At 68.8% G+C, this 115,343-nt stretch carries 94 protein-coding genes, 3 tRNA genes and 2 pseudogenes (2 of these 99 cut by a window edge); 30 read left to right on the forward strand and 69 right to left on the reverse strand.

All coding sequences use genetic code 11. The features are described 5' to 3' along the window. On the forward strand, nt 1-288 hold the end of the coding sequence (locus tag ATL42_RS05455) for a hypothetical protein (RefSeq protein ID WP_098454476.1). Its footprint begins 747 nt before the window's first position; the window shows 288 of its 1,035 coding nt (coding positions 748-1,035); its start codon lies beyond the left edge, outside the window; it ends in the stop codon at nt 286-288. Between the two features lie 444 nt (nt 289-732). Here the strand turns inward: ATL42_RS05455 and ATL42_RS05460 are convergent. From ATL42_RS05460 to ATL42_RS05515, 12 genes are all read right to left on the reverse strand, one after another. Continuing rightward, nucleotides 733-806, reverse strand: a tRNA-Pro gene (locus tag ATL42_RS05460). 135 nt (nt 807-941) lie between these two features. Next, complete coding sequence (locus ATL42_RS05465) at nt 942-2,339, reverse strand: UTP--glucose-1-phosphate uridylyltransferase (RefSeq protein WP_098454477.1); 1,398 nt, start codon at nt 2,337-2,339, stop codon at nt 942-944. Between the two features lie 26 nt (nt 2,340-2,365). Further along, a complete protein-coding gene (gene der, locus ATL42_RS05470) occupies nt 2,366-3,916 on the reverse strand; it encodes a ribosome biogenesis GTPase Der (protein WP_098454478.1) in 1,551 nt (516 codons plus the stop codon). Between the two features lie 45 nt (nt 3,917-3,961). Next, on the reverse strand, nt 3,962-4,654 hold the full coding sequence (locus ATL42_RS05475) for a lysophospholipid acyltransferase family protein (RefSeq protein WP_098454479.1): 693 nt from the start codon (nt 4,652-4,654) through the stop codon (nt 3,962-3,964). Continuing rightward, nucleotides 4,651-5,352: a (d)CMP kinase gene (gene cmk / locus ATL42_RS05480; RefSeq protein WP_098454480.1), complete on the reverse strand. Its 702-nt coding sequence runs from the start codon at nt 5,350-5,352 to the stop codon at nt 4,651-4,653. The genes ATL42_RS05475 and cmk overlap by 4 nt, the downstream gene beginning before the upstream one ends. Continuing rightward, nucleotides 5,349-5,711: a chorismate mutase gene (gene aroH / locus ATL42_RS05485; protein ID WP_098454481.1), complete on the reverse strand. Its 363-nt coding sequence runs from the start codon at nt 5,709-5,711 to the stop codon at nt 5,349-5,351. The genes cmk and aroH overlap by 4 nt, the downstream gene beginning before the upstream one ends. A 37-nt stretch (nt 5,712-5,748) precedes the next feature. Beyond that, nucleotides 5,749-6,540 (reverse strand): pseudouridine synthase, encoded by a 792-nt coding sequence (locus tag ATL42_RS05490; RefSeq protein ID WP_098454482.1) that lies wholly within the window; start codon nt 6,538-6,540, stop codon nt 5,749-5,751. Further along, nucleotides 6,541-7,269: an SMC-Scp complex subunit ScpB gene (scpB, locus tag ATL42_RS05495; RefSeq protein WP_098454483.1), complete on the reverse strand. Its 729-nt coding sequence runs from the start codon at nt 7,267-7,269 to the stop codon at nt 6,541-6,543. It lies immediately after the preceding gene. Continuing rightward, nucleotides 7,232-8,155, reverse strand: coding sequence for a segregation and condensation protein A (locus ATL42_RS05500; protein WP_098454484.1), 924 nt, complete (start codon nt 8,153-8,155; stop codon nt 7,232-7,234). The genes scpB and ATL42_RS05500 overlap by 38 nt, the downstream gene beginning before the upstream one ends. Continuing rightward, entirely contained in the window at nt 8,139-9,026 is an 888-nt protein-coding gene (locus ATL42_RS05505; RefSeq protein ID WP_098454485.1) for a ParA family protein, read from the reverse strand. The genes ATL42_RS05500 and ATL42_RS05505 overlap by 17 nt, the downstream gene beginning before the upstream one ends. An 83-nt stretch (nt 9,027-9,109) precedes the next feature. Further along, nucleotides 9,110-10,060 (reverse strand): site-specific tyrosine recombinase XerD, encoded by a 951-nt coding sequence (xerD, locus tag ATL42_RS05510; protein ID WP_098454486.1) that lies wholly within the window; start codon nt 10,058-10,060, stop codon nt 9,110-9,112. Between the two features lie 19 nt (nt 10,061-10,079). Beyond that, the gene (locus tag ATL42_RS05515) at nt 10,080-11,042 is read right to left on the reverse strand and encodes a heme o synthase (RefSeq protein ID WP_098456364.1); all 963 of its coding nucleotides are present in this window, start codon (nt 11,040-11,042) and stop codon (nt 10,080-10,082) included. A gap of 476 nt (nt 11,043-11,518) precedes the next feature. On the opposite strand from ATL42_RS05515, the gene tkt reads away from it, so the two are divergent. The 5 genes from tkt (at nt 11,519) to pgl (ending at nt 18,356) form a co-directional block, all read left to right on the forward strand. Beyond that, nucleotides 11,519-13,696 (forward strand): transketolase, encoded by a 2,178-nt coding sequence (gene tkt, locus ATL42_RS05520; protein WP_098454487.1) that lies wholly within the window; start codon nt 11,519-11,521, stop codon nt 13,694-13,696. A gap of 86 nt (nt 13,697-13,782) precedes the next feature. Then, complete coding sequence (tal, locus tag ATL42_RS05525; protein ID WP_098454488.1) at nt 13,783-14,946, forward strand: transaldolase; 1,164 nt, start codon at nt 13,783-13,785, stop codon at nt 14,944-14,946. 149 nt (nt 14,947-15,095) lie between these two features. Next, on the forward strand, nt 15,096-16,637 hold the full coding sequence (gene zwf, locus ATL42_RS05530) for a glucose-6-phosphate dehydrogenase (protein WP_098456365.1): 1,542 nt from the start codon (nt 15,096-15,098) through the stop codon (nt 16,635-16,637). A gap of 49 nt (nt 16,638-16,686) precedes the next feature. Continuing rightward, nucleotides 16,687-17,610, forward strand: coding sequence for a glucose-6-phosphate dehydrogenase assembly protein OpcA (locus tag ATL42_RS05535; protein WP_098454489.1), 924 nt, complete (start codon nt 16,687-16,689; stop codon nt 17,608-17,610). Then, nucleotides 17,607-18,356: a 6-phosphogluconolactonase gene (gene pgl, locus ATL42_RS05540; protein ID WP_098454490.1), complete on the forward strand. Its 750-nt coding sequence runs from the start codon at nt 17,607-17,609 to the stop codon at nt 18,354-18,356. Before ATL42_RS05535 ends, pgl begins: the two co-directional genes overlap by 4 nt. A gap of 67 nt (nt 18,357-18,423) precedes the next feature. On the opposite strand, the gene ATL42_RS05545 is transcribed toward pgl, so the two are convergent. The 9 genes from ATL42_RS05545 to uvrC form a co-directional block, all read right to left on the reverse strand. Continuing rightward, nucleotides 18,424-18,783: an RNA polymerase-binding protein RbpA gene (locus ATL42_RS05545; RefSeq protein ID WP_098454491.1), complete on the reverse strand. Its 360-nt coding sequence runs from the start codon at nt 18,781-18,783 to the stop codon at nt 18,424-18,426. Between the two features lie 38 nt (nt 18,784-18,821). Continuing rightward, nucleotides 18,822-19,079 carry a preprotein translocase subunit SecG gene (gene secG / locus ATL42_RS05550; protein ID WP_425443185.1) on the reverse strand — a complete coding sequence of 86 codons (258 nt, stop codon included), beginning with the start codon at nt 19,077-19,079 and terminating at the stop codon, nt 18,822-18,824. Between the two features lie 165 nt (nt 19,080-19,244). Next, nucleotides 19,245-20,039, reverse strand: coding sequence for a triose-phosphate isomerase (gene tpiA, locus ATL42_RS05555; protein WP_098454492.1), 795 nt, complete (start codon nt 20,037-20,039; stop codon nt 19,245-19,247). A gap of 35 nt (nt 20,040-20,074) precedes the next feature. Beyond that, nucleotides 20,075-21,277, reverse strand: coding sequence for a phosphoglycerate kinase (locus ATL42_RS05560; RefSeq protein ID WP_098454493.1), 1,203 nt, complete (start codon nt 21,275-21,277; stop codon nt 20,075-20,077). Nucleotides 21,278-21,400: 123 nt separating this feature from the next. Further along, entirely contained in the window at nt 21,401-22,405 is a 1,005-nt protein-coding gene (gene gap / locus ATL42_RS05565) for a type I glyceraldehyde-3-phosphate dehydrogenase (RefSeq protein ID WP_098454494.1), read from the reverse strand. A gap of 308 nt (nt 22,406-22,713) precedes the next feature. Next, nucleotides 22,714-23,694, reverse strand: a complete 981-nt coding sequence (whiA, locus tag ATL42_RS05570; protein ID WP_098454495.1) for a DNA-binding protein WhiA — start codon at nt 23,692-23,694, stop codon at nt 22,714-22,716. 39 nt (nt 23,695-23,733) lie between these two features. Then, a complete protein-coding gene (locus ATL42_RS05575; protein WP_098454496.1) occupies nt 23,734-24,705 on the reverse strand; it encodes a gluconeogenesis factor YvcK family protein in 972 nt (323 codons plus the stop codon). A gap of 4 nt (nt 24,706-24,709) precedes the next feature. Further along, nucleotides 24,710-25,648: an RNase adapter RapZ gene (gene rapZ, locus ATL42_RS05580; protein WP_098456367.1), complete on the reverse strand. Its 939-nt coding sequence runs from the start codon at nt 25,646-25,648 to the stop codon at nt 24,710-24,712. A 22-nt stretch (nt 25,649-25,670) separates the two neighbouring features. Further along, entirely contained in the window at nt 25,671-27,689 is a 2,019-nt protein-coding gene (uvrC, locus tag ATL42_RS05585) for an excinuclease ABC subunit UvrC (protein ID WP_098454497.1), read from the reverse strand. A gap of 110 nt (nt 27,690-27,799) precedes the next feature. Between uvrC and ATL42_RS05590 the strand changes: the two genes are divergently transcribed. Beyond that, nucleotides 27,800-28,291 (forward strand): OsmC family protein, encoded by a 492-nt coding sequence (locus ATL42_RS05590; protein ID WP_098454498.1) that lies wholly within the window; start codon nt 27,800-27,802, stop codon nt 28,289-28,291. Between the two features lie 51 nt (nt 28,292-28,342). Here the strand turns inward: ATL42_RS05590 and uvrA are convergent, their stop codons facing one another. Beyond that, nucleotides 28,343-31,285: an excinuclease ABC subunit UvrA gene (gene uvrA / locus ATL42_RS05595; protein ID WP_098454499.1), complete on the reverse strand. Its 2,943-nt coding sequence runs from the start codon at nt 31,283-31,285 to the stop codon at nt 28,343-28,345. A gap of 96 nt (nt 31,286-31,381) precedes the next feature. On the opposite strand from uvrA, the gene ATL42_RS05600 reads away from it, so the two are divergent. Together ATL42_RS05600 and ATL42_RS05605 are read left to right on the forward strand one after the other, a co-directional pair. Beyond that, nucleotides 31,382-33,298 carry a glycoside hydrolase family 15 protein gene (locus ATL42_RS05600; protein WP_098454500.1) on the forward strand — a complete coding sequence of 639 codons (1,917 nt, stop codon included), beginning with the start codon at nt 31,382-31,384 and terminating at the stop codon, nt 33,296-33,298. Continuing rightward, nucleotides 33,295-33,984 carry an MBL fold metallo-hydrolase gene (locus tag ATL42_RS05605; RefSeq protein WP_098454501.1) on the forward strand — a complete coding sequence of 230 codons (690 nt, stop codon included), beginning with the start codon at nt 33,295-33,297 and terminating at the stop codon, nt 33,982-33,984. Before ATL42_RS05600 ends, ATL42_RS05605 begins: the two co-directional genes overlap by 4 nt. A gap of 17 nt (nt 33,985-34,001) precedes the next feature. Here the strand turns inward: ATL42_RS05605 and ATL42_RS05610 are convergent, their stop codons facing one another. Continuing rightward, nucleotides 34,002-34,736: a Type 1 glutamine amidotransferase-like domain-containing protein gene (locus ATL42_RS05610; RefSeq protein ID WP_245862173.1), complete on the reverse strand. Its 735-nt coding sequence runs from the start codon at nt 34,734-34,736 to the stop codon at nt 34,002-34,004. Between the two features lie 29 nt (nt 34,737-34,765). On the opposite strand from ATL42_RS05610, the gene ATL42_RS05615 reads away from it, so the two are divergent. Continuing rightward, nucleotides 34,766-35,050, forward strand: a complete 285-nt coding sequence (locus ATL42_RS05615) for a YciI family protein (protein ID WP_098454503.1) — start codon at nt 34,766-34,768, stop codon at nt 35,048-35,050. On the opposite strand, the gene ATL42_RS16915 is transcribed toward ATL42_RS05615, so the two are convergent. The 4 genes from ATL42_RS16915 to ATL42_RS05635 form a co-directional block, all read right to left on the reverse strand. Beyond that, entirely contained in the window at nt 35,031-35,270 is a 240-nt protein-coding gene (locus ATL42_RS16915) for a VOC family protein (RefSeq protein ID WP_169925342.1), read from the reverse strand. The two genes, ATL42_RS05615 and ATL42_RS16915, sit on opposite strands and share 20 nt — an antisense overlap. Before the next feature lie 13 nt (nt 35,271-35,283). After that, a complete protein-coding gene (gene uvrB / locus ATL42_RS05625; protein WP_098454504.1) occupies nt 35,284-37,383 on the reverse strand; it encodes an excinuclease ABC subunit UvrB in 2,100 nt (699 codons plus the stop codon). Between the two features lie 69 nt (nt 37,384-37,452). Beyond that, entirely contained in the window at nt 37,453-38,070 is a 618-nt protein-coding gene (gene coaE / locus ATL42_RS05630; protein ID WP_098454505.1) for a dephospho-CoA kinase, read from the reverse strand. Nucleotides 38,071-38,136: 66 nt separating this feature from the next. Further along, the gene (locus ATL42_RS05635; protein WP_098454506.1) at nt 38,137-38,616 is read right to left on the reverse strand and encodes a MarR family winged helix-turn-helix transcriptional regulator; all 480 of its coding nucleotides are present in this window, start codon (nt 38,614-38,616) and stop codon (nt 38,137-38,139) included. A gap of 173 nt (nt 38,617-38,789) precedes the next feature. Here ATL42_RS05635 and ATL42_RS05640 point away from each other — a divergent pair, with 173 nt between their 5' ends. Further along, nucleotides 38,790-40,709: an ABC transporter ATP-binding protein gene (locus ATL42_RS05640; RefSeq protein WP_098454507.1), complete on the forward strand. Its 1,920-nt coding sequence runs from the start codon at nt 38,790-38,792 to the stop codon at nt 40,707-40,709. Nucleotides 40,710-40,825: 116 nt separating this feature from the next. Here the strand turns inward: ATL42_RS05640 and rpsA are convergent, their stop codons facing one another. After that, nucleotides 40,826-42,337, reverse strand: a complete 1,512-nt coding sequence (gene rpsA, locus ATL42_RS05645) for a 30S ribosomal protein S1 (RefSeq protein ID WP_098454508.1) — start codon at nt 42,335-42,337, stop codon at nt 40,826-40,828. A 232-nt stretch (nt 42,338-42,569) separates the two neighbouring features. Further along, complete coding sequence (locus ATL42_RS05650; protein ID WP_098454509.1) at nt 42,570-43,595, reverse strand: 6-phosphofructokinase; 1,026 nt, start codon at nt 43,593-43,595, stop codon at nt 42,570-42,572. Between the two features lie 199 nt (nt 43,596-43,794). Between ATL42_RS05650 and ATL42_RS05655 the strand changes: the two genes are divergently transcribed. Beyond that, nucleotides 43,795-44,616 (forward strand): class I SAM-dependent methyltransferase, encoded by an 822-nt coding sequence (locus tag ATL42_RS05655; protein WP_245862176.1) that lies wholly within the window; start codon nt 43,795-43,797, stop codon nt 44,614-44,616. Nucleotides 44,617-44,685: 69 nt separating this feature from the next. On the opposite strand, the gene polA is transcribed toward ATL42_RS05655, so the two are convergent. Further along, a complete protein-coding gene (gene polA / locus ATL42_RS05660; RefSeq protein WP_098454510.1) occupies nt 44,686-47,400 on the reverse strand; it encodes a DNA polymerase I in 2,715 nt (904 codons plus the stop codon). Here polA and ATL42_RS05665 point away from each other — a divergent pair. Next, complete coding sequence (locus tag ATL42_RS05665; RefSeq protein ID WP_098454511.1) at nt 47,399-47,809, forward strand: hotdog fold thioesterase; 411 nt, start codon at nt 47,399-47,401, stop codon at nt 47,807-47,809. The genes polA and ATL42_RS05665 overlap by 2 nt on opposite strands. Here ATL42_RS05665 and ATL42_RS05670 read toward each other — a convergent pair. Next, on the reverse strand, nt 47,780-48,334 hold the full coding sequence (locus ATL42_RS05670) for a GNAT family N-acetyltransferase (protein ID WP_169925343.1): 555 nt from the start codon (nt 48,332-48,334) through the stop codon (nt 47,780-47,782). The genes ATL42_RS05665 and ATL42_RS05670 overlap by 30 nt on opposite strands. 263 nt (nt 48,335-48,597) lie before the next feature. Further along, nucleotides 48,598-49,293: an ANTAR domain-containing response regulator gene (locus tag ATL42_RS05675; RefSeq protein ID WP_098454513.1), complete on the reverse strand. Its 696-nt coding sequence runs from the start codon at nt 49,291-49,293 to the stop codon at nt 48,598-48,600. A 111-nt stretch (nt 49,294-49,404) separates the two neighbouring features. On the opposite strand from ATL42_RS05675, the gene ATL42_RS05680 reads away from it, so the two are divergent. The 4 genes from ATL42_RS05680 to ATL42_RS05690 all read left to right on the forward strand — a co-directional run bounded on the left by ATL42_RS05680 (nt 49,405) and on the right by ATL42_RS05690 (nt 51,550). Beyond that, nucleotides 49,405-49,478, forward strand: a tRNA-Leu gene (locus tag ATL42_RS05680). Nucleotides 49,479-49,555: 77 nt separating this feature from the next. Next, nucleotides 49,556-50,128, forward strand: coding sequence for a hypothetical protein (locus ATL42_RS16380; RefSeq protein ID WP_169925344.1), 573 nt, complete (start codon nt 49,556-49,558; stop codon nt 50,126-50,128). Next, complete coding sequence (locus ATL42_RS05685) at nt 50,076-50,765, forward strand: site-specific integrase (protein WP_169925345.1); 690 nt, start codon at nt 50,076-50,078, stop codon at nt 50,763-50,765. The genes ATL42_RS16380 and ATL42_RS05685 overlap by 53 nt, the downstream gene beginning before the upstream one ends. Before the next feature lie 200 nt (nt 50,766-50,965). Then, nucleotides 50,966-51,550 (forward strand): hypothetical protein, encoded by a 585-nt coding sequence (locus ATL42_RS05690; protein ID WP_143556699.1) that lies wholly within the window; start codon nt 50,966-50,968, stop codon nt 51,548-51,550. A gap of 1,053 nt (nt 51,551-52,603) precedes the next feature. Here ATL42_RS05690 and ATL42_RS05700 read toward each other — a convergent pair. Beyond that, nucleotides 52,604-53,821 carry a Fic family protein gene (locus tag ATL42_RS05700; protein WP_245862180.1) on the reverse strand — a complete coding sequence of 406 codons (1,218 nt, stop codon included), beginning with the start codon at nt 53,819-53,821 and terminating at the stop codon, nt 52,604-52,606. A gap of 583 nt (nt 53,822-54,404) precedes the next feature. Between ATL42_RS05700 and ATL42_RS05705 the strand changes: the two are divergent. The 6 genes and pseudogenes from ATL42_RS05705 to ATL42_RS05730 form a co-directional block, all read left to right on the forward strand. Then, a pseudogene (locus tag ATL42_RS05705) lies at nt 54,405-54,854 on the forward strand (IS30 family transposase); the annotation flags it as partial. Between the two features lie 264 nt (nt 54,855-55,118). Then, nucleotides 55,119-55,820: a SipW-dependent-type signal peptide-containing protein gene (locus tag ATL42_RS05710; RefSeq protein WP_098456370.1), complete on the forward strand. Its 702-nt coding sequence runs from the start codon at nt 55,119-55,121 to the stop codon at nt 55,818-55,820. After that, a complete protein-coding gene (locus ATL42_RS05715; RefSeq protein WP_098454518.1) occupies nt 55,793-56,365 on the forward strand; it encodes a signal peptidase I in 573 nt (190 codons plus the stop codon). Before ATL42_RS05710 ends, ATL42_RS05715 begins: the two co-directional genes overlap by 28 nt. Continuing rightward, the gene (locus tag ATL42_RS05720; RefSeq protein WP_098454519.1) at nt 56,362-57,228 is read left to right on the forward strand and encodes a hypothetical protein; all 867 of its coding nucleotides are present in this window, start codon (nt 56,362-56,364) and stop codon (nt 57,226-57,228) included. The genes ATL42_RS05715 and ATL42_RS05720 overlap by 4 nt, the downstream gene beginning before the upstream one ends. A gap of 273 nt (nt 57,229-57,501) precedes the next feature. Next, nucleotides 57,502-58,914: pseudogene (locus ATL42_RS05725) on the forward strand (choice-of-anchor G family protein); the annotation flags it as partial. Between the two features lie 159 nt (nt 58,915-59,073). Continuing rightward, the gene (locus ATL42_RS05730; protein WP_098454521.1) at nt 59,074-59,895 is read left to right on the forward strand and encodes a metal-dependent hydrolase; all 822 of its coding nucleotides are present in this window, start codon (nt 59,074-59,076) and stop codon (nt 59,893-59,895) included. 66 nt (nt 59,896-59,961) lie between these two features. Here the strand turns inward: ATL42_RS05730 and pyk are convergent, their stop codons facing one another. The 13 genes from pyk to ATL42_RS05795 all read right to left on the reverse strand — a co-directional run bounded on the left by pyk (nt 59,962) and on the right by ATL42_RS05795 (nt 78,515). Further along, the gene (pyk, locus tag ATL42_RS05735; protein ID WP_098454522.1) at nt 59,962-61,380 is read right to left on the reverse strand and encodes a pyruvate kinase; all 1,419 of its coding nucleotides are present in this window, start codon (nt 61,378-61,380) and stop codon (nt 59,962-59,964) included. 86 nt (nt 61,381-61,466) lie between these two features. Beyond that, nucleotides 61,467-62,933 (reverse strand): glutamate synthase subunit beta, encoded by a 1,467-nt coding sequence (locus ATL42_RS05740; RefSeq protein WP_098454523.1) that lies wholly within the window; start codon nt 62,931-62,933, stop codon nt 61,467-61,469. Beyond that, the gene (gltB, locus tag ATL42_RS05745; RefSeq protein ID WP_098454524.1) at nt 62,926-67,500 is read right to left on the reverse strand and encodes a glutamate synthase large subunit; all 4,575 of its coding nucleotides are present in this window, start codon (nt 67,498-67,500) and stop codon (nt 62,926-62,928) included. Before gltB ends, ATL42_RS05740 begins: the two co-directional genes overlap by 8 nt. A gap of 181 nt (nt 67,501-67,681) precedes the next feature. Further along, complete coding sequence (lgt, locus tag ATL42_RS05750) at nt 67,682-68,578, reverse strand: prolipoprotein diacylglyceryl transferase (protein ID WP_098454525.1); 897 nt, start codon at nt 68,576-68,578, stop codon at nt 67,682-67,684. Then, on the reverse strand, nt 68,575-69,393 hold the full coding sequence (gene trpA / locus ATL42_RS05755; protein WP_098454526.1) for a tryptophan synthase subunit alpha: 819 nt from the start codon (nt 69,391-69,393) through the stop codon (nt 68,575-68,577). Before trpA ends, lgt begins: the two co-directional genes overlap by 4 nt. Next, nucleotides 69,390-70,634: a tryptophan synthase subunit beta gene (trpB, locus tag ATL42_RS05760; RefSeq protein WP_098456371.1), complete on the reverse strand. Its 1,245-nt coding sequence runs from the start codon at nt 70,632-70,634 to the stop codon at nt 69,390-69,392. Before trpB ends, trpA begins: the two co-directional genes overlap by 4 nt. A gap of 118 nt (nt 70,635-70,752) precedes the next feature. Next, on the reverse strand, nt 70,753-71,565 hold the full coding sequence (trpC, locus tag ATL42_RS05765; RefSeq protein ID WP_098454527.1) for an indole-3-glycerol phosphate synthase TrpC: 813 nt from the start codon (nt 71,563-71,565) through the stop codon (nt 70,753-70,755). A 175-nt stretch (nt 71,566-71,740) separates the two neighbouring features. Continuing rightward, entirely contained in the window at nt 71,741-72,010 is a 270-nt protein-coding gene (locus tag ATL42_RS05770; protein ID WP_098454528.1) for an HGxxPAAW family protein, read from the reverse strand. A 59-nt stretch (nt 72,011-72,069) separates the two neighbouring features. Beyond that, nucleotides 72,070-72,687 (reverse strand): Trp biosynthesis-associated membrane protein, encoded by a 618-nt coding sequence (locus ATL42_RS05775; protein ID WP_098454529.1) that lies wholly within the window; start codon nt 72,685-72,687, stop codon nt 72,070-72,072. Continuing rightward, on the reverse strand, nt 72,684-74,276 hold the full coding sequence (locus ATL42_RS05780; RefSeq protein ID WP_425443186.1) for an anthranilate synthase component I: 1,593 nt from the start codon (nt 74,274-74,276) through the stop codon (nt 72,684-72,686). The genes ATL42_RS05775 and ATL42_RS05780 overlap by 4 nt, the downstream gene beginning before the upstream one ends. Beyond that, nucleotides 74,273-74,689 carry a phosphoribosyl-AMP cyclohydrolase gene (hisI, locus tag ATL42_RS05785; RefSeq protein ID WP_098454530.1) on the reverse strand — a complete coding sequence of 139 codons (417 nt, stop codon included), beginning with the start codon at nt 74,687-74,689 and terminating at the stop codon, nt 74,273-74,275. Before hisI ends, ATL42_RS05780 begins: the two co-directional genes overlap by 4 nt. A gap of 110 nt (nt 74,690-74,799) precedes the next feature. Further along, nucleotides 74,800-76,701: an ABC transporter ATP-binding protein gene (locus ATL42_RS05790; RefSeq protein ID WP_098454531.1), complete on the reverse strand. Its 1,902-nt coding sequence runs from the start codon at nt 76,699-76,701 to the stop codon at nt 74,800-74,802. Next, the gene (locus ATL42_RS05795) at nt 76,698-78,515 is read right to left on the reverse strand and encodes an ABC transporter ATP-binding protein (RefSeq protein WP_098454532.1); all 1,818 of its coding nucleotides are present in this window, start codon (nt 78,513-78,515) and stop codon (nt 76,698-76,700) included. Before ATL42_RS05795 ends, ATL42_RS05790 begins: the two co-directional genes overlap by 4 nt. A gap of 75 nt (nt 78,516-78,590) precedes the next feature. Between ATL42_RS05795 and ATL42_RS05800 the strand changes: the two genes are divergently transcribed. Further along, nucleotides 78,591-79,229, forward strand: a complete 639-nt coding sequence (locus tag ATL42_RS05800; RefSeq protein ID WP_098454533.1) for a TIGR03085 family metal-binding protein — start codon at nt 78,591-78,593, stop codon at nt 79,227-79,229. 41 nt (nt 79,230-79,270) lie between these two features. Here ATL42_RS05800 and hisF read toward each other — a convergent pair whose 3' ends face one another. The 6 genes from hisF to ATL42_RS05830 all read right to left on the reverse strand — a co-directional run bounded on the left by hisF (nt 79,271) and on the right by ATL42_RS05830 (nt 84,235). Continuing rightward, nucleotides 79,271-80,044 (reverse strand): imidazole glycerol phosphate synthase subunit HisF, encoded by a 774-nt coding sequence (gene hisF, locus ATL42_RS05805; protein WP_098454534.1) that lies wholly within the window; start codon nt 80,042-80,044, stop codon nt 79,271-79,273. Nucleotides 80,045-80,144: 100 nt separating this feature from the next. Next, complete coding sequence (locus ATL42_RS05810) at nt 80,145-80,981, reverse strand: FKBP-type peptidyl-prolyl cis-trans isomerase (protein WP_169925347.1); 837 nt, start codon at nt 80,979-80,981, stop codon at nt 80,145-80,147. Between the two features lie 113 nt (nt 80,982-81,094). Then, nucleotides 81,095-82,459 (reverse strand): Pup--protein ligase, encoded by a 1,365-nt coding sequence (pafA, locus tag ATL42_RS05815; protein ID WP_098454536.1) that lies wholly within the window; start codon nt 82,457-82,459, stop codon nt 81,095-81,097. Beyond that, on the reverse strand, nt 82,456-83,178 hold the full coding sequence (gene prcA, locus ATL42_RS05820) for a proteasome subunit alpha (protein WP_098454537.1): 723 nt from the start codon (nt 83,176-83,178) through the stop codon (nt 82,456-82,458). Before prcA ends, pafA begins: the two co-directional genes overlap by 4 nt. After that, entirely contained in the window at nt 83,175-84,035 is an 861-nt protein-coding gene (prcB, locus tag ATL42_RS05825; RefSeq protein WP_098454538.1) for a proteasome subunit beta, read from the reverse strand. Before prcB ends, prcA begins: the two co-directional genes overlap by 4 nt. Nucleotides 84,036-84,040: 5 nt before the next feature. Beyond that, entirely contained in the window at nt 84,041-84,235 is a 195-nt protein-coding gene (locus tag ATL42_RS05830; protein WP_098454539.1) for a ubiquitin-like protein Pup, read from the reverse strand. Nucleotides 84,236-84,370: 135 nt separating this feature from the next. On the opposite strand from ATL42_RS05830, the gene ATL42_RS05835 reads away from it, so the two are divergent. After that, nucleotides 84,371-88,288, forward strand: a complete 3,918-nt coding sequence (locus tag ATL42_RS05835) for a zinc ribbon domain-containing protein (RefSeq protein WP_098454540.1) — start codon at nt 84,371-84,373, stop codon at nt 88,286-88,288. A gap of 20 nt (nt 88,289-88,308) precedes the next feature. Here ATL42_RS05835 and dop read toward each other — a convergent pair whose 3' ends face one another. The 4 genes from dop to ATL42_RS05855 form a co-directional block, all read right to left on the reverse strand. Further along, entirely contained in the window at nt 88,309-89,910 is a 1,602-nt protein-coding gene (gene dop, locus ATL42_RS05840; protein WP_098454541.1) for a depupylase/deamidase Dop, read from the reverse strand. A gap of 79 nt (nt 89,911-89,989) precedes the next feature. Further along, on the reverse strand, nt 89,990-91,690 hold the full coding sequence (gene arc, locus ATL42_RS05845) for a proteasome ATPase (protein WP_098454542.1): 1,701 nt from the start codon (nt 91,688-91,690) through the stop codon (nt 89,990-89,992). A gap of 61 nt (nt 91,691-91,751) precedes the next feature. After that, nucleotides 91,752-92,762 carry a tRNA (adenine-N1)-methyltransferase gene (locus ATL42_RS05850; RefSeq protein ID WP_211281857.1) on the reverse strand — a complete coding sequence of 337 codons (1,011 nt, stop codon included), beginning with the start codon at nt 92,760-92,762 and terminating at the stop codon, nt 91,752-91,754. A 129-nt stretch (nt 92,763-92,891) separates the two neighbouring features. Then, on the reverse strand, nt 92,892-94,013 hold the full coding sequence (locus ATL42_RS05855) for a site-2 protease family protein (RefSeq protein WP_169925348.1): 1,122 nt from the start codon (nt 94,011-94,013) through the stop codon (nt 92,892-92,894). A 53-nt stretch (nt 94,014-94,066) separates the two neighbouring features. Here ATL42_RS05855 and ATL42_RS05860 point away from each other — a divergent pair, with 53 nt between their 5' ends. Beyond that, nucleotides 94,067-94,972 carry a RecB family exonuclease gene (locus tag ATL42_RS05860; protein ID WP_098454545.1) on the forward strand — a complete coding sequence of 302 codons (906 nt, stop codon included), beginning with the start codon at nt 94,067-94,069 and terminating at the stop codon, nt 94,970-94,972. Here ATL42_RS05860 and ATL42_RS05865 read toward each other — a convergent pair. Next, entirely contained in the window at nt 94,944-95,726 is a 783-nt protein-coding gene (locus tag ATL42_RS05865) for an HAD family hydrolase (RefSeq protein ID WP_098454546.1), read from the reverse strand. The genes ATL42_RS05860 and ATL42_RS05865 overlap by 29 nt on opposite strands. Nucleotides 95,727-95,787: 61 nt before the next feature. Between ATL42_RS05865 and ATL42_RS05870 the strand changes: the two genes are divergently transcribed. Continuing rightward, the gene (locus tag ATL42_RS05870; protein ID WP_098454547.1) at nt 95,788-96,663 is read left to right on the forward strand and encodes a PAC2 family protein; all 876 of its coding nucleotides are present in this window, start codon (nt 95,788-95,790) and stop codon (nt 96,661-96,663) included. 66 nt (nt 96,664-96,729) lie between these two features. Here the strand turns inward: ATL42_RS05870 and mshC are convergent, their stop codons facing one another. Then, complete coding sequence (mshC, locus tag ATL42_RS05875) at nt 96,730-98,007, reverse strand: cysteine--1-D-myo-inosityl 2-amino-2-deoxy-alpha-D-glucopyranoside ligase (protein WP_098454548.1); 1,278 nt, start codon at nt 98,005-98,007, stop codon at nt 96,730-96,732. A gap of 75 nt (nt 98,008-98,082) precedes the next feature. Next, a complete protein-coding gene (locus ATL42_RS05880) occupies nt 98,083-98,949 on the reverse strand; it encodes an undecaprenyl-diphosphate phosphatase (protein ID WP_098454549.1) in 867 nt (288 codons plus the stop codon). A gap of 50 nt (nt 98,950-98,999) precedes the next feature. Here ATL42_RS05880 and ATL42_RS05885 point away from each other — a divergent pair, with 50 nt between their 5' ends. Next, on the forward strand, nt 99,000-99,968 hold the full coding sequence (locus ATL42_RS05885; protein ID WP_098454550.1) for an aldo/keto reductase: 969 nt from the start codon (nt 99,000-99,002) through the stop codon (nt 99,966-99,968). A 49-nt stretch (nt 99,969-100,017) separates the two neighbouring features. On the opposite strand, the gene ATL42_RS05890 is transcribed toward ATL42_RS05885, so the two are convergent. Continuing rightward, nucleotides 100,018-100,341, reverse strand: a complete 324-nt coding sequence (locus ATL42_RS05890; RefSeq protein WP_098454551.1) for a primosomal protein — start codon at nt 100,339-100,341, stop codon at nt 100,018-100,020. Nucleotides 100,342-100,535: 194 nt separating this feature from the next. On the opposite strand from ATL42_RS05890, the gene ATL42_RS05895 reads away from it, so the two are divergent. Beyond that, entirely contained in the window at nt 100,536-100,778 is a 243-nt protein-coding gene (locus ATL42_RS05895) for a DUF5703 family protein (protein ID WP_098454552.1), read from the forward strand. Nucleotides 100,779-100,794: 16 nt separating this feature from the next. Here the strand turns inward: ATL42_RS05895 and ATL42_RS05900 are convergent, their stop codons facing one another. Genes ATL42_RS05900 through ATL42_RS05915 form a run of 4 tightly spaced genes read right to left on the reverse strand, consistent with a single transcriptional unit; the run spans nt 100,795 to nt 106,663 of the window. Beyond that, nucleotides 100,795-102,171 (reverse strand): M20/M25/M40 family metallo-hydrolase, encoded by a 1,377-nt coding sequence (locus ATL42_RS05900; RefSeq protein WP_098454553.1) that lies wholly within the window; start codon nt 102,169-102,171, stop codon nt 100,795-100,797. A gap of 23 nt (nt 102,172-102,194) precedes the next feature. Next, entirely contained in the window at nt 102,195-104,297 is a 2,103-nt protein-coding gene (locus ATL42_RS05905) for a M3 family metallopeptidase (RefSeq protein WP_098456373.1), read from the reverse strand. Between the two features lie 9 nt (nt 104,298-104,306). Continuing rightward, on the reverse strand, nt 104,307-105,461 hold the full coding sequence (ald, locus tag ATL42_RS05910) for an alanine dehydrogenase (protein WP_098454554.1): 1,155 nt from the start codon (nt 105,459-105,461) through the stop codon (nt 104,307-104,309). After that, nucleotides 105,461-106,663: an AI-2E family transporter gene (locus tag ATL42_RS05915; RefSeq protein ID WP_098454555.1), complete on the reverse strand. Its 1,203-nt coding sequence runs from the start codon at nt 106,661-106,663 to the stop codon at nt 105,461-105,463. The genes ald and ATL42_RS05915 overlap by 1 nt, the downstream gene beginning before the upstream one ends. 220 nt (nt 106,664-106,883) lie before the next feature. Between ATL42_RS05915 and ATL42_RS05920 the strand changes: the two genes are divergently transcribed. Then, nucleotides 106,884-106,966: transfer RNA gene (locus ATL42_RS05920), tRNA-Leu, on the forward strand. 148 nt (nt 106,967-107,114) lie between these two features. Here the strand turns inward: ATL42_RS05920 and ATL42_RS05925 are convergent. The 5 genes from ATL42_RS05925 to ATL42_RS05945 form a co-directional block, all read right to left on the reverse strand. Next, nucleotides 107,115-107,891, reverse strand: a complete 777-nt coding sequence (locus ATL42_RS05925) for a class I SAM-dependent methyltransferase (protein ID WP_098454556.1) — start codon at nt 107,889-107,891, stop codon at nt 107,115-107,117. 85 nt (nt 107,892-107,976) lie between these two features. Next, nucleotides 107,977-111,549: a S8 family peptidase gene (locus ATL42_RS05930; RefSeq protein ID WP_169925349.1), complete on the reverse strand. Its 3,573-nt coding sequence runs from the start codon at nt 111,547-111,549 to the stop codon at nt 107,977-107,979. A 186-nt stretch (nt 111,550-111,735) separates the two neighbouring features. Further along, nucleotides 111,736-112,569 carry a serine hydrolase domain-containing protein gene (locus ATL42_RS05935; protein WP_098454558.1) on the reverse strand — a complete coding sequence of 278 codons (834 nt, stop codon included), beginning with the start codon at nt 112,567-112,569 and terminating at the stop codon, nt 111,736-111,738. A gap of 52 nt (nt 112,570-112,621) precedes the next feature. After that, entirely contained in the window at nt 112,622-113,638 is a 1,017-nt protein-coding gene (locus ATL42_RS05940) for a dihydrodipicolinate synthase family protein (protein ID WP_098454559.1), read from the reverse strand. Between the two features lie 51 nt (nt 113,639-113,689). Further along, a protein-coding gene (locus ATL42_RS05945) for an error-prone DNA polymerase (RefSeq protein WP_098454560.1) crosses the window boundary here: on the reverse strand, nt 113,690-115,343 show its final stretch. It continues 1,682 nt past the right edge of the window; only the last 1,654 of its 3,336 coding nucleotides appear in the window; its start codon lies off the right edge, out of view; it ends in the stop codon at nt 113,690-113,692.

Genomic DNA, 115,343 nt, shown 5'->3' on the forward strand with positions numbered 1-115,343 from the left:
GCCAACGGCAATGTCCTCCTCCACGCGAGAGCCGCACGTTCCGTGATCGACTCCCTCAACTCCACGGCAGCAGTGGTCGACGACTTCCACACCCCACTTGGCATCGCACCCATTCGTGATGTGCTCAGTCCTACTTCGTGGCGAGAGGCGTTTCGCGACCCGCAGCAGCGCAGGACCGCGGGTAGAGAAGTAGGACGGAAAGCACTCATCGGAGTCAGTGCAGTCGGATCACTTGGCGCAGTTGCACTAGCGGCAAAAGCGAAGAATGACTCCAAACCAAGCGAGTGAAGGCCGATCACGTTCGCGCACTGGTAAGCAGTGGTCACCTCAAGTCGTCGCGCACCGGCGCAGTCGCCCACTCCGATTCGGAGGTACGGACTTCGGGGTTCCCAACCGCCGCCCATCCCAAGATCCCTACTCAGAACTCGCTGGCGCCTGCATACGCTCCGAGATCGCGAGCCTCGTTCACGCGAGGATCCCCGACGAGCACGATTCGTGAGCATCGCTCGGCACGTCGTCTAGGGTTGGGCCGCCGCACAGCCCGGCGTGGATCGCGACCTCACGGCACGTCGCCGAAGCGGTAAGTCATCAGACGCAGATCTGTTGCCCCGTCGTCCAATTCTGTCTACTGGTAGCACTATCACCATGCCCCCCCCCGGATAGGCCCAAAAGCCGCGAAAAAGGCCACCCCCGCCTTGGCGGTGATGACCTTCCGACGTGCGTAAACGCTAGTCGGGATGACAGGATTTGAACCTGCGACCCCCTGACCCCCAGTCAGGTGCGCTACCAAGCTGCGCCACATCCCGAAGGCTCTCGCGCCAGTCCGAGGACTGTCTGTGAGAGCCTCACCGGCCCCGGAGGGCCGTAGAGAACTTTACCTCACCGTGGGCGGTGCTCACGACACCGCCCACGCCACCGAGCCCCGTCGAGCGGGCTCCAGGTCAGGCCTCAGAGAGCCCGTCCGCGCTGATCGTGGCCCCAGAAGGCACCGTCGACGGCGCACCCGTGTCAGACAGCACAGCGTCCCCCACAGCCGTCACGCCAGCCTCGAACGTCCAGTCCCCAGCCACGCTCAGCGATGAAGTCGCAACGAGCGAGGGCGCCCCCGCCGAGAACCGCGCATCGAACGTCCCGATCGTCTTGTAGAACCTCGAGTCCAGATCAACGAGCGGCGCCTCGACCACAGCACGCAGCAGGTAGTCCTCCCCCAGCTCGTACACGTCGCTGCGCAGCACCAGCAGGTCGTTCGTCGTCTTCACCGGCAAGAACCGCGACCGGTCCACCTCGAGCACCACAGCGCCCTCGAACACCTCGATCGCCGCGCCCATCGCCGACTCGATCTGGATCACCGGCGTCGACGACGCATCCGCCGGGTCCACCGTCTTCGAGTTCTTGATGAGCGGCAGCTGCAGCACGCCGTTCGTCCGGTCGAGCTCGGTCGTCAACGCCTCGAGATCGAACCACAAGTTGTTCGTGTTGAAGAACTTGTGCTTCGAGATGTCCGCCGCAGCAGCCGCATCCTCGTCGAGCGTCTGCGCCGTCTCTCGCAGCACGATCCTGCCGTCGCTCTTGCGCACCACCTGGTGACCGCCCTTGCGGTCCGCCGGCGTCCGCACAGCCACCTCGGCACCGAACGGCGCCCCCGAAGACGCAAACCACCCCGCAACGGCCGCGTCCGGAGACGCACCGAGGTTGTCAGAGTTCGACACGTGCACATACCGGAAGCCCTGCGCCACAAGATCCTTGAGCACCCCCGACGTCTGGAGCGCCGTGTACAGGTCACCGTGCCCAGGCGGGCACCACTCCAGCGTCGGGTCCGCCTCCCACGTCACCGGCGAGAGGTCGTCCGCCCGCAGCTTGGGCTCACGGTTCTGCAAGAAGTCCAGCGGCACGCCCTCGACCGCCACGTCCGGGTGCTTCGCGAGCGCCGCCAACGTGTCGTCCTGCGTGCGGAAGCTGTTCATGAAGATCAGCGGCAGGCGCGCCCCGGACGTCTCCCGAGCGTGCCGCACCTGGCCCACGATGATGTCGAGGAACGACTCCTCGCCCCGCACCGTGAGCAACGACTTCGCCTTGTCCATGCCCATCGACGTACCGAGGCCACCGTTGAGCTTGATGATCGCCGTCAGAGCGAGCGCATCACGCCCGACCTCCTCCGGGATCTCCAAATCCTCCTGGCGATCGACGTCCACCAACGGATCCACGTCGCACTCACGGATCACGCCGGTCTCACCAGACTCGAGAAGTCCGTAGAAGTGGGAGAAGACGTCGATCGCGGTGGGGTGCACTCCCCCGTCACGCATCTTCTGCTGGGCCTGAGACAGTCCTGGAGCAGTCATGCTCCGATGCTAGTGAATACCTTCGGTCAGCGCTTGCGCTTCTCTCGGACACGCACCGAGATCGAGATCGGCGAGCCCTCGAAACCGAACGTCTCGCGCAAGCGTCTCTCGATGAAACGGCGGTAGCCCGCCTCGAGGAACCCGGTCGAGAAGATGACGAAGCGCGGCGGGCGTGTCGAGGCCTGCGTCGCGAAGAGGATGCGCGGCTGCTTGCCACCGCGCAGCGGGTGCGGGTGCGCGGCCACGAGCTCACCGAGGAACGAGTTGAGCTTGCCGGTCGAGATGCGGGTGTCCCACGACTCCAACGACCGCTCGAGCGCAGGCACGAGGCGGTCCATGTGCCACCCCGTCATCGCCGAGATGTTCACCCGCGGCGCCCACTGGACCTGCACGAGCTCCTTCTCGATCTCGCGCTCCAGGTACGGGCGGCGGTCCTCGTCCATGAGGTCCCACTTGTTGTACGCGATGACCACGGCGCGGCCAGACTCGATCACCTGCGAGATGACGCGCGTGTCCTGCTCCGTGAGCGAGACGCTCGCGTCGAGGAGCACCACGGCCACCTCAGCCTTCTCGATCGCTGCCTGCGTGCGCAGCGAGGCGTAGAAGTCGGCGCCCTGCGTCTGGTGCACCCGACGACGGATGCCGGCGGTGTCGACGAAGGTCCACGGCTTGCCCTTGAGCACGATGAGCTCGTCGACCGGGTCGCGCGTGGTCCCCGCGGTCGAGTCGACGACGACCCGCTCCGAGCCGGCCACCTTGTTGAGGAGCGACGACTTGCCGACGTTCGGACGCCCGACGAGCGCGACACGACGCGGACCCTGCTGGATCGCGACACCGTGCTCCGACGTGGTCGGCAGCGCCTTCATGGCGGCCTCGAGGAGGTCGCCGGTGCCACGGCCGTGCAGTGCGGAGACCGGGTACGGCTCGCCGAGACCGAGGCTCCACAGCTCAGAAGCGTCTGCCTCTGCGCGCGGCCCGTCGACCTTGTTGGCGCACAGCACCACGGGCTTGCCGGACTTGCGGAGGAGCTTGACGACCTTCTCGTCCGTGGCGGTGGGGCCTACGGTCGCGTCGACGACGAACATGATCGCGTCAGCGAGACCGATCGCGATCTCAGACTGCTCGGCCACACGGGCGTCGAGCCCACGGGCGTCGACCTCCCAGCCGCCGGTGTCGACGACCATGAAGTTGCGGCCACCCCACTCGGCCGGGTAGCTCACCCGGTCGCGCGTGACGCCAGGCTTGTCCTCGACGACCGCCTCGCGGCGGCCGATGATGCGGTTGACGAGCGTCGACTTGCCGACGTTCGGGCGTCCCACGACAGCCAGAACAGGCAGCGGCGCCATCGAGGCAGCACGCGCGAGGGCGTCAGGGTCGCCAGCGAGCAGGGCGTGGTCGTCGTCCGCGAGCTCGTAGTCGGACAGGCCGGCCAGCAGCGCCCGCTCACGACCCGCGTCGGAGTCGTCGTCGCCGGAAGCGTCCGTGGCGGAACCGTCCTGGTCTTCGATCGGGAGGTCCGTGGTGGGCTGCGCTTCTGCGACGACGTCTTCGGTGTGGTTGTGCTCAGGCGTACTCATGGTCCCATTGTCCCAGCAACAGGGCCCCTTCACGAACACACGCGCTCAGACGACGGCGTCCTGCTCCGGGCCGTCCGCAGGGAGCGCGATCCCCGTGCGTGCGACCGCCTCGACCACGAGCGACGAGAGCGCCTCCCGGATCTGCACGTTGGCTTCCTCGAGCGCCACCTTGCCGCTGGTCCCGGGCCTGCGCTCGACGAGGAACGGCTCGCCGAACTCAACATGGATCCGGTGCCGGAACCTCGGCAGGGCGCTGACCTTCTGGCCCGTGCTGCGCGTGCCGAGGACCGCGACCGGCACCACCTGCGCCTTGCCGTTGAGCGCGAGCCACGCGACCCCCGCGTGCCCGGTCGACACGTCACCGCGGCCCCGGTTGCCCTCCGGGAAGATGCCGAGCCCGCCACCGCGGCGCAGGACGCCGATGCCGGCCGCGAGCGCGGAGCGCCCACCGTCCTGATCGACAGAGATCTGGCCCGCGGCGTGCAGGAAGGTCCCGACGGCCCCGGTGAACATCGACTCCTTGACGAGCATGTGCACGGGGCGCGGGGAGACGCCGACGACGACGGGTCCGTCCATGAGGCCGGTGTGGTTGGCCGCGAGGATGAAGGGTCCGTCGGTGGGGACGTTCGACCGTCCGACCGCGCGGGTGTTCCACACGATGCGGGCGAGGAACACTCCGACCCAGCGTGCCCAGGCGGCGCCGCGGGGTCCGGGCACGGTGGGCGGGGCGGCGCTCATGCGCTCGCACCGACAACGCGCTGGACGACGCTGAGGACGGCCTGGACCGTCTGCTCGAGGTCGAGGTCGGAGGAGTCGATGGTCACGACCCCGTCGGCGGCGACGTGGAACTGCGAGACGGTCGAGTCGTCGGCGTCGCGGCGCAGGACCTGGTCGCGGGTCGCGTCGACCGAGGCCGCGTCGTCGGTCCCGTGGACGTCGCGGGCGCGGCGCGCGAGCCGGGCGTCCTCGCTCGCGACGAGGAGGATGCGCACGTCGGCGTCCGGCGCGACGACGGTGGTGATGTCGCGTCCTTCCGCGACGACGCCCTGACCGCCGGAGAACCCGCCGACGGCCTCGCCGGCGATGACGGCGCGCTGGCGGGCCTGGAGCTCGGCGCGCACGACGAGGTTCGTCGCGACGGCGCTGACCGCTGTGGAGATCGCCGAGTCGCGGATCGCGTCGGCGACGTCCACGCCGTCGACGTGGACGGTCGGCGCCTGCGGGTCCGTCACCATGACGAGCGGGATGTGTTCGACGAGGCCGGCGACCCCGGGCTGGTCGTCGAGGTCCATCCCGTTGCGCACGCACCACCACGTGGCTGCGCGGTACATCGCCCCCGTGTCGAGGTACGCGAGGCCGAGCCTGCGCGCCACCTCCCGGGAGACGCTCGACTTGCCCGAGCCGGACGGCCCGTCGATGGCGATCGTGAGGCTCACTGCGCCAGGTCCTTTCGTAGTGCGGTCGCGCCGTGCAGGTAGACGTGCCGGACGTCCGCGCGCGGCACCTCGAGGTTCGCGTGCGCCATGAGGCGCACCACCCGGGGCAGCGCGGTCGGTACGGCGATCTCCGTGGCGCACATGAGCGGGACGTCCCCGAGGCCCATCTCGCGCGCCGCAGCGGCGGGAAAGTCCGAGACGAGGTCCGGGGTGCACGTGAAGATGATCGAGATGAGCGACTCGGTGTCGACGTCGTTCGCGCGCAGCACCTCGCGCACGAGCTCGGTCGTCCGTGCGAAGAGGTGCTCGCGCTCGTCCGAGTCGAGCTGCGTGGCGCCACGGATGGCGCGCACGGTCATGACCGGCCCGCCCTCGGGTCGGCCACGCGCCGCACGGTCACAGCCCGACGTCGGCCATGAGCGTGCCGAGCTCGGTCTGGCCGAGCACACGCACACGACCCGGACGCAGGTCGCCGAGGCGCACCGGCCCGATCTTCGTGCGGACCAGCTGGGTCACGGGGTGGCCCACCTCGTCGAACATCCGGCGGACGATGCGGTTGCGGCCCGCGTGCAGCTCGACCTCGACGAGGCTCGACTGCGGGTTCGTGTCGACGACCTTGTAGCGGTCGACCTTCGCGGTGCCGTCCTCGAGCTCGATGCCGTGGAGCATCGCGTTGGCGACGGTCCCGGTCACGCGACCCTGGACGTGCACGAGGTACGTCTTGGGGATCTCGTACTTCGGGTGCGCCAGACGGTTGGCGAGCTCTCCGTCGTTCGTGAGGATGAGCAGGCCCTCCGACTCCGCGTCGAGGCGACCGACGTGAAACAGTCGCTCTGGGCGGTCCGCGACGAACTGCGCGAGCGTCGGGCGTCCCTCCGGGTCGTGCATCGTCGAGACGACGCCGAGCGGCTTGTTCAGAGCGATCGTCACGAGGGACGTGTCGAGCTGGATCCGCATGCCGTCGACGTGCACGGCGTTCTTCACCGGGTCCACGCGCACGCCGAGCTCGGTCACGAGGACCCCGTCGACCTCGACACGACCGTTCGTGATGAGGTTCTCGCAGGCACGACGCGACCCTAGGCCGGCCGTCGCGAGCACCTTCTGCAGGCGGACCCCGTCCGGTACGTGGACGTCGCGGGGCGCTTGTTGTGGGAGTGCCTTCTTGCGGCCACCACGGGTGTTGCTCATCTACTTGTCCTCCAGTTCAGGCGCTACGGGTTGCTCGTGCGCTCCGGCTCCTACCAGTCCTGCCCACCGATCGTCGCGACCACGGGGTCCGACGTCGTCGAGACCGTCCAAGGCGTCGATCTCCGGCAGGTGCGGCGCGAGCGCGGGCAGCTCGTCGAGCGAAGAAAAGCCCATACGCTCCATGAAGTATCCCGTGGTTCCGTAGAGCAGCGCACCACTCGACGCGTCGGTGCCCACCTCGGCGACGAGTCCGCGTGCGCTCAGGGTGCGCACCACGCCGTCGACGTTGACCCCGCGGACGGCCGAGACCTGCCCGCGCGTGACCGGCTGGCGGTACGCGATGACGGCGAGCGTCTCGAGCGCGGCCTGGGTCAGACGCGCCGTCTGACCATCTGTGACAAAGCGCGCGACCACGTCCGCGAACGCCGGAGCGCTGTAGATCCGCCACCCGCCGCCGGCCTCGCGCAGCTCGAAGCCCGCCGGCCGACGGGGCTCGCCCTCCTCGGGCAGCACGGACGGCTCCCCCGGTGGCCGCCCGGCATACTCCGCCGACAGGGTCCGCAAGCACTCCTCGACCTCGGGGACCGGGACCGCGAGCGCTGTGGCGAGACGCACAACCGAGACCGGCTCGTCCGTCACCATGAGGACGGCCTCGACCGCAGCCAGCACCCCTCCGGGGAGCGAGCGGACGTCAGGCTCGAGCGCTGCGGCGTCGTCGGCCGTGCTCATCGCTCGTCTCCTTCGTCGTCGGTGCGGTGGTCGTCGTGCTCTCAGGAGACATCGTGCCAGAGGAGAGGTCCGGCTCGTCGAAGTCGCCCTGGACCTGGACGTCTTCGACGTCGCCGCCGGTCCAGTGCACGGTGAGGTCTCCGAGCGGTGTCACCTGGTCGAACGACACGACGCCCTCGCGGAAGAGCTCGAGCAGAGCGAGGAAACGTGCGACGACCACCATGACGCCGTCGGCGTCGAGGACGAGCGCACGGAAAGACGACGCCCCGCGCGAACGCAACCGCTCGACGATGATCGCAGCCTGGTCTCGCACGCTCACGAGCGGTGCGTGGAGGTGGCCGACGTCGACGCTGGGCGGTTCCGGGCGCGGCTGGAGCGCACGGGCCGCGAGCGCGGCGAGCTGCTCCGGCGAGACGGTCCACACGAGCTCGGGAAGCAGTGCTGCGACGTGCGGCTCGAGCGGCGCGATCCGAGGCAGTCCCCGTCCTTGGTCGGCCAGACGCTCGGCGAACACCCCGGCGAGCTGCTTGTACGCGCGGTACTGCAGGAGCCGGACGAAGAGCAGGTCGCGGGCCTCGAGCAGCTCGAGGTCGTCGGCGTCGTCGACGTCACCGGCGGGCAGGAGCCGTGCCGCCTTGAGGTCGAGCAGCGTCGCAGCGACGAGGAGGAACTCGCTCGTCGTGTCGAGGTCGCGCTCGGCGGCCCGCAGGTAGGAGATGAACTCGTCCGTCACCTGGGCGAGCGCGATCTCGGTGATGTCGAGCTTGTGCTTGGCGATGAGCGAGAGGAGCAGGTCGAACGGCCCTGAGAAGTTCTCTAGGTGGACCTCGAACTCGCCGTCGAGGGCGCTGTCGGCCGTGCGGCCTGCCTCAGGCCGCGTCGCCACGGAAGACGAGCTCGCGTGCGAGCTGACGGTAGGCCGTCGCGCCCGCGTGCGTCGGGGCGTACGTGGTGATGGGTTCGGCGGCCACCGAGGAGTCCGGGAACTTCACCGTGCGCCCGATGACGGTGTGCATGAGGGTCTCGTTGAACGCTTCGAAGACTCGGGCGACGACCTCGCGGGAGTGCAGGGTCCGGTTGTCGTACATCGTCGCGATGATGCCGTCGACCTCGAGGCGCGGGTTGAGCCGGTCGCGGATCTTCTCGATCGTCTCGACGAGCAGCGCGACGCCGCGCAGCGCGAAGAACTCGCACTCGAGCGGGATGAGGACGCCGTGGGCGGCGGTGAGCGCGTTGACGGTGAGGAGCCCGAGGCTCGGCTGGCAGTCGACGAGGATGACGTCGTAGTCGTCCGTCACCGGGCGCAGCACGCGGGAGAGGACGGACTCGCGGGCGACCTCGCCGACGAGCTGCACCTCCGCAGCGGACAGGTCGATGTTGGCGGGCAGCACGTGCAGCCCGGAGATGCGGGTCGGCACGATCGTCGCGTGGATGTCGGCGTCGCGCTCCATGAGGAGGTTGTAGATCGTCTGGTCGAGCTCGTGCGGGTTGACCCCGAGACCGACCGAGGCCGCGCCCTGGGGGTCGAAGTCGACGATGAGGACGCGGCGACCGTACTCCGCGAGGCTGGCACCGAGGTTGATGGTCGTGGTCGTCTTGCCCACGCCACCCTTCTGGTTGCACATCGCGATGATCCGCGCAGGGCCGTGGCTGGTCAGCGGGGCCGGCTCCGGGAAGTCGGGCAGACGGCGCCCGACCGCGTCGAGCGTCGGGTCTAGCGTCGGTTCGCTGGTGTCGTCCTGGGCCTGGCTGGTCACGCGATCACGCTACCCCAGGGCACCCGCGCGGTCGCTGAAGCGCGCCGTCGCATGTCGTGCGTGCCTGCCGCGGTGCGACTGGCTCAGCCGAGCGCCCTGGGGTGCGACTGGATGTACACCTCGCGCAGCGCGTCCGCGGTCACCATCGTGTAGATCTGCGTCGTGGTGACCGAGGCATGCCCGAGGAGCTCTTGGACCACCCGCACGTCAGCGCCACCGGAGAGCAGGTGGGTCGCGAACGAGTGCCGCAGGGTGTGCGGGGAGACGTGGGCCGCGCCGGGCAGCTTCGCGCGCTCGGCGGACGTCCGCAGGACAGCCCATGCGCTCTGCCTGCTCAGACGGTTGCCGCGCGTGTTGAGAAAGATCGCGGGCGTCCCGCGACCGGTCGATACGAGGGCAGGTCGAGCCAGCACGAGATATGCCTCGACGGCGTCGACCGCGTAGGTCCCGACGGGCACGACGCGCTCCTTGCTGCCCTTGCCGAAGAGCCGCACGGACGCGGTGCCCCGCGTGAGGTCGAGGTCGTCGACGTCGAGGTTCACAGCCTCGGAGATACGCGCGCCCGTGGAGTAGAGGAGCTCGAGCAGCGCACGGTCGCGCAGCGGGCCCGGGCCCTCGCCTGCGCCCGCTGCCTCGAGGAGCAGCTCGACGTCGTGCGTCGAGATCGCCTTGGGCAGGCGCTTGGGCCTGCTGGGGGGACGGATCCCGAGAGCCGGGTTCGAGGTCGTCAGTCGCTCCTCGACACAGAACTTGTGCCACCCGCGCAGCGCCGCCAGGCTCCGCGCGGTCGACCCGGGAGCAAGGACGGCGCCACCGTCGGTGCCGGTGCGCAGCGCCTCGACGAACAGCTCGACGTCGCTCGTCTGAACCTCGGCGAGGTCGGTCTGGGTGGCGTCGAGGAACAGGACGTAGCGCGTGAGGTCCCGCCGGTACGCGGCCACCGTGTTCGGCGAGCTTCCTCGCTCGATTGCCAGGTGGTCGAGGTAGCCCTGGAGCGCACGACCCGCAGCGCTCTCTGAGACCGCAGCCGTCATAGCCACCGCCGTTCCTGACCTAGAAGGGCAGGAAGACGTCGACCGCTACGGCGACGAACAGCAACGTCAGGTAGGTGATCGAGGCGTGGAAGACCTTCATCGCACCGAGCTTGCCGAGCGTCGGGTCCATCGCACGCCGGTACATGCCGATGCACGAGTAGAGGAACCATGCACCGAGCCCCGTCGCCACGACCGCGTACACCCAGGACATGTTCTCGAGGGGCACGAGGGCGAGCGAGCACGCGATCATCGCGAGCGTGTAGAGCACCATCTCGCGGGCGACCTTGGCGTCGTCGGCGACGACGGGCAGCATCGGTACCCCGGCGTTGGCGTAGTCCCGCCGGAACTTCATCGACAGCGGCCAGTAGTGCGGCGGCGTCCAGAAGAAGATGACGAGGAAGAGCGCGACAGCGCCCCAGCTGAGCGATCCCGTGACGGCGGACCAGCCGATGAAGACCGGCATGCAGCCGGCGATCCCGCCCCACACGATGTTCTGCGGCGTGCGGCGCTTGAGGATCATCGTGTAGCCCACGACGTAGATGAGGATCGCGCCCGCGGTCAGCAGCGCCGACGAGATGTTGACGACGAGAGCGAACCACAGGAGCGAGATCGCCCCGAGGGCCACGCCGAAGATCAGAGCGGACTCCGGCGACACCTCGCCGGTCACCAGCGGACGACGCTTGGTGCGGTCCATGATCTCGTCGATGTCACGGTCGATATAGCAGTTGAGGACGTTCGCGGACGCCGCGGCAGCCGTACCGCCGACGAGCGTCGCGATCACGAGCCACAACGACGGCAGACCGTCGGCAGCGAGGATCATCGTCGGCAGGGTCGTCACGAGGAGGAGCTCGATGATGCGTGGCTTCGTCAGCGCCACGTAGGCGCCGAGCCGTCCGCCGAAGCTCTGGTCACGCTCGCCTGCCCCCGTCGACGACGTGGCCGGTGACGGTCGCTCGGGCGTCGCGTCGTCGTCGACGCTCAGACCGTCGTCGATGTCACGGCTACGACCGTGGTCGGCGTCGCCGCTCGGGGAGGATGCTGGGCCGCCGTCGCCGTGGGGACGGCTCGACGGCTGGGCCGATGCTGGGCTCGAAGTGTGCACGCGAGGCTGGGATCCGTTCTGCGTCCGAGGGGAGCAGGTGCGCGAGCTGCTGTGCGCTGCCTGAGACGACGTTCGTTCATGGTACTGGTGTCTCACCCTGGAACACCTCCGGCAGGGCCGGATCGTGGTGTGACGTTAGGAGGTGACCGCCGTGTGAGCGCTCACAAGGTGCTCAGCGGGTGACGCGTTAAGGTTGGTGATGGTCCAGACGTGCACGATGGCGCAGGGCCACCAGTGCTCTACAGCACGTGCTCCATCAGGCGCCAGGCTGGCCCGCACAGGTCTACCGCACTGCCTGCCACACCCTGCACGACGACTGATTCCGGTGAGCGAGAGCCCCGGAGAAATGAGGTTCGGTGAACGCGTTCGCCCCCGCAGAGCAGCCCTTCGAGTGGACTGACCTGGACGACCGAGCAGTCAAGATGATCAAGGCCCTCGCGGCCGACGCCGTCGAGAAGGTCGGCAACGGCCACCCCGGCACCGCGATCTCCCTCGCCCCCGCGGCATACCTGCTGTTCCAGAAGGTGCTGCGCCACGACCCGAGCGACGCCCACTGGGTCGGTCGCGACCGTTTCGTCCTCTCCGCAGGGCACGCCTCGCTGACGCTCTACCTCCAGCTCTTCCTCTCGGGCTACGACCTCGACCTCGACGACCTCAAGTCGCTGCGCACCTGGGGCTCGAAGACCCCGGGACACCCCGAGTACAAGCACACAGACGGTGTCGAGATCACGACCGGCCCCCTCGGCCAGGGCCTCGCGTCCGCCGTCGGCATGGCCATGGCCGCCCGCCGCGAGCGTGGGCTGCTCGACCCGAGCACAGCGCCCGGCGAGAGCCCGTTCGACCACTCTGTCTACGTCATCGCCGGCGACGGTGACCTCCAGGAGGGCGTGACGTCCGAGGCGTCGTCGCTCGCTGGGCACCAGAAGCTCGGCAACCTCGTGGTCGTCTACGACCAGAACCACATCTCCATCGAGGACGACACGAACATCTCGTTCAGCGAGGACGTCCTCGCGCGCTACGAGGCGTACGGCTGGCACGTCCAGCGCGTCGATTGGACGGGTGGCGGGACCGGCTACGTCGAGGACGTCGCCGAGCTCGCTGCAGCACTGGCCGCAGCGAAGAGCGAGACCGGCAAGCCGTCGATCATCGCGCTGCGCACCGTCATCGGCTGGCCCTCCCCGAGCAAGCAGAACACCGGCAAGATCCACGGGTCTGCGCTGGGTGGCGACGAGATCAAGGGCCTCAAGATCGCTCTCGGCCTCGACCCCGACGAGACCTTCGCTGCTCCGGCCGAGGTCCTCGCGCACGCTCGTGAGGTCGGTGCCCGCGGGGCTGCGCTCCGCGAGAGCTGGACCGTCGGCTTCGACGCGTGGAAGGCCTCCAACCCGCAGGGCGAGGCGCTCCTCGAGCGCCTCTCCACCCGCACGCTGCCCGACGGCTGGTCTGAAGCCCTCCCCGTGTTCGAGGGCGGCAAGGACATGTCGACCCGCGCCGCGTCCGGCAAGGTGCTCAGCGCGCTTGCACCGGTGCTCCCTGAGCTCTGGGGCGGGTCCGCCGACCTCGCCGAGTCGAACAACACGACGATGGCCGGCGAGCCGTCGTTCATCCCGGCCGAGCACTCGACCGACGCGTGGACAGGCGACAAGTACGGCCGCACGCTGCACTTCGGCATCCGCGAGCACGCCATGGGCGCGATCCTCAACGGGATCGTCCTGCACGGCGGCACCCGCGCGTACGGCGGCACGTTCCTCGTGTTCTCCGACTACATGCGTCCCGCTGTGCGCCTCGCGGCGCTCATGGGAGCACCGTCGACGTTCGTGTGGACGCACGACTCGATCGGTCTCGGCGAAGACGGCCCGACGCACCAGCCCATCGAGCACCTGGCCGCGCTGCGGGCCATCCCGGGGCTCGACGTCATCCGCCCGGCGGACGCCAACGAGGTCTCTTGGGCCTGGAAGACGCTCCTCGAGCACGACGACCGCCCCGCCGGGATCGTCCTCACGCGCCAGAACGTCCCGACGTACACGCGGAGCGAGGGTGCCGCCAGCGGCGACGCCTTCGCCTCGGCCGCCGGCGTCGCCCGCGGCGCGTACGTCCTCCTGGACGCACCGTCCGGCACACCGGACGTCATCCTCCTGGCGACCGGGTCTGAGGTCCAGCTCGCCGTCGCGGCGCGCGAGACGCTCGCTGGGGAAGGCATCGCGGCACGCGTCGTGTCCGTCCCGTGCCGCGAGTGGTTCGACGCGCAGGACGCCGAGTACCGCGAGTCGGTGCTGCCCGCGTCCGTCAAGGCCCGGGTATCGGTCGAGGCCGGCATCGCGCAGGGCTGGCGCGAGCTCGTCGGAGACGCCGGCCGCTCGATCAGCATCGAGCACTACGGTGCGTCCGCCGACTTCAAGACGCTGTTCCAGGAGTTCGGGATCACGTCCGAGACCGTCGCTGCAGCAGCACGAGAGTCGATCGCCGCTGTGGGTTCAGACACACCTGGAGCAGCACCTGTCCCGTCGGAGGGCGGAACAGCCGACCAGCACTGAGGTCGCTCAGCACCACCAGCTTGCGACCGGTCTGTCTCTGGACTAGACCGGTCTCCGTCCCACCACGCTCTCGAGGAGAGGTCATCGTGACATCTGAAGCCAACACCCCCCATCGGTCCGACGCAGCTGCGCAGCTGTCCGCAGCGGGGGTGGCCATCTGGCTCGATGATCTCTCCCGGGAGCGGATCACGTCCGGCAACCTCGCAGACCTCGTCGCAACGCGCGGCGTCGTCGGAGTGACCACCAACCCGACGATCTTCGCCGGTGCTCTCGCCAAGGGCTCGAGCTACGACGCCCAGCTCGGCGAGGGCGACGGACCGACGTCCGAGGCGGAGCTCGACGAGCTCGTCTGGGCGATCACCACCCAGGACGTCCGCGACGCCTGCGACGTCCTGCGTCCCGTCTACGACGCCACGGACGGTGTCGACGGACGCGTGTCCATCGAGGTCGACCCCCGGCTCGCGCGGGACACCCACGCGACCATCGCCCTCGCGAAGAAGCTGTGGACGCTCGTCGACCGACCGAACCTCTACATCAAGATCCCGGCGACCGTCGAAGGGCTCCCGGCGATCACCGCGACCATCGCCGAAGGCATCAGCGTCAACGTCACGCTGATCTTCTCGCTCGAGCGCTACCGCGCCGTCATCGACGCATACCTCGTAGGGATCGAGGCGGCCCACGCGGCCGGCCACGACGTCCACCCCATCGGGTCCGTCGCCTCCTTCTTCATCAGTCGGGTCGATGCGGCTGTCGACCCCGCCCTCGACGCGCTCGGGACCCCCGAGGCGACCGAGCTGCGGGGCAAGGTCGCGGTCGCGAACGCCCGTCTCGCCTATGCCATCCACCGTGACGTGCTCGCCAGCGATCGCTGGAAGAAGCTCGCCGGGCTCGGCGCACAGCCTCAGCGCCCGCTCTGGGCCTCGACCGGCGTGAAGGACCCGTCCTACCCCGACACCCTGTACGTCACGGAGCTCGTGGCCGCCGGCGTGGTCAACACGATGCCCGAGCCCACGCTCACGGCCGTCGCCGACCACGGCGTCATCACCGGGGACACCATCACCCCCGCCCTCGAGGACGCGCGTACGGTCATCGACCGCCTCGCCGCTGTCGGCATCTCCCTCGACGAGATCACCGCGCAGCTCGAGACCGAAGGGCTCGAGAAGTTCGTCACGAGCTGGGAAGAGCTCCTCACGACCGTCACGACAGGGCTCGACCGGGTGCACGAAACAGGCAAGAACGACAAATCCTGAGATAGGGTGCCGCTGCAACCAGGCTCTGAGGTAGAACGTCTAGCAAACGACTACCGCCTGGTGCAGCGGCACCTTGCTCCGTCCGACCACGACCGCTGTCCGTACCGCGCTCCCGAGCACCGCTGGCGCAACCGAGAATGGTGAACCACGTGAGACCCGCAAAGATCAGCGCCGAGTCGAACCCGCTCCGCGACCCGCGTGACCTCCGCCTCCCCCGCATCGCAGGCCCCTGCGGGCTCGTGATCTTCGGAGTCACCGGAGACCTCGCGCGCAAGAAGCTCATGCCGGCCGTCTACGACCTCGCGAACCGCGGCCTCCTGCCTCCCGGCTTCGCTCTCACCGGTTTCGCTCGCCGCGACTGGGAAGACCAAGACTTCGCCGAGGTCGTCCACGATGCGGTGAAGCAGTACGCCCGCACGCCCTTCCGCGAGTCCGTGTGGAAGCAGCTCGCCGAAGGCATCCGGTTCGTCCAGGGCAGCTTCGACGACGACGAGGCGTTCGAGCGCCTCAGCGAGACGGTCGCCGAGCTCGACGAGATCCGAGGCACCAAGGGCAACCACGCCTTCTACCTCTCTGTGCCGCCCAGCGCGTTCCCGGTCGTCTGCCGCCAGCTCGCCCGGTCAGGCCTGTCCGAGTCGACCGAGGACGCCTGGCGCCGGGTCGTCATCGAGAAGCCGTTCGGCCACGACCTCGAGAGCGCACGCGAGCTCAACGACGTCGTGTCCGAGGTCTTCGCTCCCGAGGACGTCTTCCGCATCGACCACTACCTCGGCAAGGAGACGGTCCAGAACCTCCTCGCCCTGCGCTTCGCCAACCAGATGTACGAGCCGATCTGGAACGCGAACTACGTCGACCACGTTCAGATCACCATGGCCGAGGATATCGGCATCGGCGGGCGCGCCGGCTACTACGACGGCATCGGTGCAGCACGCGACGTCATCCAGAACCACCTCCTCCAGCTCTTGGCGCTCACCGCGATGGAAGAGCCGGTCTCCTTCAGCGCCGACGACCTCATCGCCGAGAAGATCAAGGTGCTCTCCGCGATGCGGCTGCCCAAGGACCTCGGCAAGCACACAGCCCGTGGGCAGTACGAATCAGGATGGCAGGGCGGCGAAGAGGTCGTCGGCTACCTCGAGGAAGCCGGCACCGACCCAGAGTCCGCTACCGAGACGTTCGCCGCGATCCGCGTCGACATCGATACCCGCCGATGGGCTGGGGTGCCGTTCTACCTCCGCGCCGGCAAACGGCTCGGCCGCCGGGTCACCGAGATCGCGATCGTCTTCAAGAAGGCACCGCACCTTCCCTTCGAGTCGACAGCCACCTCTGAGCTCGGCAAGAACGCCATCGTCATCCGCGTCCAGCCCGACGAGGGGGTCACGCTCCGCCTCGGTGCCAAGGTCCCTGGCACCGCCATGGAGGTCCGCGACGTCACCATGGACTTCGGCTACGGTCACGCCTTCACCGAGTCATCTCCCGAGGCCTACGAACGACTCATCCTCGACGTGCTCCTCGGCGACCCGCCGCTGTTCCCGCGTCACGAAGAGGTCGAGCTCTCGTGGAAGATCCTCGATCCCATCACCCAGTTCTGGGCGAGCAAGGGCAAGCCTGAGCCCTACCGCTCCGGCACGTGGGGCCCCGAGTCTGCGACCGCCATGCTCACGCGCGACGGTCGCGCCTGGCGCCGTCCGTGAGCGCCCAGGCTCGACCGGCACCCGACTCACCCCTGACGGAGGACCGCACGTGATCATCGACATGCCAGGCACGACCGCCGGAGCCGTCGCCAAACGACTCATCAAGATCCGCGAAGAAGGCGGAGCGATCGCGCTCGGGCGCGTGCTCACCCTCATCATCGTGGCCGACGAGGGCGACATCACCGAGGCTGTCGACGCCGCGAACGACGCGAGCCGTGAGCACCCGTGCCGCATCCTCGTCGTCGCGGCCGCGCACGACCGCACGACCGACGTCCTCGATGCCGAGATCCGTGTCGGCGGTGACGCTGGCGCGAGCGAGGTCATCATCCTGCGCCCCTCGGGCGGCCTCATCGGCCACCCTGACACCCTCGTCATGCCGCTCCTGCTCCCTGACGCGCCGATCGTCGCGTGGTGGCCGCAGAACATGCCTGCGAGCCCGTCGACAGACCTCATCGGGGCCATGGCCAAGATCCGGATCACCGACTCGATGAACTGCACGCAGCCGATCGACAACCTCCAGGTGCTGCGAGCGAACCACGAGCCCGGTGACATCGACCTCGCGTGGACGCGTGTGACCGTCTGGCGCGGGCTGCTCGCCGCCGCTCTGGACCAGCCCCCCTACGAGCCGGTGCTCTCCGCCGTCGTCGAAGGCGACGAGGCCCACCCGTCGGTCGACCTGCTCGCGGCGTGGCTCGCCCGAGGTCTCAAGTGCCCCGTCACGATCCGTCGCAAGAGCCAGGCGTATGCCATCACGCGCGTCGTCATGACCCGCAGGTCGGGTGACATCATCCTCGACCGCCCCGACGGCCACATCGCCACCCTCACCCAGCCCGGGCAACCGGACCATCGGATCGCCCTGCCCGTGCGGCAGCTGCGTGAGTGCCTCTCAGAAGAGCTCCGCCGGCTCGACCCCGACGAGGTCTACGGCGACGTCCTGGTCAAGGGGCTCGTCCGCGTCGAGGCCGACGCGTGACGGCGCCGCGCCTCGTCGTCGTCCACCCGACGCCTGCGGTGCTCGCTGAAGCCGTCGCCGCACGGCTCCTCACGCGGATCATCGACATCCAGTCCGTGCGCTCACCCGTGCACGTCGTCGTCACCGGCGGCACCATCGGTATCCGGACGCTGGCTGCCGTCGCGACCAGCCCAGTCCGCACCGCGGTCGACTGGACCCAGGTGCACGTCTGGTGGGGTGACGAGCGCTTCCTGCCTGCGGGTGACCCTGAGCGCAACGAGACACAGGCGCGCAGCGCGCTCCTCGACAGCCTCGAGTCGCTCCCGGCCGACAACATCCATGCGATGGCGCCGGACGACGGAACCCGGACCGCAGAGGACGCTGCAGACCTCTATGCCGCCGAGCTGGCGCGCTTCGCACCCGAGGGCGCCCTGGCTCCTGCGTTCGACGTCACGCTCGTGGGTATGGGTCCCGACGCGCACGTCGCTTCGCTCTTCCCCGGCAACTCCGCGCTCGAAGTGACCGGACGTACGACGACAGCGGTGCACGACTCCCCCAAGCCGCCCTCAGACCGGGTGTCGTTGACCTTCGAGGCGCTGCAGGGATCGTCGGAGGTGTGGGTCGTCGCCGCCGGCGCCGACAAGGCCTCAGCCGTCGCTGCAGCACTCGGCGGGGCGCCTGTCACCGAAGCACCGATCAGCGGAGCCACCGGACGCCTGCTCACGGCATGGCTCGTCGACGTCGACGCGGCCTCGGCGGTCGCCTGATCTACGCCGCTCCCCGCGGGCGGCCGACGCCCCGCGGGGAGCGGCGCGGATCGGTCCGATCTGGGCCTCAGCGCAGCGGACGTCCTCCGCGGCGGGCCCTGAGCGAGGCAAGCGCCTCGTCAAGCAACGCTTTGCCGTCAGCCTCGCTGCGACGTTCTTTCACGTACGCGAGGTGGGTCTTGTAGGGCGTGTTGCGCACCGCCGCTGGAGGGTTCTCCGGGTCTTGACCGGCTGGAAGACCACAGCTCGTGCACTCCCAGACCTCCGGCGCCTCGACGTGCGCCTCGATCGAGAAGCTCGGTCGGGTCACGTGCTCGTGGGCACAGTAGTACGCGACGAAGAAGCGCGGAGCGGTGTCACCTCGCTCGGACTCGCCCATAGGTCCGGCACCGACACGCGATCCACGGATCGCACTACCACCAGCCACTGCAGCTCCTCCGAAAGGCGGACGAGGTCATCCCAGAGCTACGGGGCGACCTTCTGGATAAGGCCGAGGAGCACGATGGACGTGAACCATACGAGCGCGAACCCGACCGTGATGCGGTTGAGGTTCCGCTCAGCGACGCCTGAGCTTCCGACGCTGCTCGAGACACCTCCACCGAACATGTCGGAGAGTCCCCCGCCCTTGCCCTTGTGCATGAGGATCAAGAGAATCATGAAGGCGCTCGTCAGGACAAGGATGACCTCGAGGGCCACACGTAGGATCTCCACAGTCGCGTTCATTCCTCTGACTCGAGAGGGAACCGACACGTTCAGCGGATCCCAGGATGTGTGGCACCGGCGGCACCGAGGTCAAGAATAGGCCAGTTTACGGCTCCCGATCCACCGAGCCCGCCAGTCGCTCTCGCGACCGGCGGGCCAGGCTCGTCGACCTGGGACCGTCGAGGCTCAGGCTCCGGCGTGCGCCTGGTACCGAGCGATCTTCGCGAACTCCTCGGCGTCGAGGCTCGCTCCGCCGACGAGAGCACCGTCGACGTCCGTCTCCTTCATGAGCTCCGCGATCGACGTGGACTTCACCGAACCGCCGTACAGCACACGGACGGCGTCAGCGACCTCGGTCGAGTAGAGCTCGGCGAGACGCACGCGGATCGCTCCAGCGACCTCCTGAGCGTCCTGCGGCGTGGCGACCTCACCCGTACCGATGGCCCAGACGGGCTCGTACGCGATGACGACCTTCGCGGCGTCGTCTGCGGAGAGGCCCTCGAGCGCTCCGTCGACCTGCGCGAGGGTGTGGGACACCTGGTCGCCGGCCTTGCGGACCTCGAGCGCCTCGCCGACGCAGATGATCGGGACGAGCCCGTGCGCGAGAGCAGCCTTCGACTTCGCGTTGACGAGCGCGTCGTCTTCCGCGTGGTACTGACGACGCTCGGAGTGACCGATCGCGACGTACTTCACGCCCAGCTTCGCGAGGAACACCGGAGAGATCTCGCCGGTGTACGCGCCGGACACGTGCTGCGAGACGTCCTGTGCGCCGTAGCTGAGCTCGAGCTTGTCAGCGTCGACGAGCGTCTGGACGCTGCGCAGGTCGGTGAACGGAGCGAGCACGGTGACCTCGACGGCCGAGAAGTCGTGCTTGCCGTCCTTGAGCGCCCAGGCGAGCTTCTGCACCAGGTGGATGGCCTCCTGGTGGTCCTGGTTCATCTTCCAGTTCCCTGCGATGAGGGGTGTGCGGGTCTGTGCCACGGTAGCTCTACCTTCTTCAGAGAGGACGGGGTCGGTCACGCGTCGAGGACGGCGATGCCGGGGAGGGACTTGCCCTCGAGGTACTCGAGGCTGGCGCCACCACCGGTCGAGATGTGGCTGAAACCGGCCTCGTCGAAGCCGAGGATGCGCACCGCGGCAGCAGAGTCGCCGCCACCGACGATCGTGAACGCACCGTTGTTCGCGGTCGCGTCGACGAGCGCCTGCGCGACAGCGCGGGTCCCGGCCGAGAACGCCTCGAACTCGAACACGCCGGCGGGTCCGTTCCAGACCGCGGTCTTGGCGTCAGCGATCTTCGACGCGAAGAGCGCCTGCGACGCCGGACCGATGTCGAGGCCGATCTTGCCGTCAGGGATCGCGTCTGCCGGGACGACGGTCGCGGGCGAGTCTGCCTTGAACTCGTCGGCGACGACGATGTCGGTCGGGAGGACGATCTCGACGCCGGACTCCTCTGCCTGCGCGAGGTAGCCCTTGACGGCCTCGATCTGGTCGGACTCGAGGAGCGAGTTGCCGACCGGGTATCCCTTCGCCGCGAGGAAGGTGAAGACCATGCCCCCGCCGATGAGGAGGCGGTCAGCCTTGGTGAGCAGGTTCGCGATGACTCCGAGCTTGTCGGAGACCTTCGAGCCGCCGAGGACGACGACGTACGGGCGTGCGGGGTCTTCGGTCGCCTTCTTGAGGGACTCGACCTCCTTGAGCACGAGCGTGCCGACCGCAGACGGGAGCTTGAGCGCCACGTCGTACACGGACGCCTGCTTGCGGTGCACCACACCGAAGCCGTCGGACACGAACGCGTCCGCGAGCGAGGCCAGGTCGTCAGCGAGCGAGGCACGCTCAGCGTCGTCCTTGGAGGTCTCGCGCGGGTCGAAGCGGATGTTCTCAAGAAGAGCCACCTCGCCGTCCGCGAGAGCAGCGACGGTGGCCTTGGCGGACTCGCCGACCGTGTCCTGCGCGAGAGCGACCGGGGCACCGAGGAGCTCGGCGAGACGGGCAGCGACGGGGGCGAGGGAGTACTTCGCCTCCGGTGCACCCTTGGGGCGACCGAGGTGGGCGGCGACGACGACCCGCGCACCGGCGTCGACGAGCGACTTCAGTGTCGGCAGGGCGGCGCGGATGCGGCCGTCGTCGGTGATGGTCGTGCCGTCGAGCGGCACGTTGAAGTCTGAACGGACGAGCACGCGCTTGCCGCGCAGGTCGCCGAGGTCCTCGATCGTCTTCATGGGTTCTCCAAGCTCAGGGGGCGGACATGCAGACGTCCGCGTGAGTGACGTGTGCCGGAAGGCTCATCACTCACGCGGACGTCATCTATTCGGGGTTACCCGGCAGTCTTCGCAGCGCGAAGGTCAGAGCTTCTCGCCGACGAGGACGGTGAGGTCCACGAGACGGTTGGAGTAGCCCCACTCGTTGTCGTACCAGGAGACGACCTTGACCTGGTCGCCGATCACCTTGGTGAGACCAGAGTCGAAGATGCTCGACGCCGGGTCGGTGACGATGTCGGACGAGACGAGCGCGTCCTCGGAGTAGACGAGGATGCCCTTGAGGGGGCCCTCGGCTGCAGCCTTGATCGCAGCGTTGACGGACTCGACCGTGACGGGCTTGGCAGCCGTGAAGGTGAGGTCCGTCGCGGAGCCTGTGGGTACGGGGACGCGGAGCGCGTAGCCGTCGAGCTTGCCCTTGAGCTGCGGGAGCACGAGCGCCACGGCCTTGGCCGCACCGGTCGACGTCGGGACGATGTTGATCGCAGCGGCGCGGGCGCGGCGGAGGTCCTTGTGGGGGCCGTCCTGGAGGTTCTGGTCGCCCGTGTACGCGTGGATCGTCGTCATGAGGCCACGCTCGATGCCGAAGGCCTCGTCGAGAACCTTGGCCATCGGTGCGAGGCAGTTCGTGGTGCACGACGCGTTGGAGATGATGTGCATCGTCGCGGGGTCGTAGTCGCCCTCGTTGACACCGATGACGAACGTGCCGTCCTCGTTGCTCGCGGGAGCGGAGATGATGACCTTCTTGGCGCCGGCGTCGATGTGTGCCTTCGCCTTGGTCGCGTCCGTGAAGAAGCCGGTCGACTCGATGACGATGTCGGCGCCCAGTGCGCCCCACGGCAGGTCTGCCGGGTTGCGCTCTGCAAGAGCCTTGATCTTCTTGCCGTTGACGGTGATCGACTCTTCGTCGAAGCTCACGTCAGCTGCCAGACGACCCAGAACAGAGTCGAACTTGAGCAGGTGCGCGAGGGTCTTGTTGTCCGTGAGGTCGTTGACACCGACGATCTCGATGTCTGCACCGGACGCAAGGATTGCGCGGAAGAAGTTACGTCCAATACGACCGAAGCCGTTGATTCCGACGCGGATGGTCACTATGCCCTCCTCAGGGCGCGCCGGACAGTACCGACGCACACGGTTGTTGACGAACGTTCACGTACGTCGACGTACGTTGGTGTGATGGTGCCCGATCGCGCCAGAGGGTCGCTGCACGTTTTCTGCAAGGTACCCCCGGTCGATCTGACATCTTGAGCCTATACCCCGGCGGGACTTCATGTGGGGACCATCGTCCCCATGAGACACGATCTCGTCCCGATGTGGTCACGGGGACGTGTGCTGTTCACCCGAAATGCCTCTGTAAACCAATATGAACACCAGACTACGTCTCACAGTCTGGACGGCGTCTAGAGATCTAGCAGCTCAGGGCTCAGTCCAGCCTCGGTGTCGGGGATGCCGAGCTCCTCTGCGCGCTTGTCCGCGGTCGCGAGCAACCGCCGGATACGTCCCGCTACGGCGTCCTTCGTCAGAGGCGGGTCAGCAAGCTGGCCGAGCTCCTCGAGCGACGACTGCTTGTGCGCGAGGCGCAGCTCGCCCGCCTGACGCAGGTGGTCCGGGAGATCCGGTCCGAGGATCTCGAACGCGCGCTCCACGCGCGCCCCGGCAGCGACGGCAGCCCGCGCAGAGCGACGCAGGTTCGCGTCGTCGAAGTTGGCAAGACGGTTGGCCGTGCCCCGCACCTCACGACGGAGCCGTCGCTCCTCCCAGACGACGACCGCGTCCTTCGCGCCGAGCCGGGTGAGGAGCGCGCCGATCGCCTCACCGTCACGGATGACGACCCGGTCGACGTTGCGGACCTCGCGGGTCTTGGCCGCGATGCCCAGCCTCCGGGCAGCGCCGACGAGCGCGAGCGCCGCCTCGGGGCCAGGGCACGTGACCTCGAGGGCAGACGAACGACCAGGCTCTGTGAGCGATCCGTGGGCGAGGAACGCGCCACGCCACGCGGCTTCGGCCTCGCCCGTCCCGGCCGAGACGACCTGGGGTGGGAGACCACGGACCGGCCGGCCGCGGCTGTCGAGGAGCCCCGTCTGGCGGGCGAGGGACTCACCGTCCTTAACCACCCGGATCACATAGCGGCTCCCCCGCCGGATCCCTCCGGCGGAGACGACGATGATCTCGGACGTGTGCCCATAGACCTCCGCGATCGCCTGCCGCAGCCTCCGCGCCGCGATCGCCGTGTCGAGCTCAGCCTCGATGACGATCCGTCCCGAGATGATGTGCAGACCCCCGGCGAACCGGAGCATCGCAGACACCTCAGCCTTGCGGTAGGACGTCTTGTCGATCTTCAAGCGGGCAAGCTCGTCTTTCACCTGTGCGGTCAGCGCCATGGGGCAATCCTGCCATCTCTGACGGGCCGCTCTCACCCATCAGCGCGAAATCGTGCCGACGTCCCCGAGGAAGTCGTCGAACACGTCTCGGTAGGCTGCAGCCAGCCGCAGCGGGTCGTGGATCGGGGTCCCGTCGCCCCGACCGACCTGGCGCATGAGGAGCACCGCTCCGATGTGGTCGACCTCCTTCACGAGCAGGTCCGGATCCTCGACCGCGGACGGGTCCGCGACGACCGCGTCGATCCGAAGGTCGGGTGCGTGACGGTAGAGCGCTCGGAGGTGCTCGATCGTCGTCATCCCGAGCGTCTCGTCCGTCTCGCTCGACAGGTTGAGGGTCAGGCAGCGTCGCCCCTTGGTCTCGTGGAGCGCCTTCGCCAGGTCGGGCACCAAGAGGTGCGGCATCACCGAGGAGAACCACGAGCCGGGGCCCAGCACGATCCAGTCGGCCGCCATGATCGCGTCCACCGCCTCCGGGCATGCTGGTGGGTTCGCCGGAGACAGCCGGATGTTCTCGACGCGGCCCGCGGTGGAGGCCACCTGCGACTGACCGACCACCGTGACGACCTCTCCCCCGATCGCCACCTCGGCCTCGAGCGACAGCGGGACGGACGCCATCGGCAGCACCCTTCCCCGGGCACCGAGGAGCTTGCCTACCCAGTCGAGACCCTTGACCGAGTCGTCGAGGAGCTCCCACAGCGCGACGATGAGGAGGTTGCCGACCGCGTGCTGGTTGAGGTCCCCGGCCGACGTGAAGCGGTGCTGCAGCAGGTCACGCCACGTGCGCCCCCACTCGGAGTCGTCGCACAGCGCTGAGAGTGCCATCCGCAGGTCGCCGGGAGGCAAGACGCCCAGCTCCTCGCGCAGCCGGCCGGACGATCCCCCGTCGTCCGCGACGGTGACGATCGCCGTGAGACGGTCCGTCATGAGCCGCAGCGCCGAGAGGCTCGCAGAGAGCCCGTGCCCTCCTCCGAGAGCGACGACGGCCGGGCTGCCTATCGGGTACACGGACATCCCCTCACTCCTTGCCGAGGTCGCGTGCCGTGACGGCGACCCTGTGCCCGTTCTCACGGAGCTTGCGAGCGATCTCCTCGCTCACCGCGACGGACCGGTGCTTGCCACCCGTGCACCCGATGGCGATCGTCACGTAGCGCTTCTCCTCGTTGAGATACCCGGCGAACACGGGCTCGAGCGCATAGACGTACCGATCGATGAACTCCTTCGCTCCCGGCCGTGCGAGCACGAAGTCACGGACGGGCTCGTCTCGGCCTGTGAGGTGACGCAGCTCGGTGATCCAGTAGGGGTTCGTCAGGAAGCGCATGTCCACGACGTGGTCCGCGTCGAGCGGGATGCCGTACTTGAAGCCGAACGAGACCACGTTGATCCGGAGAGTCTCATGGTTGCCCTCGGCGACCCCCTGCCGGACCTCGCGCGCGAGGTCGTGGACGTTCAGCTCGGACGTGTCCACGACGATGTCCGACCGCTCGCGGATCGTCCGCAAGAGCTGGCGCTCCACGCCGATGCCGTCGAGGATGCGACCGTCGCCCTGGAGCGGGTGCGGTCGACGGACCTGCTCGAACCGCCTGACGAGGACCTCGTCGGAGGCGTCGAGGAAGAGGATCCGATACTCGATCCCCCGCTTGCGGAACCGGGCGAGGACGTCGTTGAGGTCGTTGAAGAACTCACGTCCACGGACGTCCACCACAGCACCGACACGGGTGATCGCGGAGCCCGCCCGCGTCATCATGTCCACCAGCGGGACGAGCATCTTGGGTGGCAGGTTGTCCACCACGTACCAGTCGAGGTCCTCGAGGACCATCGCCGCCCGAGACCTCCCGGCTCCGGACATCCCGGTGATGATGAGGACCTCGCTCGAGCCCGGCTCGGGCGCGGGAGTCGCCGCCTCGACCTCGGGGATCCCCTGAGGGACGGTCATGGGTGCTGGTTCCTGGCTCATGCGTCCCAGCATGCCAGGTGGCTCAGCGGTCGGCAGGTTCCGCCACGAACGGCGCGACCGCGACTTCAGGCTCTGGCAGCACCAGGGCGGCGACGACCGCCTCGGCAGTCTTGCGCCCCATCCCCGGAACCGTGGCGATCTCCTCCGCCGTCGCGGCACGCAGACGCTTGAGCGACCCGAAGTGCCGCAAGAGCGCTGTGGTCCGCGCGGGTCCGAGACCGGGGACGTCGTCGAGCACAGAGACCGTCATCCCCTTGCCGCGCTTCTTGCGGTGCGCGCTGATCGCGAACCTGTGCGCCTCGTCCCTCACCCGCTGGAGCAGGTAGAGCCCCTCGGAGGACCGGTTGAGGATGACGGGGTACGGGTCGTCGGGCACCCAGACCTCCTCGAGCCGCTTGGCGAGCCCGCACAGCGCGACGTCGTCGATCCCCAGGTCTGCCAGAGCCTTGGCGGCCGCAGCGACCTGCGGCGGACCACCATCGACGACGACGAGCTGCGGGGGGTAGGCAAACCGTCGACCGCGCGCGTCCTTCTCGTCGTCGGTCTCTGGCCCGACCTCGCCGCTGACGGTCTCGACCACGAGGTCGCCCGAGGACGCGAGGTCGCTGAGGTAGCGCTTGAACCGCCGCGTGATCACCTCGTACATGGCCGCGGTGTCGTCGCGCGCCCCGTCCCCGTCCGGACCTCGCACGCCGAACGTGCGGTACTCGCTCTTGCGCGCCAGCCCGTCCTCGAAGACGACCATCGACGCGGCCTGGTAGGTGCCCTGCGTCGTGGAGATGTCGTAGCACTCGATGCGCAGCGGTGCCGTGTCCAGCCCGAGCGCCTCCTGGAGCTCGCGCAACGCCTGGCTGCGCGTCGTGAGGTCGCCGGCCCGGCGTGTGCGGTGCAGCGCGAGCGCGTGCTCTGCGTTCTTGCGGACAGTCTCTGCCAGCTCGCGCTTGTCGCCCCGCTGAGGGATCCGCACGTCGACCTTCGCGCCGCGCAGGCCGGTGAGCCATGCCGCGACCTGCTCTGGGTGCGCAGGGAGCACGGGGACGAGCACCTCTCGCGGGACGAGCCCGCTGTCCCTCGCCGCCCCGACGTCGCCGCCCGACGTCTCGTCGGCCGTGCCGTAGACCTGCTGGAGCAGGTGCTCGACGAGGTCGGCGTCCGTGACGTCTTCGACCTTCTCGACGATCCAGCCCCGTTGCCCCCGGATGCGGCCGCCACGGACGTGGAAGACCTGGACGGCCGCCTCGAGCTCGTCGCCGACCATCGCGAAGATGTCAGCGTCCGTGGCGTCCTGCAGGACGACAGCGTTCTTCTCCATGGCACGCTCGAGCGCACGGATGTCGTCACGCAAGCGCGCCGCGAGCTCGTACTCCATGTTCTGCGCGGCCATCGCCATGCGGTCGTTGAGGCGGCGGACGAACTTGCCGGTGTCACCGGCCATGAACGCGCAGAAGTCGTCCGCGAGCGCGCGGTGCGCCTCCTGGGTGATCCGTTCGACGCACGGTGCCGAGCACTTGTCGATGTACCCGAGCAGGCAGGGGCGCCCCGACTGCTGGGCACGCTTGTAGACGCCTGCGGAGCAGGTGCGGATCGGAAAAACGCGCAAGAGCAGGTCGAGCGTCTCGCGGATCGCCCATGCGTGCGCGAAGGGTCCGTAGTACCGCGTCCCGGGCCGCTTGGCTCCGCGCATGACCTGGGCGCGTGGCACGCTCTCCCCCATCGTCACGGCGAGGAAGGGGTATGACTTGTCGTCGCGGTACTTGACGTTGAACCGTGGGTCGTACTCCTTGATCCACGAGTACTCGAGGGCGAGCGCCTCGACCTCGGTGCCGACGACGGTCCACTCGACGGACGCGGCGGTGGTCACCATCGTCTGGGTCCGCTGGTGCAGGCCTGCGATGTCCTGGAAGTAGCTGGAGAGCCGGGCGCGCAGGTTCTTCGCCTTGCCGACGTAGATGACCCGGCTGTGCTCGTCCCGGAACCGGTACACGCCCGGGGTGGTCGGGATCTCTCCCTGAGCAGGGCGATACGTTGCTGGGTCAGCCATGCTGACGAGCCTAGTTCAGGCGTCCGACACGCTCGTCCTGTGGTCCGAGCCCGTACCGGCAGCAGGTGTGACGACTGTCACTGTCGGCCGCTTCCGGCTACCGTGACGTCATGGGAGCCTTTCACGCATACTCAGCAGCGATCACCTGGACCGGGGCCGGCGAGACGGGTACGTCGAGCTACACGGCCTACTCGCGCGAGCACACGGTCCTCGTCGAGGGGAAGGCTGACATCCTCGGGAGCGCCGACCCTGCCTTTCGCGGGGACAGCTCACGGCACAACCCCGAAGAGCTGTTCGTCGCGTCGCTCGCGCAGTGCCACATGCTGTGGTTCCTCCACATGGCGGCGCAGGCCGGTGTCGTCGTCACGGAGTACACCGACCACGCAGTCGGGACGATGCGCGTCGAGGCCGCTGGTGCGGGGCAGTTCACGGAGGTCGAGCTACGCCCCCGTGTGGTCCTCGCCGAGGGCACCGCGGGTGACCCGGAGACGCTCGTCGCCGGCCTCCACGCCCGGGCGCACGACCACTGTTTCATCGCCCGGTCGGTGAACTTTCCGGTACGGATCAGCCCGATCGTCGCCGCGCACGCACCGGTGGCCTAGCACAGCAGCAGGAACGGTCGCCCGGCCTCGGCCGAGCGACCGTCCACGGTGCTACGTCGCGAGCTGTGCCCGCGAGCGCGACGTCTTCTTCTTCGCCACGGCCTTGGCTGGCGCAGCAGGGCTCTTCACGAGCGCGGCGACGCGTGCCGGGGGGTGCGCCTTGAGCGTCTCCGCGAGGAACCTGCCGGTGTGGCTGGCGGGGACGTTGGCGACGTGCTCGGGCGTGCCCTCGGCGACGACGAGCCCACCTCCAGAACCACCCTCCGGTCCCATGTCGATGACCCAGTCAGCATTCTTGATGACATCGAGGTTGTGCTCGATGACGAGCACCGAGTTGCCCTTGTCGACAAGAGACTGCAGAACTGCCAAGAGCTTGCGGATGTCTTCGAAGTGCAGGCCTGTCGTCGGCTCGTCGAGCACGTAGATCGTTCGACCGGTCGAGCGCTTCTGCAGCTCGCTGGCCAGCTTGACGCGCTGCGCCTCGCCTCCTGAGAGCGTGGGGGCGGACTGACCGAGGCGGACGTAGCCGAGCCCCACGTCGACGAGCGTCTTGAGGTGCCGTGAGATCCCCGGCACCGCGGAGAAGAACTCCGAGGCCTCCTCGATCGGCATGTCGAGGACGTCCGCGACGGTCTTGCCCTTGAAGTGGACCTCGAGCGTCTCTCGGTTGTAGCGAGCGCCGTGGCACACCTCGCACGGGACGTAGACGTCCGGGAGGAAGTTCATCTCGATCTTGATCGTGCCGTCGCCGGAGCACGCCTCGCAGCGGCCGCCCTTGACGTTGAACGAGAACCGCCCGGGGAGGTATCCGCGGACCTTCGCTTCGGTGGTCTCGGCGAAGAGCCGACGCACGTGGTCCCACACTCCGGTGTAGGTCGCCGGGTTCGAGCGCGGGGTCCGCCCGATCGGGCCCTGGTCGACGTGCACCACCTTGTCGAGGTGCTCGAGGCCGAGGACGCGCTTGTGCCGTCCGGCCACCTGGCGTGCTCCGTTGAGCTCGTTCGCCAAGACCGTATAGAGGATCGAGTTGACCAGCGTCGACTTCCCCGAGCCGGACACACCGGTGACCGCTGTGAGCACACCCAGCGGGAAGGACACGTCGATGCCGTCGAGGTTGTGCTCTCGCGCACCGACGACCTTGACCGCACGGCTCGGGTCGGTCGCCCGACGCTCGAGAGGCATGGGGATCGAGCGTCGTCCAGCGAGGTACGCCCCGGTCACCGACTCGGGAGCCGTGAGGAGCCCCGCATAGTCTCCAGAGTGAACCACGCGGCCACCGTGCTCGCCCGCACCCGGGCCGATGTCGACCACCCAGTCGGCTGCCCGGATGGTGTCCTCGTCGTGCTCGACGACGATGAGCGTGTTCCCGAGGTCGCGGAGCCGGGTGAGCGTGTCGATGAGCCGACGGTTGTCTCTCTGGTGCAGGCCGATGCTGGGCTCGTCGAGGACGTACAGCACTCCTACGAGACCAGATCCGATCTGCGTCGCGAGGCGGATGCGCTGCGCCTCGCCTCCGGAGAGAGTTCCGGCAGGACGCATGAGCGAGAGGTAGTCGAGACCGACGTCGAGCAAGAAGCCGAGACGGTCCTGGATCTCCTTGAGCACCTGCGTCGCGATCGCCCGCTCCCGGACACCGAGCTCGAGCTGGTCGAGGAAGTCACGGCACTCGCGCAGCGGCAGCGCGCACACCTCGGCGATCGAGCGTCCGCCGACGAGGACGGCGAGGACCTCCGGCTTGAGCCGGGTGCCGTCGCAGACCGGGCACGGGACCTCACGCATGTAGGCCTCGTACTTCTCCTTCGACCAGTCTGACTCGGTCTCGGCGTGCCTGCGGTGCAGGAACGTGATGGCCCCCTCGAACCCGGTCGAGTACTGACGCTCGCGGCCCCAGCGGTTCTTGTACTTCACCTGGACCTCATGGTCCTGTCCGTACAGCACCGCGTTCCGCGCGCGCTCGGGCAGAGCGCGCCACGGCGTGTCCATCGAGAACTCGAGATCCTTCGCGAGCGCGCCGAGCACGCGTGCGAAGTACTCGGAGGACCCCTGGTTCCAGGGAGCGATCGCGCCCTCGGCGAGGGTCTTGTCCTCGTCCGGGACGATGAGGTCTGGATCGACCTCGAGACGAACCCCGATGCCTGAGCACTCGGGGCACGCACCGTACGGGGCGTTGAAGGAGAACGTCCGTGGCTCGATCTCGTCGAGGCTGAGCACGTGGTCGTTCGGGCAGGCGCGGTGCTCGGAGAACTTGCGCTCCCGCTCCGGGTCGTCTGCCGGCGCGTCGACCATCTCGACGATCACGAGACCCCCGGCGAGCCCGAGGGCTGTCTCGACAGAGTCGGTGAGCCGCCGCTGCACGCCCTCGCGCGCGACGAGCCGGTCGATGACGACCTCGATCGTGTGCTTGAGCTTCTTCTCGAGCGTCGGCGGCTCGGTGAGCTGGACGACCTCGCCGTCGACCCGTGCGCGGGAGAACCCCTTGGCCTGGAGCTCCTTGAAGAGGTCCGTGTACTCGCCCTTGCGTCCGCGCACCACCGGTGCAAGGACCTGGTACCGGGTGCCTTCCGGGAGCTCGAGGAGACGATCGACGATCTGCTGGGGCGTCTGGGCCGTCACTCGCTCGCCGCACTGAGGGCAATGCTGCGTCCCGGCGCGCGCGAAGAGCAGGCGGAGGTAGTCGTACACCTCGGTGATGGTGCCGACGGTCGAGCGCGGGTTGCGGTTCGTCGACTTCTGGTCGATCGACACCGCCGGCGACAGGCCTTCGATGAAGTCGACGTCAGGCTTGTCCATCTGCCCGAGGAACTGCCGCGCGTAGGCGGAGAGCGACTCCACGTAACGCCGCTGCCCTTCAGCGAAGATGGTGTCGAAGGCCAAGGAGGACTTGCCTGAACCGGAGAGACCGGTGAAGACGATCAGCTTGTCCCTCGGAAGGTCGAGGTCGACGTTGCGGAGGTTGTGCTCACGGGCACCTTGGACGACGAGGCGTTCACTCACCGGTCTATCGTACGGGGAACCCCTCGAGCCCGCACACTTGTTCGAACGACAGCCTCCCGCCGTGCTTCCTACGGCCGGAGACAGCACAATCGTCAGATGAACACGGCCCCACCCGACGCCCTCGCTCGGGCGACCCCCAACCCCGAGCACACCACCACGATCCCCTCAGTCGACGACGGAACCACACCGATCGCCGAGTACGCCGTGCTCGGCGACGGTCAGTCGTGCGCCCTCGTCAGCCGCCGAGGCTCCGTCGACTGGCTGTGCCTCCCGCACTTCGACTCTCCCGCGAGCTTCGCCGCGCTGCTGGGCACGCCCGAGCACGGCCGGTGGCTGCTCACGGTCCCCGACGCGCACACGGTCGAGCGCCGGTACGTCGGTGACTCGTTCGTCCTCGAGACGACGTACACGAGCGCGAGCGGGGTGGCGCGGATCATCGACGCGATGCCCGTCTGCGACGGGCGAGCCGACCTCGTCCGACGCGTCGAGGTGCTCTCCGGGACCGTGACGATCGAGCACGAGTGGATCGTCCGCTTCGGATACGGCGCCCTCGTCCCGTGGGTGCACCGCGTCGACGGCACCGGCGACACCGGCGGCAGCCCCGGGATCCGTGCGATCGCTGGTCCGGACTCGATGCTCCTGCGCGGCGACCGCCTCCCGGTCGCGAGCGACCACCGGCACCGGGACGTGTTCTCCGCCTCTGCCGGCGAGGTCATCTCGTTGTCGTGCACCTGGAGCGCCTCGTGGACGCCGCCACCCGCGCACCTCTCGATCGCGGACCGGATCACCGAGACCGTCCGCTGGTGGGAAGACTGGTCCGGACACTGCGGATACAACGGTCGTTACCGCGACGCCCTCGTGCGCTCGCTCCTCGTCCTGCGCCTGCTCACGAGCTCGACGACCGGCGGGATCGTCGCCGCCGCGACGACGTCCCTGCCCGAGGACTTCGGTGGAGGACGCAACTGGGACTACCGGTTCTGCTGGTTGCGTGACGCAGCCATGACGCTCGAGGCCCTCATCGAGTCGGGCTACCGCACCGAGAGCGCCTCCTGGCAGAACTGGCTCTTGCGCGCCGTCGCAGGCAGCCCGGAAGACCTCCAGATCATGTACAGCGTCGACGGCAGCCGCGACCTGCCGGAGCGCGAGCTCGACCACCTGCCCGGGTATGCCGGCTCCCGGCCCGTCCGGATCGGCAACGGTGCGGTCCACCAGGTGCAGAACGACGTGCTCGGCGAAGTCATGAGCGCCCTCGAGATGACCCGCGAAGCAGGGATGCCCCACGATCACGACAGCTGGGCGCTCCAACGGGTGCTCGTCGACGACCTCATCACGCACTGGGACACACCCGACCGCGGCATCTGGGAGGTCCGAGGACCTGAACGAGACTTCGTCCACTCGCGCGTCATGAGCTGGGCGGCGCTCGACCGCGCCGTGCGCGCCGTCGAGATCCACGGGCACGACGGCCCGGTCGAGCGCTGGCGCGCCGTCAAGGACACGATCCGCGACCAGGTGCTCGACCGAGGATGGGACCCCGACCTCGGCACCTTCGTGCAGTACTACGGCGCCACGCACACCGACGCTGCACTCCTCCAGATGGCCCAGGTCGGTTTCATCGACCCGACCGACGAACGCTTCGTCAGCACCGTGCGCACGATCCAGCAGGCCCTCTCCGACGACAGCGGCTTCGTCCGCCGCTACTCGACCACCGACTCCGACGACGGCCTGGAAGGGCACGAGGCCCCGTTCCTCGTGTGCACGTTCTGGCTCGTCGACGCACTCGCCCGGATGGGTGAGATCGAGGAGGCGACCACCCTCATGGACACCGCCGTGGCCTCCGCCAACGACGTCGGCCTCATGGCCGAGCAGTACGACACCCACCACGAGCGCATGGCCGGAAACTTCCCCCAGGCGTTCTCGCACCTCGGTCTGGTCCGAGCCGTCCACAGCATCGATCGTGCCGTGCGCTCGCGCGCCGCATCCGCCGCATCCGCCGCAGCACAGGAGAACCGATGAGCACGCCACGAGACACCGACACGGCAGGACCGACCGACCTGACGGTCCTCGACGATCTGGAGATCCGCACGGCGTGCGTCGGGCCGATGAGCAACAACGCCTATCTCTTGACCTGCCGCGGCACCGGGCACCAGCTACTCGTCGACGCGGCCGACGACGCCGACCGGCTCATGGGACTGATCCACGAAGGCACCGGCCGCCTCGACCTCGTCGTCACGACGCACAGCCACCGTGACCACCACGGGGCGCTCGCCACGGTCGTCGGTGCGACGTCCAGCACCACCGCGGCCGGAGCGGACGACGCGGCCGAGATCCCGGTCCCCACCGGACGCCTCCTGCGCCACGGGGACACGATCGACGTCGGTCGTGTCACCTTCGACGTCGTCGCGCTGCGCGGGCACACCCCGGGCTCGGTCTCCCTGGTGTACACAGAACCGTCGAGCGTCCAGGCCGCGGGAGCGGTTCCCGGGCGTGCGCACGTCTTCACCGGAGACTCGCTCTTCCCCGGCGGTGTCGGCAGCACGCGGGGCGACCACGACCGGTTCGTCCAGCTCATCGACGACGTCACCGAACGCGTCTTCGACCGCTACCGCGACGACACGCAGGTCTACCCCGGCCACGGGGCCGGCACGACGCTCGGGGCCGAGCGTCCCCACCTCGACGAGTGGCGCGCCCGAGGATGGTGACAGGCTCCTGCCAGCTGCTATCGAGCGCCTGGGAGCACGCGCGGCTCGATCCGCTCCTCGACGACGCTCTCCCCGTCGGGGCCGCGGGTCAGGAGGTACGCCCCCTTGCCGCGCTGCTCGGTGACCGCCTCGACCATCGTCGTGCCTCGGTAGACCAGGCCGACCCCGTCGTCCGTGCAGTACGCGGTCGGCAGCTCTCCGCTCCCGACCAGCGAGTGCATGAGCGGCCGACGACCAGGCTCCGAGTCGTAGTGCACACCGTTCGCGTACGGCAGGAGCCCGAGACCGTCGTGGACTGCTCGCAGCTCCGGACCGAACGAGTCGGTGGTTCCTCCCAGGTGCCAGCAGATCGACCCTGCGCTCACGCCGCTGAGGACGACTCCGGCCTCCCAGACCGTGTGCATGATGCTGTCGAGACCGTGCACGCGCCACACCGCGAGCAGGTTCGCGACGGATCCTCCACCGACCCACACGACGTCCTGGGCGAGCAGGTGCTCCATCACGTCGTCGACGTTGGGCATCGTGAAGAGGTTGAGGTGCGAGAGGTCGAGCCCGGCCGCGCGTCCGGCCTCGTCGAGCTCACCACGGAACCACGCCTGGTCGCCGCCGGCCGTGCCGACGTGGCACACCCGAGGGGTGCCGTCAGCCCCTGCGAGGTCGACAGCGTGGCGAAAGAGCGGGGCAACGGCGAGACGTGTGCGCACCCCAGGGGCGAGCCCGCCCGAGGTCGCGAGGATGGTCGGTTCAGACATGCCGACGACCATAGTGCTTGAATGTCGCCATGACGACCTTTGCCGTGACCTACGTGTACGACGACCGCGCCGCCGACCGGGACACTCACCGCCCGGCCCACCGTGCGTTCCTCTCCGGGCTGCTCGCCGCAGGGGTCCTGCGCGCGTCCGGCCCGGTGTCCGACGGCGACATGCAGGGGGCGCTCCTGGTCCTCGACGCGCCGTCGGCCGAGGCCGCCGGCACCATCCTCGACTCAGACCCGTTCGCGACCGAAGGTCTCGTCGCTGCGCGCGCCGTGGCGGAGTGGACCATCGTCAGCGGCTCCGTCGGCTGACGCACCGCGCGATCCGCCCGCGGCACGCCGCGACGATCGTGTCCTTGGGCCCCTGCTCGCCCACGTTGATGTCGAGGTGCACCCGGTTCTTCGCTGTCTTTCCCTCCGGGACCTTCTGGAAGTACAGGCGGGGGCCACGCCCTGCCGAGTCGACGGCGGCAAACCACTCCACCTGGTCCGTCAGCGGCGTGCCGCGTGCCTCCTCGTAGGCGCTCCTCATCGTGCCCTCGACGTCAGGCTGTCGCCGCCTGCATCTGCCGCAGCTCCTTCTTGAGCCCGGAGATCTCGTCGCGGAGCCGCGCTGCGAGCTCGAACTGGAGCTCGGCTGCGGCTCCGTGCATCTGGTCGCTCAGCTCCTGGATCAGAGTGACCAGCTCGTCTCCCGCAAGGCCTGCGAGCTTGTTCGGCCCGCTGGCTCCGGCCTTCGGACCACCAGGCACGGGTGCCTTCGCCTTGCCTGCGTTGCGATATCCGCCCTTGAGGAGCTCCTGGGTGTCGATCTCCTCGCGAGCGAGCATGTCCGTGACATCGCTGATCTTCTTGCGCAACGGGGTCGGGTCGATCCCGTGCTCGAGGTTGTACGCGACCTGCTTCTCCCGGCGTCGATCTGTCTCTTCGAGCGCGAGCGCCATGGCCGCAGTGATCTTGTCCGCATACATGTGCACCTCCCCCGAGACGTTGCGGGCGGCGCGCCCGATCGTCTGGATGAGCGAGGTCGCCGAGCGCAGGAACCCCTCCTTGTCCGCATCGAGGATCGCGACGAGGGAGACCTCCGGAAGGTCGAGCCCCTCACGCAGGAGGTTGATCCCGACGAGGACGTCGTACTCTCCGAGCCGCAGCTCCCTCAGCAGCTCGACGCGCCGCAGCGTGTCCACCTCGGAGTGGAGGTAGCGCACCCGCACGTTCTTGTCGAGGAAGTAGTCGGTGAGGTCTTCCGCCATCTTCTTCGTCAGCGTCGTGACGAGGACGCGTTCGTTGCGCTCTGCTCGGAGCCGGATCTCCTCGAGGAGGTCGTCGATCTGTCCGGTCGTCGGCTTGATGATCACCTGGGGGTCGACCAGACCCGTGGGCCGGATGATCTGCTCGACAAAACCGTCAGACATCGACAGCTCGTACTTGCCGGGCGTCGCGGAGAGATAGACGGTCTGGCCGACGCGCTCGACGAACTCCTCCCACCGCAGCGGACGGTTGTCCATCGCGCTGGGCAGGCGGAAGCCGTGGTCGACGAGGTTGCGCTTACGAGACATGTCCCCCTCGAACATGGCACCGATCTGGGGCACGGTGACGTGCGACTCGTCGATGACGAGGAGGAAGTCGTCCGGGAAGTAGTCGAGGAGCGTGTGCGGGGCTGTCCCGGGCTCACGTCCGTCGATGTGTCGCGAGTAGTTCTCGATCCCTGAGCACGAGCCGATCTGCCGCATCATCTCGATGTCGTACGTCGTGCGCATGCGCAGGCGCTGGGCCTCGAGCAGCTTGCCCTGGCGATCGAGCTCGGCGAGCCGCGCCTCGAGCTCGGTCTCGATCGAGCCGATCGCGCGTTCCATGCGCTCCGGACCTGCCACGTAGTGGGTGGCCGGGAAGAGGTTGATCGACTGCTCGGCGTGCACGACGTCGCCGGTCAGCGGATGGAGGGTCTGGATCGCCTCGATCTCGTCCCCGAAGAACTCGATCCGGATCGCCAGCTCCTCGTACACCGGGATGATCTCGACGGTGTCGCCGCGCACACGGAAGGTCCCGCGGGTGAACGCCATGTCGTTGCGGGTGTACTGCATCGCGACGAACTGTCGGAGAAGGTCGTCGCGCTCGACGACGTCGCCCACGTCCAGCCGGACCATCCGGTCCACGTACTCCTGCGGTGTGCCGAGGCCGTAGATGCAGGACACCGATGCGACCACGACGACATCGCGCCGGGTGAGGAGGTTGCTCGTCGCCGAGTGCCGCAGCCGCTCGACCTCGTCGTTGACCGACGAGTCCTTCTCGATGAAGGTGTCCGTCTGCGCGATGTACGCCTCGGGCTGGTAGTAGTCGTAGTAGGACACGAAGTACTCGACGGCGTTGTTCGGCAGAAGCTCGCGGAACTCTGTCGCGAGCTGGGCCGCGAGCGTCTTGTTGGGTGCCATGACGAGGGTCGGGCGCTGCAGCTTCTCGATGAGCCACGCGGTCGTGGCGGACTTTCCCGTACCGGTCGCCCCGAGCAGGACGACGTCCTTCTCCCCTGCCTGGATCCGCTCGGTGAGCTGTGCGATCGCCGTCGGCTGGTCGCCCGAGGGCGTGTAGTCGGAGATCACCTCGAAGGGGGCGACGGAGCGCTGGAGATCGGTGACAGGTCGCATGGATCAACCGTACGTCGAGACGCTGACATTCATCGTGCGTGCGGGCGGTCGACCGACGATCTGGTCGGGTCAGACGACTTCTTCGGCGACCTCGTCCTGGAGCCGCGCCCACAAGGCGTCGATCGCTGCGAGAAGATCGTCCTCGGCCCTCTCGCCCGAGACCACGATGTCGGCGGCGGCGCGGCGGACGTCGTCGTCCGCCTGGGCCGCGACCCGCTGTCGTGCCTCCGGGAGCGAGAGCCCTCGTCCTTCGACCAGGCGTCGGATCCGCAGGTCGGCCGGGGTGTCGACGACCACGAGGATGTGGAACGCGTCCTCCTGCCCGGTCTCGACGAGGAGCGGGATGTCATGGACGACCACCGCGCCAGGGTCCGCCGCGCCGGCCGCGGCCTCGCGCTCGACGGACAGGCGGTGGATCTCCGGATGGACGAGCGCGTTGAGCCGCGCACGTGCCTCGTGGTTCCCGAAGACGATGTGGCCGAGCGCGGCACGGTCCAGCGCCCCGTCCGGGCCGAGCACACCCTCGCCGAACACCTCGACGACACGTTCGAGCCCGATCGTGCCGGGCGCGACGACCTCCCGTGCCAGCAGGTCGTGGTCGATGACGACGGCTCCGTGCTCGGCGAAGCGTCGGGCAGCGACCGACTTGCCGGCCGCGATGCCTCCTGTGAGTCCGATGCGCAACATCACCCCATCCTGCCGCCGACCTCATCCCCCGGCAAGGCAGACGGAGAAGGCTCGTGCGCGGACGCGTCAGCCCGCCGAGGTCGTCTCCGGATCGTTCGCGACGAGGCGCAAGAGCCTCAGGAGCTCAGACCTGTCTGTGCTCGACAGCTCGTGGAGCAGGTCGTCGGCCCGTTCCCGACGGTGCTGACCGACCGTCGCGAGGAGCTCGTGGCCTGCGTCGGTCAGCTCGACGCGGGTGGAGCGGCGGTCGACAGGGTCCGGCAGCCGACGGACGAGCCCAGCGGCGTGGGCCTGCTCGACCTTGGAGGTCACCGAGCGAGGCACCACGTCGAGCGCGCTCGCGACGTCGCACAACCGTTGCGGCCCGTCGGCTCGGGCCAGGACGCGGAGCAGCCGGTACTGCCCCGGGGTGGTGCCGGTGGGCTCGAGCTCGAGCTGTGCGTCGCGCCGGACGCGCCGGAGGGACGCATGGACGAGCGCGAGGAACTCGCTCCCCGCAGTGTCCTGACGTGCTGCGTCGTCCGTTGGTGTCGTCCCGCTCGTCATGAAAGAGAGCCTAACTCACTAAGTTGGCCTCATGGAGCGAACAGCCGACGAGAGCACCTCCGCCGTCAGGTCCCGGTGACGATCGTCCAGAGGCCCTCCGTCGATAGTGAGTTAGACTCAGCAAGTTCCCGGCGGGCTCGCACCCACCACGCCCCATCTCCTGGAGGTCGCCCATGTCCCTGTCCCAGCAGCCCGGAGGCGGCGGAGGCGGAGGGCTCCGCTCGTTCCGACAGGACGCCAGCGTCAAAGACCACGTCCTCGCCGACGGGACCTTCAGACGCATCCTCGTCTTCGCGCGGCCCTACCGCCGCCAGCTGACGTGGTTCCTCGTCCTCATCGCGTTCGACGCCGCGATCGGCGCCGCGACCCCCCTCGTCCTCAAGGCGATCATCGACGACGGCATCACTCCCGGCCGACGCGACGTCGTGCTGTGGCTCTCTCTCCTCGTCGCCATCCTCGCCCTCGCGTCCGGCGCCCTCGGGCTCGGCCAGCGATGGTTCTCCTCCCACATCGGCGAAGGGCTGATCCTCGATCTCCGCACAGCGGTCTTCGATCACGTGCAGGCGATGCCCCTAGCGTTCTTCAGCCGGACGAAGACCGGCGCGCTCGTCCAGCGCCTCAACGGCGACGTCCTCGGCGCTCAGCAAGCATTCACGTCGACGCTATCCAACGTCTTCAGCAACAGCCTCACGGTGATCTTCGTCCTCGCGGCCATGCTCACGATGTCCTGGCAGCTGACGTTGCTCTCGCTCGTGCTGCTCCCCGCCTTCATCTTCCCTGCCCGCTGGATCGGGCCCCGCCTCGCGAAGATCACGCGGGAGAGCTACGCCATCAACGCGGACACCGCACAGATCATGAACGAGCGCTTCAACGTCGCCGGCGCGCACCTGGCGAAGACCTACGGCCGACCGGCCGAAGAGTCTCGTCTGTACGCAGCCGCCGCGACCCGCGTCCGAGACATCGGCATCAAGCAGGCGATGTACGCGACCATCTTCCGGATCGGCCTCACGACGGTGGCCGCGGTCGCTGTCGCGGTCGTCTACGGCGCCGGCGGTCTCATGGCGATCACCGGTTCCCTCACCGTCGGCGTCGTCGTGGCGTTGGCTGCGTACCTGGGCAGGCTCTACGGACCGCTCACTGCACTGTCGAACGTGCAGGTCGACGTCATGACGGCGCTCGTCAGCTTCGAGCGTGTCCTCGAGGTCCTCGACCTTCCCCCGACCGTCACCGACCGACCAGACGCAGTCGATCTTCGCGACGCTGTCGCGACGCAGGGCGCGAGCGTCGAGCTCGACCACGTGACGTTCCGCTACCCGACAGCGGCAGAGGTCTCCCTCGCATCGCTCGAGTCGGTCGCGACGCTCACCAACGACCCCGCGACCGACACGCTGCGCGACGTCAGCCTCACGCTCGCCGCAGGCGAGATGCTCGCTGTCGTGGGCCCGTCCGGCGCAGGGAAGACGACGCTCTCCCAGCTCGTCACCCGGATGTACGACGCGACGTCCGGCACCGTGCAGGTCGCTGGGCTCGACGTCCGCGACGTCACGCTCGAGTCGCTGCGGGCGACCATCGGGACGGTGCCGCAGGACTCGCACATGTACCACGACACGATCGCGAACAACCTGCGCTATGCGCGTCAGGATGCCACCGACGAGCAGATCGAGGACGCGCTGCGGGCCGCGCACGTCTGGGACCTCGTCGCTGCTCTCCCGTCGGGGATCGACACCGTCGTCGGTGATCGTGGGTACCGGCTCTCAGGTGGCGAGCGTCAGCGCCTCGCTATCGCACGGCTCTTGCTCAAGGCACCAGCGATCGTCGTGCTCGACGAGGCGACCGCTCACCTCGACTCCGAGTCCGAGGCCGCGGTGCAGCGCGCCCTGGCCGCTGCGCTCCAGGGCCGGACCTCGATCGTCATCGCGCACCGGTTGTCCACGATCCGCCATGCTGACCGGATCGCCGTCCTCGATGCCGGGGAGGTCGTCGCGCTCGGGACGCACACCGAGCTTCTCGACGGCGGTGGCCTCTACGCCGAGCTCTACCACAAGCAGTTTGCACAGAACGACGCAGCGGCCGCGGACGTTCTCGAGACCTGAGCCTCCCGCTCGGTCTGCCGAGTCCTCCGGTTCACTGCACGACGAAGGGCCGGTCACCTCGTGGAGGTGACCGGCCCTTCGTCGTGCGATCTGTCAGAGCCTACGGCTCTGAGAAATCAGTTTCCCGTGAGCTTCTCACGAAGCGCGGCGAGCGCCTCGTCCGAGGCGAGCGTGCCGCCACCGGACGTCGACTCGACGGCCGGAGCCGAGGAGTAGGACGAGGAGGAGCTGGAGGAGGACGACGAGCTGGAGGAGCTCGAACCGGAGTCCGACTCACCCGACTCGGCAGCGTCCGCGTCGGCCTTGACAGCCTCCGAGACCTGCTTGCGGTGCGCTTCCCAGCGCTCGTGCGCCTTGGCGTACTGAGCTTCCCAGACCTCGCGCTGTGCCTCGAAGCCTTCGAGCCACTCCTGCGTCTCGGAGTCGAAGCCTTCCGGGTACTTGTAGTTCCCGGCCTCGTCGTACTCCGCCGTCATGCCGTACAGAGCGGGATCGAAGTCTTCGCTGTCGGCGTCGACTCCCTCGTTGGCCTGCTTGAGCGACAGCGAGATCCGGCGACGCTCGAGGTCGATGTCGATGACCTTGACGAAGACGTCGTCGCCCACGTTGACGACCTGCTCAGGCAGCTCGACGTGACGCACAGCGAGCTCGGAGATGTGCACGAGGCCCTCGATGCCGTCCTCGACGCGGACGAACGCACCGAACGGGACGAGCTTGGTGACCTTTCCAGGCACGACCTGACCAATGGCGTGCGTCCGGGCGAAGGTCTGCCACGGGTCTTCCTGCGTGGCCTTGAGCGAGAGCGACACGCGCTCCCGGTCGAAGTCGACGTCGAGAACCTCGACGGTGACCTCCTGGCCGACCTCGACAACCTCACCCGGGTGGTCGATGTGCTTCCACGAGAGCTCGGAGACGTGGACGAGACCGTCGACGCCGCCGAGGTCGACGAACGCACCGAAGTTGACGATCGAGGACACGACACCGGGACGGACCTGGCCCTTCTGCAGCGTCTGCAGGAAGGTGGAGCGCACCTCGGACTGCGTCTGCTCGAGCCAGGCACGGCGCGACAGGACCACGTTGTTGCGGTTCTTGTCGAGCTCGATGATCTTGGCCTCGATCTCCTTGCCGACGTACGGCTGGAGGTCGCGGACACGACGCATCTCGACGAGCGAGGCAGGAAGGAAGCCACGGAGGCCGATGTCGAGGATGAGTCCACCCTTGACGACCTCGATGACGGTTCCGGTGACGACACCGTCTTCTTCCTTGATCTTCTCGATCGTGCCCCAGGCGCGCTCGTACTGTGCGCGCTTCTTGGAGAGGATGAGCCGGCCTTCCTTGTCCTCCTTCTGGAGAACAAGAGCCTCGACGGCGTCGCCGACCTTGACAACCTCACCGGGGTCCACGTCGTGCTTGATGGACAGCTCGCGGGAAGGGATGACGCCTTCGGTCTTGTAACCGATGTCGAGGAGGACCTCGTCGCGGTCGACCTTGACGATGATGCCTTCGACAATGTCACCGTCGTTGAAGTACTTGATGGTGGCGTCGATGGCGGCGAGGAAGTCTTCTGCAGTGCCGATGTCGTTGATGGCGACCTGCGGGGCAGACTTCGCGGGGGTAGAGATGGTCATTGAGTCAGGTGCTCCGATGCGGACAGGAAGTAGTGACGGATAGGGATGGTGCTGGTGGTCACGGGTGGTCGTCCGCTAGCAGGAGATCGGTGGACCTCTGCCGTCGCACGACGCGCCATGATCTGCACGCCAGGCTGCACGCGACGAGATCCTCCTCGAGCACGCAACCGTAGTGGGCCGCTTGACACCCTACCGGCGGTTCAGTAGCAAGGTCAAAGGCCGGAGGGGCGTGTCAGGCGAGCACCCGAGCCACGCGGAGCAGATCGGACGGCACGTGCTTGACCTTGCCGGCGATCTCTTCGAGCGGGACGAGCACGACCTCGTCGTTGCGCAGCGCCGTCATGACGTTCGTCTCCCCGTGGGAGACAGCGTCGACAGCAGCCACCCCGAAGCGGCTGCCGAGGATCCGGTCCGTCGGCGTAGGTGTCCCGCCACGCTGGACGTGACCGAGGATCGTCAGGCGGGTGTCGAAGCCCGTGCGCGTCGCGATCTCGTTCGCGACACGCTCGCCGATCGCTCCGGCGATGATCTCGCCGAACTTGCCGACCTGCGCCTCGTACTGCATCGAGCTTCCCTCCCGCGGGAGGGCTCCCTCTGCCACGACCACGATCGAGAAGTTGGCGTGGGCGCGGTGACGGTGCTTGAGGAACTTGGTGATCCGGTCCATGTCGAACGGTTCCTCAGGTGCGAGCACGATCTCGGCGCCGCCGGCGATGCCTGCGTTCACAGCGATCCAGCCGGCATGGCGACCCATGACCTCGACCACCATGACACGGTTGTGGCTCTCGGCCGTCGTGTGGATGCGGTCGATCGCCTCGGTCGCGATGTTCACCGCGGTGTGGAACCCGATCGACAGGTCCGTGCCCTCGACGTCGTTGTCGATCGTCTTGGGGATCGCGACGATCTTGATGCCCTCGTCAGCGACCTTGCTCGCGGCGTTGAGGGTGCCGTCGCCACCGATGCAGATGAGCGCCTCGATACGCTCGGCCTCGAGCGTGGCCATGACTGCGTCCATGCCGCCGTCAGCCGAGTGCGGGTGGTACCGGGCTGTGCCGAGCATCGTCCCTCCCTGAGGCAGGACGTTGCGGATGTTCTCGCGGGACATCGGCATGACGTCGCCGTCGACGACGCCCTTCCACCCGTTGCGGAAGCCGATGATGGTGTGCCCGTACTCACCGAGCCCCTGCTTGACCACCGCACGGATCGCGGCGTTCAGTCCGGGGCAGTCTCCGCCGCCTGTGAGCAGACCGATACGCATTCGAGCTCCCTCAAGAAGATGTGTCGTGGGCCAGCAGACCCGGTGCCCACCTGCGAACGACCGGGCTGGCGGTACAACCCTACCCACGTCAGGAGAGTCGTCTGTGTCATAGGTCCCATCGTGGGACGGCATCGTGGATCTCACCCGGCTGCCTTCCACCACGCTCGTCGTGCCCCGGCAGATAGAGGAGACTGTCCAGGTGACAGACTCGCAGCGAGCCGGCTACCAGAGCGTCCCGGACGACCTCGGGGGCAAGGCTGGTCGGGGATGGTGGGACGCGAACGCCTCGGAGTACCTCGACGACCACGGTGCGTTCCTCGGAGACACCGACTTCTGCTGGTGCCCCGAAGGGCTCCGCGAGTCCGAGCTCCACGTCCTCGGTCCTGAGGCTGACCTCGCTGGCCGGGCAGTCCTCGAGATCGGCAGCGGCGCCGCCCAGTGCGCGCGCTGGCTGGTCCAGCGTGGCGCGCGCGTCGTCGCGACGGACGTCTCTGCAGGGATGCTCGCCGCGAGCCGACGTCTCGACGCACGCTCTGGCACGCAGGTCCCGATCGCCCAAGCAGACGCCCGTGCCCTGCCGTTCGCCTCAGGGTCGTTCGACGCAGCCTTCACCTCGTACGGGGCGCTCCCCTTCGTCCCGGACGCTGCGGCCGTCCACGACGAGGTCTACCGGGTGCTGCGACCAGGTGGGCGGTGGGCCTTCTCCGTGACGCACCCGGTCCGGTGGGCGTTCCCCGACGACCCCACCGCCCGGGGCCTGACCGCCACCCGTTCCTACTTCGACCGCCGCCCCTACGTGGAGCGCGACGAGCACGGGACGATCACCTACGCCGAGTACCACCGGACGCTCGGCGACCACGTCCGCGAGGTGAGCTCGGCCGGGTTCGTCCTCATGGACGTCATCGAGCCCGAGTGGCCAGGCACGACCACCGAGACCTGGGGAGGCTGGAGCCGCACCCGCGGCGAGCGCCTTCCAGGCACCGCCATCTTCGTCGCTGACAAGCCGGCGGCCCACCGCTGAGAGGACCGCCGAGAGGGGCACGACACGTCCCCTCTCAGGCTCCGTAGCGCCCGCGGACGGTCATGACGATCAGTGGCCGGCGTCGTGCCAGCTCGTGCCGACACCCACTGAGACGTCCAGCGGGACCGAGAGGTCAGCGGCTCCGGCCATCTGCTCACGCACGAGGGCTTCGAGCTCGGTGCGCTCGCCGGGACCGACCTCGAGGACAAGCTCGTCGTGCACCTGGAGGAGCAGTCGCGAGCGCAGACCTCGTGCAGCGATCTCCTTCTCGACACCGAGCATCGCGACCTTGATGATGTCGGCTGCGCTGCCCTGGATCGGGGCGTTGAGCGCCATCCGCTCGGCCATGTCGCGGCGCTGTCGGTTGTCGCTCGTCAGGTCAGGCAGGTAGCGCCGACGGCCCATGATCGTCGCGGTGTAGCCGATGCTGCGGGCTTCGGCGACGACTCCCAGGAGATACGTCCGGACCCCGCCGAACCGTGAGAAGTAGTCCTCCATGAGCGTCGCGGCCTCGCTGACCTCGATGTTCAGCTGCTTCGAGAGACCGAAGGGCGAGAGCCCGTAGGCGAGGCCGTACGACATCGCCTTGATCTTTGACCGCATGGCAGCCGTGACCTCGCTCGTCGGCACACCGAAGACCCGAGACCCGACATAGCTGTGCAGGTCTTCGCCCGTCCGGAACGCCTCGATGAGGCCCTCGTCGCCGGAGAGGTGCGCCATGATCCGCATCTCGATCTGGCTGTAGTCAGCGGTGAGCAGGGTCTCGTACCCGTCGCCCACGACGAACGCGCGACGGATCCGCCGGCCGGCCTCCGTCCGGATGGGGATGTTCTGCAGGTTCGGCTCGGTCGAGCTGAGCCTGCCGGTCGCCGCGATCGTCTGCTGGAACGTCGTGTGGATGCGGCCGTCCTCGGCGACAGACTTGAGGAGCCCCTCGACGGTCTGCCGCAGCCGCGTCGCGTCGCGGTGCGCCAGCAGGTGCTCGAGGAACGGGTGCTCCGTCTTGGCGAACAGGTCAGCGAGCGCTGCGGCGTCGGTGGTGAAGCCCGTCTTGATCTTCTTCGTCTTGGGCATCGCCAGCTGGTCGAAGAGGACCTCTTGCAGCTGCTTAGGCGAGCCGAGGTTCACCTCGCGACCGATGACGGCGTAGGCCTCGGTCGCTGCGGCGGAGACGACCTCGCCGAAGTGGCGCTCGAGCTCACGGAGGTAGTCGGCGTCCATGGCGATGCCGCGACGCTCGATCTGGGCGAGGACGGTGCCGAGCGGCAGCTCGAGGTCGGTGAGCAGGTCCGAAGCGCCCCGGTCCCGTAGATCACCGGCGAGGACCTCTGCGAGCTGGACGAGCGCTGCGGCACGGACCGCGAGCCGCTGCGCTTCGCCGTTGCCGTCCAGGGAGAGGTCGAACGCACCCTGGTCGCCTGTCTCTGGTTCCTCGACCCGCAGCTCGCGGTGCAGGTGCCGGATCGTCAGCTCACCCAGGTCGTAGGTGCGCTGGTCCGGGTGACACAGGTAGGAGGCGAGCTCTGTGTCGAAGACGACGCCGTCGAGCACGTAGTCGCGTCCTGCCAGCGCGTGCCATGCTCCCTTGGCCCCGTGGAGGACCTTGGGCGCCGCGGGGTCCTGCAGCCAGGCACGCAGCGCCTCGTCGTCACGTGCAGGCAGGTCGGCGAGGTCGAGGACCGCCGCGTCGCCCGCGTCGTCGGCGATCGCCACCATCCACGCGTCACCGGCGGCGGGAGTGTGCTTGCCCGCGACCTCGAGGCCGAGCGAACGTCCCTCGCGGGCGGTCAGCCACCCCGAGAGCCCGTCGGTCGTGAGGTCCGCGACGGCGACCTCGAACGTCGGAGCGCCTCCGGGCTCGTCGCCGCTGTCCTCTGCCGGCATCATGGCGAAGAGCCGCTCACGGAGCGCCCGGAACTCCAGCGCGTCGAACACACGGTGCATGTCTTCGCGGTCCCATGGCTGTGCCCGCAGGTCGTCCGGCCCGAGGGGCAGATCGACGTCGAGCAGAAGGTGGTTGAGCACGCGGTTGAGCCGCACCTGCTCGAGGTGGGCACGCAGCGACTCCCCCGCTTTGCCGGTGATCTCGTCTGCATGCTCGAGGATCTGCTCGAGGCCACCGAACTGGTTGATCCACTTCGCGGCCGTCTTCGGCCCGACGCCAGGGACTCCTGGGATGTTGTCGCTGGTCTCGCCCACGAGCGCGGCCAGGTCTGGGTACTGCCCTGGCTCGACCCCGTACTTCGTCTGCACCGCCACGGGGGTCATACGTGCGAGCTCAGAGACGCCCTTGACGGGGTAGAGGACAGTGACGTTCTCGTTGACGAACTGCAACGAGTCACGGTCCCCGGAGCACACCAGCACCTCCATGCCGAGACCGTCTGCCTGTGAGGACAAGGTCGCCAGGATGTCGTCGGCCTCGAAGCGGTCCTTCTCGAGATGCATGATCCGCATCGACTCGAGGACTTCCTTGATGAGCGGCACCTGGCCCTTGAACGGCTCCGGCGTCGCGTCCCGCGTGCCCTTGTACTGCGGGAACTGCTCGGTGCGGAACGTCGTGCTCCCAGCGTCGAACGCGACCGCGACATGTGTCGGTCGCTCGTCACGGATGAGGTTGGCGAGCATGGAGACGAAGCCGTGGACGGCATTCGTGTGCTGCCCGGTCGAGGTCGAGAACTTGTCGACGGGCAAGGCGAAGAACGCCCTGTAGGCCATCGAGTGGCCATCGATCAGCAGGAGTCTGGGTCGCGCGGTGTCGGTCACGTCTGCCAACCTATCGTCCATGACAGACATGAACATCACCGAGCACCTGACCGCCTTGTCGGCAGGCACCCTCATCGAACGCATGGGTATCACGCTCGTCTCCGCCAGCGCCGACAAGGTCGTCGGGACGATGCCCGTCGCCGGGAACACGCAGCCTGCGGGGCTCCTCCACGGCGGGGCGAGCGTCGTCCTCGCAGAGACTCTCGGATCGTTCGCTGCGCAGCTGCACGCCGGCGAAGGCCGCTCGGTGGTCGGCATCGAGGTCAACGCGACCCACCACCACGGCCCCCGGGACGGGGTCGTCACAGGGGTGGCCACACCTGTCCACCGAGGGCGGACGACCGCCAGCTACGAGATCGTCATCGAGACGGCCGACGGTCGGCGCGTGTGCACCGCGCGGCTAACCTGCCTGGTGCTCGCTCCCCAGTGACGACGGCGCGACCGGGGTCGCCGGCGGCGTCTCTTGCGGGACCACGAGGCTCGCTTGGAAGGCCCGCAGGTCGACCGGGCCGCTGTTGGTCTCGATCCGCGCCTTGCGACGGCGGGCGATGAGATCCTCGATCCCCCGGACCTGGCGGCGGCTCCCACCGTTCTCAGCAACAAGCTTGCGCTGGAGGACCGCCGTCGGGACCGTGCGGTGACCTGCCGCAGGCGCAAAGCCCAGCCGCGCCAAGAATCGCTGCACACCGCGAGACCCGGGCAACGGCACCGAGTACACGTCCAGGGCTCCGACCGAGTCGGCGAGGTCTCCAGCGGCAGTGAGCAGGGCATGCCCCGCGCCACGGCGACGGAAGTGCTCAGCCACATAGAGCGCCTCGATGTACACGGAACGCTCGTCGCTGAACACGTTCGGCTCAAGGACCCGGACCAAGAGGAAGCCCACCGGCTCGTCTTCGTGGACCGCGACGCGGATCGCTCCCCCGGGCACCGCGGTGAGGGCTGCAAGCTGCTTCACCAGACGTTCCTCGTCTGCTGCGCAGAGCTGTGCTCCCGTCGCGGACTCGTGACGAGCAGCGACCGCCAGCTTCGCGAGAAGAGGTAGGTCCGACGGTACCGCGGGTCGCACGTCAACCAGCGCTCGCACAGGAGATCCCTTCGTCGTCTAGCCCGGAATTCCGGCCCACCAGCGGACCGATGCGCCTGCACGCTGGTGCGGCAAGCATGTCAACACCACATCACAAACCTGAGGGCCCCGCAGTGCAAGGCGACCGACGATCGTCAGCCGACCTGCTCGATGACAGCGTCCGCGACCTCACGCATCGTGAGCCTGCGGTCCATCGAGGTCTTCTGGATCCAACGGAACGAGTCAGGCTCGCTCAGACCCATCTTCGTCATGAGCAGGCCCTTGGCCCGGTCGACACGCTTACGCGTCTCGAAGCGTTCCGCAAGATCTGCTACCTCGGCCTCGAGCGCACTGATCTGCGAGTACCGCGAGATCGCGATCTCGACCGCAGGAAGAAGGTCTGCCGGGCTGAACGGCTTCACCACGTAGGCCATCGCGCCAGCATCGCGAGCACGCTCGACGAGCTCCGTCTGCGAGAAGGCCGTGAGGAGCACGACAGGCGCGGCGTGCGCCTTGCCGATCCGCTCAGCGGCAGAGATCCCGTCCAGCTCGGGCATCTTGACATCCATGACGACGACGTCTGGGCGCAGCTCAAGGACCAGACGGACCGCGGTCTCGCCGTCACCGGCCTCGCCGACGACCTCGTACCCGGCCTCGCGGAGCGTCTCGACGACATCCATGCGGATGAGCGCCTCGTCTTCAGCGACGACCGCGGTCCGCGCTCGCGGACCACGCTCGGCTGGGGCTTCTTCCTCGACGCTGACCTCCGCGGTCTCCGGCTTCAGCAGAGGAGGGAGGTCGAGCGGGGGAACCATACCTGGGGTCGAATCATTGTCCGTCACACCGGACATCGTAGTGCGTGCCACCCTCAGCGGGCGCACCGACGAGCCGAGAGCCGACGACCTGTGCACGCAGGCACCCGCGCATGTGGTTTCATTATCGAGCACACATGCCAGCTACAAGCCCCGGTAGCCCAACCGGCAGAGGCGTTCGGCTCAAACCCGATCCAGTGTGGGTTCGAATCCCACCCGGGGCACCCTTCTGAACTGCGCAAACACAAGTTTTGTCCCCACGTGGGGACAAATCTGTCCCCATGAGATGCACGACGGGCTCATGGCCAGCATCGAAAAGCGCCTTCGCGGGGATGGCAACGTCGCCTACCGCGTCACGTGGCGCGACCCCACACAGCCCGGCCGGCAGTCGATGACATTCGACGATCGGCGCCAGGCCGAGCAGACCATAAAGCTGCTCGACGGCAGCGGGCAACGGCTCACCCTCGCGATCGAGGTCGCCAACGCGATCCGCCAGGGCGGCCCGACGGTCGAGGACGCAGTGCGCGAACACATCGAGCTGCTCAACCGTGTCGGAGAAGACACCCGCAGCGGGTACCGGTACCGAGGTCGCGACCACATCAACCTGCATCTCGGCGCCCTGCCGGTCAAGGCGCTCACGTGGCATCAGGTGACGCTGTGGATCCGCGACCTGTCAGAACAAAGGACTCTCGAACAAGTCGATCGCAAACATCCACGGGCTGCTCTCCGCGGCCATGAACACCGCCGTCGGCCTCGGCTACCGGACGGACAACCCCTGCGCAGCCGTGCGACTCCCCCGCAGCCAGCAGGCAGGCGACGACATGGTCGTCCTGGAGCCGAAGGACCTCGACCTCATCCTGGACAACCTGCTTGAGCACTACCGGCCGTTCATCATCACCCTCGTCGGAACCGGCCTGCGATTCGGCGTGGCGACCGCGCTCCAGGTTGGGGACCTCTCCCTCGACGCTCGCCCACCCACCATCCGCATCAACAAGGCCTGGAAGCAGGACGGCGACCGGCAACCGTTCATCGACGCACCGAAGTCGGCCCTGTCACGGCGGACCATCTCCCTGTCCCCCGATCTCGCCGAGATGCTCCGAGACATCACCACGGACAAGAACGGGACGGATCTCGTGTTCGTCAACGTCGCCAGGCGCCCGATCCGCAACAACACCTTCTGGGCCACCAACTGGACGCCGGCGATCACCAAGGCACAGAACCCGGTCGACGCGGACGGCTTGCCGGACCCCGACGCGCGACGGCTGATGAAGCGTCCGCGGATCCACGACCTGCGGCACACCCACGCGAGCTGGAAGTTGGCAGAAGGGATGGACATGTTCACGCTGTCCCGGAGGTTGGGGCACGAGACCTCTGCGACGACGGACTCGCGATGCAGCCACCTGATGCCTGCCCAGCACCTCCAGGCCGCCGAGGTGGCCACGGCGGCGATGGGACGGCTGCGTCCGCGGCCGTCGCCACGCGGAGAAGTAGCGACGCCTTCCGCGTTTTGATGTCGTGGCAATAGATGATCGTGCTGTCGGCAGAGCGGTGGCCAGGTCCGGGCACGCGAAGTTAGCGTCAAGCACGTCGAGGTCTTCCGGGATGAGCAGTGTACGAACTCCCATCCTCGGAAAATCTCGACCACTACCCGTCGAGCGACACGCCGCTCCTCACTACACCCTCAGCTGCGGTGAGCCGCTAGCGTCGCAGCATGCGAAATCGCTCAGAACTGGTCGTAGGTGCGTTGCTCGTCGCCCTCGCCCTGACCGGCTGTGCCACCGCCGGTGCCGGCAGCGGGGTAGCACCCCCCAGCGTCGGCGGTCCCGCCGTGAGCGGTGAACCAGCCTCGAGCACAGGCGGCACGGATACAGCAGCACTTGAGCAAGCCCAGGCCTGGATGGAAGCGGCCACTCTCCCGTCCGGCGCGATCCATTCCGATCCGAGCGTCGCCGCTTTTACCTCCTACCAGGGCTGGCCGTGCGGGCCGGTCGAGGAACTCGAAGCATTCTGGACGATCCCTGGTGCGACCGTCAGCAAGACCGCCAACTGGCTGATGGAGAACCCGACCGCGGACCTCATCACGACCGCTTTAGCGCCAGTGCCTGACGATCAGACGATCACTACAACGACTGTCGGCTACATCCCCGCACCGGACGCGCAAGAAGGAATCGTCTACACGATCATGAAGACAGCCGATGGCGTCGCAGTGCGAGCCGAGATCGCGGCTCTCACCGCGTCTGCCGTGTGCCCCACACCCCCGGGCGGAGGGATCTGGGGCGAGCCCGGCCTGGGCTAACTCTGCACTCCCGGCGCTGTGCGCCGTCCCGCGCAGCCGAGCCGACGGCACACCGGACCCCGACGCGCGACGCCTGATGAAACGGCCATAGATCCACGACCTGCGTCACAACTACGCGCGCTGGATGCTGGCCGAAGAGATGGACAAGTTCACGCTGTCCCGGCGGTTAGGGCACGAGAGGTATGCCACGACTCACGCGAGGTACAGCAATCTGATGCCTGCGCAACAACTCAGTGCTGCGGAGGTGGCTGCGGCGGCGATGGGCGGCTGCGTCGTCGGCCCGCGTCACGCGGGGATCCGGCGACGCCCACTGCGTTCCGATGAACGCCCCTGAAGCAGACAACTTGCCGCCTCGTGCCCGACCTCGGCCTGCCCCAACCAGCTACCACCAGGGTGCGGCCGGATGCTGAGCGTGGCTGAGAATGGCTCAGTTCCTACTGATGCAAGTTTGGCGAGCCGTCGGGCGACGGTACTGGCTGCCCGTTGGCTAGGCGGACAGAGTCGCAACCACCGTTTGAGGACGGCGATCTCTTCGTCGTGCTGTTTCGCCCCGGCATCCCCGGGATCGGTGGTATCGGTCAAGCCGGCCACGCGTGCGGCCATCGTAGGCGGGAGCTGCTCCGCCTCGTCGGCACCGTCGGCCAGGTCGGTGGCGCCGATGCCGTTATCCGAGCAGACCGCCAGCCTCTCGACCCCTGGCAGGCCAAGCGGGGTGTGCCGGGACGTTGCCCCGAGCCACGACACAGCGGGCTCGGACAGGAGCGCGAGCTGGAGAAGAGCAGGAGCACGACCGACTCGGCTAGGAGGGCCACGACGTTCCCGATGACAATCACGCCGGTGATCATCTCGCCTGTCCCGCGCGCCATGATGGTCTGTCCACGCGATCTCTTGGTGTCGAGCCCGCCTGTCGCCGCCGCCTGGATCGGGACCGGTTGGTCACGCAAGGACGGGGGGGCAAGAGCAGCAGTCAGCAGCGTCATGCTCTGCACATGTGCGGCACCCAGGCGGACGATCAACGGCGTGTCGAGCGCTTCACTACTTGAGACCATCTGGCTACCGCCTGTGCAGCGACTTGGCGTAGTCATCGAGCACGTCAAGGATCCCTGAGTGCTGCCAGACGCGGCCGCGGCTCTTGCCGGTGCGCTCTTCGAGGACTCCGGCGTCGGTGAGCTGGGTCAGTGCGCGCTGGGCGGTCGTGTCGTTGGCGGACAGCAGTGTCTTCGCCAGGGCGGCGTTGACCACTGGGTGGGCCACGAGGTGTGGCAGCACACGCCACCCGGCGGCGTCGCTGCGCAGGCCCGTCATCTGCTCCCGGGAACTGCCCATCTCTCCTGCGAGCGCGTCGACGAGGTGGGCACCGGATCGGGCGGCGAAGCGTGACGCCTCGGCGAAGCGCTCGACGATAGGGCGGGCGTCCCCGTCCCGGAAGGAGCCCAGGGCGTCAAAGTAGCCGCTCGTGTCGCGCAAGAGGCCGGCGGAGATCGGCGCCGTGGTGTCAGTCAAGACGCCCTTGGACCGCATCATCGCGTGCACGAGTGCGCGACCGGTTCGTCCGTTGCCGTCGACGAACGGGTGGATCGTCTCGAACTGGGCGTGGGCGATGGCAGCCTGGGCGATGACAGGGAGATCGTCCCTGCGCATGAAGGTGACGAGGTCGTCGATCGCGGCGGGCACGTGCTCGTGCTGCGGGGCGACATGGCTGGCGCCGATGGGCGTGACGGGGCTCGATCCGATCCACACGAGCTGGGTGCGCAGCGTTCCGGCGTGCTCTTCCCATCCACGCTGTCCGGACAAGAGATGGTCGTGCATGGTGAGGATGGCGTCGGTGTCCAAGCGATCGGCAAGCTCGAGCGCTGCTTCCATGGCTCGCACGTTGGCGACCACGATTTGAGCGTTCGCGGCAGCGGACTCGTCGATCTCTGCGAGAGCGAGCTGGCGTGCGCCGACAGTGAGGTTCTCAATCTGGGACGACGACGTGGACTCGGTGCGCAGGAGAATCGAGGACATGGGCCCCAGGAACGGCGAGGCAGTGCCGAGTGTGGCGCGGGCGTGGGAGTTGAACTGCGCGAGCGCGGCGGCGGCCTCCTCGGTGTCCGCAGCAAGGTCAGCCGGCAGGGTCAGGCGCAGGCCTGCGATGGGCGGCGTGATCGAAGACTGGTACGAGCCCGAGGCGCCGGCCATGTGTCGGCGGGTCCGCATGCCATCGTTCTCGGCGGTCCAGGTGTGACTCTCGTAGGTGAGGGGCGCGATGGTGAGCGGCTCGTCGTTCACGGTCTGTGCACCTGCTTTCTGACTGTCGATGGCCGGGTGGGGTCGTCCCACTGTGCTGGAGCAGGTTCGAGCGTGATGTCGGGCTCGGATTTGGCTCCGATGGTGAAGCGGTAGCCTTCGGGTACGCCTCGGCTGATGCGGTTTCGGGTGCTCATGCCTGGTAGCTGTGCGACACCCGGCATCGTTACTGTCACTTACCTGTTAAGTGTAAGTACGGGGTCGCACTATCGCACACTTGAGGCAGCGTTCACAGGTGCCGCTTGGCGGGCGACTGCCGGGGACGGGGAGTCGTCGTGGCACAGGTCTGGCAATCGAACGTCCGCCCACGTCAGATCCCGTCGCGTTCGTGCCACGTCTCCGTGCACGGCTCGCCCCAGGGCGTCGCGCGGGGTTTGACGTAGGAGCCGGAGTGAGGTCGTCGCCCTGAAAGGAGCCGCAGTGCGCGCCACGTTGGTCGCAGTTTGCATCACAGGTTGACCCACTGTTCTCCAGAATGTTGCACCGGAGTCTTCCCAGGTCACCGGCCGTTCTGGTGTGATTCGAGCACGCATCGGGCGGACCTTCTGCCTAGGCGCGGCCTCAAGTGGGGGCGTTCGGGCGCACCGCAGTGGCGACGCTCGTGGAGCGCACCACCCGGTTCACGGTGATCCTCGGCCTGCTGAAGGGCAAGACATCGGCCCCGTTGGCGGACCTGCTCATCGACCACGCGAACTCCCTGCCGGCCATGATGCGCAAGTCCTTGACCTGGGACCAGGGCTCGGAAATGGCCCGCCATGGCGCGCTGACACTCGCAACGACGATGCCCGCCTACTTCGCCCACCCCCGGTCCCCCTGGGAACGGGGCACGAACGAGAACACCAACGGCCTCATCCGGGAGTACCTGCCCAAGGGGGCCGTCATCACCGACCACCAGCCCTACCTCGACGCCATCGCCGAAGAGGTCAACGACAGACCCCGAGCAGCCCTGGGCTTCTACACGCCACGGGAGAAATTCGAAGAGCTCCTCAACGCCAGCGTTGCTTCCACGCCTTGACACCAAGAGTTGGCTCCACGATCAATCTCACTCTCGTCGCACTGGAGTTCACGGTCTTTTCTAGGTCTACATGTTCGTACGGCTTTGCTGCCACGATACTGCAACTACGGTTGAAATAACCCTCGCGCGACCTTTCGACCATGTCGCTTCTCTGCCTATATTTCGATTGCAGGTCGCGGTTCTGGGGGGACGCGACCGAGCGGCAGCAGCGCCGTCTCACGCGCACGTCTGGTCACCCCCCGATCGATAGGCGGGGGTATGAACATGACCGGATCACGACGTCTGAGCGCCCCACGGGGAACAAAGCTCAAGGCACTTCTCGCTGGCGGCGCAGTCCTCGGGCTCGGGACCACTGTCACGCTCGCCGCGTGGACGGACACGGAGTGGGTGTTCGCCGGCAACACAGCCGGTGACGGACCGGGGCTCGGCACATCGCTGTTCGAGGTCGAGCAGAACGTCACCGCGCCCTACGACGAGACCGGGTTCGCCCAGTCCGAGACAAACCCCGGGCAAGCGATGACGTTCGGGCTCGCCGCACTCGACCTCACGCCTGGCACGTCGGTCTACGCACCCGTGGCGCTCCGGACCGTCACCAGCTCCATCGCTGGCACGCTCTCCCTCGAACCCGCCGTCCCAGCCGACGGGATCACGGTCTCCGACACCGACCAGGCGTTGTGGGGGGCGCTCGAGCTGCGCGTCGCCCTCGCCGTCGGAGACGGGACCTCAGGGACGGTGTGCAACGCGACGACCTTCGCGGACCCGGCCGACGTCGTCGCGGACGGTGCGCTCGACGGCACCGGTGTCGACGATGTCGTCTCACTCGATGCGGACTCCGGCAACACCGGGTTCTTCTGCTTCGAGATCACGTTGCCCGAAGCCCCGACGCTTCCGGCCGGGACCGCCCTCGACGACCTCCAAGGCCGCAGCGCAGCACCAGCATGGAACTTCTCGTCCGTGTCGTCATGACGCGAGGTGCGAGCCGCTCAGGACAGACGGGACAGGCGAGGCGACGGTGCCTCACGGTCGCGAGCGTCGTCGGTGGGCTCTCGGCTCTCTGGTTCGTGTGCTCGCTCACGCTGGGGTGGACCATCGTCCTGTTCGCCACCGGGTCGATGGCCCCCACCTACCCCACGGGCGCGGCAGCGATCTCGGTTCCGGTCGCCGCCGCCGACATCGCGGTCGACGACGTCGTCACGGTGCCGAAGCCCGGGAGCGACCTCCCGGTGACGCACCGGGTCGTCGAGGTGACGGACGTGCCCGGCGACGCCGAAGCACGGCAGCTCGTGCTCAGAGGAGACGACAACACGACCGCCGACCGCGAACCGTACGTCGTCCGAGACGCGCAGCGTGTGGTCATCGGCTTTCCGCTGGTCGGCTACGTGATGACGACGCTCGCACAGCCTGCAGCGCTCCTCGCGACGACCCTGGTCGTCGCGCTCGCCACGGTATGGATGCTCTGGCCATCACCTGACGAGACCGCCGACGTTCCCGCTACGGTCCCAGCCCGATGACCACCGGCACGACGAGAGAGGAGGACGCCATGCAGGCCGTCGACACCAGCGACGCTCCTGCGGCACCCGCGCGCGACGTCCGACGACGCCGCTCGACGCACGTCGCGCGAGCCCTCCTCGGTGCTGCTCTCGTCGTCGCCGGCGCGCTCTACGGAGTACAGGCCGGCGCGCTCGCAGCCGTCGTCGTCCCGGAGCCGGTGGACGCCGACCTGCTCGTCCAGGCCGACTGGCCGCTGTCTCCCCTCGGCACGCTCGCGCCAGGCCGCCCCGCCCACTGGGTCGTCGACACCTGGGTCGTCGGGACAGCGGAAGCAGAGTTCACGCTCGAGCTGCGCAAGGACGGAGACCTCATGACGATGACAGAAGGAGCGACGACGACGGTCGAACGCTGTGCGACCGCGTGGGTCGGCCTCCCTGACGACCCCGCGTGCGAATCAGGCTGGGGCGACGTCGCCGCCGTGGTTCCCACCGACGACTACGACGCGTGGAGCCCCGTCTGGATGCTGTCGACGAAGAGAGCGTACGAGCCTGTCCATCTTCTCGTGACCATCGCCCTCGACGAGTCGCCCGACACGACGAACAACCCAGACCTCATGGGCCTCACCGGGAACATCGCCCTGGGAGTGACGGCCACCGCGACGACACCGCTTCCCGACGACGAGAAGCCTGATGCGCCCCCGACCCCTGGCTCAGGCTCAGGAGACGACGTCGGACTGGCTCCCGCACCCCCCGCGAGCGCCCCTGGAGGTCCGAGCCTGCCCGTCACGGGAGCCGACGTCCTCGGCCTTCTGCTCTCTGCCGCCGCGATCGCCAGCGGTGGCGTGCTGATCCTGGGCGCCCGACGACGAGTGGAGGACCGATGACGTCCACGAGACGACCGCCGACGGCGCTGCGGACGAAGGGGTCCGCGGCCGTGCAGGCGTGCGTTGCCGTCGCTGCGACGACCGCCGTGGTGGTCGGTATCTCGCTGAGCGCCGAGCCGACGCTCGCGACGTGGAACGACACAGAGTGGTCGCACAGCGCGGTCGCGACCCAGACCATCGACTGCGAGACGGCAACGACGTTCGAGAGCCGATCGGATGCACGCTTTCTCAGCGGGTCGTTGATCGGGACGGACCTCGACGGCGACGAACCTCGGCTCAGGGAGCGGCGACCCGACCACCGAGACGTTCGCCAACCCGCTCGTGGTGTCGGCTCTGGGAGGCATCGCTGGTCTCGACCTCACCGGCCTGACGGTCGGGCTGCCGGTCGGATCCGCCGGGGCAGTGAACCAGTACACCCAGGTGTCGGGTGCAGGTCGCTCCGTCGCCGCATCCGGTCTGGTGAGCAACACCGGGGGTGTCCTCGTATCCGCCGACACGCCCCCGTCCGAGCAGCCAGAACCGGCCAGGATCAGCCTGTCGCAGGCGCTCCCTGCAGTCGCGAACATCACCGACGCCCAGCTCGCGGTCGGCGCGGTCGCGTCCTCGGCGACCCTCGACTGGTACAGCGCCGTCCGCAGCTCCGTATGGGGCGACGGGAGCCTCACCGGGGTCACTCGCGACTACGGCATCGCGAGCCTCGACCTCGAGATCGAGAGCCCCTTGGTCACCTCCCTGACGACGAGCGTCTCGCAGACCGTGACTGCGCTCGATGCGGCGGTCGTCGCGCTCGCGGGTACTAACGGGCTCATCAGCGGCGCAATTAGAGGCGTCGTAAGCGCGGGCCTAGCACTTTTGAGCGTCGGCAGTGTGACAGGGACTGTGACGGTCTCCGACTTGGGACTCACCTCCGCGCTCGGCACCCTTCTCACAACACCGCTCACCGATGGTGGCGTCACCATCGATCTCACCTCAGGCATCGTGAAAGTTGACCTCGCACACCTTCTCGGCGACGATGCTGGCGGTCTCAACGACCTCTCCCCCAACCACGAAGTCGTTCTTGACGCCGCGCTCGTCAACGATGTCACGAACCGCGTTCAGTCCCTGTTGGAAGCGTGGTCGACCCAGGTCACGAATACCCTGACCTCCGCCATCGGCAGCGCAACTGTCACAGTTGCACAGAGGATCGAAGTTCTGAGCATTTTGGGCATACGCCTTGTGTTTTTGAATGTCGGTCTCTCTGCACCAGTGGCCAGCATCGTTGCGGGGACGACCAGCGCACCCGTCACCCTAAGCACCCCTATCATCGGGATCTCTCTGGACCTGCTGCAAACCTTGGGCCTGAGTACCATCACCGGCGTAGGCACGGTCCTAACCAAGGAGCTCACCGTCCGGGTCGCCACCCTAGGAACGACGCTCACCGCCACGACCTCCTCGCTGACAACAGCTCTCGGTACGACCCTCGCCGCGCTCCCCTCGGCCCTGTCGTTGCGGGTCAACGTCCAGCCCGACCAGCCCAACGCCCCACCAGGAGTGTCTTTCAACCCTGGGTCCCCTCCGTGGACGAGCCCTGCGTACAGCGTCACGGCGTTGCGCCTGGGCCTTCTCGATGCGGTCTCGCCGAGCAACGGATTCGCCTATCTCGAGCTCGCGCGCTCCACAGCGGGCTCGTCGACGGCCCCGTACTGATCACCGAACGGTTTCAGCGACATACCGCCCTTCCGGCGCACCACAACCGATTTCCGAACATACGTACGAAGTGCGAGACTGTGCATCCGCGCAGGTCAGATGATGTGCTCCTGACCGCCGGACCACGACGTCCGCCTTCGTACACACCTGGAGATCATCATGATGGGCGCCCACCACGCCGCGACCGGAGCGGCCGCATGGGTGGCTGTCGCCGGCACCGGACCGTTCATGCTCGGCCTGTACCCGGTCTCGGACTCCGGCCTCCTCGTCGGGACGATCGTCTGCGCCGGCGCAGCGCTCCTGCCCGATGCCGACCACCACTCCGGCACCATCAGCAACTCCCTCCCACCGCTGTCGAAGGTCGTGACGCGGGCGATCTCCCGAGCGTCCGGCGGCCACCGGCACGGAACCCACGGGCTCCTCGCCATCGGCGCCGGATCAGGGCTCGCGACGCTCGCCGGACTCATCGGCATACAGACCGAGACCTACGGCCGGGTCGCCATCGGCGCCGGTGTCCTGTCGCTCCTGCTCGTCGCCTACGCGGCGAAGGCACTGCGGATCACCGCAGACGGCACATGGCTGCGGTCCTGGCTCCTCGCGATCGCCCTCGCGACCTTCGTGACCCTCTATGCACCGTACGAGTGGGAATGGTTGCCCGTCGCTGTCGGGCTGGGCGTCGCCGTGCACATCGCGGGTGACATGCTCACGACAGGGGGCGTCCCGCTGCTGTGGCCCTGGACCCCTCGACCACCACGCTGGTGGTCCCGGACCAACATCCTCAACGACATCTGGCAGCCGAGCGGATGGATGGGTCTGCCCGTGCTCGGCAACGCCGGCTCACGCCGCGAGTGGGCCTTCGCGATCCCCGTGAGCGCATACGCGACCTACGGCTTCATCGTGGGGATCATCGGCATCGTGCACTCGTTCACCACCGACCCCGCCGTGACGGACGCCTTCAGCAGCCTCTGGCCGCTCGTGTGACACGACGAAGCGCCCCCGGCCTGCAGGCCGGGGGCGCTTCGTCGTCAAACTATCCCGGACGAACGGTCAGACCTCGTCGCCGATGCGGTGCACGAGGATCGAGTTCGTCGTACCCGAGACTCCCACCGGAGCACCCGAGACGACGACCACGAGGTCGCCGACCTCGACGAGGCCGTTGGCGCGCAGTGTCGAGTCGACCTGGCGAACCATCGCGTCCGTGCTGTCGACCGAGGGGACCTCGTACGTCTGCGTGCCCCAGGTGAGGGACAGCACGTTGCGGACCGCGGTCCGCGGCGTGAACGCGACGAGCGGGAGCGCAGAGCGCAGACGCGACATGCGGCGAGCAGAGTCACCGGACTGCGTGAAGGTCACGAGGAACTTCACCCCGAGGATCTCACCGATCTCGGCAGCGGCGCGAGTGATCGCTCCACCGCGGGTGTGCGGCGTCGAGCCGAGCGGGGCGATGCGCTCGCGACCGAGCTCCTCGGTGCTCTCGATGATCCGAGCCATGGTCCGGACAGCCTCGATGGGGTAGTCCCCCACGCTGGTCTCGCCGGAGAGCATGACGGCGTCTGCACCGTCGAGGACCGCGTTGGCGCAGTCAGAGGCCTCGGCGCGCGTCGGGCGCGGCGCGGTGATCATGGACTCGAGCACCTGCGTGGCGACGATGACCGGCTTCGCGCTGCGGCGAGCCATCTCGACGGCGCGCTTCTGCACGAGCGGGACCTGCTCGAGAGGAAGCTCGACACCGAGGTCACCACGGGCAACCATGATGCCGTCGAACGCGTCGATGATCTCGGCGAGGTTCTCGACAGCCTGCGGCTTCTCGATCTTCGCGATGACGGGGAGGATGCGTCCTTCCTCCTCCATGATCCGACGGACGTCGTTGTAGTCCGCAGCGCTGCGGACGAAGGACAGCGCGATGATGTCGGCGCCGATCCGGACGGCCCAGCGGAGGTCGGCCTCGTCCTTGTCGGACATGGCGGGGACCGAGACAGCAACACCCGGGAGGTTGAGGCCCTTGTTGTTGGAGATCGGGCCGCTGACCTCGACGCGGGTGACCACGCGGGGTCCCTCGACCGCGGTGATGCGGACGAGGACGCGGCCGTCGTCGATGAGGATGGGGTCGCCCACGCGAGCGTCGTTCGGCAGACCCTTGTGGGTCGTGGAGCACAGCTCCTTGGTGCCGACGACGTCTTCGGTCGTGATCGTGAAGGTGTCGCCGACGTTCAGCCACTGCTTCTCGTCGTTGGCGAAGCGTCCGAGGCGGATCTTCGGTCCCTGGAGGTCGACCAGGATGGCGACAGACCGGCCGGACGCCTCAGCGGCGGCGCGGACGTTGTGGAAGACGGCCTCGTGCTCGGACACGTCACCGTGACTGCGGTTGATTCGCGCGACGTCCATACCGGCGTCGACCAGGTTCTGTACTTGTTCGGGGGAGGCCGTGACGGGCCCAAGGGTGCATACGATCTTTGCTCTGCGCATAGCTCCAGCCTAGTTGCTTGTGACGATACTGCTGTCAGGACGAAGGTCTTGTTCGACCATAATTCACGTGCTTGCAGTCCACCGTGTCACGGACGCAGCGCTGCTGTCGTTGCTCGCACCGGTGCGGGCAGCTCGGTCCCGCCCTGCAGATAGGCGTCGACGGTCGCCGCTGTCGCACGACCTTCGGCGATCGCCCAGACGATGAGCGACTGTCCTCGTCCAGCATCTCCTGCGACGAACACTCCGGGGAGCTCCGACGAGAAGTCGTCCTCGCGCGCGATGAGGCCACGCTCGGTGAGCGTCACGCCCGTCTGGTCGACGATCGACGTCGTCTCCGGGCCGGTGAAGCCCATCGCGACGAGGACGAGGTCCGCAGGGATGACCCGCTCGCTCCCGGCCTGCGGCACACGCCGCCCGTCCGGGAGGTACTCGGTCGTCGCGACCGTGAGCGAGCGAACGTTGCCGTGCTCGTCTCCGAGGAACTCCACGGTCGAGGCGAGGTAGTCGCGCTCGCCGCCCTCCGCGTGGGAGCTCGACACCTCGAACAGCAGCGGATCGGTCGGCCACGGCTGACCGGCAGGCCGCTCGAGCGGTGGCTTCTTGCCGATCGCGAGCGTGGTCACGGAGGCTGCCTGCTGGCGCAGAGACGTCCCGATGCAGTCGGAGCCGGTGTCGCCTCCACCGATGACGATGACGTGCTTTCCTGTCGCCAGGATCTGGTTCTCGACCTCTTTCCCTGCCACGACGGCGTTCGCCTGGTGGAGGAAGTCCATCGCGAAGTGGACGCCCGCGAGGTCGGTCCCCGGGATCGGCAGGCTGCGTGGAATGGTCGCGCCCGTCGCGACGACGACCGCGTCGAAGCGTGCCCGCAGCTCGTCCCACGTGATGTCGACGCCGATCTCCATGCCGGCCCGGAAGCGGGTGCCCTCGGCGACCATCTGCGCGAGGCGCCGCTCGACATGAAGCTTCTCGAGCTTGAAGTCCGGGATCCCGTACCGCAAGAGCCCACCGATGGCGTCGTCTCGCTCGTACACGGCCACGGTGTGACCGGCACGCGTGAGCTGCTGCGCCGCAGCGAGCCCGGCCGGACCGGACCCGACGACGGCGACCGTCTTGCCGGTGAGCCGCTGCGGGACCTGTGGCGTGACGTACCCACGAGCGAACGCCTCGTCGATGATCGAGACCTCGACGTTCTTGATCGTCACCGGCGGCTGGTTGATCCCCAGCACACAGCTCGACTCGCACGGCGCCGGGCACACGCGGCCGGTGAACTCCGGGAAGTTGTTCGTCGCGTGCAGCCGCTCGATAGCAGCCTCCCACTGGTCCCGGCGGACGAGGTCGTTCCAGTCCGGTATGAGGTTGCCGAGAGGGCAGCCCTGGTGGCAGAAGGGGATGCCGCAGTCCATGCAGCGCCCGGCCTGAACCTGCACGAACGCCGAGTCCTGCGCACGATGCTCGTGCACCTCCCGCCAGTCCATGAGGCGAACAGGGACAGGGCGGTAGGCCGGGAGCTCGCGCTCCCGGACCTTCAAGAATCCGCGCGGGTCAGCCACGGGCCACCTCCAAGATCTCCGCCCACGCACCCGGCGAGGACAGGTCCGTGCCCTGTGCCTCAGCCGTAGCCAGGGCTGCACGGACGCGTGCGTACTGAGCAGGCAGGATCCGGGTGAATCGTGCCAGTGCTGCGGGGAGGTCAGCCAGGAGCTGAGCCGCCACCGGCGAGTCTGTCTCCGCGTGGTGACGGCGGACGAGCGCCGTGACGATCTCCGCGTCCCCGTCGTCGAGCGGTGTCAGGAGCAGCTCGCCGGTCGTTGCCGCCGCGACGTTGAGCGCCTCGAGCCGGAGGTCGAGCACGTACGCCGTTCCTCCCGACATCCCGGCGCCGAAGTTCCGGCCCGTCCCGCCGAGGACGAGGACCGTTCCACCGGTCATGTACTCGCAGCCGTGGTCCCCCACTCCTTCGACGACGAGGGTGGCACCGGAGTTGCGCACACCGAAACGCTCGCCGACCTGACCGCTGAGGAAGATCTCCCCGGACGTCGCGCCATAGCCGATGACGTTGCCGGCAATGACGTTCGCCGAACCGGTGAGCACGGCGGCCTTGTCGGGGCGGACGACGATCCGTCCCCCGGACAGCCCCTTGCCGACGTAGTCGTTCGCGTCGCCGAAGAGCCGCAGCGTGATCCCGCGCGGGAGAAAGGCACCGAGCGACTGGCCGGCGGAACCCGTGAGCGTCACGTCGATCGTGTCGTCAGGAAGTCCCGCACCGGCATACCGCTTGGTGACCTCGTGGCCGAGCATCGTGCCGACCGTGCGGTTGACGTTGCGCACAGGCATCGACAGCTGCACCGGCGACCCGTTCTCCAGCGCGTCGCTCGCAAGGGCGATGAGCTGGTTGTCGAGCGCCTTGTCGAGCCCGTGATCCTGCGTCGTCGTGTTGCGCAACGAGGAGCCTTCAACCGGCTGCGGCACAGCGAGCACCGGACCGAGGTCTAGGCCTTGTGCCTTCCAGTGGTCGATCGCCCGCCGCGTGGAGAGCGCCTCGACGTGCCCGACCGCCTCTTCCAGGGTGCGGAAGCCGAGGGCCGCGAGGTGCTCACGGACCTCTTCGGCGATGAACTCGAAGAAGTTCACGACGAACTCGGGCTTGCCGGTGAACCGCGCGCGGAGCTCCGGGTTCTGCGTCGCGACGCCCACCGGGCACGTGTCGAGGTGGCACACGCGCATCATGATGCAGCCGGAGACGACCATCGGCGCGGTCGCGAACCCGAACTCCTCGGCACCGAGCAGCGCACCGACGACGACGTCGCGGCCGGTCTTCATCTGCCCGTCGACCTGGACGACGATGCGGTCGCGCAGGTTGTTGAGCACGAGAGTCTGCTGGGTCTCGGCGAGGCCGATCTCCCAGGGCGTTCCCGCATGCTTGAGCGACGTGAGCGGGCTCGCGCCCGTCCCGCCGTCGTGCCCAGAGATGAGGACGACGTCGGCGTGCGCCTTAGACACACCCGTCGCGACCGTCCCGACGCCGAACTCCGAGACGAGCTTCACGTGGACGCGAGCGACCGGGTTGGCGTTCTTCACGTCGTGGATGAGCTGAGCAAGGTCTTCGATCGAGTAGATGTCGTGGTGCGGCGGTGGCGAGATGAGACCTACACCAGGTGTGGAGTGCCTCGTCTTGGCCACCCACGGGTACACCTTCGGGCCGGGCAGCTGGCCGCCCTCACCAGGCTTGGCACCTTGCGCGAGCTTGATCTGGATGTCGTCCGCGTTCGTGAGGTACTCGGACGTGACGCCGAAGCGCCCAGACGCGACCTGCTTGACCTTGCTGCGTCGCTCCGGGTCGTGGAGACGGTCGGAGTCTTCGCCGCCCTCTCCGGTGTTCGACCGTCCGCCGAGGCGGTTCATCGCGATCGCGAGCGTCTCGTGGGCTTCCGCAGAGATCGAGCCGTAGGACATCGCACCGGTGTTGAACCGCTTGACGATCTCAGAGACCGGTTCGACCTCGTCGAGCGGGACCGGCTGGCGGTCGGGCGAGAACTCGAGGAGCCCACGCAGCGTCATGAGCCGCTCGGACTGGTTGTCCACACGCTCGGTGTACTGCCGGAACACGTCGAACTGACGGGTGCGCGTCGAGTGCTGGAGACGGAACACCGTCTCGGGGTCGAAGAGGTGCTCTTCGCCGTCACGACGCCACTGGTACTCACCACCCACGGCGAGCCGCTGGTGTGCCTGGAAGTTGCCCGATGCCGGGTAGGCCTCTGCGTGACGCGCAGCGACCTCCGCGGCGATGACGTCCAGCCCAATGCCGCCGAGGCGGCTCGTGGTCCCGGTGAAGTAGTCGCCGATGAGCTCGTGCGAGAGGCCGATCGCCTCGAACACCTGAGCTCCACGGTAGGAGGACATCGTCGAGATGCCCATCTTGCTCATGACCTTGAGGACGCCCTTGCCGAGCGCCTTGATGAGGTTGGCGACAGCCTCGTCCGGTTCGACAGCGAGAGAGCCCGACGTCGCGAGGTCCTCCACCGTCTCCATCGCGAGGTACGGGTTGACCGCGGCCGCGCCGTACCCGATGAGGAGCGCGACATGGTGCACCTCGCGCACGTCCCCGGCCTCGACGATGAGCGAGACCTGGGTCCGGGTGTGCTTGCGCAGCAGGTGGTGGTGGACAGCGCTGAGCAGGAGCAGCGACGGGATAGGGGCGAGCTCCTGGTAGGAGTCACGGTCGGAGAGCACGACGAAGCTCATCCCGTCGGCGACCGCCTCGTCGACCTCGTCGAAGATCTCGTCGAGGCGCGCGCGCAGGCTCGCTCCCCCGCCGCCGACCCGGTAGAGGCCGCGGATGGTGATCGCCTTGAAGACGCCACCGAGCTTCGGCGCCTTGTGCACGTTGATGATCTTCGCCAGCTCGTCGTTGTTGATGACGGGGAAGTCGAGGATGAGCTTGCGTGCGTGCAGCGGTGTGTCGGAGAGGAGGTTCGGCTCCGGGCCGATCGCTCCGCCGATCGCCGTGACGAGCTCCTCGCGGATCGCGTCGAGCGGCGGGTTCGTCACCTGGGCGAACATCTGCGTGAAGTAGTCGAAGAGGAGCCGCGGGCGCGCCGAGAGCACAGCGACGGGAGTGTCGGTCCCCATCGCGCCGAGCGGCTCGCCGCCGGTGTCGGCCATCGGCGTAAGAAGGATCTTCAGTTCTTCTTCGGTGTAGCCGAAGGCACGCTGGCGACGCTGCACCGACGCGGGGCTGTGCACCACGTGCTCACGGTCGGGAAGCTCCGTGAGGCGTACCGAGTTCTCCTCGACCCACTGCTCGTAGGGGCGCTGGGCCGCGAGCTGCGCCTTGACCTCGTCGTCAGAGACGATCCGGCCACGGGCTGTGTCGACGAGGAACATCCGGCCAGGCTCGAGCCGACCCTTCTGGACGATCGTGGCCGGGTCGAGGTCGAGCACACCGGCTTCGCTCGCGAGCACGACGAGCCCGTCTTGCGTCACCCAGTACCGTCCCGGCCGCAGTCCGTTGCGGTCGAGCACGGCACCGATGAGGGTGCCGTCGGTGAAGTTCAGGCACGCAGGTCCGTCCCACGCTTCCATGAGGTTCGCGTGGTACTTGTAGAACGCACGACGCTCTGGCGTCATCTCGGCGTGGTTCTCCCACGCCTCAGGGACCATCATGAGGACGGCGTGCGGCAGCGACCGTCCGCCGAGGTGGAGCAGCTCGAGCACCTCGTCGAAGGTGGCGGAGTCGCTCGCACCGTCGCTGCACACCGGCATGAGGCCGGAGATGTCACCGAGGTTGTCGCTCTGCAGCTTGCCCTGACGGGCTGCCATCCAGTTACGGTTCCCGCGCACGGTGTTGATCTCGCCGTTGTGCGCGATGAGCCGGAACGGCTGCGCGAGCGGCCAGGACGGGAACGTGTTCGTCGAGAAGCGCGAGTGGACGAGAGCGAGCTCGCTCGCGTACCGCGGGTCGGACAGGTCGGGGAAGAACGGCTCGAGCTGAGCCGTCGTGAGCATGCCCTTGTACGTGATGGTGCGCGCCGACAACGACGCGAAGAAGAGGCCGAGCTCGTTCTCGGCACGCTTGCGCAACCGGAACGTACGCCGGTCGAGGTCGATCCCGGAGAGCTCGCGTGCAGGGTCCGCGACGACGAGCTGACGGAACGTCGGCATCGACGCACGCGCGCTCGGTCCGACGAGGTCGACCGTGACGGGGACGTCGCGCCAGGCGAGCACGTCGAGCTTCTCCTCGGCGGCGATGGCTTCGACAGCACGCGCGACCTCGTCGGCCTCGGCCGGGTCTTGTGGCAGGAACGCCATCCCGATCGCGTAGGAGCCCGACGGCGGCAGGTCTGCAGACACGACGTCGCGGACGAACGCGTCAGGGATCTGCGTGAGGATGCCTGCACCGTCACCGCTGTTCTCCTCCGCGCCGACCGCACCGCGGTGGTCGAGGTTGAGCAGCGCGGTGAGCCCGGCGTCGACGATGTCGCGTCCGGGCGTCCCACGCAGGGTCGCGACGAAGGCGACCCCGCACGCGTCGTGCTCTGCGCGCGGGTCGTACAGCCCTTGGGCGACCGGCGCTCTCGCGATCGCTGAGCTGGTCGCGCTGTGCTGCGGCGGAGTCATCGGCACCGTCCTCACGGAAAGCCCGGCACAGAACCGGGCTCGACTGAATATCGGGAGTTGTGCGGGACGCCATCGGCCCGGCGAGCAAGACGATACGCTCCGGCAGGAGCCGCGGTATCGCTACAGGTGGTCATGTCACGACGGGTGCGCGTGACGAGCTCACGAGAGTGGGCTGACGAGGTCACTTCGGTTCGGGACCAGGACTGCTGACGTCCGTCACTGTGGACAGAGGTTTGAGCAGAACAGACTCATCACGCCCGGGGTGGCGGCGCCCGATAACAATAGACGCTATCAAGGCGACGACTCCCACGACGATGGATGTCCAGACGTTGAGCCGAAGGCCCAAGACCATCTCTGCTGTGTCGATGCGCAGCATCTCGATCCAGAGACGACCAGCCGTGTAGAACACCACGTACAGCCAGAATACGCGCCCGTGGCCCAGCCGGTAGCGCCTGTCCAGATAGATGAGGAGGAAGGCCGCTGCGGCGTTCCAGAGCAGCTCGTAGAGGAAGGTCGGATGGAAGAGCGTGCCCTGCTCGAATCCGGCAGGCAGGTGCGCCGCATCGATCTCCAGCCCCCATGGCAGCGTCGTCGGACCACCGAAGAGCTCCTGGTTGAACCAGTTCCCGAGCCGACCGATCGCCTGCGCCAGCAGGAGCCCAGGAGCCAACGCGTCGGCGAACGCGCCGAAGCGCACCCCCACGCGACGGCACCCGATGTAGGCACCGACAGCGCCCAGCGCAACAGCACCCCAGATCCCGAGCCCACCTTCCCAGATGGCGAACGCCTTGATCGGGTCGCCTCCCTCGCCAAAATAGGCCTCGGGCGACGAGACGACGTGGTAGAGCCGCCCACCGACGATCCCGAACGGGACCGCCCAGAACGCGATCTCGTAGACCTCGTCAGGATCGCCGCCACGGTCCTTCCAGCGCCGGGCCGTGAGCCACGCTGCCACGAAGATCCCCGCGAGGATCGCGAACGCGTAGGCCCGCAGCGGGAACGGGCCCAGGTGCCAGACGCCCTGGCTCGGACTAGGGATCGATGCGAGCACGCTCGCGGGAACGCCTCCAGCGATCATCCTGGCTGTCCGGTCGAACGCGCGCGGCCCACACCAGCAGCAAGGCCTGCAGCAACCTCTTGCATGGCGGCGAGACGATCGGAGAAGGGCCCGTCGCCGAGCAGCGGACGGACGAACGCGGAGCCGACGATGACGCCGTCGGCATAGCGGCCCACCTCGGCGGCCTGCTCGGGCTGGGAGACCCCGAGGCCGACGCAGACACGCTCGGCCCCAGCGGCCCGGGTGTCGGCGACGAGCTGCTCGGCTCGCAGCCCGACCGTCGCACGCTCACCGGTGACACCCATCGTCGATGCCGCGTACACGAAACCACGAGAAGCGAGCGACGTCGACGCGAGCCGCGCCGGCGACGAGCTCGGCGCGACGAGGAAGACCTTGTCGAGGTCGAAGGCGTCGGCAGCAGCGATCCACTCTCCGGCCTCCTCGGGAACGAGGTCAGGAGTGATGAGTCCTGCACCACCGGCCGCAGCAAGATCGCGAGCGAAAGCGTCCACCCCGTAGCGCAGCACCGGGTTGAAGTACGTCATCGCGAGGATCGGGGCGCCGCGTCCGGCGACAGCCTCCACCAGGCGGAAGACGTCGCGGACCCGTGTCCCTCCAGAGAGCGCGACATCGACGGCTTCCTGGATGGTGGCGCCGTCCATGACCGGGTCGCTGTACGGGATGCCGATCTCGATGATGTCAGCACCGGCGTCGATGAGCCCGAGGACGGCCGCGACCGACTGGTCGAACGTCGGGAAACCGACCGGGAGGTACCCGATGAGCGCTCCGCGTCCGTCGACCTTGAGCCGGTCGATGGTCTGAGCAGTCGCGCTCACAGGTCTCCCCCTTCGGTCAGCTGAGCATCGGCGTCGACGAGCTCGAACCACTTCGCTGCGGTCGCGACGTCTTTGTCCCCGCGTCCAGAGAGGTTGACGAGGATGAGCTCGTCTGTTCGCCCGGCGTCACGTGCCTCGATCCCGAGCTTCATCGCGCCGGCGAGCGCGTGCGCCGACTCGATGGCGGGGATGATGCCTTCCGTCCGGCACAGCAGCCGCAACGCTTCCATCGCCTCGGCGTCCGTGATGGGAAAGTACTGCGCCCGGTGGATGCTCGCCAGGTACGAGTGCTCAGGTCCGACGCCCGGGTAGTCGAGCCCTGCCGAGATGGAGTGGCTCTCTTGCGTCTGCCCGTCCTCGTCCTGCAGGAGGAACGAACGCGCTCCGTGAAGCACGCCGGGCGCTCCCCCGGTGATGCTCGATGCGTGCCGTCCGGTCGAGACCCCGTCGCCACCTGCCTCGAGACCGACGAGCCGGACATCGGCGTCGTCGAGGAACGCGTCGAAGATCCCGATGGCGTTCGATCCGCCGCCGACGCACGCGGCGACGACGTCGGGCAGGCGACCGGTGAGGTCGAGGACCTGCTGGCGGGCCTCGACGCCGATGATGCGTTGGAAGTCGCGCACCATCGTCGGGAACGGGTGCGGGCCAGCGGCGGTACCGAACATGTAGTTCGTCGTCTCGACGTTCGTGACCCAGTCGCGCAGCGCCTCGTTGATCGCGTCCTTGAGCGTCCGCGACCCGGTGGTCACGGGGACGACCTCGGCGCCGAGGAGGCGCATGCGGGCGACGTTGAGCGACTGCCGCTCCGTGTCTTCCTCCCCCATGTACACGACGCAGTCGAGGTCGAAGAGCGCAGCGGCCGTCGCTGTCGCGACGCCGTGCTGGCCGGCGCCCGTCTCGGCGATCACGCGCTTCTTGCCCAGGCGCTTGGTGAGCATCGCTTGTCCGAGGACGTTGTTGATCTTGTGCGACCCCGTGTGGTTGAGGTCTTCGCGCTTGAGGAGGATCCGGGCTCCGCCAGCGTGCTCAGCAAAGCGCGGGACCTCGGTGATGATGCTGGGGCGACCGGTGTACGAGCGGTGCAGCTCGAGGAGCTGAGCAGCGAACGCCGGGTCGGCGACGGCTGCGCGGTACTCCGCGTCGAGCTCGTCGAGCGCGGCGATGAGTGCCTCGGGGACGTACCGGCCGCCGAACTCTCCGAAGTACGGGCCTTGCAGGTTCTGCAGCGATTCAGACAACGGTCTGGTCTCCTTGAGTCCATAGAACGGCCGCACGTCGATCACCGCGACGCACGGAACACCGGGCGTCCGACGCACCGGAGGGGAAGAACGTAGGTGGGAACAGATCGATCGTCGATCAGTGGCGGACCGCGCGCAGCGACGGGTGCGAGCCCGCCGCGACGAGATCCGCGACGGCGGAGCGCGGCGACTCCCCGGTCACCAGCGCCTCTCCGACAAGCACCGCGTGGGCGCCGGACCGTGCGTAGTCCATGACGTCGAGAGGGCCCCGGACCCCGGACTCGGCAATCTTCACCGTCCCTGTCGGGATGGCGGGCGCAAGAGCCGCGAAGGTCGAGCGGTCGACCTCGAGCGTCTTGAGGTTCCGAGCGTTGACACCCATGAGCCGTGCACCGGCGTCCACCGCGCGTGCCACCTCGTCGAGAGTGTGCACCTCGACGAGCGCGGTCATGCCCAACGAGTGGACACGGTCGACCAGCGACTCGAGGACCGTCTGCTCCAGCGCCGCCACGATGAGGAGCACGAGGTCCGCGCCGTAGGCCCGCGCCTCCCACACCTGGTACGGCGAGACGACGAAGTCCTTGCGCAGGATCGGGATGTCCACAGCGGCTCGCACAGCCGTGAGGTCGGCCAGGCTCCCGCCGAAGCGTCGCTGCTCCGTGAGGACCGAGATGACCGACGCCCCGCCCTTCTCGTACTCGCGAGCGAGCGCGGCCGGGTCAGCGATCGGGGCGAGCGCACCCTTGCTCGGGCTGGATCGCTTCACCTCCGCGATGACAGCGACCGCGTCCTCGCCGCTGAGACGGCTCACGCACTCGAGCGCGTTCGCCTGACGAAGAGCCTTCTCCTTGAGCGCTGCGAGCGGCGTCGCCGCCTCGCGCACCGCGAGATCCTCTCGAACACCGCCGATGATGTCATCGAGTACCGTCATGACGCCTCTTTCCCCGAACGCTGTGGTGCTCCGAACCCGAGCCTGCCCCCGAGGCCGGACACCAGGTGTCCGGCCTTCCTCGGGGAACATCTACGAGCCATCGTAGGGCCGCGCTCCGCGTGGTCGGTCCAGCCGTGCTGCCGTGAGACGGGACGGGTGGGCCGGCGAGCGGTGCTCAGTGGGTGTTCGTGTCCGCGGTGCCGAGCGGAGCCTGTCCATAGCCGGCGACGGCCAAGGCCTTCCCGCCGACGAGCCCCACGAGCACGACGGCCGCGCCGACCCAGATCATCCACATCATGGCGATGCACATCGCGACGCCGGCGATGGTCGAGCCGAGGACCACGACGATCGTCGTGAACCACGCGGCCCGGGTGTGCCCGTGGTTCGCGGGTGGTGAGGACGGAGGCAGATAGGAGATCTCTGTCTGCGCGGAGCTGTCAGCCATGGGTGCTGCCTTTCATCAAATGTAGTCCCAGACTACCGAATGCCTCGGAGGTTCCCGACTCAGGTGGGGTCGGTGCCACGGGTCAGTGCGTCCCATGCTTCTTGTTCGTCGTCGGGCGGACCGGCCTGTTTCTGTGGCGAGTCGAACCGCCGAGCCTGCCGGCTCCAGTCCACGGGCGCCACGACCTCCCGCACGACTGCTGCCAGGAGAGCGAGCGCGAGCACCATGGTGAGGTACGGAAAGATCGTGACGTCGACGGTGTCGGGTGGGGCGACGATCCCGGTCGCCTCGGCGACCGCCGTGCGCGCTGCGTCGGCAGGCGAGCGGATCACCGCGAGGGCAGACCCACCCGCGACAAGACCCGCCAGCCAGACGACCGCGAGCGCGAACCATCGGCCGACCCTGCCGACGAGGCCGAGCGCGAGGGCCGCTGCGATCACGACGAGCGCTGCTGCGCTGACACCGGGGGCGGCGCTGGTGCCGGTGACGGTCACGTCGACGCGCTCGGCGAGCGCTGTCGCGCCGGAGGAGCGCAACCAGACCGGGGCGGCGCTCGCGAGGCTCGCTGCACCGAGGACGAGCAGGAGGAGGACCACGCGACGCCGTCCTGGCCGGGCGGGCTGGGCAGGCTGGGCAGGCTCGGCAGGTTCGACGGCGGGCACCTCGGGTGCGGTCATGCTCGCGCCGCCAGCCTGCTCGCGACCTGGACGGCGCGGACCGCTGCTGCGGCCTTGTTCCTGGACTCCGCGTACTCGAGCGCCGGGACGGAGTCGGCGACGATCCCCCCGCCGGCCTGCACGCTCGCGCGTCCTGCCCGGATGAGTGCTGTGCGGATGGCGATCGCCATGTCCATGGTGCCGTCGAACGCGAAGTAGCCGACCGTCCCGCCGTAGATCCCTCGCGACGCGGGCTCGAGCTCGTCGATGAGGGCGATGGCTCGGGGCTTCGGGGCGCCTGACAGCGTTCCTGCGGGGAACGCTGCGCGGAAGACCTCGAGAGCAGTGGCTCTCTCGCGCAGCGCTCCGACGACGGTCGAGGAGATGTGCATGATGTGGCTGAACCGTTTGATCGCCATGAACTCCACCACCTCGACGGTGGCGGGCTCGCAGACCTTGACGAGGTCGTTGCGGGAGAGGTCGACGAGCATGATGTGCTCGGAGAGCTCTTTGGCGTCCGCGAGGAGCTCGATGCCGAGCTCGACGTCTTCGGCGGGCGTGGCACCGCGTGGGCGCGATCCCGCGATGGGGAACGTCACGACACGTCGGTCGGTCACCTTGACGAGGGTCTCAGGGCTGGACCCGACGACGGCGAAGTCCGCACCCGCGGCGTCGACGAGCTGGAAGTAGTACATGTAGGGGCTCGGGTTGATGGTCCGCAAGACCCGGTAGACGTCGAGCGGGGACGCCGTGCACTCGAGGTCGAGCCGTTGCGAGAGGACGACCTGGAAGACCTCGCCGTCGACGATGGCCTTCTTGCCCTGACGGACGGCTTCCTCGAACTCCTCGCGCGTGGAGCGGAACTCGAGCTCGGGCTCGGGGGTGTCGACCAGGACGCGTGGCACGTCGATCCCACCTGTCCCTGCTCCGGCGACGAGGCGAGCCTCCATGTCGTCGAGACGCCGCACGGCGTCGGCGTGCGCCTCGTCCATGCGGTCGACGGTGTCGTCGAAGTTGATCGCGTTGGCGACGAGCCACACGCTGCCGTCCACGTGGTCGACGACGGCGAGGTCGCTCGCGAGGCACAGCGTCATCTCCGGGACGCCGAGCTCGTCGGGCGTCGTGGCGGGCAGGGTGGGCTCCCAGCGTCGCACGACGTCCCAGCCGAGCGCTCCGACGAGCCCTCCGGTGAGCGGCGGGAGCCCGTCGATCGCTTCGGTGTGCAGGACCCGCAGCGTCGCCTCGAGGACCTCGAGGGGGTCGCCCGTGGTCGGGACGCCTGCCGGGACGTCTCCGTGCCAGACCGCCAGGTCACCGTCGACGGTGAGGGTCGCCCGCGAGGCGACACCGATGAATGAGTAGCGGGACCATCCACCGTCGATCTCGGCGGACTCCATGATGAACGTCCCTGGTCTGCTGGCCGCGAGCGTGCGGTAGAGGCCGACAGGAGTGACGTCGTCGGCGAGGAGACGGCGGACGACAGGGACGACGCGGCGCTCGCCGGCCAGCGTCCGGAAGTCCTCGAGGACGGGCCATGTCTCGCCCCAGACCAGCGTGTGCGGGGTCGGGCTGCCTGCACGGGGCAGGTGCTGCGCGGGAGCTGCGGTCACGACTCGTCCTCCGTGTGCTCGTGCGCCTCGGTGGGCGCGCTGTCGATCGTGTCCGTGCCGTCGACGGCGTCGAGGTCGCCTCCTGTGAGGAAGCACGTCCGCTCTCCGGTGTGGCACGCCGCACCGACCTGGTCGACCTCGACGAGCAGCGCGTCGCCGTCGCAGTCGAGAGACACGCGCTTGACCCGCTGGATGTGCCCTGAGGTGTCGCCCTTGCGCCAGTACTCCTGCCGAGAGCGAGAGAAGAACGTCACGCGTCCGGAGGAGAGCGTGCGAGCGAGCGCCTCGTCGTCCATCCAGCCGAGCATGAGGACCTCTCGCGTGTCGTGCTGCTGCACGATCGCGGCGACGAGGCCGGCGGGGTCACGGGTGAGGCGCTCGGCGACGGCGTGGGCGAGAGTGCTCGCCGGCACGGGTCGGGGTTCTGCTGTCCTGGGTGCGGGGGTCGTAGACACCTGTGGATCTTCCCACGTCGGTGGCGGGCGGCCCTAGTCGATTCGCAGCACGGACAGCCGGGCGGCCGTCAGTGCGTCTGGACCACCCACGCCGCGTGCATGCACGCGTACGGCCCGCCTGCCGCGACGAGCTCGCTGTGCGGCCCGACCTCGACGACCAGGCCCGCCTCGACGACGACCACGACGTCGGCGGCCTCCGCGGTGGACAGCCGGTGTGCGATCGTGATCGTGCTGCGGCCCTCGGTGAGCGAGTCCAGCGCGCGGGCGATACGGACCTCGGCTGCCGGGTCGACAGCGGACGTCGCCTCGTCGAGCACGAGGAGGTCGGCACCCGCGAGGTAGGCCCGGGCGATCGCGACGAGCTGTCGCTCACCCGCGGAGAGGGACTCTCCGCGCTGGCCGACCTCGGTGTCGAGACCGCCCGGGAGGTCGGCGAGCCAGTCCCCCAGCCCGAGCGCGCCGACGACGCCCTCGAGGGCCGCAGCCTGACCGTCGTCGCCGCCGCGGTAGCCGTAGGCGATGTTCTCGCCGAGCGTCCCCTCGAACAGGAAGCCCTCCTGCGGAACCATGACGACCCGCTCCCGAAAGGTCTTCTCGGAGATCTCGCGCAGGTCGACGCCGTCGAGCAAGACTCGGCCCCGCGTCGGGTCCATGAGGCGGGTGGCCAGCTTGGCGATGGTCGTCTTACCCGACCCGGTGGCGCCGACGACGGCGACGCGCGTGCGCGCCGGGATGTGCAGGTCGATGCCGTGCACGACCTCGGGCCCGCCCGGGTAGGAAAAGGAGACGTCGCACAGCTCGATCGTCGCAGGGCCTCGCGGGGTGGTGACGCCGTCAGCGCCAGGGTCCGGCACGAGGACGGGCGTCTCGAGGACGGCCAGGACGCGTCGCCACCCGGCGACCGCGTTCTGCAGCTCGTTGAGCACCTCGGTCGCCATCTGCACGGGACCCGTGAAGAGCTGGACGAGGAAGAGGAACGCGAGGAGCTCACCGACGGTGAGCCCGCCACCGACACCGAGGTAGGTCCCCGCGACGACGATGACGCTGAGCACCAGGTTGGCGACGAGCACCCCCGACGAGAACACGACGCTCACGAGCTTCTGAGCGCGGACCGCCGCCGAGCGGTGGTCGTCGATCGCTGCGTCGATACGACGACGCGTGCGCGCTCCCACGCCGTACGCGCGGATGGTCTCGGCTCCCACGACAGCCTCGGAGACCGCTCCGAGCAGCGCGCCGACCCTGGACCTCACGAGCGTGTAGGCCTCGCTGACCTTCTGCTGCGCCGGGCGCAGGACGAAGAAGAGCGGGACGAAGCACACCCACACGAGCACGGCGAGCTGCCACGAGTAGAGGCACATGAGGACGGTCGCGGCCAGCACCTGCAGGACGGAGACGAGGAGCATGATCCCGCCCCACTGGACGAACAGCGAGATCGTGTCGACGTCCGACGTGACCCGCGAGACGAGCGACCCGCGCCGCTCCGTGCCCTGGGAGAGCACCGACAGCGCGTGCACGTGCTTGAACGCCTTGACGCGCAGCGTGGCCAGCCCCGCCTCTGTGCTTCGGAAGAGGCGCACGTTGACGAGCGCGGAGCAGGTCCCCGCGACGAGCAGGACCACCGCGGCAGCCGCCACGAGCACGAGGACCCGACGCTGGTCGACCCCGCCCTCGGCGAGTATCCCGGTGTCGACGGTCTGCTGGACCGCCAACGGCACCACGACGCGCCCAGCTGCCGCAAGGACGGCCAAGACGAGCGTGACGACCACGCCGTCGAGGATCTCGGGAGAGACCTGCAGACCACGGCGCAGCGTCGCGAGGACGCTCGCCTCGCTCGTCGAAGCGATCGAGCCGTGCGCGGTCGAACCGTCAGGGGCCGAGCTGTCTGGGGCCGAGCCGTCTGGGGCCGAGCCGTCTGGGGCCGCGGCCGTCGAGGGCCTGCCCTTCGGGGACCTGTCGCGTGCGGTCGTCATTCCTCGTCCTGTCGTCGTGCTGCCTCACGCTGGTAGGCGAGGGCGAGGTCGCGGTAGCCGGGGTCGCGGACGAGCAGCTCGTCGTGGGTGCCGACGTCGACGACCCTGCCTGCGTCGAGGTGGACGACCGTGTCGGCGAGCGCGACGCTCGACATCCGGTACGCGACCATGACGACCGTCGTCCCGGACGACGCACGCAGGCCTGCGAGGATCGACCTCTCGACCTGCGGGTCGACGGCCGAGGTCGCGTCGTCGAGGACGAGAAGCGCAGGCCTGCGCACGAGCGCTCGGGCGATGGCGACGCGCTGGCGCTGACCGCCCGAGAGGTTCGCGCCGCGCTCGCCGAGCGGGGAACCGAGACCGTCGGGCAGCGCGCGGACCACGTCGTCGACCCGCGCGAGGCGCAGCGCGGCCCAGACCTCGTCGTCGCTCGGGCTCGCGGGGTCGTCGTCGTCCATGAGCGTCACGTTGGCCCGGATCGTGTCCTCGAAGATGAAGGTCGACTGCGCGACGAGCGCGACTGCAGCCGTCAGGCTGCGGGGCGTCAGCGACCGGACGTCGACGCCGTCGAGCAGCACCTGGCCGCTCGTGGGGTCGGAGAGCCTGCTCAGCAGGGAGACGAGCGTCGTCTTGCCCGCGCCTGTCGGGCCGACGACCGCCACGGTCGTGCCCGCAGGGACCGTCAGGGTGACGTCCCGCACGAGGTGCGCCTCGCTGGCTGGCAGACGGACCGTGACCCCGACGTCGACGAGGTCGACCTGCACCCCTCGGACGTCCACGTCGGCGCCAGCGCGCTCGACCGTGCCCTCGACGAGAGCACCTCGAGCGTCGAGGACTTGGCTGATCCGGTCATGACCGACGAGACCGCGGGGCAGCTCACCGAGCACCCAGCCGAAGGCCCGCACGGGCACAGCCATCATCGTCAGCAGATAGGCAGCCGCGACGATGTCTCCGGTGTTCACGTGACCGCCCGCTGCACGCACCGTTCCGACGCCGAGGACGAGGAGCGTGCCGAGGGAGGGCAGGAACTCGATGACGGGGTCGAACGCGGCGCGCACGGTCCCTACCCGGACGTTCGCCGCCCGCAGCGCCTCGGTCCTGTCTGCGAAGCGACGCTCTTCACGCTCTTGGGTCCCGAGCGCCTTGACGAGGAGCCCCGCCTCGAAGCTCTCGTGGGCGACGTCGGCGACCTGCGCGCGCAGCTGCTGCGCGTGGGTGATCGCCGGCGACATGTACCGCTGGAACACGACGTTCACCGCGACGGCGACCGGTAGGACGCTCAAGGCTGCGACCGCGAGCCAGACGTCGATGCTCAGCAGCGCGCCCGCAGCGATGACGATCATCACGCACACACCGAGCGCGTACGGCAGCGGGTTGAAGACGCCGGTCGCAGCCTCGACGTCCGAGCTGACGTTCGACAACAGCTGTCCGGTCGGGTGCGAACGGTGCCACGAGACAGGGAGCTCGAGGTACCTGCCGGTGACCGCCCTGCGGTGACGGGCCTGGAGGTTCGCTACAGCGACGCCGGCGAGCACCCGGCGTGCCGCGACGCTCAGCGCGAGAGACAGCGCAAGGCCGGCGAGCGCCAGCCCACCGAGCCAGATGGCTCCGACGTCGATCGTGCCCGCGAGCGCCGGGAGGACGAGACGGTCGGTGACCTCGCCGAGGATGCTGCTGACCGCGACGGTGAGACCACCGAAGAGCGCCGACGAGAGGATCGCCCAGACGTAGACGCGCCACTCGGTCCGCAGACCACGGGTGACGAGAAGGAACGATCGGCGGGTCCGTGACCCCTGGAGGGCGTGCACACTCACGAAGCCGATGTCCTTTCGATGGGAGGATCGATCGTCTCACAGCCCAGGGCATCGGGCCGTGCCACCATTACGACCATGTCGAACTCGTGGAACGCAACAGAACGTGCTCGCCTGGCGCAGGCGCTCGCGCTCGCCGGCCCTGGCGCACCTACCCTCTGCGAGGGGTGGAGCGCCGCTCACCTCGCCACGCACCTGGTGCTGCGTGAGCACAAGCCGTGGGCGGTGTTCGGCGCACCGTTCGAGCGTGCCGTCGCTGGTGCGACGGAGCGTCCGGCATTCGATGCTCTCGTGACGTCGTTCGCACGGACCCCGGCGGCGTGGAGCCCTGCACGCTGGGCCGGCGAGCAGATGAACCTCCTCGAGTACCACGTGCACCTGCAGGACGTCGTGCGTGCGGGCCCGCAGGACGGCGCTGCGCGGGCGGTGCCTGAGCAGGCTCTCGAGCGTGCACTGTGGGCGCAGCTCCGGTACTTTGCGCGGCTCCTGTACCGGCCTGCTCCGGTCGGTGTGGTCCTCGCGGTCACCGACGGACCGCGCACGGTGGTACGCAAGCCACGGTCCGGAAGCGGGAGCGTCGTCATCTCCGGTCAGGCGAGCGAGCTCGCGCTGCACGCGTTCGGACGTGGCGCTGTGGCCGACGTCACGGTCGAGGGGCTCCCGGAGGACGTCGCTGCGCTCGCCGTACGGTTTCCTGCGCCGGCTCCCCGCGGCTGAGCGACCGAGCCTGAGCAACCGCGTCTGAGCCACCGCGTGGTTCAGACGCGGACCTCGAGGCCAGCGGTCTGCATCGCTCCCTTGACCTCGTGGATGGAGAGCTTGCCGAAGTGGAAGACGCTGGCCGCCAGGACTGCGTCGGCTCCGGCCTGCGCGGCGGCGACGAAGTCGTCGGTGGTGCTGGCGCCGCCGCTCGCGATGAGAGGCACACCGACCTCGCGGCGGACGAGGGACAGCATCTCGAGGTCGTAGCCGCCGTAGGTGCCGTCAGCATCCATGGAGTTGAGAAGGATCTCCCCCGCACCGAGCTCCGCCGCCTGGACAGCCCATCGAAGAGCGTCGATCCCCGTGCCGCGTCGGCCACCGTGCGTCGTCACCTCGAAGCCCGACTCCGTGCGCGTGTCTCCGGTGACACGACGCGCATCGATGGACAGCACGAGGACCTGGCTGCCGAAACGATCGGCGATCTCAGCGAGCAGCTCCGGGCGCGCGATGGCCGCCGTGTTGACCCCGACCTTGTCCGCCCCAGCGCGCAGCAGGCGATCGACGTCGTCCGCGCTGCGCACACCGCCACCCACCGTCAACGGGATGAAGATCTCTTCTGCGGTCCGGCGCACCACGTCGTACGTCGTCTCCCGGTCCCCCGATGATGCCGAGACATCGAGGAACGTCAGTTCGTCGGCGCCGCCGGCATCGTAGGTCCGCGCGAGCTCGACAGGGTCGCCTGCGTCGCGGAGGTTCTCGAAGTTGACGCCCTTGACGACGCGGCCAGCATCGACGTCGAGGCACGGGATCACACGGACTGAGACTGACATCGACTTCTGCTTCCTCGCGGGGGCGCACGCCCGTGGTTCTGCACGAAGACTACGGGGGCGTCGTCTGTCGGCGGCGAAGGTCTCACCGCCGAGGTCGTACCTATGCTGCCGGTGAGGCCGCCAGGATGTCGACCACATACACGAGCGTCTCGGCGGACAGGTCGTTCCCGCTCGGCCCGAAACCCAGCCCGGGAGGGATCACGAGCATCACCTGGCTCCCGATCGGAAGATCGACCAGGCCCTCGTCGAACCCCTCGATGAGCTGGTCCTCACCCAACGTGACCGTCTCCGGCAGGAGGTCAGCGCCCCACGTGGTGTCGAAGAGCTCACTGTTCGACCACTTCACCGCGACGAACTGGATCATGACCTTCTGACCTGCGGTGATCTGCGCTCCCGTCCCACGGATGAGCTGCTGCACCACCGGGCTGGTCGGCGGGACGGCTTCCGCGGCCACGCTGACCGTGGGCACCCCGTTCGCGTCGTACTCGACGGTCGGCAGCCCGTCGGCCGGCGCTCTCGCCTCGCCGACCGCGCGAGACGAGAGGATGTCGATGCTCATGACCAGCGGGACGTCGTCAGTCTCGACGACGTGCAGGATCCGTGTGCCGATGGTCTGCCCGCTGATGACGGTGTAGAGATCGCTGCCGATCGATTCCGGGCTCAGCAGGTAGGGCTTCGGCAACGAGGCGAAGTCGTCTCGGACCACCGTCGCGTCCGTCGCGTTCTCGGAGTAGATCTTCAGGAGGACCGGCTGGTTGTCGACGACCGGCTCGCCGTCCCCCGTCCACACGACCTCGGTCAGCGGCGTCTCGACGAGGAGCGGGGCCGTGTACGTGAAGACTGGGGCCTGCCCACCGGTCCCGGAGATGTCCACGACCGGCGCGGGCGCGACCGTGGGCGTCGGGACAGGCTCCGGCGAGGGGCCGCACGCAGTCACCGCAAGACAGAGACCGAGCGAGAGGGCACCCAGTCCGGTTCTGACCGTTCGCATTCTCCAGTGGCGCATGGGGACACATCCTACCGACGCGCTGACGCGCTCGGCGCCGGGCGCTACATGCTCTCGATGAGGCGCTCCACACGCTCGTCGACGCTCTGGAACGGGTCCTTGCACAAGACCGTGCGCTGCGCCTGGTCGTTGAGCTTGAGGTGCACCCAGTCGACCGTGTAGTCGCGCTTGGCCTCCTGGGCCTTGCGGACGAAGTCGCCCCGAAGCTTCGCGCGCGTCGTCTGAGGCGGGACAGCCGTCGACTCGAGGACCTCGATGTCGCTCGCGACCCGTTCGACCATCCCGCGGGCCGCCAGCAGGTTGTAGAGCCCCTCGGTCCGCGAGATGTCGTGGTACGCGAGGTCGAGGCGCGCGATCCGCGGGTCGCCGAACTCGATCGAGTGCTTCTCCTGGTAGCGGCGGATGAGCCGGTGCTTGATGACCCAGTCGAGCTCGCGCTCGACCGGAGTCATGTCCCCCGCCTGGAACGCGAGAAGACCACGCTCCCAGAGGTCAAAGACCCTCTTGTCCGTCGCCGTCATCTCGCCGCTCGCCTCGACGAAGTCCCGGACCCGGACGAGATACTCCTGCTGCAGGTCGACCGCTGTCACCGTCCGGCCCGACGAGAGGACGATCGGCGCCTTGCCGGTCATGTCGTGGCTGATCTCACGGATCGCCCGGATCGGGTTCTCCAGAGCCATGTCCCGCATCGGGATGCCTGCCTCGATGACGCGCAGCACCATGTCCGTCGCGCCGACCTTGAGCATCGTCGTCGGCTCCGCCATTGAGGAGTCGCCCACGATGACGTGCAACCGGCGATAGAGCTCGGCATCAGCGTGCGGCTCGTCCCGGGTGTTGATGATGGGACGCGAGCGCGTGGTCGCGCTCGAGACCGCCTCCCAGATGTGGTCGGCTCGCTGCGACAGGCAGAACGTCGCACCCCGCGGTCCCGGCAGCACCTTGCCGGCGCCGGTGAGGATCTGTCGTGTGATGAGGAACGGGACGAGGATGTCCGCGAGCCGCGAGAAGTCGCCCTGGCGGCGCACGAGGTAGTTCTCGTGGCACCCGTAGGAGTTGCCTGCAGAGTCGGTGTTGTTCTTGAACAGGTGGATCGTGCCCGGGATGGACTCGAGCTCGAGCCGGTTCTGCGCATCGGCGACGAGGCCTTCGAGGATGCGCTCACCACCGCGGTCGTAGGCGATGAGCTGACGCACGTCGTCGCACTCCGCCGTCGCGTACTCGGGGTGGGACCCGACGTCGAGGTAGAGGCGCGAGCCGTTGCGCAGGAAGACGTTCGACGACCTGCCCCAGGCGACGACCTTGCGGAAGAGATATCGCGCGACCTCGTCGGGAGAGAGCCCGTGACCGTCCGGGGCGGCGCACGTCACGCCGTACTCCGTCTCGAGGCCGAAGATGCGGCGGGTACTCATGACTGCACTCCTTGCGCGCCGAGAAGATCATCGAGAGCCGTGCCCGCGAGACGTCTGAACGCTCGTCGCGGACGCTCGCGGTCGAGGACAGCGACCTCGAGGCTCGTCGACGTGATCTCGCGCGCCGGTGCGCCGTCGGCGCCCTCTGCGTCCGGTGTCGCCAGCACGTCACGGATCAGGGCGAGGACCTCCGGCAGCGAGAGGTCGGGGCGCCACCCGTCGCTGAGCACCTCACCGAGCTGTTCGGACTGTCCACCGATGACCACCGCACCGTGCTCGTCCGCGACCGAACCGTCATAGGACAACCGGTAGATCTGGTCTTGTGCGGCGCTCCGGCCGACCTCAGCGACGATGAGCTCGACCTCGAGCGGCTTCGACTCGGTCGTGAAGACCGTCCCCAGCGTCTGGGCGTACGCGTTCGCCAGCCCGCGCGCGCTGACGTCGGCACGGTCGTAGGAGTATCCGCGCAGGTCTGCGTACCGCACACCGGCCACGCGCAGGTTCTCGAACTCGTTGTACTTCCCGACGGCAGCGAACGCAATGCGGTCGTAGATCTCCGAGATCTTGTGCAAGGCCCGTGAGGGGTTCTCCGTCGCGAAAGCGATACCGCCGTCGTACCCGGCCACGACGACGGACCTGCCGCGGGCGATACCCTTGCGCGCGTAGTCCGCGCGGTCCTTCATGAGCTGTTCCGGCGAGACGTAGAACGGCATGTTCACAGCAGGTCACCCCCGTGACGCGGTGCGTGGCTCGCGCGAGCGATGCGTGACTGCTCGGTGCGCGCCGCGAGGATCGCGTCGACCGTCTCCTCGAGCTCGGCGTCCGGTACCTTGCGGAATCCGTCACGATCGATCGTCGCCACGACCGGCCAGATCTTGCGCACCGTGTCCGGCCCGCCGGTCGCCGAGTCGTCGTCCGCCGCGTCCACGAGCGACTCGACCACCACCCGCACCGCCCCTGCCGCGTCGAGGCCAGGGTGCCAGAGCTTCTTCAGCGCACCGCGGGCGAACACCGAACCAGAGCCCACGCTGTGGTGCTCGAGCTCCTCGTAACGGCCACCGGTGACGTCATAGGAGAAGATGCGGCCCACCTGGGCCGCCAGATCGTACCCGGCGAACAGCGGGACGACCGCCAGTCCTTGCATGGCGAGCGCGAGGTTGCCCCGGATCATCGTCGAGAGCCGGTTGGCCTTCCCGTCGAGAGAGAGGAGCGTGCCCTCGATCTTTTCGTAGTGCTCGAGCTCGAGCTGGAAGAGGCGCACGAGCTCGAGAGCGATGCCCGCCGACCCTGCGATGCCGACAGCGGAGTACTCGTCCGCTGCGAACACCTTCTCGATCTCGCGGTTGGCGATCATCGAGCCCATCGTCGCCCGGCGGTCCCCCGCCATGACGACACCGCCCTCGAAGGTCGCAGCGACGATCGTCGTGGCCCGCGGGCTCGCCGGGACGTCCCCCTGCGGCAGCGGACGCCCCCCAGGAAGCATCGACGGGGAATGTGACGCCAGAAAGTCGACGAACGACGACGTACCCGGCGTCGTGAACGATCGTGGGAGACGGCCCGACGGTTCGTCCGTCATATGGGCTACTGCCCGCCCTTCTGGACGAACCCACGGACGAAGGACTCGGCGTTCGTCTCGAGGACGTCGTCGATCTCGTCGAGGAGCGCATCGACCTCCGCGTCTCGCACCACCGGCGCGGTGGTCGCGGCGGGCACCGGCTCGATGTCGTCGGGCGTCCGATCCTGCGGAGAGTGCTGCTGGTGTTCCTGACCTGACATGTGCTCCTCCTACCATCCGCACGCAACGATGACCTGCTCCCATCTAACCTCATCGGTGCTCCGGGCGAGCATCTGTCCACAGGTTTCACGCAGCGATGCGCGCCTGTGGCACGGTCTGAGGCAGGATCAAGGACCATGACGACGACACGATCCGGCGGACCGGACCCGCAGCGGTTCGACCGGGCTCTCCTCACGGACGCCTCACGGTGTCCCGCGTGCGGCACGGCTCTCACCAGTCCCCGGTGCAGCGCGTGCGGTCTCGTCCTCGCCGGACCCGCCGGCGCAGCTCTCTGGGACGTCTCGCGCCGCGCTGCCGATCTCCTCGACCGACGGGACGCCCTGCTCACGACGATGCGGGACACCGGCACCGACGCCGAGACCGCGACGAGCCCCGACCCGCTCCTGCGTCCGGCAGACGTCAAGACCTCCTCGTCCCACCCCGTCCCGCTCGCCTCACCGACCCCGACGCCTCGTCCCGCTGCACCCGTCCTGCGGCAGGGCCCACCGCCTGTCTCACCGGTGGGCGTCCAGCCGGTCGTCTCACCGGTCGTGGGCAGATGGTCGCCGCAGGCGCCGACAGCGCCTCGTGCAAGCTGGCCGCTGCAGAACGTCCTCCTCGGGCTCGGTGCCCTCCTCCTCGCAGGTGCGAGCATCGTCTTCCTCGCGTTCACCTGGGGAGTGATGCCGCTGTCGCTCCGGGCAGCCGTCATCGCAGCCGTCACCGCTGCGGTCTTCGGGGCTGCGACGTTCACGAGCCGCAAGGGGCTCGCCTCCTCAGCCGACGCGATCGCCGCGCTCGGGTCGCTGCTCGTACTCCTCGACGCATGGGCCCTCCACGCGACCGGCCTCGTCCCGCAGCCGACCGGTGCAGCCTTCGCGTCGCTCGCGGCCCTCGGGTCTGCCGGAGTCCTCGTCACGCTCGGGATCGTCCTACGCCTTGCTGTCCCTCGCACGGTCGGCTGGCTGCTGCTGCCGGTCGCGCCGCTCCTCCTTGCTGCAGCAGCCCCCTCGGTCAGCACAGCAGCGCTGCTCGTCCTCGCCGCAGCCGCCACCTGCGGGGTCCAGCTCACCCGCCCGTTCGAGCGTCGGGTCGGACCCGTACTGAGGGTTCTCGCACTCGTCCTCCTGGTCGTCACGCTGCTCATGGCTGCCGGGGCGCTGGTCGTCGACGGTGCGCTCGCAGCTGCGAGCGTCTTCCTCGCCGTCGCCATGGTCTCCTACGCCTGGCAATGGTTCCTGCGACCGACGAGCGCAGTCTGGCCGGGAGTCGCCGGCGTCGCCCAGACGCTCGTGCTCGTGTGCGCCGCGCTCGCTCTCATGGGAGACGTCGTCACCGCACGAGCCCTGTGGGCGGTTCCGCTCGCTGCCCTCGTCGGTGCCGCGAGCGTGGGCCTCGCCCAACGCTCTCTGCCCGGCGCGTCGTCGAGCGCGAGCACGGCAGCCTGGTCGACGTTCTCCGTCATGACAGCGGCGCCCGTGCTCTCCTTGGTCACCATGACGGTCGCCACCCTCGCGACAGCCCGTCCCGTCTCTGCCGTCGATGCCCCCACGCTGTGGGCCGCCCTCACCGGTCTCGTCGTCTCGTTGGCTGGGTCCCTCGTGCACGCGGTCACCCGCGCCACACCTCCCGAGACATCGATCCCTCGGTCGTCCACCGGGTCGCCGCAGGTGCTGGTCGTCCCACCTCGGTGGTTCGCCGCTCTCCTGCTCGTCGGGGCTGCTCTGCTCCTGCCGTCGGCAGTGCTCGTCGTCGTGTACTGGCTGGTGCTGCCCACCGCACTCGTCGTCGCCGTCGCTCCACGCACGCCGCGCGACTGGCGGAATGTCATCCGTGGGACGTGCCTCACGGGCGTCGCCCTCGCGATCTTCCTGAGCACCGTCCTGGCGTCCGGTGTCTCGCTGTCCGTCACCGTGCGCGACGGACAGCTGCTCCTCGCGGCATCGTTCCTCGTCCTCATGGTCGTCCTCCTCGTCGCCCGCAGCTGGATCTCGCTCGCGACGACGCCCGAAGGACCAGGACCGGGCGAGCGGCAGCGCGCCAACCTCCTGCTGGCCGCACTCGTCGTCGGGGCAGCGGGGACCGGGACCGCGGTCGGCGCCGCGACGCGCGAGATCGCCGCTGTGTGGCCCAGCGCGTCGCTGCCTCTCCTCGTGCTGGCCCTCGGCCTCCTGCTCCTCGCCGACAGGACCGGCACCGCCGGCGCAGGCCACGTCAAGATCCTCTCCCGCACCATCACGTCGGTCGACGTGAGATCGGTCCTCGTCACGACCGCGGGCGTCTGCACGGTCACCATCGTCCTCACGGCATCGACCCCGGGCGGATGGTTGGTGAGCACCGCAGCCACGAACGCGCTTCCCGTGTGGATCGCGGCCCTCGCCCTGACGAACGCGATCCTGCTCGCGCTGATCAGCGGGCTGCTCGCACTCGATGACCGACGCCTCGTTCCCACCCGCGCCGTCGAGGTGTGCGCTGCAGCGACGCCTGCCCTGGCCGTGCACGCAGCGCTCTCCGTACGGGCCCTGAGCGGAGACCTCACGATCCAGTGGGAGATCATCTGTCTCGTCGTCGTCGCGTTCTTCCCGATCGTCGCGGCGACACGCGCCTCGGACCCGGCGCGGACCCGAACAGCCATGGAGGCGACCTCTGTCGTGCTCGGTCTCACGTCGCTGCTCGTCGTCGCCGCACGACAGCCTGCGAACGTCCTAGCCACCGCACTCGTCATCGCCGCGGTCGCGACCGCAGCATGGGCGTTCATGCCTGGGCGCGCACGAGCCGGCTGGTTCGCGCTCGTCCTCGCCGTCGGCGCGTCCTGGACCGCTCTCGCGTCAGGCGGGATCACGACGGTCGAGGCGTACTCGGTGCCCGGGGCAACCGTCCTCCTGGCCGTCGGCGCGTGGCACGTCCACCGCGGCGTGGCCACAGGCCGCGCCCAGCTCCTCGCGGGGACGACGATCCTCCTGGCTCCCACGACGTTGCTCGCACCGACGACACAGTGGCGGTCGCTCGCGATCGTCGCGGTGCTCGTGCTCCTCGCGGCAGGGGTGCTCGCCGCCGGTGGACCCAGAGCCGGCCGCCCGACCGCTCGAGCACGGCAGACAGGGCCTGGGCTCTCGACGTGGTTCCGGCTCATCGGGCTCGTCGTCGCGGTGGTCGGCGTCGCTGGGCGGGCCGTCGTCCTCGCTGCAGCATGGTCGACGGTCCACGGCTCCGGCGTCATGCTGTCGGGAGACCGCGCCCGCGCACTGCTCTCCGAGACGACCGCCCAGCCCGGCCTGTGGATCCCGCTCGGGGTGCTGGCTGTCCTGGGTTTCTCGCTGCTGCTCGGCGACGCATGGTCGTGGCGACCGCTCGACGGACCTCGAAGCTGGGCCGCGGGCCTCACCGCGCTCGTGCTCACCGTCCCGTTGTGGATCCTCGTCTCAGGAGACTCGTTCACCGACGTCGGTGCCACCTGGACGGTGGTGTCCCTGCTCGTGGTGTGGGGCGGGGTCGCGATCCTCGGCACACCTCCCGGGATGCCCCGGGTCGGCTCGCGGACCGAGTTCGTGCGCCGCTCCGTGCCCCCGCTCGTCGGTGTCTACGCGGTCGCGCTCGGCCTCGGGTACTCCAGCGTCCTGGCGACCGATCTCCTCTTCACGCTCGCAGGAGCCTTCGTCGCCGCGGTCACGGTCCGAGCGGCCGTCGTCGAGCCGACCGTGCCCACCTGGAGCACGACCAGCTACGGGATCGTCGCGACGCTCGCGCCTGTCACCATCGCGCTCATGAGCGAGCCGCAAGGCTGGCGAGTCGTGCTCGGTGTCCTCGGCGCCTGCGGCTGGCTGCTCGCTGGGCTCCGGCTGCGCTGGCAAGCACCCGTCGCGATCGGGGCAGCGGCCCTCGTCCTCCAGGTCGTCGTCCTCGCCGGGCCGCCTGCTCTCGCGGCACTCACGGGGATCCCAGGGTGGGTGGTGCTCGCGGCGACCGGCGCTCTCCTCCTCGCTCTCGGCCTCACGTACGAGCGCCAGATCACGACAGCACGCGCCACGTTGCGCCGCTACTCCGAGCTGCGCTAGGCCGCCCTGGCCGGTGGCGCTCAGGCCAGCAGCGCGGCGAGAAGCTCGCCGATGTCCGTCGTCGACTCGAAGAGCTGTCCCACGTGCTCCTGCGTCCCCCGCCAGGGATCCATCATCGGCACCCTCTGCAACGACGGTGCTCCAGGGACGTCGAAGACCACCGAGTCCCAGCTCGCAGCCGAGACCGCGGCACCGAAACGCGCCATGACCTCACCGCGGAAGTACGCCCGGGTGTCGTGCGGCGGGTGCGCGACGGCCCAGCCCACCTCGGTGTCGGTGACGAGACGTTCCACGGCTCCGGCCTCCACGAGGCGGTGGTAGATCCCGCGCTCCGGACGTACGTCCGACCACTGGAGGTCCATGGCAGCGAGGCGCGGGTGGTCCCACTCGAGCCCGTCGCGCGAGCGCAGTCCCTCGAGCAGCCGGAGTTTCGCCACCCACTCGACGTCCCGTGCGCAGGACGCGCGGTCCGTCCCGAGACGCTGCAGCACCGACTCCCACCGGTCGACGACCGTCTTCGTGTCGTCGTCCCACCCGTCCACGGCATCCAGCGCACGACGCACCGCTGCCACGTAGAGGTTCTGGAGCTCCAGAGCCGTGAGATGGCGGCCGTCCGCGAGCGCGAGGTGCGCGCCGAGGCCGAGGTCGCGGCTGACCACCTGGACCGCACCGACGGGGTCCGTCAGACGCAGCGCAGCCAGCTCGGCGCGCAGAGCCGGGACGGCCTCGAGGTGCTCGAGAGCCCACAGGACGAGGGACGTCGTCCCGAGCTTGAGGAACGTGGCTGGCTCGAAGAGGTTGGCGTCGCCGATGATGAGATGGAGGCGGCGCCACCGGGACCGGTCCGCGTGGGGCTCGTCACGGGTGTTGATGATCGGCCGACGCATCGTGGTCTCGAGCCCGACCTCGGCCTCCATGTAGTCGGCCCGCTGCGAGAGCTGGAACCCTGGCTCGGACCCGGTGGCGCCGAGACCGACGCGACCCGACCCCGCGAACACGTTCCGTGTGACGAGGAACGGGGTGAGGAGCTCGATGATGTCGGTGAACGGCACGTCGCGGTCGACGAGGAAGTTCTCGTGGGTCCCGTAGCTCGCGCCCTTGCCGTCGGTGTTGTTCTTGTAGAGCTGGACGTCGACGTTCATCGTCCCGGCGACCTCGCGCGCTGCGGTGAGCATGACGCGCTCCCCTGCCACGTCCCAGCGGACGGCGTCGAGCGGGTTGCTCACCTCGGGCGAGGCGTACTCCGGGTGGGCGTGGTCGACGTACAGGCGTGCGCCGTTGGTGAGGATCGCGTTCGCCGAGCTCGGGTCGTCGTACTCCTCGGTGGTGGGCCGGTCGATGCTCTCGAGGCGTGCGCTGCCGATCGTCTCTCCGGTGACGGGACCTGCTGGCGCCGGCCGCGCCGGGTCGTCGGTGAGCATCGACGGGTGGGCCGACGCCCGCTGGAGGTGGAATCCTCGTGCATCGAGGAGCGGGTCTTCGTCGATGTAGTCCCACCGGGTCCGGCCTCGCGCGGTCGAGCTGATCGCCCGGTATGCCATGACGACCTGGCTCGACATGAGCATCGGGTTCGCCCTCGGGTTCCCCCGCTGGAGCACGCCGTACTCTGTCTCGATCCCCATCACGCGTCGCACAGTCACAGGTCAACCGTAGTGCCCTGCACCGACCTGTCCGCAACGGCGCGCGACGCGGCCCCGCGCGTCAGAGGTACTGGCCGGTGTTCGTCACGGTGTCGATGGTGCGGCCCGACGTGCTCTTTCCCTTGCCGGTCTTGTTCTGGACGATTGTTCGGATGAAGACGATCCGTTCGCCCTTCTTGCCGGAGATCCGCGCCCAGTCGTCAGGGTTGGTCGTGTTGGGCAGGTCCTCGTTCTCCTTGAACTCGTCCAGGCACGCGGTGATGAGGTGCTCGACCCGGATCCCTCGCTGACCGGTGGACAGGAAGTCCTTGATCGCTGACTTCTTTGCACGGTCGACGATGTTCTGGATCATCGCGCCCGAGCTGAAGTCCTTGAAGTACAGGGTCTCCTTGTCACCGGACGCGTAGGTGACCTCGAGGAACTGGTTCTCTTCGCTGTCGAGGTACATCCGCTCGACCACGCGCTGGATCATCGCCGTGAAGGCGGCGGCCGCGTCGCCGTCGTGCTCAGCGAGGTCGCTTGCATGGATCGGAAGGTCGGCGGTGAGGTACTTGCCGAAGATCTCGCGTGCGCCCTCGGCGTCGGGGCGCTCGATCTTGATCTTCACGTCGAGCCGACCTGGACGCAAGATGGCGGGGTCGATCATGTCCTCGCGGTTGGAGGCACCGATGACGATGACGTTCTCGAGGCGCTCGACCCCGTCGATCTCGCTGAGCAGCTGCGGGACGATCGTCGTCTCGACGTCGGAGGAGAGGCCCGTCCCGCGGGTGCGGAAGAGCGACTCCATCTCGTCGAAGAACACGACGACGGGGCTCCCCTGCGACGCCTTCTCTCGAGCGCGGGCGAAGATGAGCCGGATGTGGCGCTCGGTCTCGCCGACGTACTTGTTGAGGAGCTCTGGTCCCTTGATGTTGAGGAAATAGCTCTTCGACTGGGCCGAGGTCTCGACGATCGAGCTGGTCTCTCCGCCGTCGAGGGTGGCCTTCTCGGCGGCACGACGGTCGACCGCCGCAGCGAGCGAGTGGGCGACGGCCTTGGCGATGAGCGTCTTGCCACACCCGGGAGGTCCGTAGAGAAGGATCCCCTTCGGTGGGCGCAGGCCGTGCTCCCGGAAGAGGTCCGGGTGGTTGAAGGGAAGCTCGACCGCGTCGCGGATCTGTTCGATCTGCGGGCCGAGGCCACCGATGTCCGAGTAGTCGATGTCCGGCACCTCCTCGAGCACGAGGTCCTCGACCTCTGCAGTGGGGATGCGTTCGAAGACAAACCCTGACCGTGAGTCGAGCGTCAGTGCGTCGCCGACCCGCAGCGGACCGTCGACGAGCGCGCCCGCGAGCCGGACCACCCGCTCGTCGTCGGTGCGTCCCACGACGAGCGCGCGACCGTCGTCGAGGAGCTCTTTCACGGTGACGAGCTCTCCGACCGTCTCGTAACCGCACGCGGCAACGACGGTCAGTGCCTCGTTGAGCTTGACCTCTTGACCGGGCCGGAGCGCGTCGAGGTCCACCGAGGGGCTCGCGCCGACGTGCATCTTGCGACCGGCGGACATGATGTCGACCGTGCCGTCCTCGTGCGCGCCGAGGAAGACCGCGTACGTGCCGGGGGGCTTGGCGAGGTCGTCGATCTGCTGCTGCAGCTCGACGAGCTTCCCGCGGGCGTCCCCGAGGACCTGGACGAGGCGCTCGTTCTGGGCGGACAACGTGGCGATACGCCGGGCCTGTTCGTCGCGGTCCCCTCGGGACGACGTCGCTGACATGTCACTCATCTGGGTGCACCTCTTCCGCTGTCAGAGCATCGCCCCGTCGGCTACCGGAGCATCGACCTTGTCATACATCCTCGTCTGCTGGGCCGCTGTCTGCACCCATCTCGGGTGTCGGTCCGGTCACAACCGAGGCGTCGAGCGCCTGGCCGACGTCCCTGCGGACGCGGCGCACCTTCTTGTCCGAGACGGCTCGCTCGCCGAGCTCCTCGGGGCTCCAGTCTCCGTCGACCGGGTACGCGCCCTTCGAGGGCCTGCGCCGGCGCACCGGCGCGTCGATCCCGTCGGCCATCCGGCGGCTCTTGAGGAGAAACCCGGTGTGCCCCACCATCCGGTGCTCCGGTCGCACCGCGAGCCCCTCGATGTGCCAGCCACGGATCATCGTCTCCCAGGCCTCAGGCTCGGTGAAGCGACCGTCGGCACGCAGCTCCTCTCCGAGGCGCGAGAGCTGCGTCGTCGTCGCGACGTAGCAGATGAGCACACCGCCCGGGGCGAGCGCGACGGCCGAGGCCTCGAGGTTCTCCCAGGGAGCGAGCATGTCGAGGACGATCCGGTCCACCGAGCCGGGGGCCGCGACCTCGGGCAGCACGTCCGAGAGATCACCGATGGACAGCTCCCACGCGGGGTGCGGACCTCCGAAGAAGAGCTCGACGTTGCCGCGCGCGATGTCGGCGAAGTCCTCGCGGCGCTCGATGGAGTGGAGAGACCCACCGTCCCCGACGGCCCGCAGGAGCGACATGGTCAGCGCGCCAGACCCGACACCCGCCTCGATGACCCGCGCGCCGGGAAAGATGTCTGCCATCGCGACGATCTGACCGGCGTCCTTCGGGTACACGACCGCCGCGCCGCGCGGCATCGAGAGCGTGTAGTCGCTGAGCAGCGGTCGCAGCGCGAGGTAGTCGATCCCCGAGGTCGTCGTGACGACGGACCCTTCGCTCGCCCCGATGATGTCGTCGTGCTGGAAGTAGCCGCGGTGCGTGTGGAAGGCCGCACCCGCGGCGAGCGTGATCGTGTGGAGCCGCCCGCGAGGATCGGTGAGCTGGACCCGGTCGCCCGCGCGGAACGGGCCGCGCCGCATGGCGGCGCCCGTGGGGTCGACCGGTTCGCGCGAGGCCCCGTCCTCGACCTGCCCGGCAGGCAGGTGCGGTGCAGGTACGGCGTCGAGCGGGGCGGGTGGCGCGGTGTTCACATCGTCAGTCACAACGGGTCAGTCTAGGTGCATCGCTCGCGCGACGTCCGTCACGGACAGCAGCCCGACGACCTGGGAGCCCTGCGTCACGACGAGGACGTTCGTGTGGCGAGCCGCCCGGACCACTGCTGAGTGGAGACCGATCCCGCGCAGATCGACGTCGACGATCGATCCCGGCGGGAGCCCGACACCGACCGACCACGCGGGCGTCGTCGAGGCGACGTCGGAGGGGACGCCCGCGAGCGCACCGTCGTCCACGTATCCCACAGGGTGCCCGTCCGCGGTCAGGACGCACGCGGTCAGGCCTGCTCCCTGATCCGTCAGGAGCGCAGCGCGGACGTCCGCGACGGTTCCCCGCGCATCGACCGCGACGGCAGGGCGCCCCAGGACCCGCGGGTCCAAGGCCTCGGCGAGCGCACGCGTCCGGCTCGCGCTCAGTGCCTGCGACGCCGCGGACCACATGAACGACCCGATGAAGGCGGCCCAGACGACCATGAGGAGGTTGACGTCCTGACCGCGCAGGGAAGGGACGGCGATCGCCGCGACGACGACCAGGACGGCGATGACCCGGCCCGTCCAGGCAGCGACGGTCGTGCCGGCGAACCGAGACCCGGTCGCGCCCCACACGACGGCCTCGACGACCTGGCCGCCGTCGAGCGGAAGCCCTGGCAGAAGGTTGAACACCCCGACGGCTGCGTTCGCGTAGGCGGTCACGTACAGCAGCAGCGCGACGAGCCCGGAACCGTCCTGAGCCGTGTAGCCCCACCACGCCACGAGCGCGATCGAGAGGTTCGTCAACGGACCCACGACAGCGACGAGCCCGCTCGTGAACGGGGTCGAGCCCGTGTCCGTGAACGCCGTGTGCCCACCCCAGAGCGTGAGCGCCAGCTCCCGGACCTGCATACCCCGTGCTCGCGCGACGAGCGCGTGCGCCAGCTCGTGGAGGAAGACGGAGACCATGAGCAGCGCGACGACGACGAACGCACCGACGAGCGCCATCGAGCCGAGCGACGGCGCCATCGAGCGCACGGTCGGCAGGAACAGGACGGTGAGGACCGCCACCATGACGAGCGCCGACGGCTGGAGGACCACCGGTGCTCCAGCGACGCGTCCGACGACCCACCTCGTGCGTTTGTCCACAGCCGCCACCCTACGGTGCCCGGGCTGTGGGCGGCACACCCTACGCTCGAGCCATGCCCGCCTCATCGTCTGACGCCACCGCACCCGCTCCCCCGCAGTCCGACGTCCCGCTGCCCGTTCCCGTCCGCAGGCCGGGTCTCTCGCCCTCCCGCGCCAACGACTTCACACAGTGCCCGCTCCTGTTCCGGTTCCGTGTCGTCGACAAGCTGCCCGAGCCACCGAGCACGGCTGCGGTGCGCGGCACGCTGGTCCACTCGGTCCTCGAGCGTCTCTACGACGCGCCGCTCGGCGAGCGTACGGTCGCCCACGCCCAGGGGCTGCTCCCCGGAGAGTGGTCGCGCCTGCAGGAAGCACGGCCCGAGTACGGAGAGCTCTTCGCGTCGACGGAGGAGTCGTCCGCGTGGCTCGCGAGCGCGGGGAAGCTCGTCGCCACCTACTTCACCTTGGAGGACCCGACGCGCCTCGAGCCGGAGGGGCGCGAGCTGTTCGTCGAGTCGCAGCTCGACGGCGGTCCGCTGCTGCGCGGGATCATCGACAGGATCGACGTGGCGCCCGACGGTGCGGTGCGGGTCGTGGACTACAAGTCGGGGAAGTCTCCGCGGGCAGGGTATGAGAGCTCTGCGGTCTTCCAGATGCGCTTCTACGGGCTCGTCGTGTGGCGCGAGCGCGGGACCGTGCCGAAGATGCTCCAGCTGGTCTATCTCGGCGACGGCAAGGTCTTGCGCAACGAACCGACCGAGGACGAGCTCGTCGCGACCGAGACCCGGGTGCGTGCGCTGTGGTCGAGCATCGAGCAGGCGGCTCGCTCCGGCGAGTGGCGCCCCCGTCGCACCCCGCTGTGCGGGTGGTGCGCCCATCAGAGCATCTGCCCCGAGTTCGGAGGCACCAGCCCGGCTGTGGACCCCGACGCCGTCGAGCGTGCGCTCGGGGTCAGGCCTGCGCAGGCAGCAGGTCGATGACCTCTCCCCGCACCACACGGTCGACGAGGTCAGGTGTGAAGTCGTGCAACGACGAGAGCCTGCTGAGCCGCGACGAGACGGGGAGCGGGACCATGACCTCGACGCCGACGGCGACGGCTCCGCACGCGAGCGCGGAGCCGACACCGGCCGGTGAGTCCTCGACGACGAGGCACTCCTCGATGGGGACCCCGAGCAGCTCCGCGGCCCGGAGGTACGGCTCAGGGTGCGGCTTGCCGTGCGTCACCTCGTCACCAGCGACCACGGCAGCGAAGGTGCCGGCGGGAGCCCGGGCGACGAACGAGTCCGCGAGGGACCGGTAGGACATCGTGACGAGCGCGCACGGGACGTCGTTCGCGCGCAACCAGGCGAGAGCCTCGGCCGCGCCCGGCTGCCAGGGCACGGCTCCTGCGACCTGCGCCGCCACCCGCGTGATGAGGAACGTGATGATCTCCTCGACCGACAGGTCGACTCCGTGCGCCTGGAGGATCAGTGCCGACGACCCGAGCGGGTTGCCGACCAGGCTGAGCGCGTCGTCGTGCGTCCACGAGCCGCCCCGCGACCGGACGAGCTCGTACTCGGCCGCCATCCAGTAGGGCTCAGAGTCGATGAGCGTGCCGTCCAGGTCCCACAGGACCGCGCGCGGGAGTGCCAGTGCGCGGTCGGGCTGATCGACCGCCAGGACCGCGGGATCGGCGGCTCCTTGCGGTCCGGTGGCGGCTGCAGGCGCGACGGAGTCGTCGAGGTGTGAGGGCATCGCGCCATCGTATCGGTCTGTCCGAACAGGCGGACAGAACCCGTCGCTCTAGGCTGGTGGGATGAACGCGCCACTCCCCACCCCTGAATCTCAGTCTTCGACCCCCGGCGCAGACGACCAGGACGCCATCATGCTTGCCGCGTTCGAGGGCTGGAACGACGCCGGCAGCGCGGCCAGCTCGGCGCTGCTGCACCTGAGCGACCTGTGGGACGCCGACCAGATCGACGAGCTCGACCCGGAGGACTATCACGACTTCCAGGTGAACCGGCCGATCGTCGCGACCGATGCGGCCGGCAACCGCGAGCTGACCTGGCCCACCACGACGATCTCTGTCGCGCACGGACCGACCACCGGGCGACGGATCGTCCTCGTCCACGGCATCGAGCCGTCCATGCGGTGGAAGAGCTATTGCACCGAGCTGCTGGAGATCGCACGCACGCTGGGGGTCTCGACGGTCGTCACGCTCGGCGCGCTCCTCGCGGACGTGCCCCACACCCGGCCGATCCCTGTCACCATCACGTCAGACGATCCCGCCGTCCAGTCGTTGCTCGAGGTCGAAGGCAGCACCTACGAAGGCCCGACCGGCATCGTCGGTGTCCTGCACCAGGCTGCGCAGACGTCCGGGTTCCACTCGCTGTCGGTCTGGGCGGCCGTCCCGCACTACGTGGCGCACCCGCCCTCGCCCAAGGCGACGGTCTCGATCCTCACCCGGCTCGAGGCGTTCCTCGGCGAGACGATCCCGCTCGGCGACCTCACAGAAGACGCCGAGGCATGGCAGCACGGGGTCGACGAGCTCGCCGCGGAGGACACCGAGATCGCCGAGTACGTCGAGCAGCTGGAGCAGGCCAAAGACACGGTGGAGCTGCCGGAAGCGAGCGGCGAAGCCATCGCTCGCGAGTTCGAGCAGTACCTCAGGCGCCGCGACAAGGGGTCATGACGGCCGGCGTGCGCGGCCTCGTCCCGTCGGTTCTTGTCCGGGCTGGCGGGCGGTGGCTCGCACCCGCTAGAGCCGCACCCCGAGCAGAGCGTTGACGGCGCGGGCGACGACCCCAGGAGCGCCGACGAATGCCTCGGACTCGCCCGCCAGGGAGCGCTCAGCCCACGCGTCGACCGCGGCGAGCGCGGCAGGTGCGTCGAGGTCGTTCGCGAGGGCGGCGCGGATCGCTGCGAGCGTCGGCATCGCGTCGGGACCACCGTTCCCTGAGACGGCGGAACGCCACGTCTCGAACCGGCGCGCTCCCCCCGTGAGATCGGCGTCGGTCCACTCCCAGTCGCTGCGGTAGTGGTGCGCGAGCAGCGCGAGCCGGATCGCCATCGGTTCGACGCCGTCGGCACGCAACCGCGAGACGAAGACGAGGTTTCCGCGGGACTTGCTCATCTTCTCGCCCTCGTAGGCGACGAGACCCGCGTGGACGTGGGTCGTCGCGCCGACGCCGTGGGTGTCGCCGTCACCCAGGAGGCGGGCGTGCGAGGTGCTCATCTCGTGGTGCGGGAACTGCAGGTCAGAGCCTCCACCTTGGACGTCGAACGGGAGCCCGAGCGCTCCCCGGGCGATGACGGCGCACTCGATGTGCCATCCCGGACGGCCGGTCCCGAGAGACCCTCCGTCCCAGGTGGGCTCACCGATGCGTTCGCGGCGCCACAGGAGAGGGTCGAGCGCATGGTGCTTTCCCGGACGGTCGGGGTCGCCGCCACGCTCCCGGAAGAGGTCGACCATCGTCGCGTCGTCGTGGTGTGCGACCGTCCCGAAGGACGGGTCAGCCGTGACGTCCGCGTAGACGTCGCCCAGCTCGGGCGAGGTGCCACCCGCACCGGGCTCGAGCGGCACCCGGTACGCGGCCCCCTGGTCGATGAGGGCTTCGACTGCGCGCGCGACCGGCTCGACGGTCTCAACCGCACCGAGATAGACGTCGGGCGGGACGACGCCGAGCGCTGCCATGTCTTCGGCGAAGAGGGCGGTCTGGTCGACCGCCAGGTCCCGCCAGTCGATCCCGAGACTCGTGGCACGTTCGAGGAGCGGGTCGTCGACGTCCGTGACGTTGGAGGCGTAGGTCACGGCGAGACCGGCGTCGCGCCAGGCGCGGCCGAGGAGGTCGAACGCGACGTAGGTGGCGGCGTGGCCGAGGTGGGTCGCGTCGTACGGCGTGATCCCGCAGACGTAGAGCGTCGCTCGAGGTCCCGGAGCAGCGACGACGAGGCGGCCCGTCGAGCTGTCGTAGACGTGGACGCTGTCACCGCGACCGGGGAGAACAGGGATCTGAGGAGCGGGCCAGGTGAGCACCCACCAAGACTAGCCGCGATCTGGTCGGGACCGGGCGCCGTCGGCGCCCGGTCCCGACCACGGTTCGAACGACGGTCAGACGCCGCCCTCGGGCGTGAGCACCCCGAGGAGCAGGAGCAGCACGACGACGATCGCCAGACCGATGCGATACCGCACGAACGGCGTGTAGCTGAAGGTCGAGACGATCTTGAGGAAGACGATGATCACGAGGTACCCGACGACGAACGCCACGAGCGTCGCGATGAACGTCGCACCCCCGCTCGGCATCCCCTCAGCACCGATCTCGCCGGCAGAGGTGGCGAGCTTGTAGAAGCCGGAACCGAGGACGGCGGGGATCGCGAGGAAGAACGAGTACCGTGCCGCGGCCTCACGGGTGTAGCCCATGAGGAGTCCAGCTGTGATCGTTCCGCCGGAGCGCGAGACGCCCGGGATGAGCGCAGCGGCCTGGGCGAGGCCGAAGAACACCGCGTGGCGCGGGTTGAGCGCCTCGAGCGGCTCCCTCTTCGTGCCGACCTTGTCTGCCCAGCCGAGCAGCAGACCGAACCCGGCGAGCATGAGTGCAGTGAGGTAGAGGTTCCGGAACGAGGTCTCGATGGAGTCTTGCAGGAGGAGTCCGAGGATGACGATCGGGATGCTTCCGAGCCCGATGTACCAGCCCATCAGCGCATCGTGGTCGCCTTCACCCATGCGCTCGCGCCACGTCGGCCCGTGGTCGCCTCGCAAGGCTTTCCACCATGCCACGCAGATACGAGCGAGGTCCCTCCTGAAATAGAGCAGCACGGCGCACTCCGTGCCGATCTGGGTGATCGCAGTGAACGCAGCACCTGGGTCCGAGGACCCGATGAGCTCACCGATGATGCGCAGGTGCGCGCTGGACGAGACGGGGAGGAACTCAGTGAGTCCCTGGACCAGTCCGAGGAAGATGGCTTCGAACGCGTTCACGCTGAGACACGTTACAGGCTGGGACATGCCCGACAAGTACGCTGCCCCCCATGGAACAACGCCGCGTAGGTCGAACAGGTCTGCACGTCTCGCTGCTGGGGCTCGGGACGATGTCCTGGGGGCTCGACACCGATGCACAAGACGCGGGAGAACAGCTGCGAGACTTCTGCGAGGCGGGAGGGACGTTCGTCGACACCGCGGCGTCCTACTCCTCCGGTGCGAGCGAGGAGATCATCGGTACTCTGCTCGGCGCGGTGGTCGGGCGCGACGAGGTCGTGCTGTGCACGAAGGGCGGGATCCGCGCGACCCCGTCCGGGCGTGTCGTCGATGCGTCTCGGGGCGGGCTCATCGGCTCGCTCGACGCCTCGCTCAAGCGGCTGGGCACCGACCACGTGGATCTCTACCTCGTCCAGGCCCCAGACCCCCACACGCCCCTCGAAGAGACCGTGTCGGCGATGCGTCACATCGTGACGAGCGGTCGCGCCCGGTACGTCGGGCTGTCCAACCACACGGCATGGCAGACCGGCTTCGCCGCAGCGATGCTCCCGGCCCACGGCGATGCCGAGCTCGCAGCCGTCGAGGTCGAGCACTCGCTCCTCGAGCGCGCGATCGAGCGCGACGTCGTGCCTGCCGTCGAGGCGCTGGGGACCGGGCTCGTCGCGTGGTCGGCGCTCGGCCGAGGCGTGCTCACCGGCAAGTACCGGCGCTCGCTCCCGGCAGACTCCCGCGGCGCGTCACGACACCTCGCCGGTTTCGTCGAGCCGTACCTCGACGATCGTGCCTCGTCGATCGTCGACGCCGTGTGCACCGCGGCGCACGGCCTCGGTCGAGCGCCGCTCGAGGTCGCGCTCGCGTGGGTGCTCGAACGACCGTACGTCGCGTGCGCTCTCGTCGGCGCGCGCACGCCGGCCCAGCTGCGGGAGGCGCTCAGCGCGCTCGACCTCGACCTGCCGCATGCTGTGGCGACGGCGCTCGACGACGTCAGCTCGCTCGACTCCGAGGCCTCGCCGGGAACCTGAGCACGCTCAGGCTGAGCGGTCCGGCAGGGGCGCAGTCCCCCGCAGCGCCTCAGCCTTCGTCGTGCTCGTCATCGTCGTCGTCCTCATCATCCTGGTCATCATCGAGGTCGTCGCCGTCGTCGTCGTCGTCGTCCGAATCATCGTCGTCGTCGTCATCGTCGTCGTCCGAGTCGTCGTCCGCGAGGTAGAACGGCGTCGCCTCGTGGTGGACCTCTTCGAGCGCGGTGTCATAGACGTCGAACGCGTCCGCGAGCACGTAGTAGAAGTCGTCGACAGCCGGGTCGTCGGCGCCTCGACGGTTGACGATTGCTGAGTAGTGCGCCTCGAGAGCTGCGACGAGGCGATCGAGTGCTGCGCGTGGGTCGACGGTCATACCCCTGACGTTAGCGCCGACTGACGACGATTGGCACCGGATACCCCTATGAGTTCCCTGCAGCCCTCGAGAACGGGGTGAAACTGCTGCTCACAGCGTCGCAGGAGAATGTCGCAGCGACCTGATACCTTCGGTCGACACGTTCAGCCCGGTGCCGCTCAGAGGCGCTGGACCGTCACTCGAAGGTGGTGGGCATGACCGACACCGACCGCACCGTCCACCAGGACCGCGAAGGGCACTGGTCTGCAGAGGGTCGCCAGTACGAGTACCGCGTCGTAGCCGTGCCGCGCCACGCATCGCGCTCACAGACCCGTCAGCTCCTCACCGAGGAGGCCGAGTACGGGCGGTGGGAGCTCGCGCGCTCAGCCCTGTACATCGGCGGTGAGCGGCGCGTGTGGCTGCGGCGCAAGATCATCCGCGTGCGCAGCACGCTCTAGCCACGGCACGCTCTGGCTAGCAGTCGCGCAGCAGACGGTCGAGGACACGCACGCCGAACTTCAGGGAGTCGACAGGTACGCGCTCGTCGATGCCGTGGAACATACCGGGGAAGTCGAGGTCGGCAGGCAGCTGCAAGGGGGCGAACCCGTATCCGGTGATGCCCAGGCGAGCGAGCGACTTGTTGTCCGTCCCGGCTGACAGCGCATAGGGCAGGACCGTGGCGTCGCGGTCCTCGGCGAGCACGGCGCTGACCATCGAGTCGACGAGGTGCCCGCTGAACGGTGCCTCGAGAGCGATGTCTTCGTGGATGGGTTCGATCCGGACCTTGTCGCCGGCGAGGCGGCGCAGCGTCGCCATGCCGGTCGTCGTGTGACCGGCGAGGAAGCGCACGTCGATCGTCGCTTCCGCCCGCCCGGGGATGACGTTCGCCTTGTAGCCGGCCGACAGCTGGGTGGGGTTCGCGGTGTTGCGGATCGTCGCGCCGACGAAGCGGGACGCCGGTCCGAGCGCATCGATGAGCCGGTCGACGCCTGCTGGGTCCTTCGGGTCGTAGGCGAGTCCGGTGAGGTCCGAGACGCCCCGCAGGAGAGCGTCGACCGTCGGCGTCACGACCATGGGCCACTCGTGCTGCCCGATCCGGGCGATCGCGGCAGCCAGGTGAGTCACCGCGTTGTCGTGCGCCACCTGCGAGCCGTGACCGGCCCGTCCGTCGGCGACGAGACGAAGCCACCCGAGGCCCTTCTCGGCGGTCTGCAAGAGGTATGCCCGGTGCCCGTTGATCTCGACGGAGAAGCCGCCGACCTCGCTGACGGCTTCCGTCGCGCCCTCGAAGAGCTCAGGGCGGTGGTCGACCGCGTACCGTGCGCCGTAGGTGCCGCCGGCCTCCTCGTCGGCGAAGAACGCGACGACGACGTCCCGTGCAGGCTTGCGACCCTCCCGGACCATCTGCCGGACGACCGCGAGGATCATCGCGTCCATGTCCTTCATGTCGACGGCGCCGCGCCCCCACAGGAGGCCGTCGATCTCTTCGCCGGCGAACGGGTCGACAGCCCAGTCGGCGGCCTGCGCCGGCACCACGTCGAGGTGCCCGTGCAGGACGAGGGCGGGGCGGCTCGGGTCCTGGCCCGGGATCCGCACGACGACGTTGGCGCGCCCGGGCGACGACTCGAAGAGCTCCGGGTCGAGACCGACCTCCTGGAGGAGCCCCATGACGTACTCCGCCGCGGCCCGCTCCCCCGGCCCCTCGTTGTCGCCGTAGTTCGACGTGTCGATGCGCAACAGGTCTCGGCAGATCCGCACCACCTCGTCCTGCGCCGTCAGGACCGGTGCAGCGGCCTGCTGGACGGTGTCGGGGTGAGCGGTACGCGAGGACCTGTCGGAGGCAGACGTCATGCCCTCACGCTACCGCGTGGGGCTCACGCCTCGGTGGGTGCCGAGGCGAGCCCCCGACGAGCGAGGAGCGCTTCGATGGCCGGCGCGCGGCCTCGCAGCGCGACGAAGGCGTCCATCGGGTCCGACGACCCACCCCGTGAGAGCAGCGCACGACGGAACGCGTCACCGTTCTCGCGCCGCAGCCCACCGTTCTCCCCGAACCACTCCACCGTGTCCGCGTCGAGGACCTCGGACCAGATGTACGAGTAGTAGCCCGCGGAGTAGCCGCCGCCGAAGACGTGGTTGAAGTAGGTCGTGCGGTACCTCGGCGGGACGGCGTCCAGGTCGACGCCCGCGGCCGTGAGCGCGGCCGCCTCGAACGCGAGGACGTCCTCGACGTCGGTCGGTACGTCGTCGGGCGTGAGCGTGTGCCAGGCCTGGTCGAGGATCGCGGCGGCGAGGTACTCGGTCGTCGCGAAGCCCTCGTTGAACTGGCGCGAGTCGATGAGGGTCCGGACCCACTGCTCGGGCATCGGTTCGCCGGTCTCGTGGTGGAGGGCGTAGCCGGTGAGGATCTCTTCGTCCCATGCCCACATCTCGTTGACCTGAGAGGGGTACTCGACGAAGTCTCGGGGCACCTCGGTTCCGGAGTGCGAGGGGTAGCGGACGTCGGAGAAGAGCGCGTGCAGCGCGTGGCCGAACTCGTGGAAGAGCGTGATGACCTCGTCGAGCACGAGGAGGGTCGGCTCTCCTGCGGGTGCGCGGACGATGTTGAGGTTGTTCACGACGACGGGCCTGAGCCCGAGCAGGTCGCTCTGGTCGACGAGGGTGTTCATCCAGGCGCCGCCGCGCTTGGACTCGCGGGTGTAGAGGTCCGCGAGGAAGAGCCCGAGGCCGGTGCCGTCGGCGTCGAAGACCTCGAAGGTCTGGACGTCGGGGTGGTAGCCGACGAGGTCGGGTCGGTCGACGAACGTGATGCCGTAGAGACGGTGCGCGGCACGGAACACCCCGTCACGGACGACCCGGTCGAGCTCGAGGTAGGGCCGCAGGAGGGCGTCGTCGATCGCGTAGCGCTCCTTGCGGAGGCGTTCGGCGTAGTAGGCCCAGTCCCACGGCTCGAGGACGGCCCCGGGGTCGCACAGGTCGGTGACGAGCGCAGCCTGGAGCTCGTGGGCCTCGCGGCGCGCGTTGGCTGCGGCGGCGGGCGCGAGACGCGCGAGGATCGCGGTCACGGCCTCGGTGGTCTTCGCGGTAGCGTCCTCGGCGATGTAGGCGGCGTGGTGCTCGTGCCCGAGGAGCAGGGCGTGCTCTGCACGCAGGCGTGCCAGCTCGAGGAGGATGGCGCGGGTGTCCGTCTCGTCGCCGGTGGCGCCTCGGGTGGTGGCCGCTCGGTGCACGCGCTCGCGGACGTCGCGTCGGCGCAACGAGGCCAGGACTCCCTGCTGGGTGGGCAGCTGCATCTCGAGCAGGTACTTTCCGCTCTCGCCCCTCTCCTCGGCCGCGAGCGCGGCAGCGGCGATCGCGTCGGCGGGCATCCCGTCGAGGTCGGTGACGTCGTCGACGAGCACGCTCGCGGCGTTCGCGCCGGCGAGGATCTTGCGACCGAACGCGGACTCGAGGGTGGTGATCCGTGCGTTGAGGTCACGGAGCCGTTCCTGGTCGGCGGGTGCGAGATCGATGCCGGAGCGTCGGAAGTCGCGCAGGAGGTTCTCCAGCAGCCAGGACGTCTCCGCGTCGACGGTGACGTCGCCGTCGCGGACCGCGGTGTCGAGCGCTGCGACGCGCGCGTAGAGACGCGCGTCCATGAAGATCGCGTCGTGGTGGGCGGAGAGCTCTGGTGCGACGAGCTCCTCGATGTCCTCGAGGCTCTCCGTCGCGTCGGCGCTCGAGACGTTGAACAGGACGCTCAGGACGCGGTCGAGCAGCGATCCGCTGCGCTCGAGCGCCTCGAGGGTGTTCTCGACGCTCGGCGGCTCGGGGTCGGTGACGATCGCCTCGACCTCGGCGAGCTCCTCGGCCATCCCTGCCCGGACGGCCGGGACATAGTGCTCGTCGAGCACGCGGGCGAAGTCGGGGAGCGCGTAAGGCAGCGTCGAGGCTGTCGTGAACGGGTTGGCTGGGTCGAGCAGCTGCGAAGAGTCAGGCATGGGATCCATTCATACGGGAGAACTGTCGTCAGGTCGACCGAGGACGTCCTCGTACGGCAGCCCGTGGGCGTGGGCGACCTCTTCGCTCACGAGACGACCGTCGTGCGTCATGAGGCCGCCGGCGAGCGCAGCCGAGGAGCGCAGCGTCGCGAGGACCTGCTCGAGCGGATCGAGACGCCCTGGGGTTCCAGCGAGGGCCGCGAGGTAGGGCAGAGTGGCGCCCGAGAGCGCCTGCGTGCTCGTCACCGGGACGGCCGCAGGCATGTTCGCGACCGCGTAGAGGACGGCGCCGTGCACCGGGTACACCGGGTCGGCGTGGGTCGTCGGGTGCGTGTCTTCGAAGCACCCGCCCTGGTCGACCGCGACGTCCACGAGGACGGACCCTGGGCGCATGCGCGAGACGAGCTCGTTCGAGACGAGCCGTGGCGCCTTGGCGCCCGGGACGAGGACCGCACCGATGACGAGGTCTGCGGCGACGACCTCGTTCTCGATCGCCAGGGGGCTGGAGACGACGGTGCGGACCTGGCCGCCGAACTCTCGGTCGAGCTCGCGCAGGACGGGGACGGAGAGGTCGAGCACCGTGACGTCCGCGCGCATGCCGTGCGCGATCTGGGCCGCGTTGCGCCCGGCGGTCCCGCCGCCGAGGACAAGGACTCGTGCGGGGCGGACGCCCGGGACGCCGCTCATGAGGATTCCCGCACCACCACCGGTGCGCATGAGATGGTGCGCACCCATCTGCGTGGCCAGCCGGCCGGCGACCTCGCTCATCGGTGCGAGGAGCGGCAGGGACCGGTCGGGCAGCTGGACGGTCTCGTAGGCGATCGACGTGGTTCCTGCGTCGAGCAGCGCGCGCGTGCACTCGAGGCTCGCCGCGAGGTGGAGGTAGGTGAAGAGCGTCAGGCCGCGGCGCAAGAAGCCGAACTCGGACGCGACCGGTTCTTTGACCTTGCAGACGATGTCGACGCCGGCCCACACGTCAGCAGCGGACTCGACGATCTGTGCTCCGGCGGCCTCGTACTGGGCGTCGGAGATGGCTGACCCGGTTCCTGCGCCAGCCTGGACCAGGACCTCGTGACCGTGAGCGGTGAGCTGGTGCACTCCCGTCGCTGTCACAGAGACTCGGAACTCGTTGTTCTTGACCTCGGTCGGTACACCGATGCGCATCAGATCTCCTCAGGCTTGTCGTCGTCGCTCGCAGGATCTCCTGAGGGCGCGCACAGCTCGTCGTCTCCTCCGATCGTCTCCATGGGTGGGTCGGGGTGGTGCAGCTTGGAGAACACGGCCCAGGCGACGGCGACGAGCGGCACAGCGATGACGGCGCCGAGGATCCCGGCGAGGAGCGTGCCTCCTGTCACGACGAGCGCCACGACCATGGGGTGCAGGGAGACCTGCTTGCCCATGACGAGCGGCTGGAGGACGTGCCCTTCGAACTGGCCGATGAGCGCGATGCCGATCCCGACGATCGCGGCCGTGACGATCCCGTCCGCGGCGAGGGCGACGACCATCGCGATGACCATGGCGAGCGGGGCACCGATGAGCGGGATGAACCCGCCGAGGAACACGAGGACCGCGAGGGGCACAGCGAGCGGCACGCCGAGGATGGTCAGGAGCAGCCCGGCGAGGAACCCGTCCGAGACGGCGACGATCACGGTGCCGCGCGTGTAGCCGGAGAACGTGTACCAGCCGGCGCCACCGGCGACCTTCCACGCCTGGCGCGCGTTGGCAGGCAGCTGGTTGAGGAACCACGTCCACATGTTCTCGCCGCGGGCGAGGAGGAACACGGTGCAGAAGATGGCGAGCGCGATCGTCGAGAACACCTTGACGACGGTGCCGACCTGCTCGAACGCTGTGCCGGCGATGTCGCCTGCGTGCTGCTGCACCCAGTCCTGACCTTCTTGGACCCAGCCGTGGTAGTCGTCGGTGGTGATCGTGAACGGGAGGGGGCCGTCCTCGAAGAACTGGAAGATCTGGTCGGTGCCGGACGCGAACTGGTCGGAGAGCGACTGCCACTGGCCGGCGACCGACGCGACGACGTAGGTGACGAGACCACCGACGACGAGGAGCCCCGCGAGCATGCCGAGCGCGGTCGCGAGGCCGCGCGGCATGACGCGTGAGAGCACGATGACCAGCGGCCGCAGGACGGCGGTGAAGACGAGCGCGACGAAGAGCGCGACGAAGACGATCTGCACCCTGGCTGTCGCCATGAAGATCACGAGGATCGCTGCGGTCACGAGGAGCAGGCGCCACGACCACGCGGCCGTGGTGCGGAGCCAGCCCGGTACGGGATCTGGGGCTGGGAGAACAGGAGGGCGGATCGCGCCTGTGTTCCTCCTCACAGCGGAGCTGCGGACTCGCTGGGCTGCCATACGCACTCCCCCCGTGGCTCGTGGACTCGACGAGTCCCTGTGTGACCTGCACAAACACTACTGTTCGACCCTCGGGACGCACCATCCCCCACGCGCACTGAAGTGCATCGCACAGCCAGAGCAAGTGTGCACCAGGACACGGATTCATGCTCGACCCAGAAACCGTGCTAGATTTTCCGACGCACCCAAGAGAGCGCCTGGCGCTCTCGAAGGTCCACCTGTCCGGGTGGCGGAATGGCAGACGCGCTAGCTTGAGGTGCTAGTGCCCTTACGGGCGTGGGGGTTCAAGTCCCCCTCCGGACACTCGTTGAGACAGCGAATGACGAAGGCTCTGACCCGCAAGGGTCAGGGCCTTCGTCGTTTCCTGCCTGGATCGTTTCCTGCCTGGGTCGTTTCCTACCGAGCATCCACGCGTCTCCCTTCACGCCTCTCGTGCTCATGCTTCTCGCGCTCAGGCCCCTGGCCTGACGAGGTGCGCGCTGAGGTAGACGAGCTCCCCGTCCTGGAACCGGCGGTACGTCCTGCTCCCCCGCAGAGCCGCGAAGCGGGCGACGGCGCGGTGGAACGGCCTCGGGAACCACGCCTTCATGAGCACGGACTTACGGTCGCTGTCGATGCGCAGCGCGTTGAGGACCTCGGCGGTGATGTCCCGACGAGAGACCAACCCCAAGCTGCTCGCCTCCAGTGCGCCGACGAGCTCGTCGACCTCCTGACGATCGCGGAGGTCGGCGAAGAGCAGCGCGCCTCCTGGGCGCAAGACCCGGTGCACCTCGTCGAGGAAACCGGGGAACGAGCTGTAGCAGTGGGACGACTCGACGTTGACGACCACGTCGACCGACGCGTCAGGGAACGGCAGGTCGAGCGCGTCCCCCTGGACGAACGTCAGCCCCGGCCCCGACCGGTGGTCGTTGCAGAGGGCGACGGCACGGTCCGAGAGGTCCACCCCGGTCGTCGTCCGCGGTGCTCGATGGCGGCTGAGCCACTGGGATCCGCCGCCGCGACCGCACCCGATCTCGAGGACGTCGCGTCCGGTGAGGTCGCACGCAGACACGACATGGTCGTAGAGCTGGATGCACATCCGGTCAGCGGTCTCGGACGGATCGAGCGGAACCTGCGGCGCTCCGGGATCCACCGGTGCGTACCCGTAGTTCATGAACGACCACTGGTCCCCGCGTCCGCGGGTGGCGAGCAGGTCGTAGCACCAGCGCCACGCGAGCTGTCCTGTCATGGTTCGGATGCTAGCGCGAAGGCCCGGCCCGAGGTGGGCCGGGCCTTCGCTCTCTCAGTCTCTCGTCCTGGTCTCTAGACCTGGTTCATCGCCCGCTCGTGCAGCACCTCTCTACCGATCGGCACGGACGATCCCGGCCGAAGTCGGTGTACGGGTGACGCGGCGGGTCCGCGCGGCACGGTTCTGCTGTCGGTGACGGCGACGGTGCGGGCGTCGCCGTCGGCTTGGGCTTGGGCGTCGGCTTGGGCGTCGGCGTCGGCTTGCTCTTGCTCGTCGACGTGGCGACGAGCTCGGCGCGGTCACCGCTCGCGTTGTGCAGGTGCAGCAGCAAGACCTGCGGCTCCACCTTTGCGGACCGTGCGTCCGTTCCCGCACGGTGCGGCCAGCGGTCGGCGACGCTCCGGTTGACCGCCAGGGTGCCCGGCGTGTCCTGGAAGACGACGGACTCGCTCGCCCCGTCGCCCGCCGTACCGAACCACAGCGCGGGCGCGAAGACGTCGAACGTCGCGGTGGCCGTCTCGTCGACGACCACGTTCTGCGGATCGTCGAGATACCCCGGTGCGTAGTACGACTCGGTCTGCACGCTGTAGGAGATCTCCGTGCTCGTCGAGCCAGATGTGAAACCGATCGCGGCGAGGCTGACCGGCAGGACCATGACGTTCGTGTCGAACACGTTGGCGTCGAGGCCCCCCGGCTGCACGTTCACCAGCTGGATGTCGACGGACTCACCCGTCGCGGCGTCGACCGTCACCGCGACGTCGACGTCGACCGCACCGAGCTTCGAGATGTACGTGATGTAGTCCGGTGTCTCGTCCTTGTCGACGTCGATGAAGACCACGGGGTACCCCGACGGCGACAGGCTCGCGGCGTCGCCCTCCATGACGATGCCGAAGGACACTGTCCCCTGGGACGGGTCCGTGAGCTGTGGCGCGGTCGTCGACGCGCCGACGTACCGGATGTCGAGCCCGGTGAGCGTCTGCACGGCAGACGACTCGGGGAACACCTCGGCCGGGTCCTCGATGCCGAGCTGGAACGGTGCCAGGAGGGAGACGTACGCTTCAGCACCCTCACCTTGGGCTACCCCGCGACCGGTGAGGCTGAGCCGAGCCGTCTCGTCCTTCTTTCCCTGGAAGGCGACCTTCGCCGCAGCAGCCATGTCGCTCACCGGCTCAGGTGCCGCGTAGACCGCGACCCGCAGGCGCGAGACGCCGTCGGGCACGGGGGTGAGCTCGATGATGCCCGACGCGTCAGCGACGAACTCCCGGACGATCCCGTCCTGGACGGACTCCATCGTCGGGTCGATCGTCTTGCGCAGGGCTGTCGGGTCCGGGACGGAGAGCGTGACCGTCACGTCGACAGACTCCCCCGGCGCCAGGCTCACGGCGTCGGTGCTGAGCGTGTAGGTGACGCCCGGCATCGTCGTGCGCGGGACGTAGGCGAGGGTGTAGTCCGCCTGGGTCTCGCCGTGGTTGGTCACCCGGACGACGCGCTGCTCGTCGAGAGCGCCGCCGACCTCCACCACTCCGAAGGACGCGGTGACGAGACCGCCGCTGTCGACCGACTGGACGGTCACGGTGTTCGTCACCGCCTGGAGGGCGTCGATCCGCCCTGTGCCGACGCGCAGCGGCGCGTAGGTCTGCGTGCTGTCCACCTCGCTCACGTCGTGCGTGGCGGTGTTGATGATCGCGGCCTTGATGTCGTCAGGTGTCCACGACGGGTGCGCCTGCGTGACGAGCGCAGCGACGCCAGCAGTCATCGGCGTGGCCATGGACGTCCCGCTGCTCACCTTGAGGCCGGTTCCCGTGCCAGAGCCTGCGGAGACGATCGAGACACCGGGCGCCGCGACGTCAGGCTTGACGACGTCGCCGTACGACCCGTGCACGCCACGAGACGTGAAGCCCGCCGGCGTGTCGACGAGCGCGCCGTCGAAGGTCCCGAAGGTGTGCGCGAGGTCGCTGCGGAGCTCGACCTCGAGGGTGCCGTCGTGTGCAGGGTCGGTGAGCGCCTGGGTCCCGACGACGGTGAGCTGGATGCCCGGGATCGCGAAGTTCCCGGCGATGCCGGACTCGAAGGTGCTGAGCCCGGAGGTGAGGACGACGCCGATGGCTCCGGCTGCGGCCGCGTTGTTGAATCGAGCCCCGGACCCGCACGCGACGTCGTCGTCATCCCACTCGAGCCAGGCGATCTTCCCAGCGAGCAGCGCGGCGTCCGTGTCGTTGAACGCCGTGCACCCGTCGAGGTTCGCCGGGTCTGTGGGGGCGGCGACAGTCCCGGCGACGGCGAAGTCACCAGAGAAGTTGACCGAGTACTGGCCCGCGTAGGGCGAGTCGGCGGTGAGCTCGGCGGGTGCGGTGACGGCCATCGCGTCGAGCAGACCGTGGCCGTTCGCGGTCGCCGCGACGGCGAGCGAACGCCCGGTGTTGCCCGGGCTGCCCGCGACGTCGGTGAGGTCGCCGGCGTTGCCTGCCGCGATCACGGGGAGCACCCCGTAGTCCATGAGGGCGACGACCTTGGCGTTGTCCGGGTCGTCGACCGCACCGTAGTCGCTGCCGAGGGACATGTTGATGACGTCGACCTGGTTGCCGTCGGCGATGGACTCGCCGACCCAGTCGAGCGCGGCGCCGACGACGTCGGTGCTGCCGCCGAAGTCCCCGAACACCTTGAGGCTGTACAGGCCGGCGAGCGGCGCGGAGCCTGGGCCGACGACGAAGTCGTCGAGCACACCGGCGGTGAGGTCGCTGTAGCTGCCCCGGAACGTCGTCGAGTCGGCCGCGACGCCGTATCCGAGCGCGGTGCCCGAGACATGCGTGCCGTGGCTCCCTCCGGGTCCGTCGACGGGGTTGGCGTCCGGTTCGGGGACCGGCTGGTAGTCCGCGCTCGACGGGTCGGCGTTGTACGTCGATCCGGCGAAGTCGTAGCCGCCGAGGTACTTTGCCGGGTCGTACCAGCCTTCGACGGGTGCGTCTGTCGACGCGACGGCTGTCTCGTACGCCTCGACGGTGCCGGGCCCGCCGAAGTCGGCGTGGGTGTAGTCGATGCCGGTGTCGATGACGGCGACGGTCGCGCCCTCGCCTGTCTGCCCTGTCTGGGTCCACGTGTCGAGGGTCTTCACGAGCTCGGCCGACTGCGCGTTCGCCGGGTCGGCGTCCTGCGGCAGCCCGGTCGAGCGGGGGACGATCGGCGTGATCTTCACGACGTCGGCCTCGTCGACGAGCTGGCGGATCGCGTCGGCGTCGGCAGAGATGGCCACGCCGGGGACGGTGTACCGCGCGACGTAGAGGACCTCTGCGGCCGGGTCGTCGGCGACGACCGCCGACTCGATGGCAGCGGCTGTGTCGACGATCTCGTCGGCTCGTTGCGCGCCCTGTGCAGACTGGCCGGGCGTCTGGGTGCGTTGGGTCTGCTTGGCCTGCTGGTCCACGGCCAGCGCGCTCTCGCCCGCGGTCTGGACGAAGACCGAGATCCGGCCTTCGAGGTCCGTCAGGCGCGGTGAAAGGACGGCGTCACCCGGGTCGATCGGCGCGCCGAGCCCGTAGGCCGTCACGTCGACGGGATCGGTGCTCGCAGCGGCGGTGCCGGCTACGAGGCTGGTGGTCACGAGCGCGGTGGCGACCGCGGTCGCGAGGATCGTGCGTGTTCCGGTGAGTCTCGAGCGCATTGGAGCCCCATTCCAGGATGCTGAGTCGGACGCGGACCGCGATGTCGATGGTGACAGGCGGCACGTTTGGACACGATACAGACATAGTTCCCACATGGCCCGTTCACGCGATATGCACATTTCGGCGTGTCTGACGCGTGCAGGATCCAGGAAAGAGCTCGACGACCAGCGGGGTTGTCGGTCCGCTCAGCCAGCAGTGCCCGCGGCGCCAGCGACCTCGGCGAGCACACCGTCCGTGAACACCGGCCACACCTGGGCAGCCCACGGCCCGAAGTCCCGGTCCGTGAGAGCGACGCACGCCAACCGCGCGTCCGGGTCGACCCACACGAACGTGCCGGACTGACCGAAGTGGCCGAAGGTCCGAGGAGAGCTGGTGGCCCCGGTCCAGTGCGGCGACTTCCCGTCCCGGATCTCGAAGCCCAGCCCCCAGTCGTTCGGCGTCTGGCGACCGAAACCGGGTACCACGCCGACGAGGCCGGGGAACACGACAGAGGTCGCCTCCGCCACCGTCGTCGGGTGCAGGAGCGTCGGGTGCTGGACCTCGCTCGCGAACCGGACGAGATCGTTCACCGTCGACGACGCCCCCGCTGCCGGAGACCCCGTGCACGACGTCGACGTCATGCCCAGCGGGACGAGCACCGCGTCACGGACATAGTCCGCGAAGACGATCCCTGACCGCGCCTCGACCGTCTCGCCCAGCACCTCGAAGCCCACGTTGGAGTAGATGCGCCGCGCACCCGGCGCGGCCCGCACCGTGCGTTCGCTGAAGTCGTAGCCGCCCGCGTGCGCGAGCAGGTGACGTACGGTCGCGCCGTCCGGTCCGGCCGGGTCATCGAGCTCGACCACCCCTTCCTCGACGGCGACGAGCACCGCGTAGGACGTGAGGAGCTTCGTCACCGAGGCGAGCCGGTACACGTGGTCGAGGTCCCCGTGGGACCCGAGGACGTCGCCGTCGGCTGAGATCACCGCCACCGAGGCGTTCGTCACGGGCCAGGACTCGACGATCTCCACGCTACGCATGGAACGACCCTAGAACATCCCTGACAGCGCCCGTGCCGGGCCTGAACGCCCCTCAGCCGGAGTGGCGTCCTGCCGCGGCGGACTCCTCAGCCGCTGTGGCTCGCGTCTCGTCCTCGGAGGTCGGCCTCGTCGCCTGGGTGCGCTCACGCTTGGGGGCAGGAGGCTTCGGCACCTTGATCGCCTCGACGGTGATCTGCACGAGCATCCGGGCATCGACCGGCAGCGGGAGCAGCGGCTTCGGGAGCGCACCGGGGGCGAGCCCGAGGATCTCGGCGATCGCGTGGGCGACGCGGATCCCGCCGTACTGGCGGACGATGATCGCGAGCGGCGTGAGCTGGAGCTGGAGCGTCCGCGCCTCGGCTGCTTGGCCCGACGTCGCGGCCCGGGTGATCGCCACGCAGATGTCGGGCAGCACCCCGGCGATGCTCGAGTGCCACGCAGAGGCTCCTGCGAGGAGGATCTGGGCGCCGAGCCCGTCTCCGCTGAAGCCCCAGTCGAGCCGGTTCGCGGTCCGCTGCGGCAGCTCGGCGGTGATCTTCTCGATGCGGTCCTTGACGTCCGGGCCGTTCGCTCCACGGTCTTTGAACCCGGCGACGCCGGACAGCCTGGCCAGCCGGGCGAGCTCGTCCACACCGAAGCGGTGCCCGGTGGTCCCCGGGTTGTTGTAGACCCACAGCGGGATGTCGGAAGACGCGGCGGCGTCACGGTAGAGGCCGTAGATCTCGTCGGGCTGCAGAGGCTGGTAGGCCATCGGCTGCAGCAGCGCGCCGCTCGCGCCGGCGGCGTGCGCCTCAGCGAGGTTGGCGACGACCTCGGCCGTGCTCAGGGCCCCGACGCCCACGATGACGGGGACGCGTCCTGCCGCGACCTCGACAGCGCTGCGGGTGATCCGCTTGCGCGCGCTGCGCGGCATGTACGCGAAGCCACCGGTGCTCCCGAGGACCCCGACCGCGCTGGCACCGGCCGTGATCGCTGCGTCGACCAGACGCTCGAACGAACCGGTCAGCAAGCGCCCGTCCTCCCCTCGTGGGGTGAGCGGGTACGCGACGAGAGGACCGATCGAAGGCATCAGTTCACAGTATCCACGACTCCGCTGAAGAGAAGGCTGAAAACCCTCTCATCAGCGAAAGTCTCGTGAAGAAGTTCGAACCTGCAACGACAACGGCGCAAGATGCTCGGCGACGAGGTTGGTGGCGCCGTCCGCGCGTTCGATGCGTCCACGGACCACGAGCGCGGCCGACGTGCGTGCCACCCGGCGGAACCGTTGCCACAACCCCGGTGAGCAGATGACGTTGAGCATGCCCGTCTCGTCTTCGATCGACAAGAACGTCACGCCGCGCGCCGTACCCGGCCGCTGCCGGTGGGTGACGACCCCGGCGACGGCGACCCGGCGCCCGTCCTCGTGCGTGAAGACCGCGTCGACCGTGAGGACGCCTGCGGCGACGAGGCTCGGCCGCACGTACTGCGTCGGGTAGGAGTCCACGCTCACGCCGGTCGCCCAGACGTCGGCGACCGCGGTCTCGATCTCGCTCATGCCCGGGAGCGTCGGGGCAGACACCCCGACCGAGACCCCGGGCAGAGTGCCCGGCTGCTCTTGGGCGAGCGCGCCGGCAGCCCACAACGCCTCCCGGCGATCGACCCCGAGACAGTCGAGCGCACCGGCCGTGGCCAGCGCCTCGAGCTGTGCCGTGGTCAGGCGCACCCTGCGGGCGAGGTCGCGCAGGTCGATGAACGGTCCACCGCTGGTCCGTTCGTCGACGAGGCGCCGGGCCACGTCGGCGCCCACGCTGCGCACCGACGCGAGGCCCATGCGCACGGCGAGCACCCCGCCCGCCGGAGCAGGCGGGTCCGCCCGCTCCGGTGCGTGCCCCCGGTCCGGGCCTGCGACGCGCTCCAGGCCTGCTTCGACACCGGACGCCGCGACGTCGGGCCGCAGCACCGTGACGCCGCGACGCCGCGCGTCGGCGACCAAGGACTGCGGGGAGTAGAAGCCCATGGGCTGCGCTGCCAGGAGACCTGCATAGAACGCCGCCGGGTGCCGCACCTTGAGCCACGCGCTCGCGTAGACGAGGTAGGCGAAGGAGTAGGCGTGCGACTCGGGGAAGCCGAAGTCGGCGAAGGCCTTGAGCTTGTCGAAGATCTGCTCGCCGGTCACGGTGCTGATGCCGTTCGCGGCCATGCCGTCGAGCAGCCTGTCGTGGAGGGCTTCCATGCGCTCGGTCGAGCGCTTCGACCCCATCGCACGCCGCAGCTGGTCTGCCTCGGTCGGGGTGAAGCCGGCGACGTCGATCGCCATCTGCATGAGCTGCTCCTGGAAGAGCGGCACGCCGAGCGTCTTGGCGAGGGACTTCTCGAGCAGCGGGTGGAGATAGGTGACCTTCTCTCGTCCGCGAGCGCGGTTGATGTAGGGGTGCACCGAACCGCCCTGGATGGGGCCGGGACGGATGAGGGCGACCTCGATGACGATGTCGTAGAAGGTTCGGGGTTGCAGGCGGGGCAGCGTGGACATCTGGGCGCGCGACTCCACCTGGAACACCCCGATGGTGTCGGCGGCGCACAGGAGGTCGTAGACGGCCGGGTCGTCCTCGGGGAGCCCGTGGAGGGTGAGCGTGACCCCTTCGTGCTCCTCGACGAGGTCGAAGCCGATCCGCAGGGCGGTGAGCATGCCGAGGCCGAGGAGGTCGAACTTCACGAGCCCGGCGTCGGCACAGTCTTCCTTGTCCCACTGCAGGACGGTGCGTCCGGGCATGCGCGCCCACTCGACGGGGCACACC

This window comes from Sanguibacter antarcticus (genome assembly GCF_002564005.1).
Lineage (GTDB): Bacteria > Actinomycetota > Actinomycetes > Actinomycetales > Cellulomonadaceae > Sanguibacter > Sanguibacter antarcticus.

Bases quoted from the DNA above. Each gene is read 5' to 3' on its own strand.
- ATL42_RS05465 (WP_098454477.1), bottom strand. From the start codon at position 2,339: ATGACTGCTCCAGGACTGTCTCAGGCCCAGCAGAAGATGCGTGACGGG.
- der (WP_098454478.1), bottom strand. From the start codon at position 3,916: ATGAGTACGCCTGAGCACAACCACACCGAAGACGTCGTCGCAGAAGCG.
- ATL42_RS05475 (WP_098454479.1), bottom strand. From the start codon at position 4,654: ATGAGCGCCGCCCCGCCCACCGTGCCCGGACCCCGCGGCGCCGCCTGG.
- aroH (WP_098454481.1), bottom strand. From the start codon at position 5,711: ATGACCGTGCGCGCCATCCGTGGCGCCACGCAGCTCGACTCGGACGAG.
- ATL42_RS05490 (WP_098454482.1), bottom strand. From the start codon at position 6,540: ATGAGCAACACCCGTGGTGGCCGCAAGAAGGCACTCCCACAACAAGCG.
- scpB (WP_098454483.1), bottom strand. From the start codon at position 7,269: ATGAGCACGGCCGACGACGCCGCAGCGCTCGAGCCTGACGTCCGCTCG.
- xerD (WP_098454486.1), bottom strand. From the start codon at position 10,060: ATGACGGCTGCGGTCTCAGAGAGCGCTGCGGGTCGTGCGCTCCAGGGC.
- secG (WP_425443185.1), bottom strand. From the start codon at position 19,079: ATGAACGCGACTGTGGAGATCCTACGTGTGGCCCTCGAGGTCATCCTT.
- ATL42_RS05560 (WP_098454493.1), bottom strand. From the start codon at position 21,277: ATGAAGACGATCGAGGACCTCGGCGACCTGCGCGGCAAGCGCGTGCTC.
- whiA (WP_098454495.1), bottom strand. From the start codon at position 23,694: ATGGCGCTGACCGCACAGGTGAAAGACGAGCTTGCCCGCTTGAAGATC.
- ATL42_RS05575 (WP_098454496.1), bottom strand. From the start codon at position 24,705: ATGTCCGTGTACCCGATAGGCAGCCCGGCCGTCGTCGCTCTCGGAGGA.
- rapZ (WP_098456367.1), bottom strand. From the start codon at position 25,648: ATGAGCCAGGAACCAGCACCCATGACCGTCCCTCAGGGGATCCCCGAG.
- uvrC (WP_098454497.1), bottom strand. From the start codon at position 27,689: ATGGCTGACCCAGCAACGTATCGCCCTGCTCAGGGAGAGATCCCGACC.
- ATL42_RS05590 (WP_098454498.1), top strand. From the start codon at position 27,800: ATGGGAGCCTTTCACGCATACTCAGCAGCGATCACCTGGACCGGGGCC.
- ATL42_RS05600 (WP_098454500.1), top strand. From the start codon at position 31,382: ATGAACACGGCCCCACCCGACGCCCTCGCTCGGGCGACCCCCAACCCC.
- ATL42_RS05605 (WP_098454501.1), top strand. From the start codon at position 33,295: ATGAGCACGCCACGAGACACCGACACGGCAGGACCGACCGACCTGACG.
- ATL42_RS05610 (WP_245862173.1), bottom strand. From the start codon at position 34,736: ATGTCTGAACCGACCATCCTCGCGACCTCGGGCGGGCTCGCCCCTGGG.
- ATL42_RS05615 (WP_098454503.1), top strand. From the start codon at position 34,766: ATGACGACCTTTGCCGTGACCTACGTGTACGACGACCGCGCCGCCGAC.
- ATL42_RS16915 (WP_169925342.1), bottom strand. From the start codon at position 35,270: ATGAGGAGCGCCTACGAGGAGGCACGCGGCACGCCGCTGACGGACCAG.
- uvrB (WP_098454504.1), bottom strand. From the start codon at position 37,383: ATGCGACCTGTCACCGATCTCCAGCGCTCCGTCGCCCCCTTCGAGGTG.
- coaE (WP_098454505.1), bottom strand. From the start codon at position 38,070: ATGTTGCGCATCGGACTCACAGGAGGCATCGCGGCCGGCAAGTCGGTC.
- ATL42_RS05635 (WP_098454506.1), bottom strand. From the start codon at position 38,616: ATGACGAGCGGGACGACACCAACGGACGACGCAGCACGTCAGGACACT.
- ATL42_RS05640 (WP_098454507.1), top strand. From the start codon at position 38,790: ATGTCCCTGTCCCAGCAGCCCGGAGGCGGCGGAGGCGGAGGGCTCCGC.
- rpsA (WP_098454508.1), bottom strand. From the start codon at position 42,337: ATGACCATCTCTACCCCCGCGAAGTCTGCCCCGCAGGTCGCCATCAAC.
- ATL42_RS05650 (WP_098454509.1), bottom strand. From the start codon at position 43,595: ATGCGTATCGGTCTGCTCACAGGCGGCGGAGACTGCCCCGGACTGAAC.
- ATL42_RS05665 (WP_098454511.1), top strand. From the start codon at position 47,399: ATGACAGACATGAACATCACCGAGCACCTGACCGCCTTGTCGGCAGGC.
- polA (WP_098454510.1), bottom strand. From the start codon at position 47,400: ATGGACGATAGGTTGGCAGACGTGACCGACACCGCGCGACCCAGACTC.
- ATL42_RS05675 (WP_098454513.1), bottom strand. From the start codon at position 49,293: ATGTCCGGTGTGACGGACAATGATTCGACCCCAGGTATGGTTCCCCCG.
- ATL42_RS16380 (WP_169925344.1), top strand. From the start codon at position 49,556: ATGGCCAGCATCGAAAAGCGCCTTCGCGGGGATGGCAACGTCGCCTAC.
- ATL42_RS05685 (WP_169925345.1), top strand. From the start codon at position 50,076: ATGGTCGTCCTGGAGCCGAAGGACCTCGACCTCATCCTGGACAACCTG.
- ATL42_RS05690 (WP_143556699.1), top strand. From the start codon at position 50,966: ATGCGAAATCGCTCAGAACTGGTCGTAGGTGCGTTGCTCGTCGCCCTC.
- ATL42_RS05710 (WP_098456370.1), top strand. From the start codon at position 55,119: ATGACCGGATCACGACGTCTGAGCGCCCCACGGGGAACAAAGCTCAAG.
- ATL42_RS05715 (WP_098454518.1), top strand. From the start codon at position 55,793: ATGGAACTTCTCGTCCGTGTCGTCATGACGCGAGGTGCGAGCCGCTCA.
- ATL42_RS05720 (WP_098454519.1), top strand. From the start codon at position 56,362: ATGACCACCGGCACGACGAGAGAGGAGGACGCCATGCAGGCCGTCGAC.
- ATL42_RS05730 (WP_098454521.1), top strand. From the start codon at position 59,074: ATGATGGGCGCCCACCACGCCGCGACCGGAGCGGCCGCATGGGTGGCT.
- pyk (WP_098454522.1), bottom strand. From the start codon at position 61,380: ATGCGCAGAGCAAAGATCGTATGCACCCTTGGGCCCGTCACGGCCTCC.
- gltB (WP_098454524.1), bottom strand. From the start codon at position 67,500: ATGACTCCGCCGCAGCACAGCGCGACCAGCTCAGCGATCGCGAGAGCG.
- lgt (WP_098454525.1), bottom strand. From the start codon at position 68,578: ATGATCGCTGGAGGCGTTCCCGCGAGCGTGCTCGCATCGATCCCTAGT.
- trpC (WP_098454527.1), bottom strand. From the start codon at position 71,565: ATGACGGTACTCGATGACATCATCGGCGGTGTTCGAGAGGATCTCGCG.
- ATL42_RS05770 (WP_098454528.1), bottom strand. From the start codon at position 72,010: ATGGCTGACAGCTCCGCGCAGACAGAGATCTCCTATCTGCCTCCGTCC.
- ATL42_RS05775 (WP_098454529.1), bottom strand. From the start codon at position 72,687: ATGACCGCACCCGAGGTGCCCGCCGTCGAACCTGCCGAGCCTGCCCAG.
- ATL42_RS05790 (WP_098454531.1), bottom strand. From the start codon at position 76,701: ATGACGACCGCACGCGACAGGTCCCCGAAGGGCAGGCCCTCGACGGCC.
- ATL42_RS05800 (WP_098454533.1), top strand. From the start codon at position 78,591: ATGTCGAACTCGTGGAACGCAACAGAACGTGCTCGCCTGGCGCAGGCG.
- hisF (WP_098454534.1), bottom strand. From the start codon at position 80,044: ATGTCAGTCTCAGTCCGTGTGATCCCGTGCCTCGACGTCGATGCTGGC.
- pafA (WP_098454536.1), bottom strand. From the start codon at position 82,459: ATGAGTACCCGCCGCATCTTCGGCCTCGAGACGGAGTACGGCGTGACG.
- prcB (WP_098454538.1), bottom strand. From the start codon at position 84,035: ATGACGGACGAACCGTCGGGCCGTCTCCCACGATCGTTCACGACGCCG.
- ATL42_RS05830 (WP_098454539.1), bottom strand. From the start codon at position 84,235: ATGTCAGGTCAGGAACACCAGCAGCACTCTCCGCAGGATCGGACGCCC.
- ATL42_RS05835 (WP_098454540.1), top strand. From the start codon at position 84,371: ATGACGACGACACGATCCGGCGGACCGGACCCGCAGCGGTTCGACCGG.
- dop (WP_098454541.1), bottom strand. From the start codon at position 89,910: ATGGGGATCGAGACAGAGTACGGCGTGCTCCAGCGGGGGAACCCGAGG.
- arc (WP_098454542.1), bottom strand. From the start codon at position 91,690: ATGAGTGACATGTCAGCGACGTCGTCCCGAGGGGACCGCGACGAACAG.
- ATL42_RS05850 (WP_211281857.1), bottom strand. From the start codon at position 92,762: ATGCGGCGCGGCCCGTTCCGCGCGGGCGACCGGGTCCAGCTCACCGAT.
- ATL42_RS05860 (WP_098454545.1), top strand. From the start codon at position 94,067: ATGCCCGCCTCATCGTCTGACGCCACCGCACCCGCTCCCCCGCAGTCC.
- ATL42_RS05865 (WP_098454546.1), bottom strand. From the start codon at position 95,726: ATGCCCTCACACCTCGACGACTCCGTCGCGCCTGCAGCCGCCACCGGA.
- ATL42_RS05870 (WP_098454547.1), top strand. From the start codon at position 95,788: ATGAACGCGCCACTCCCCACCCCTGAATCTCAGTCTTCGACCCCCGGC.
- ATL42_RS05885 (WP_098454550.1), top strand. From the start codon at position 99,000: ATGGAACAACGCCGCGTAGGTCGAACAGGTCTGCACGTCTCGCTGCTG.
- ATL42_RS05890 (WP_098454551.1), bottom strand. From the start codon at position 100,341: ATGACCGTCGACCCACGCGCAGCACTCGATCGCCTCGTCGCAGCTCTC.
- ATL42_RS05895 (WP_098454552.1), top strand. From the start codon at position 100,536: ATGACCGACACCGACCGCACCGTCCACCAGGACCGCGAAGGGCACTGG.
- ATL42_RS05900 (WP_098454553.1), bottom strand. From the start codon at position 102,171: ATGACGTCTGCCTCCGACAGGTCCTCGCGTACCGCTCACCCCGACACC.
- ATL42_RS05905 (WP_098456373.1), bottom strand. From the start codon at position 104,297: ATGCCTGACTCTTCGCAGCTGCTCGACCCAGCCAACCCGTTCACGACA.
- ald (WP_098454554.1), bottom strand. From the start codon at position 105,461: ATGCGCATCGGTGTACCGACCGAGGTCAAGAACAACGAGTTCCGAGTC.
- ATL42_RS05915 (WP_098454555.1), bottom strand. From the start codon at position 106,663: ATGGCAGCCCAGCGAGTCCGCAGCTCCGCTGTGAGGAGGAACACAGGC.
- ATL42_RS05925 (WP_098454556.1), bottom strand. From the start codon at position 107,891: ATGACAGGACAGCTCGCGTGGCGCTGGTGCTACGACCTGCTCGCCACC.
- ATL42_RS05930 (WP_169925349.1), bottom strand. From the start codon at position 111,549: ATGCGCTCGAGACTCACCGGAACACGCACGATCCTCGCGACCGCGGTC.
- ATL42_RS05935 (WP_098454558.1), bottom strand. From the start codon at position 112,569: ATGCGTAGCGTGGAGATCGTCGAGTCCTGGCCCGTGACGAACGCCTCG.
- ATL42_RS05940 (WP_098454559.1), bottom strand. From the start codon at position 113,638: ATGCCTTCGATCGGTCCTCTCGTCGCGTACCCGCTCACCCCACGAGGG.